Annotated in this window: 104 protein-coding genes and 1 tRNA gene (2 of these 105 running past the window's edge); 49 read left to right on the plus strand and 56 right to left on the minus strand. The window is 35.0% G+C overall.

From position 1 onward, the window contains the following. Together lat and amaB are read right to left on the minus strand one after the other, a co-directional pair. Nucleotides 1-101, minus strand: partial view of an L-lysine 6-transaminase gene (gene lat / locus CJF12_RS05095; protein ID WP_034687794.1) — the beginning only. The gene continues 1,225 nt to the left of window position 1, outside the view; 101 of the gene's 1,326 nt are visible here — the first part of the coding sequence; its start codon is at nucleotides 99-101; the stop codon falls past the left edge of the window. A gap of 103 nt (nucleotides 102-204) precedes the next feature. After that, nucleotides 205-1,755 (minus strand): L-piperidine-6-carboxylate dehydrogenase, encoded by a 1,551-nt coding sequence (gene amaB, locus CJF12_RS05100; protein ID WP_034687779.1) that lies wholly within the window; start codon nucleotides 1,753-1,755, stop codon nucleotides 205-207. Nucleotides 1,756-1,890: 135 nt separating this feature from the next. Here amaB and CJF12_RS05105 point away from each other — a divergent pair, with 135 nt between their 5' ends. Further along, on the plus strand, nucleotides 1,891-2,085 hold the full coding sequence (locus tag CJF12_RS05105; RefSeq protein ID WP_099668560.1) for a hypothetical protein: 195 nt from the start codon (nucleotides 1,891-1,893) through the stop codon (nucleotides 2,083-2,085). 159 nt (nucleotides 2,086-2,244) lie between these two features. Here CJF12_RS05105 and CJF12_RS05110 read toward each other — a convergent pair whose 3' ends face one another. Together CJF12_RS05110 and CJF12_RS05115 are read right to left on the minus strand one after the other, a co-directional pair. Further along, nucleotides 2,245-2,439, minus strand: coding sequence for a hypothetical protein (locus tag CJF12_RS05110; RefSeq protein ID WP_034687784.1), 195 nt, complete (start codon nucleotides 2,437-2,439; stop codon nucleotides 2,245-2,247). A gap of 151 nt (nucleotides 2,440-2,590) precedes the next feature. Continuing rightward, nucleotides 2,591-3,457 (minus strand): SPFH domain-containing protein, encoded by an 867-nt coding sequence (locus CJF12_RS05115; protein WP_034687786.1) that lies wholly within the window; start codon nucleotides 3,455-3,457, stop codon nucleotides 2,591-2,593. 660 nt (nucleotides 3,458-4,117) lie between these two features. Between CJF12_RS05115 and CJF12_RS05120 the strand changes: the two genes are divergently transcribed. Further along, nucleotides 4,118-5,092 (plus strand): IS110 family RNA-guided transposase, encoded by a 975-nt coding sequence (locus CJF12_RS05120; RefSeq protein WP_051887338.1) that lies wholly within the window; start codon nucleotides 4,118-4,120, stop codon nucleotides 5,090-5,092. Nucleotides 5,093-5,303: 211 nt separating this feature from the next. On the opposite strand, the gene ccsA is transcribed toward CJF12_RS05120, so the two are convergent. Next, nucleotides 5,304-8,576, minus strand: a complete 3,273-nt coding sequence (ccsA, locus tag CJF12_RS05125) for a cytochrome c biogenesis protein CcsA (protein WP_034686572.1) — start codon at nucleotides 8,574-8,576, stop codon at nucleotides 5,304-5,306. A gap of 576 nt (nucleotides 8,577-9,152) precedes the next feature. Then, nucleotides 9,153-9,758: an NAD(P)H-dependent oxidoreductase gene (locus CJF12_RS05130; RefSeq protein ID WP_034686573.1), complete on the minus strand. Its 606-nt coding sequence runs from the start codon at nucleotides 9,756-9,758 to the stop codon at nucleotides 9,153-9,155. Nucleotides 9,759-9,850: 92 nt separating this feature from the next. On the opposite strand from CJF12_RS05130, the gene CJF12_RS05135 reads away from it, so the two are divergent. Then, complete coding sequence (locus CJF12_RS05135; RefSeq protein WP_034686575.1) at nucleotides 9,851-10,411, plus strand: TetR/AcrR family transcriptional regulator; 561 nt, start codon at nucleotides 9,851-9,853, stop codon at nucleotides 10,409-10,411. A gap of 93 nt (nucleotides 10,412-10,504) precedes the next feature. On the opposite strand, the gene CJF12_RS20135 is transcribed toward CJF12_RS05135, so the two are convergent. The 4 genes from CJF12_RS20135 to CJF12_RS05155 are packed head-to-tail and all read right to left on the minus strand — an operon-like array spanning nucleotide 10,505 to nucleotide 14,001. Further along, a complete protein-coding gene (locus tag CJF12_RS20135; protein WP_051887363.1) occupies nucleotides 10,505-10,795 on the minus strand; it encodes a hypothetical protein in 291 nt (96 codons plus the stop codon). Then, complete coding sequence (locus tag CJF12_RS20140) at nucleotides 10,792-11,004, minus strand: hypothetical protein (protein WP_228379111.1); 213 nt, start codon at nucleotides 11,002-11,004, stop codon at nucleotides 10,792-10,794. Before CJF12_RS20140 ends, CJF12_RS20135 begins: the two co-directional genes overlap by 4 nt. A gap of 32 nt (nucleotides 11,005-11,036) precedes the next feature. After that, the gene (locus CJF12_RS05150) at nucleotides 11,037-12,710 is read right to left on the minus strand and encodes a hypothetical protein (RefSeq protein WP_095591067.1); all 1,674 of its coding nucleotides are present in this window, start codon (nucleotides 12,708-12,710) and stop codon (nucleotides 11,037-11,039) included. Beyond that, a complete protein-coding gene (locus CJF12_RS05155; protein WP_131329569.1) occupies nucleotides 12,691-14,001 on the minus strand; it encodes a hypothetical protein in 1,311 nt (436 codons plus the stop codon). The genes CJF12_RS05150 and CJF12_RS05155 overlap by 20 nt, the downstream gene beginning before the upstream one ends. Nucleotides 14,002-14,776: 775 nt before the next feature. Between CJF12_RS05155 and CJF12_RS05160 the strand changes: the two genes are divergently transcribed. From CJF12_RS05160 to CJF12_RS05170, 3 genes are all read left to right on the plus strand, one after another. Then, nucleotides 14,777-17,293, plus strand: a complete 2,517-nt coding sequence (locus CJF12_RS05160) for an FtsK/SpoIIIE family DNA translocase (RefSeq protein ID WP_034686579.1) — start codon at nucleotides 14,777-14,779, stop codon at nucleotides 17,291-17,293. Nucleotides 17,294-17,363: 70 nt separating this feature from the next. Further along, nucleotides 17,364-18,011, plus strand: a complete 648-nt coding sequence (locus CJF12_RS05165) for a LolA family protein (protein ID WP_034686581.1) — start codon at nucleotides 17,364-17,366, stop codon at nucleotides 18,009-18,011. A 66-nt stretch (nucleotides 18,012-18,077) separates the two neighbouring features. Next, a complete protein-coding gene (locus CJF12_RS05170; protein ID WP_034686582.1) occupies nucleotides 18,078-19,535 on the plus strand; it encodes an LptF/LptG family permease in 1,458 nt (485 codons plus the stop codon). A 170-nt stretch (nucleotides 19,536-19,705) separates the two neighbouring features. Here CJF12_RS05170 and frr read toward each other — a convergent pair whose 3' ends face one another. Together frr and pyrH are read right to left on the minus strand one after the other, a co-directional pair. Continuing rightward, complete coding sequence (frr, locus tag CJF12_RS05175; protein ID WP_034686583.1) at nucleotides 19,706-20,260, minus strand: ribosome recycling factor; 555 nt, start codon at nucleotides 20,258-20,260, stop codon at nucleotides 19,706-19,708. Between the two features lie 85 nt (nucleotides 20,261-20,345). Next, complete coding sequence (gene pyrH, locus CJF12_RS05180; RefSeq protein WP_034686584.1) at nucleotides 20,346-21,053, minus strand: UMP kinase; 708 nt, start codon at nucleotides 21,051-21,053, stop codon at nucleotides 20,346-20,348. Nucleotides 21,054-21,221: 168 nt separating this feature from the next. On the opposite strand from pyrH, the gene porQ reads away from it, so the two are divergent. The 5 genes from porQ (at nucleotide 21,222) to CJF12_RS05205 (ending at nucleotide 24,283) form a co-directional block, all read left to right on the plus strand. Continuing rightward, nucleotides 21,222-22,211, plus strand: a complete 990-nt coding sequence (gene porQ, locus CJF12_RS05185) for a type IX secretion system protein PorQ (RefSeq protein WP_034686586.1) — start codon at nucleotides 21,222-21,224, stop codon at nucleotides 22,209-22,211. A 63-nt stretch (nucleotides 22,212-22,274) separates the two neighbouring features. Next, nucleotides 22,275-22,949, plus strand: a complete 675-nt coding sequence (gene cmk, locus CJF12_RS05190; protein WP_034686588.1) for a (d)CMP kinase — start codon at nucleotides 22,275-22,277, stop codon at nucleotides 22,947-22,949. Nucleotides 22,950-23,045: 96 nt separating this feature from the next. Then, nucleotides 23,046-23,396 (plus strand): YtxH domain-containing protein, encoded by a 351-nt coding sequence (locus CJF12_RS05195; RefSeq protein WP_034686590.1) that lies wholly within the window; start codon nucleotides 23,046-23,048, stop codon nucleotides 23,394-23,396. Between the two features lie 78 nt (nucleotides 23,397-23,474). Next, on the plus strand, nucleotides 23,475-23,789 hold the full coding sequence (locus tag CJF12_RS05200; RefSeq protein ID WP_034686592.1) for a phage holin family protein: 315 nt from the start codon (nucleotides 23,475-23,477) through the stop codon (nucleotides 23,787-23,789). Further along, nucleotides 23,786-24,283, plus strand: a complete 498-nt coding sequence (locus tag CJF12_RS05205; protein ID WP_034686593.1) for a hypothetical protein — start codon at nucleotides 23,786-23,788, stop codon at nucleotides 24,281-24,283. Before CJF12_RS05200 ends, CJF12_RS05205 begins: the two co-directional genes overlap by 4 nt. A gap of 78 nt (nucleotides 24,284-24,361) precedes the next feature. Here CJF12_RS05205 and CJF12_RS05210 read toward each other — a convergent pair whose 3' ends face one another. Beyond that, the gene (locus CJF12_RS05210) at nucleotides 24,362-25,087 is read right to left on the minus strand and encodes an RNA methyltransferase (protein ID WP_034686595.1); all 726 of its coding nucleotides are present in this window, start codon (nucleotides 25,085-25,087) and stop codon (nucleotides 24,362-24,364) included. Between CJF12_RS05210 and tamL the strand changes: the two genes are divergently transcribed. After that, nucleotides 25,073-27,676 carry a translocation and assembly module lipoprotein TamL gene (gene tamL, locus CJF12_RS05215; protein ID WP_034686596.1) on the plus strand — a complete coding sequence of 868 codons (2,604 nt, stop codon included), beginning with the start codon at nucleotides 25,073-25,075 and terminating at the stop codon, nucleotides 27,674-27,676. The genes CJF12_RS05210 and tamL overlap by 15 nt on opposite strands. On the opposite strand, the gene CJF12_RS05220 is transcribed toward tamL, so the two are convergent. Both CJF12_RS05220 and CJF12_RS05225 read right to left on the minus strand, forming a co-directional pair. Then, nucleotides 27,673-28,290, minus strand: coding sequence for a SanA/YdcF family protein (locus CJF12_RS05220; protein WP_034686597.1), 618 nt, complete (start codon nucleotides 28,288-28,290; stop codon nucleotides 27,673-27,675). The two genes, tamL and CJF12_RS05220, sit on opposite strands and share 4 nt — an antisense overlap. Further along, on the minus strand, nucleotides 28,287-29,414 hold the full coding sequence (locus CJF12_RS05225) for a flavin reductase family protein (RefSeq protein ID WP_034686598.1): 1,128 nt from the start codon (nucleotides 29,412-29,414) through the stop codon (nucleotides 28,287-28,289). The genes CJF12_RS05220 and CJF12_RS05225 overlap by 4 nt, the downstream gene beginning before the upstream one ends. A 31-nt stretch (nucleotides 29,415-29,445) precedes the next feature. Here CJF12_RS05225 and CJF12_RS05230 point away from each other — a divergent pair, with 31 nt between their 5' ends. The 11 genes from CJF12_RS05230 (at nucleotide 29,446) to CJF12_RS05280 (ending at nucleotide 40,162) form a co-directional block, all read left to right on the plus strand. Beyond that, entirely contained in the window at nucleotides 29,446-30,009 is a 564-nt protein-coding gene (locus CJF12_RS05230; RefSeq protein ID WP_034686600.1) for a TlpA family protein disulfide reductase, read from the plus strand. A 25-nt stretch (nucleotides 30,010-30,034) separates the two neighbouring features. Beyond that, nucleotides 30,035-31,006: a FecCD family ABC transporter permease gene (locus tag CJF12_RS05235; protein ID WP_034686601.1), complete on the plus strand. Its 972-nt coding sequence runs from the start codon at nucleotides 30,035-30,037 to the stop codon at nucleotides 31,004-31,006. A 207-nt stretch (nucleotides 31,007-31,213) separates the two neighbouring features. Next, complete coding sequence (locus CJF12_RS05240) at nucleotides 31,214-31,585, plus strand: GxxExxY protein (RefSeq protein WP_034686615.1); 372 nt, start codon at nucleotides 31,214-31,216, stop codon at nucleotides 31,583-31,585. Nucleotides 31,586-31,676: 91 nt separating this feature from the next. Next, complete coding sequence (locus tag CJF12_RS05245) at nucleotides 31,677-32,600, plus strand: ABC transporter ATP-binding protein (protein ID WP_034686602.1); 924 nt, start codon at nucleotides 31,677-31,679, stop codon at nucleotides 32,598-32,600. A gap of 167 nt (nucleotides 32,601-32,767) precedes the next feature. Further along, the gene (locus tag CJF12_RS05250; protein ID WP_034686616.1) at nucleotides 32,768-33,217 is read left to right on the plus strand and encodes a MarR family winged helix-turn-helix transcriptional regulator; all 450 of its coding nucleotides are present in this window, start codon (nucleotides 32,768-32,770) and stop codon (nucleotides 33,215-33,217) included. 62 nt (nucleotides 33,218-33,279) lie between these two features. Further along, nucleotides 33,280-35,685: a 3-hydroxyacyl-CoA dehydrogenase/enoyl-CoA hydratase family protein gene (locus CJF12_RS05255; protein ID WP_034686604.1), complete on the plus strand. Its 2,406-nt coding sequence runs from the start codon at nucleotides 33,280-33,282 to the stop codon at nucleotides 35,683-35,685. 30 nt (nucleotides 35,686-35,715) lie between these two features. Then, on the plus strand, nucleotides 35,716-36,078 hold the full coding sequence (locus tag CJF12_RS05260; RefSeq protein WP_034686605.1) for a four helix bundle protein: 363 nt from the start codon (nucleotides 35,716-35,718) through the stop codon (nucleotides 36,076-36,078). Between the two features lie 40 nt (nucleotides 36,079-36,118). Then, a complete protein-coding gene (locus tag CJF12_RS05265; protein ID WP_034686606.1) occupies nucleotides 36,119-37,297 on the plus strand; it encodes a thiolase family protein in 1,179 nt (392 codons plus the stop codon). 119 nt (nucleotides 37,298-37,416) lie between these two features. Further along, nucleotides 37,417-39,192: an acyl-CoA dehydrogenase family protein gene (locus tag CJF12_RS05270; RefSeq protein ID WP_034686608.1), complete on the plus strand. Its 1,776-nt coding sequence runs from the start codon at nucleotides 37,417-37,419 to the stop codon at nucleotides 39,190-39,192. A gap of 105 nt (nucleotides 39,193-39,297) precedes the next feature. Next, nucleotides 39,298-39,633, plus strand: a complete 336-nt coding sequence (locus tag CJF12_RS05275) for a YegP family protein (protein WP_034686610.1) — start codon at nucleotides 39,298-39,300, stop codon at nucleotides 39,631-39,633. A gap of 82 nt (nucleotides 39,634-39,715) precedes the next feature. Beyond that, the gene (locus CJF12_RS05280) at nucleotides 39,716-40,162 is read left to right on the plus strand and encodes a phosphohydrolase (RefSeq protein ID WP_034686611.1); all 447 of its coding nucleotides are present in this window, start codon (nucleotides 39,716-39,718) and stop codon (nucleotides 40,160-40,162) included. On the opposite strand, the gene CJF12_RS05285 is transcribed toward CJF12_RS05280, so the two are convergent. Next, nucleotides 40,159-40,875 (minus strand): DUF2490 domain-containing protein, encoded by a 717-nt coding sequence (locus CJF12_RS05285; protein WP_034686612.1) that lies wholly within the window; start codon nucleotides 40,873-40,875, stop codon nucleotides 40,159-40,161. The genes CJF12_RS05280 and CJF12_RS05285 overlap by 4 nt on opposite strands. 50 nt (nucleotides 40,876-40,925) lie before the next feature. Further along, complete coding sequence (locus CJF12_RS05290; RefSeq protein WP_034686617.1) at nucleotides 40,926-42,737, minus strand: TonB-dependent receptor plug domain-containing protein; 1,812 nt, start codon at nucleotides 42,735-42,737, stop codon at nucleotides 40,926-40,928. A gap of 658 nt (nucleotides 42,738-43,395) precedes the next feature. On the opposite strand from CJF12_RS05290, the gene uvrA reads away from it, so the two are divergent. Then, complete coding sequence (uvrA, locus tag CJF12_RS05295) at nucleotides 43,396-46,188, plus strand: excinuclease ABC subunit UvrA (RefSeq protein WP_034686613.1); 2,793 nt, start codon at nucleotides 43,396-43,398, stop codon at nucleotides 46,186-46,188. A 743-nt stretch (nucleotides 46,189-46,931) separates the two neighbouring features. After that, complete coding sequence (locus CJF12_RS05300; protein ID WP_051887365.1) at nucleotides 46,932-48,155, plus strand: S41 family peptidase; 1,224 nt, start codon at nucleotides 46,932-46,934, stop codon at nucleotides 48,153-48,155. Between the two features lie 129 nt (nucleotides 48,156-48,284). On the opposite strand, the gene CJF12_RS05305 is transcribed toward CJF12_RS05300, so the two are convergent. Further along, nucleotides 48,285-49,043 (minus strand): hypothetical protein, encoded by a 759-nt coding sequence (locus CJF12_RS05305; RefSeq protein WP_034686614.1) that lies wholly within the window; start codon nucleotides 49,041-49,043, stop codon nucleotides 48,285-48,287. A gap of 40 nt (nucleotides 49,044-49,083) precedes the next feature. On the opposite strand from CJF12_RS05305, the gene CJF12_RS05310 reads away from it, so the two are divergent. Beyond that, a complete protein-coding gene (locus CJF12_RS05310) occupies nucleotides 49,084-49,842 on the plus strand; it encodes an IS5 family transposase (RefSeq protein ID WP_095591055.1) in 759 nt (252 codons plus the stop codon). 46 nt (nucleotides 49,843-49,888) lie between these two features. Here the strand turns inward: CJF12_RS05310 and CJF12_RS05315 are convergent, their stop codons facing one another. After that, nucleotides 49,889-50,572 carry a hypothetical protein gene (locus CJF12_RS05315; RefSeq protein ID WP_051887223.1) on the minus strand — a complete coding sequence of 228 codons (684 nt, stop codon included), beginning with the start codon at nucleotides 50,570-50,572 and terminating at the stop codon, nucleotides 49,889-49,891. A gap of 28 nt (nucleotides 50,573-50,600) precedes the next feature. Beyond that, entirely contained in the window at nucleotides 50,601-51,296 is a 696-nt protein-coding gene (locus CJF12_RS05320; RefSeq protein ID WP_051887224.1) for a hypothetical protein, read from the minus strand. A 538-nt stretch (nucleotides 51,297-51,834) separates the two neighbouring features. Between CJF12_RS05320 and CJF12_RS05325 the strand changes: the two genes are divergently transcribed. Then, a tRNA-Arg gene (locus CJF12_RS05325) sits at nucleotides 51,835-51,906 on the plus strand. Between the two features lie 43 nt (nucleotides 51,907-51,949). On the opposite strand, the gene CJF12_RS05330 is transcribed toward CJF12_RS05325, so the two are convergent. After that, nucleotides 51,950-52,267, minus strand: a complete 318-nt coding sequence (locus CJF12_RS05330; RefSeq protein WP_034682749.1) for a hypothetical protein — start codon at nucleotides 52,265-52,267, stop codon at nucleotides 51,950-51,952. A gap of 108 nt (nucleotides 52,268-52,375) precedes the next feature. Between CJF12_RS05330 and CJF12_RS05335 the strand changes: the two genes are divergently transcribed. Further along, complete coding sequence (locus CJF12_RS05335) at nucleotides 52,376-52,684, plus strand: helix-turn-helix transcriptional regulator (RefSeq protein ID WP_034682751.1); 309 nt, start codon at nucleotides 52,376-52,378, stop codon at nucleotides 52,682-52,684. 95 nt (nucleotides 52,685-52,779) lie between these two features. Here CJF12_RS05335 and CJF12_RS05340 read toward each other — a convergent pair whose 3' ends face one another. The 3 genes from CJF12_RS05340 to CJF12_RS05350 form a co-directional block, all read right to left on the minus strand. Then, nucleotides 52,780-53,541, minus strand: a complete 762-nt coding sequence (locus tag CJF12_RS05340) for a hypothetical protein (RefSeq protein WP_034682753.1) — start codon at nucleotides 53,539-53,541, stop codon at nucleotides 52,780-52,782. Between the two features lie 292 nt (nucleotides 53,542-53,833). Next, on the minus strand, nucleotides 53,834-54,343 hold the full coding sequence (locus tag CJF12_RS05345; protein ID WP_034682755.1) for a YdcF family protein: 510 nt from the start codon (nucleotides 54,341-54,343) through the stop codon (nucleotides 53,834-53,836). Next, the gene (locus CJF12_RS05350; protein WP_034682758.1) at nucleotides 54,306-55,280 is read right to left on the minus strand and encodes an NAD-dependent epimerase/dehydratase family protein; all 975 of its coding nucleotides are present in this window, start codon (nucleotides 55,278-55,280) and stop codon (nucleotides 54,306-54,308) included. Before CJF12_RS05350 ends, CJF12_RS05345 begins: the two co-directional genes overlap by 38 nt. A gap of 445 nt (nucleotides 55,281-55,725) precedes the next feature. Between CJF12_RS05350 and CJF12_RS05355 the strand changes: the two genes are divergently transcribed. Further along, a complete protein-coding gene (locus tag CJF12_RS05355) occupies nucleotides 55,726-56,673 on the plus strand; it encodes an MBL fold metallo-hydrolase (RefSeq protein WP_034682760.1) in 948 nt (315 codons plus the stop codon). A 333-nt stretch (nucleotides 56,674-57,006) separates the two neighbouring features. On the opposite strand, the gene CJF12_RS05360 is transcribed toward CJF12_RS05355, so the two are convergent. Then, on the minus strand, nucleotides 57,007-57,756 hold the full coding sequence (locus CJF12_RS05360; protein ID WP_034682762.1) for a DeoR/GlpR family DNA-binding transcription regulator: 750 nt from the start codon (nucleotides 57,754-57,756) through the stop codon (nucleotides 57,007-57,009). An 81-nt stretch (nucleotides 57,757-57,837) separates the two neighbouring features. Here CJF12_RS05360 and CJF12_RS05365 point away from each other — a divergent pair, with 81 nt between their 5' ends. Further along, nucleotides 57,838-58,401, plus strand: coding sequence for a 5' nucleotidase, NT5C type (locus CJF12_RS05365; protein ID WP_034682764.1), 564 nt, complete (start codon nucleotides 57,838-57,840; stop codon nucleotides 58,399-58,401). Nucleotides 58,402-58,840: 439 nt separating this feature from the next. On the opposite strand, the gene ilvA is transcribed toward CJF12_RS05365, so the two are convergent. The 7 genes from ilvA to CJF12_RS05405 form a co-directional block, all read right to left on the minus strand. Then, entirely contained in the window at nucleotides 58,841-60,106 is a 1,266-nt protein-coding gene (gene ilvA, locus CJF12_RS05370) for a threonine ammonia-lyase IlvA (protein ID WP_034682766.1), read from the minus strand. Beyond that, nucleotides 60,096-61,157: a ketol-acid reductoisomerase gene (gene ilvC, locus CJF12_RS05375; protein ID WP_034682768.1), complete on the minus strand. Its 1,062-nt coding sequence runs from the start codon at nucleotides 61,155-61,157 to the stop codon at nucleotides 60,096-60,098. Before ilvC ends, ilvA begins: the two co-directional genes overlap by 11 nt. A 71-nt stretch (nucleotides 61,158-61,228) precedes the next feature. Then, complete coding sequence (gene ilvN / locus CJF12_RS05380) at nucleotides 61,229-61,765, minus strand: acetolactate synthase small subunit (protein WP_034682770.1); 537 nt, start codon at nucleotides 61,763-61,765, stop codon at nucleotides 61,229-61,231. Between the two features lie 11 nt (nucleotides 61,766-61,776). After that, on the minus strand, nucleotides 61,777-63,516 hold the full coding sequence (ilvB, locus tag CJF12_RS05385; protein WP_034682773.1) for a biosynthetic-type acetolactate synthase large subunit: 1,740 nt from the start codon (nucleotides 63,514-63,516) through the stop codon (nucleotides 61,777-61,779). A 10-nt stretch (nucleotides 63,517-63,526) separates the two neighbouring features. After that, a complete protein-coding gene (ilvD, locus tag CJF12_RS05390) occupies nucleotides 63,527-65,209 on the minus strand; it encodes a dihydroxy-acid dehydratase (RefSeq protein WP_034682775.1) in 1,683 nt (560 codons plus the stop codon). Then, nucleotides 65,202-66,101 (minus strand): branched-chain-amino-acid transaminase, encoded by a 900-nt coding sequence (gene ilvE, locus CJF12_RS05395; protein ID WP_034682777.1) that lies wholly within the window; start codon nucleotides 66,099-66,101, stop codon nucleotides 65,202-65,204. The genes ilvD and ilvE overlap by 8 nt, the downstream gene beginning before the upstream one ends. Before the next feature lie 1,115 nt (nucleotides 66,102-67,216). Then, the gene (locus CJF12_RS05405; protein WP_034682782.1) at nucleotides 67,217-68,272 is read right to left on the minus strand and encodes a M28 family metallopeptidase; all 1,056 of its coding nucleotides are present in this window, start codon (nucleotides 68,270-68,272) and stop codon (nucleotides 67,217-67,219) included. A gap of 89 nt (nucleotides 68,273-68,361) precedes the next feature. On the opposite strand from CJF12_RS05405, the gene CJF12_RS05410 reads away from it, so the two are divergent. Continuing rightward, the gene (locus CJF12_RS05410) at nucleotides 68,362-69,501 is read left to right on the plus strand and encodes an aminotransferase class I/II-fold pyridoxal phosphate-dependent enzyme (protein WP_034682784.1); all 1,140 of its coding nucleotides are present in this window, start codon (nucleotides 68,362-68,364) and stop codon (nucleotides 69,499-69,501) included. A gap of 133 nt (nucleotides 69,502-69,634) precedes the next feature. On the opposite strand, the gene CJF12_RS05415 is transcribed toward CJF12_RS05410, so the two are convergent. Beyond that, the gene (locus CJF12_RS05415; RefSeq protein ID WP_034682786.1) at nucleotides 69,635-72,376 is read right to left on the minus strand and encodes a sodium-translocating pyrophosphatase; all 2,742 of its coding nucleotides are present in this window, start codon (nucleotides 72,374-72,376) and stop codon (nucleotides 69,635-69,637) included. 134 nt (nucleotides 72,377-72,510) lie between these two features. Between CJF12_RS05415 and CJF12_RS05420 the strand changes: the two genes are divergently transcribed. Beyond that, nucleotides 72,511-74,238, plus strand: coding sequence for an amidohydrolase (locus tag CJF12_RS05420; RefSeq protein ID WP_034682789.1), 1,728 nt, complete (start codon nucleotides 72,511-72,513; stop codon nucleotides 74,236-74,238). A gap of 207 nt (nucleotides 74,239-74,445) precedes the next feature. Here CJF12_RS05420 and CJF12_RS05425 read toward each other — a convergent pair whose 3' ends face one another. Together CJF12_RS05425 and CJF12_RS05430 are read right to left on the minus strand one after the other, a co-directional pair. After that, nucleotides 74,446-75,057 (minus strand): inorganic pyrophosphatase, encoded by a 612-nt coding sequence (locus tag CJF12_RS05425; protein ID WP_034682791.1) that lies wholly within the window; start codon nucleotides 75,055-75,057, stop codon nucleotides 74,446-74,448. A 23-nt stretch (nucleotides 75,058-75,080) separates the two neighbouring features. Further along, a complete protein-coding gene (locus CJF12_RS05430; RefSeq protein WP_034682794.1) occupies nucleotides 75,081-75,593 on the minus strand; it encodes a DUF7935 family protein in 513 nt (170 codons plus the stop codon). Nucleotides 75,594-75,776: 183 nt separating this feature from the next. Here CJF12_RS05430 and CJF12_RS05435 point away from each other — a divergent pair, with 183 nt between their 5' ends. After that, nucleotides 75,777-76,514, plus strand: a complete 738-nt coding sequence (locus tag CJF12_RS05435) for an FkbM family methyltransferase (protein ID WP_157759842.1) — start codon at nucleotides 75,777-75,779, stop codon at nucleotides 76,512-76,514. A gap of 37 nt (nucleotides 76,515-76,551) precedes the next feature. Here CJF12_RS05435 and CJF12_RS05440 read toward each other — a convergent pair whose 3' ends face one another. The 6 genes from CJF12_RS05440 to CJF12_RS05465 all read right to left on the minus strand — a co-directional run bounded on the left by CJF12_RS05440 (nucleotide 76,552) and on the right by CJF12_RS05465 (nucleotide 82,765). Further along, complete coding sequence (locus tag CJF12_RS05440) at nucleotides 76,552-77,472, minus strand: hypothetical protein (protein WP_034682797.1); 921 nt, start codon at nucleotides 77,470-77,472, stop codon at nucleotides 76,552-76,554. After that, nucleotides 77,469-78,146, minus strand: coding sequence for a RadC family protein (gene radC / locus CJF12_RS05445; protein WP_034682801.1), 678 nt, complete (start codon nucleotides 78,144-78,146; stop codon nucleotides 77,469-77,471). Before radC ends, CJF12_RS05440 begins: the two co-directional genes overlap by 4 nt. A gap of 312 nt (nucleotides 78,147-78,458) precedes the next feature. Beyond that, nucleotides 78,459-79,127: an ABC transporter ATP-binding protein gene (locus CJF12_RS05450; protein WP_034682803.1), complete on the minus strand. Its 669-nt coding sequence runs from the start codon at nucleotides 79,125-79,127 to the stop codon at nucleotides 78,459-78,461. 162 nt (nucleotides 79,128-79,289) lie between these two features. Then, nucleotides 79,290-80,909, minus strand: a complete 1,620-nt coding sequence (locus CJF12_RS05455; RefSeq protein ID WP_034682805.1) for a pyruvate dehydrogenase complex dihydrolipoamide acetyltransferase — start codon at nucleotides 80,907-80,909, stop codon at nucleotides 79,290-79,292. Nucleotides 80,910-81,013: 104 nt separating this feature from the next. Next, the gene (pdhA, locus tag CJF12_RS05460; RefSeq protein WP_034682806.1) at nucleotides 81,014-82,015 is read right to left on the minus strand and encodes a pyruvate dehydrogenase (acetyl-transferring) E1 component subunit alpha; all 1,002 of its coding nucleotides are present in this window, start codon (nucleotides 82,013-82,015) and stop codon (nucleotides 81,014-81,016) included. A gap of 318 nt (nucleotides 82,016-82,333) precedes the next feature. Beyond that, nucleotides 82,334-82,765 carry an NIPSNAP family protein gene (locus CJF12_RS05465; protein ID WP_228379075.1) on the minus strand — a complete coding sequence of 144 codons (432 nt, stop codon included), beginning with the start codon at nucleotides 82,763-82,765 and terminating at the stop codon, nucleotides 82,334-82,336. A 162-nt stretch (nucleotides 82,766-82,927) separates the two neighbouring features. Here CJF12_RS05465 and CJF12_RS05470 point away from each other — a divergent pair, with 162 nt between their 5' ends. Both CJF12_RS05470 and CJF12_RS05475 read left to right on the plus strand, forming a co-directional pair. Next, nucleotides 82,928-83,542 (plus strand): phosphatase PAP2 family protein, encoded by a 615-nt coding sequence (locus tag CJF12_RS05470; RefSeq protein WP_034682808.1) that lies wholly within the window; start codon nucleotides 82,928-82,930, stop codon nucleotides 83,540-83,542. Next, nucleotides 83,539-84,006 carry a BlaI/MecI/CopY family transcriptional regulator gene (locus CJF12_RS05475; protein ID WP_034682810.1) on the plus strand — a complete coding sequence of 156 codons (468 nt, stop codon included), beginning with the start codon at nucleotides 83,539-83,541 and terminating at the stop codon, nucleotides 84,004-84,006. Before CJF12_RS05470 ends, CJF12_RS05475 begins: the two co-directional genes overlap by 4 nt. 121 nt (nucleotides 84,007-84,127) lie before the next feature. Here the strand turns inward: CJF12_RS05475 and CJF12_RS05480 are convergent, their stop codons facing one another. Then, nucleotides 84,128-84,487: an RNA recognition motif domain-containing protein gene (locus CJF12_RS05480; protein WP_034682812.1), complete on the minus strand. Its 360-nt coding sequence runs from the start codon at nucleotides 84,485-84,487 to the stop codon at nucleotides 84,128-84,130. 579 nt (nucleotides 84,488-85,066) lie between these two features. Between CJF12_RS05480 and CJF12_RS05485 the strand changes: the two genes are divergently transcribed. From CJF12_RS05485 to CJF12_RS05520, 8 genes are all read left to right on the plus strand, one after another. Next, nucleotides 85,067-85,462: an acyl-CoA thioesterase gene (locus CJF12_RS05485; RefSeq protein ID WP_034682814.1), complete on the plus strand. Its 396-nt coding sequence runs from the start codon at nucleotides 85,067-85,069 to the stop codon at nucleotides 85,460-85,462. Next, nucleotides 85,459-86,019: a helix-turn-helix domain-containing protein gene (locus tag CJF12_RS05490; RefSeq protein ID WP_051887227.1), complete on the plus strand. Its 561-nt coding sequence runs from the start codon at nucleotides 85,459-85,461 to the stop codon at nucleotides 86,017-86,019. Before CJF12_RS05485 ends, CJF12_RS05490 begins: the two co-directional genes overlap by 4 nt. Before the next feature lie 208 nt (nucleotides 86,020-86,227). After that, a complete protein-coding gene (locus tag CJF12_RS05495) occupies nucleotides 86,228-89,086 on the plus strand; it encodes a heavy metal translocating P-type ATPase (RefSeq protein WP_034682818.1) in 2,859 nt (952 codons plus the stop codon). A 58-nt stretch (nucleotides 89,087-89,144) separates the two neighbouring features. Next, nucleotides 89,145-89,888 carry a DUF72 domain-containing protein gene (locus tag CJF12_RS05500; RefSeq protein ID WP_034682821.1) on the plus strand — a complete coding sequence of 248 codons (744 nt, stop codon included), beginning with the start codon at nucleotides 89,145-89,147 and terminating at the stop codon, nucleotides 89,886-89,888. 124 nt (nucleotides 89,889-90,012) lie between these two features. After that, nucleotides 90,013-90,867 (plus strand): polysaccharide deacetylase family protein, encoded by an 855-nt coding sequence (locus CJF12_RS05505; RefSeq protein WP_034682825.1) that lies wholly within the window; start codon nucleotides 90,013-90,015, stop codon nucleotides 90,865-90,867. Between the two features lie 103 nt (nucleotides 90,868-90,970). Then, nucleotides 90,971-91,630 carry a YggS family pyridoxal phosphate-dependent enzyme gene (locus tag CJF12_RS05510; protein WP_034682828.1) on the plus strand — a complete coding sequence of 220 codons (660 nt, stop codon included), beginning with the start codon at nucleotides 90,971-90,973 and terminating at the stop codon, nucleotides 91,628-91,630. 56 nt (nucleotides 91,631-91,686) lie between these two features. Beyond that, nucleotides 91,687-92,871, plus strand: a complete 1,185-nt coding sequence (locus tag CJF12_RS05515; RefSeq protein WP_034682830.1) for a sigma-54-dependent transcriptional regulator — start codon at nucleotides 91,687-91,689, stop codon at nucleotides 92,869-92,871. A 71-nt stretch (nucleotides 92,872-92,942) separates the two neighbouring features. After that, a complete protein-coding gene (locus tag CJF12_RS05520; RefSeq protein ID WP_034682832.1) occupies nucleotides 92,943-94,304 on the plus strand; it encodes an MATE family efflux transporter in 1,362 nt (453 codons plus the stop codon). 30 nt (nucleotides 94,305-94,334) lie between these two features. Here CJF12_RS05520 and CJF12_RS05525 read toward each other — a convergent pair whose 3' ends face one another. Then, nucleotides 94,335-94,898: a Crp/Fnr family transcriptional regulator gene (locus CJF12_RS05525; RefSeq protein ID WP_034682834.1), complete on the minus strand. Its 564-nt coding sequence runs from the start codon at nucleotides 94,896-94,898 to the stop codon at nucleotides 94,335-94,337. A 77-nt stretch (nucleotides 94,899-94,975) separates the two neighbouring features. Here CJF12_RS05525 and CJF12_RS05530 point away from each other — a divergent pair, with 77 nt between their 5' ends. Beyond that, nucleotides 94,976-95,668 (plus strand): HAD family hydrolase, encoded by a 693-nt coding sequence (locus tag CJF12_RS05530; RefSeq protein ID WP_034682837.1) that lies wholly within the window; start codon nucleotides 94,976-94,978, stop codon nucleotides 95,666-95,668. A 155-nt stretch (nucleotides 95,669-95,823) separates the two neighbouring features. Here CJF12_RS05530 and CJF12_RS05535 read toward each other — a convergent pair whose 3' ends face one another. Then, on the minus strand, nucleotides 95,824-98,226 hold the full coding sequence (locus tag CJF12_RS05535; RefSeq protein ID WP_034682840.1) for an alpha/beta hydrolase family protein: 2,403 nt from the start codon (nucleotides 98,224-98,226) through the stop codon (nucleotides 95,824-95,826). A gap of 121 nt (nucleotides 98,227-98,347) precedes the next feature. Here CJF12_RS05535 and CJF12_RS19865 point away from each other — a divergent pair, with 121 nt between their 5' ends. Further along, nucleotides 98,348-98,506, plus strand: a complete 159-nt coding sequence (locus CJF12_RS19865) for a bacteriocin-like protein (protein ID WP_157759843.1) — start codon at nucleotides 98,348-98,350, stop codon at nucleotides 98,504-98,506. A gap of 67 nt (nucleotides 98,507-98,573) precedes the next feature. Here CJF12_RS19865 and CJF12_RS05540 read toward each other — a convergent pair whose 3' ends face one another. From CJF12_RS05540 to CJF12_RS05555, 4 genes are all read right to left on the minus strand, one after another. Continuing rightward, the gene (locus tag CJF12_RS05540) at nucleotides 98,574-99,002 is read right to left on the minus strand and encodes a DoxX family protein (protein WP_034682843.1); all 429 of its coding nucleotides are present in this window, start codon (nucleotides 99,000-99,002) and stop codon (nucleotides 98,574-98,576) included. 67 nt (nucleotides 99,003-99,069) lie between these two features. After that, nucleotides 99,070-99,945, minus strand: coding sequence for a GTPase Era (era, locus tag CJF12_RS05545; RefSeq protein WP_034682846.1), 876 nt, complete (start codon nucleotides 99,943-99,945; stop codon nucleotides 99,070-99,072). A gap of 75 nt (nucleotides 99,946-100,020) precedes the next feature. Continuing rightward, complete coding sequence (locus tag CJF12_RS05550; RefSeq protein WP_034682848.1) at nucleotides 100,021-100,917, minus strand: carbohydrate kinase family protein; 897 nt, start codon at nucleotides 100,915-100,917, stop codon at nucleotides 100,021-100,023. A 33-nt stretch (nucleotides 100,918-100,950) separates the two neighbouring features. Further along, on the minus strand, nucleotides 100,951-101,952 hold the full coding sequence (locus tag CJF12_RS05555; RefSeq protein WP_034682850.1) for a LacI family DNA-binding transcriptional regulator: 1,002 nt from the start codon (nucleotides 101,950-101,952) through the stop codon (nucleotides 100,951-100,953). A gap of 325 nt (nucleotides 101,953-102,277) precedes the next feature. Between CJF12_RS05555 and CJF12_RS05560 the strand changes: the two genes are divergently transcribed. Both CJF12_RS05560 and CJF12_RS05565 read left to right on the plus strand, forming a co-directional pair. Beyond that, a complete protein-coding gene (locus CJF12_RS05560) occupies nucleotides 102,278-102,841 on the plus strand; it encodes a Crp/Fnr family transcriptional regulator (RefSeq protein ID WP_034682852.1) in 564 nt (187 codons plus the stop codon). Nucleotides 102,842-102,997: 156 nt separating this feature from the next. Next, nucleotides 102,998-103,324: a DMT family transporter gene (locus tag CJF12_RS05565; protein ID WP_034682855.1), complete on the plus strand. Its 327-nt coding sequence runs from the start codon at nucleotides 102,998-103,000 to the stop codon at nucleotides 103,322-103,324. 54 nt (nucleotides 103,325-103,378) lie between these two features. On the opposite strand, the gene CJF12_RS05570 is transcribed toward CJF12_RS05565, so the two are convergent. The 5 genes from CJF12_RS05570 to gpmI all read right to left on the minus strand — a co-directional run bounded on the left by CJF12_RS05570 (nucleotide 103,379) and on the right by gpmI (nucleotide 108,275). Then, nucleotides 103,379-104,146, minus strand: a complete 768-nt coding sequence (locus tag CJF12_RS05570; protein WP_034682858.1) for a class I SAM-dependent methyltransferase — start codon at nucleotides 104,144-104,146, stop codon at nucleotides 103,379-103,381. Next, nucleotides 104,146-104,955 (minus strand): type I methionyl aminopeptidase, encoded by an 810-nt coding sequence (gene map, locus CJF12_RS05575; RefSeq protein ID WP_034682861.1) that lies wholly within the window; start codon nucleotides 104,953-104,955, stop codon nucleotides 104,146-104,148. Before map ends, CJF12_RS05570 begins: the two co-directional genes overlap by 1 nt. A 114-nt stretch (nucleotides 104,956-105,069) precedes the next feature. Beyond that, the gene (locus CJF12_RS05580; protein ID WP_034682863.1) at nucleotides 105,070-105,501 is read right to left on the minus strand and encodes a BT0820 family HAD-type phosphatase; all 432 of its coding nucleotides are present in this window, start codon (nucleotides 105,499-105,501) and stop codon (nucleotides 105,070-105,072) included. Nucleotides 105,502-105,594: 93 nt separating this feature from the next. Then, the gene (locus CJF12_RS05585) at nucleotides 105,595-106,572 is read right to left on the minus strand and encodes an acyl-ACP desaturase (protein ID WP_034682866.1); all 978 of its coding nucleotides are present in this window, start codon (nucleotides 106,570-106,572) and stop codon (nucleotides 105,595-105,597) included. A gap of 161 nt (nucleotides 106,573-106,733) precedes the next feature. Then, nucleotides 106,734-108,275 carry a 2,3-bisphosphoglycerate-independent phosphoglycerate mutase gene (gene gpmI / locus CJF12_RS05590; protein WP_034682869.1) on the minus strand — a complete coding sequence of 514 codons (1,542 nt, stop codon included), beginning with the start codon at nucleotides 108,273-108,275 and terminating at the stop codon, nucleotides 106,734-106,736. A gap of 357 nt (nucleotides 108,276-108,632) precedes the next feature. Between gpmI and CJF12_RS05595 the strand changes: the two genes are divergently transcribed. Beyond that, nucleotides 108,633-108,956 carry a translation initiation factor gene (locus CJF12_RS05595; protein WP_034682872.1) on the plus strand — a complete coding sequence of 108 codons (324 nt, stop codon included), beginning with the start codon at nucleotides 108,633-108,635 and terminating at the stop codon, nucleotides 108,954-108,956. A gap of 1 nt (nucleotide 108,957) precedes the next feature. Here the strand turns inward: CJF12_RS05595 and CJF12_RS05600 are convergent, their stop codons facing one another. The 3 genes from CJF12_RS05600 to CJF12_RS05610 form a co-directional block, all read right to left on the minus strand. Continuing rightward, on the minus strand, nucleotides 108,958-109,857 hold the full coding sequence (locus tag CJF12_RS05600) for a leucine-rich repeat domain-containing protein (protein WP_034682875.1): 900 nt from the start codon (nucleotides 109,855-109,857) through the stop codon (nucleotides 108,958-108,960). Nucleotides 109,858-109,915: 58 nt separating this feature from the next. Next, complete coding sequence (locus tag CJF12_RS05605; RefSeq protein WP_034682878.1) at nucleotides 109,916-112,063, minus strand: alkaline phosphatase PhoX; 2,148 nt, start codon at nucleotides 112,061-112,063, stop codon at nucleotides 109,916-109,918. A gap of 295 nt (nucleotides 112,064-112,358) precedes the next feature. Further along, nucleotides 112,359-114,191 carry a cytochrome-c peroxidase gene (locus tag CJF12_RS05610; protein ID WP_034682880.1) on the minus strand — a complete coding sequence of 611 codons (1,833 nt, stop codon included), beginning with the start codon at nucleotides 114,189-114,191 and terminating at the stop codon, nucleotides 112,359-112,361. Nucleotides 114,192-114,471: 280 nt separating this feature from the next. Between CJF12_RS05610 and CJF12_RS05615 the strand changes: the two genes are divergently transcribed. Next, nucleotides 114,472-115,343, plus strand: the 5' portion of a protein-coding gene (locus tag CJF12_RS05615) for an aldo/keto reductase (protein ID WP_034682883.1). Its footprint extends 247 nt past the window's final position; only the first 872 of its 1,119 coding nucleotides appear in the window; its start codon is at nucleotides 114,472-114,474; its stop codon lies beyond the right edge, outside the window.

Raw genomic sequence — 115,343 nt, forward strand, 5'->3', positions numbered from 1 at the left:
GATTTCTCAATATCCATTACAAAATCAAAACCGTCTGCCAGTACATGTTTCCCTACTGTTTCTTTTACTTTGTTTGCTTTTATATCAATTGTTTGTTCCATAATATTTTTGATGTGATTTAAAAATTGAATGATTAAAAGTTTAAACATTCATGGGTATTAATTTTTAAATTTCTAAATCGTTAAATGATTTAAATGTTTTTTGTTAAATGTCAAACTTAATTCCTTGTGCTAAAGGTAAGCTTGTGGTATAGTTAATGGTGTTGGTTTGTCTTCTCATATAATATTTCCATGCATCTGAACCGGATTCTCTTCCACCTCCAGTTTCTTTTTCACCACCAAAAGCACCTCCGATTTCAGCACCTGAAGTTCCGATATTGACATTGGCAATTCCACAGTCTGATCCTGCATGAGAAAGGAATAATTCAGCTTCTCTTAAATTCTGGGTCATAATCGCAGAAGATAATCCCTGAGGAACATCATTCTGAATAGCAATTGCTTCATCCAGAGTTTTATATTTGATAAGATATAAAATAGGGGCAAAAGTTTCGTGTTGAACAATTTCATACGAGTTTTTAACTTCAGCAATACATGGTTTTACATAGCATCCTGATTCGTAATCTTTACCACTTAAAACACCACCTTCTACAATGAACTTACCTCCTTCTTTTTTACATTTTTTGATAGATTCTTCATATTGGTTTACAGCATGAACATCAATTAGCGGTCCTACATGATTGGTTTCATCTAATGGATTTCCAATTTTCAATTGTCCATATGCTTTTACCAATCTGTTCTTCACTTCATCATAAACACTTTCGTGAATGATCAACCTTCTTGTAGAAGTACATCTTTGACCTGCAGTTCCTACAGCTCCAAAAACAGCTCCGATAATCGACATATTGATATCCGCATCCTGAGAAATAATGATGGCATTGTTTCCTCCTAATTCAAGAATAGACTTCCCAAATCTTCCTGCAACAGTAGTAGAAACCATTCTTCCTACTCTGGTAGAACCAGTGAAAGAAATAAGTGAAACACGTTTATCTTCTACTAATTTTTGTCCGATTTCATGTTCAGCAACCATTACACTTGAAATTCCTTCAGAAAGATTATTTTCTTTAAGAACTTCAGCCATAATATTCTGACATGCAATAGCACAGAAAGGTGTTTTCTCAGAAGGTTTCCAAATGGTAACATTTCCGCAAATCCATGATAAAGCTGTATTCCATGCCCAAACTGCAACAGGGAAATTGAATGCTGTGATAATTCCTACAATTCCCAACGGGTGATACTGTTCGTACATTCTGTGACCCGGTCTTTCAGAATGCATCGTGAACCCGTGAAGCTGTCTTGATAAACCAACAGCAAAGTCACAGATATCAATCATCTCCTGAACTTCTCCTAAACCTTCCTGTAAAGATTTACCCATTTCATAAGAAACAAGCTTTCCAAGGTCATCTTTATATTCTCTTAATTTCAGACCCAATTGTCTTACAACTTCCCCTCTTTTTGGTGCCGGGATTAACCTGAATTCCTGAAACGCTTTTTGAGCCGATTGTATTACCTTCTCATAATCACTTTCACTAGAAGTTTTTACTTTACCAATTAATCTCCCATCTACCGGAGAATAACTTTCTATGGTTTTTCCTGATGCAAAGTATTTTCCACCTACTGAGGTTCCTTTGTTATCATCTTTAATTCCTAGATTTTTAAGTGATTTTTCGATTCCGAAATCTTTGACTTTTTTAGACATAAAATATTCCTTTTCGTTTCCTCTAAAGATAAAAATATTATGCGAAACGCAAAATTTTAATTTTCACCAGGTTTTTTATTTGGACTAATTATAAACATGTTTATCTTTGTAAGAACAATATTTTTAATTTCAGAAATGGAAAATAATAAACCAACAAACGAACCTGCAAAAGAACAGACTTCAAAATGGAAACAGTGGGTGAAGCGTTTTGGGATCGGAGGAATTATATTCTTTACGGTGAAAGGAATTATCACTTCCACTCTTATTTATTTCCTCGGAAAGAACTTCTGGACCATTATCAGCAATTATTTTGCAACCCTTTTTGACTAATCGATAAGATCACACATATAAAAAAAGCAGAGAAAATTTCTCTGCTTTTTTTGATACAATACTCTATTTCCGTTTCGCTGTAATTTAAAATCAAAAAACTACTGTTACTATTACAATCTCACAATTTCACAGTTTTACGATTTTACAATTACGCAGTTTTCATTCTTTCTTTTTTCTTCCTGACTCCACAAGGCTTTGATGAAGCAAATACTCAATTTGCCCATTTACACTCCTGAACTCATCATTAGCCCATTTTTCAAGAAGTTTGTAAGTGGATTCTTCGATCCTGATCACAAAAGATTTCTTACCTTTTTGTGTGTTTCCGGAAGAAGTTTGAGATTTTTCAGATTTCATGTTCTATGTTTAAAATTTTCAAATGCGACACTACTGGATTTCCAGCATGTCCATTGCTGAATTGACAGGAAAACTAATTACCCTGATTTCGGGCAAGATGTTCGATGTTACAAATAATGTTCAATCGGGTAACACCCTTATCTTAGGTAGATTAATTATATAAGGTTCCTGCATTTAAAACCGGGGTTACCGCTTTTTCGCCGCAAAGCACAACCATCAGGTTACTTACCATTGCTGCTTTCCTTTCATCATCCAGCTCCACAATATTTTCGGCAGAAAGCTTTTTTAATGCCAGATCTACCATACCCACAGCACCTTCTACAATTTTAGTTCTTGCTGCAACAATAGCTGTAGCCTGTTGTCTCTGAAGCATAGCTCCCGCAATTTCAGATGCGTAGGCCAGATGTGAAATTCTGGCCTCCTGGATGATAATACCAGCCTTTGAAAGACGGTCTGTAAGTTCCTGTTCCAATATGGAGTTGATCTTCTCTCCACCTTCCCTTAAAGTGATAGGAGCATGATCATCTTCCAGATTATCATAAGGAAAGCTCATTGCTAAATGACGTACTGCTGCCTCACTTTGCATCTTCACAAAATCAGAATACCGCTCAACGTCAAAAGCAGCTCTATAGGTGTCTCCTACTTTCCATACAATAACTACTGCAATTTCAATAGGATTTCCCATTTTATCATTTACCTTCAAAGTCTGCCCCTGTAAATTTTCAGAACGGAGCGAGATCTTCTGTGATGAATACAATGGATTAATAAAAAATAATCCGTTGTCTTTTACAGTTCCTACATATTTTCCAAAGAAGTTCAGGACTCTCGAATGGTTAGGCTGAATAATCATTAAGCCTTTCAAGAAAAAGCAGGAAACAAGGAAGCAAAGCATTGCTAAAACAACATAAGTAACACTCTGGTCCACTCCACTTACAAAGAAGTAAATGGCAGCTACAAACAAGATGAGACAAATCACTAATGCCAAATAGCCTGACATAGGTTTTAAGATTTTTTCCATATAGATATAATTTTAGAAATGATATTATTTTGATATCATAAAGATATAAATAAATTCCAATTTAAAATTATAGTTGAATCTTTTTTTAATGTGAATTCAGATTTAGAAATGACTGAGTGATAGTTTCAGAACATAGTGAAGTGAAGTAAAAGGATTAAATGTAAGCTTCATAAGCGAAGCAAGTCTTTGCTAGCTCTCAATATGAAGCATCTTTATTCTTCTTTGCGTTGAAAAATACTTTGAAAATGGTTAATCACAAAGACGCAAAGCATTTTAAAAGTAATATGTTTTTAAGGCGCAAAGGCGTTTCACTTAGCAAGGACTGAAGCTTTTATGGTCTATCATCAAGAGATTTCTCCTATCGTAAATGACAAACCTTCGTTAAACCTACAGTTTTACAAATCAACGATTTTTCGATTTTACATTATGAAGAGATTTCTCCTGCTGTCCTTTAGATTTGTAAATAGTTAAATTTATAGAATTAAAGAAGAGAAAAGTGTTTAAGTAAACTAACCCTGTCTTAGAGTAAAACTCATATTTCGATTAAGACTTAAACACTTTCTTATCACAATCTCAGATAGAAATTCGGGCTAATGACCCATTATCAAGGAGTTGAGTTAATGATAAGATCTCTTCTTATTAATATGCAAAAACAAATTTATGAAAAATGTAATTATTGGCATTGATGTGAGCAAGCTTACTCTCGATATTAGTGTACTTATTGATTCTACCTTTCAGTTTTTTACGATAGAAAACACGGTAAAAGCATTAAAAAAGTTTTTTAAAGAATTTAAAGAACACCAAGTGATGATAGCTATGGAGAATACTGGCCGTTATAATTATCACCTTTATGAAGTTTTACCCCTTTTTGAATTTAAGGTTTATGTTATTAATCCACTTCATATAAAGAGAAGTATAGGCCTGGTAAGAGGTAAGAATGACAAAATAGACAGTAAAAGAATCGCTTTATTCTTAGAAAAACACCATATTGATCTACGTATCTGGAGTCCTTGCAGTAAAACACTACAAAAAATCAAACTCTTAAATACTGAGAGAAGACTCCGTGTTAAAATAAGAGCAGCTTTACTCACCCAGTTAGCAGACCAGTCGCTTCTAAAAGGAATGCAGGATAAAGACCTTTTAAAACTCAATAAGGACTTCATTGCCTTATTAGACAAACAGATTTCATTCATTGAAGATAAAATCCTCTATCTTATTGAAAATGACGAAGTCTTGAAAGATCAATATCATCGAATTCAAACGATACCAGGTGTAGGCAAAGTTTTGGCTGCTAACATGCTTATTAAAACCAACGGCTTTACCGAGATACAATCTGCCAGAGAAATGTCCTGCTATGCTGGTGTAGCGCCATTTGAGTATCAATCTGGTACTTCATTGAAGTACAAATCAAAAGTATCCCCCCTGGCAGATAAGGAATTAAAAAAAATTCTTCATCTCGCTGCAATGAGCGCTATTCGGTTTAAAAATGATTTGGCTGTCTACTATCTAAGAAAAGTGTCAGAAGGTAAAAATAAAATGTCTGTTTTAAATGCGGTACGAAACAAAATTATACACCGAATTTATTCGTTAATTAAAAACAAAACTTTTTATCAAAATCAATTGGAAATGTCATAGAAATCGAAATGACAAAGCTAAAATGTAATATTTGTCATTCAGAATGAAGCGGAGCGGAATTAAGAATCTCAACTTAGCAAAAAAGAAGAGAAGTAGTTCTCTTACTCACAGGATTGTCATTGACTACACCTAAAATCTTACCTACCCCAATTATACTAAAAATCCCGGAAAATGATTTTCCGGGATTCTAGTTATTATATAATAAATTGTTTTATTTCTTATTCAGAGCTTTGAATTTAAAGTAAGAAGCAGCAGATAGTATAACCATTACAGATAATCCTATATACACCCATGCCGGAACCGGAACCGGATCTCCTGCCGCATAAGAGTGAAGTCCTGTCAGGTAATAATTAACTCCAAAATAAGTCATTACCATAGAACAGAATGCAAACATCGTTGCTACATGGAATGCCCATTTGCTTCTAAGTCCCGGAACTAATCTCATGTGTAGTACGAATGCATACACCATAATAGATATAAAAGCCCAGGTTTCTTTTGGATCCCAGCTCCAGTATCTACCCCATGATTCATTCGCCCAGATTCCTCCTAAGAAGTTTCCTACTGTTAATGCAAACAAACCGATAGTAAGAGACATTTCCGATACAATCACCAACTCTTTTAATGTTGTATCATGATGAATTTTATAAGTCTTTTTACTTGAAATAATAAAGAACACCAATGAGATTACCGCAATGATCATAGATAGGGCAAAGAATCCATAACTTGACGTAATGATGGCAACGTGAACAATCAGCCAGTAAGATTTCAATACCGGTACCAATGGCGTAATCTGCGGATCAAGTGCAGAACCTCCGTGTGCAAACCCCATCATAATTACAGCAACCATAAATCCGGCTGCAGGAATTAATGCATTGGCATTTCTATATAATAGTAATCCTGCAGAAATACCCACCCATGAAATAAAGATAATAGCTTCATATCCGTTACTCCACGGCGCATGACCTGAAATATACCATCTTGCTACCAATCCTAAGAAGTGGGCAAAATAACCTACTAACCCTACAGCAATGATAATCTTAATTACTTTGCTTAGTGTTTTATTAGGTTTAAATAATTCAACAAACCCAAGGATTAGTAAAAGTCCTCCAATCAGCGTATAGAAAATTAACAGTTTAAAGTTAATATTTACTTTGTTCATGAATATTTCCAGATCAACTTTAGATTTAGCAGGAACAACGCTTTTGCCCCATTTTTGTTGATAATCTGAAAGCTTTATCAGTTCAGCATCTGCTTTACTCCAGTCTCCGGATTTTTGAGCAGCCAAAGCTTCTGCAAAATAAGGTCCCATCACTTGTTGAGACTCCATATCCGGTTCGAATTTCTGGTCTAACCATGAATGCCACGTATGGTTAGGATCGTTTTTCACCGGTACAATTCTCATAAACTGACCGCTAAAAAACTCATTGAAGATCTGAACTCTTTCGTTTACAGAAATTACTTCTTTGTCGTAGTTGGTTTGCTCAGATGGTTTCTTACGGAATGCAGTATTATAATCATTTTCCAGAATATATGTAAGGTTTCCGTTGGCATCTGCCGGGAATAAGTTCATTAAAGAAGTATATCCTTCATCATCAGCTTTTGTCTTATTCTTCAACTCATCACCTCCTTTAGACCCTACTTTAATGATAGGAACCATTGTCCAGCTTGGTGTATCTGTATTAATTGATAAGAACCACTGATTTGCCGTTAGAGACTTTCCATCAGTTCCTCTAAACTCATCTTTTTTATATAATTTTCTTAAAACATCAAGAGCTTCTGTATTAATAGGAACAATTCTTCCTTCGAAGTTCTGAACCAAAAGATATCCGAATTTATCTGCGTGTTCTTTGCTTATTTTATTTCTTGCAATGATTTCATCAGCAGACATCGTTCTCATTTTAGATAATGGAGCAGCTAAAGAATTTTGCTGTGAGCCTGAACCTGTTTGTTGCTGAGACATATCAGGAGCTTGCGCATGATTATGCTCTTCTCCTTGTACATGTACATGTTCTCTACTTCCGTCAGTAGTTCCGTGGTTCTCAATTTTCTGTGCATTGAATCCGAAACTCAACAGTAATAAAAGTACGGTTACTGCTCTTTTTTTATTAACGTCAGTTAGCATTTTATTTAATTTCCAGAAGTGTGTTCCTTTCCAGAAGAAAATTAAAAACATTCCTACAAACAAGAAAGTATACCCGATGTAAGAAATTAAAGTTCCCCAATAATCATGGTTTACAGATAATACGGTTCCCATTCTGTCCGGATCAAAACTAGCCTGAAAAAAGCGGTACCCGCCATGATCAAGAACGTGATTCATATAAATTTTATATGGAGTCTGTTTTCCATCTTCAATAATCTTTACGTGACTTTCATAAGCACTTGGAGATGAACTTCCCGGGTAAGTTTCCATAACGAAATCATCCAGCTTCAGTGCAAAAGGAGTATTATAAACCTTAGGACCGAAACCAACCATAATATTCAGTCCGTCCATGGTCACCTGCTTGAATGCATTAGGGTTTCCTTTTTCCACGGATAACTCAACCAATTGTTTTGTTTTAGGTCCCTGAATTTCTATTTTAAGCATGTCCGGAACAGTCTGATCTTTCTTTCTGTCGCCTTCGTATGCTAATAATCTTCCTTTTTTCAAGCCTTCCGGTACTACCAGCTTCAGATCATTAATGGTATATAAACTTCTTAATGCCAATGGCTGAAATTCATCTTTTTTGGTTGTTCCTGTAGCCTGGGTAGCCATCGTCATGTAGCTTGCATCTACAGGAGTTTTTACAAATAATTTACCTCCTTCATATTTAAATTCAACAGCGCCCTCAATAGCTCTGTTGAAGGTAACCAAAGTTCCGTTGATAGATTTGGTTTCTCCCGGTTTGATATAGATATTTTGCCTTCCGGTTTTCCCTGTGGATACCAAATGAAGATATTCTGCGCCACTAGGATCAGCAATCAGACTGTCTTTCTTTCTCTGAATAAATTCTTTAGCAAAAATCTTCACTTCTTTTCCATGAAAATCATAGGTTGCTTTGAAATCTTTATGCAACGGTGACATAAGGTAAGGCACATCCTGATAATTAAGAACATCTCCTTTTTCTTCAATCTGGATTTTAAAGAAATTTTTATCTGTTACAATTTCGTTTGAAGTCTCCCCTTCTCTGATGTGCATCGTACCTTCAAAACTGATGTATCTTGTAATCGCTCCACCGATAAAAATAAAAATAAAAGCAAGGTGAAAAATAAGAACCGGCCATTTTTCTCTTTTCCAAAGTCTGTATCTTCCGATATTTCCAATGAAATTTAAAATAAGCAGAACCATAACCAGTTCAAACCATTTGGCCTCATAAATTAACGCTTTGGCAGTAGGCGTACCATAATCATTTTCTAAAAATGTAGCATACGCCATAGAAAACGCATATACCAGCAACAACACAGCCATTGTCCTGGTTGAAATAAGAATATCTTGGATCTTCTTCATGATTTTTTTTACTTGACATGCAAAAATAAGGATGATTAAGTAAAAGCCCCATAAAAAAAGATGTTTTTTATCATTTTAGAGCCAGGAATACTTATTTTGAATAGTTCTTAATAAGCTTAAAGTATTTGAGGAAAATTCAAAACGGAAAACATTGAAAATGTGAATGAAAAATAGCTATTTAAATCATTGAAGCTATCTATTTATTAAAATGTATTTCTTTTTAATTTTAATGATTATTTCCATTATAAAATCCCGTTTGTTGTCATATCAAAATACTTCCCAAAGTCCGGTTCTTTTTCTTATACCCAGTTTTAATACAACCCTATTATAATTTTAGAAAAAATATAAAATTACTCCATCAAAGAAAAGTGACCATCCCACTTATGAGATAGCCACTTCACTTAATTAACTTAAAAATAGGTATGTCTTACCAAATAATCGACCTCGATCAATTAAATCTGAACATAATAGAATATATATAAAATTTGTGTTTTTTGATTTCAAGAGTAGGCTATTTTATGACAGCCTGATTAATTTTCATCATTTGTGTTTTTTTGAAAGTTGTCATAATAGACCTTAAGCCATCACTTTGTTAGTAATCATTTCAAAATCTTCTTGAGCAGCAGCTTTTACAACATCAAGATAAGCCACAATCTCTTCAGGTGTTTTTTCTATAAGAGATTCGATATAATTAACTGAAACAGGTTCCATTCCTGTAAACTCCAAAATCCCTGTTTTTAATTGTACTATTCCTGAATTATGAAATACTTTTTCATATGTTTCTGCATCGCCATCTCCTGTACTGATGATTCTTGCTGATTTCTCTGTGAATAATGGTTTTAATTTTCCATCAATATATTTGAATCCAACCCCTGGCAGGAAAGTACGGTCAATAAATCCTTTCATCATTGCAGGAAGTCCAAACCACCATAATGGATGAATCCAAACGATGTGAGTGCTTCTTTTAATTAATCCTATAGCATGTTCTAAATCCGGCTCCAATTGACTTACTACTCTGTAACCGTATTTTAAGTTAGGATCGAAATTCAGATCTCTTAAAGGCAGATAAGTCGCTTTGATTCCAAGTTCCTCCATTTCCTTAAGATAAGTCTGAGCTATTTCTTCATTAAAACTGATTTTGTCCGGGTGTCCGTTAATGACTAATACATTTTGTGTTTCCATTTTTTTTACTACTTTTACATTTTAGGTCATTTGACCAATGCAAATATAGGTCATTAGACCTAAACTGCCAAATAATTTTATCTTTTTTTATAATGAGCAAAAAAAATACAAAAGACTATATACTTACAGAAGCTATGCAAATATTAAAAAACGAGGGCAGCTGCGGGGTTTCCATGCGGAAAGTTGCCTGTGCGTGTGATATTTCTCTAAGTAACCTTCAGTATCATTATACCAATAAAACAATTTTATTTCAAGAGCTTACCGCTCAATTTTTTAAGCAGTGTGAAGAAAATCTTTTGAAGGAATGGGAAATATTATCATCTGATAAAAGCCTTTCAACAGAGGAATTTATAAGTAAACTACTGATCATTCTTTTAGAAGATGATGAAAATGGAATAGATTACTACTTATATAGAGAAATATGGGCATTATCTCTGAGAGATCCGGAACTTGCTGATTCAGTGAATACATTTTACAGAAGATATGTAGAGCTAATTGCTAAGTTGGTCGGGCAAGTGAAACAATCATCCCCTGAAAAAGTTGCCAGCCTTCTGGTTTCTTTTCAGGAAGGCTATTCTATCGTAAGAAACGCAATGCCATTAGACTTCAAAAAAACAATAGAAATGCTGACAAAAATTATTATTAATTTATAATCACTTCTTTAAACTATAGAAAGTAAATGATGCATTTAAAACAAAAAAAACCGGAAGACTATCTCCCGGCTTTATAAACTTTTAATCTTACTTTTATTTCCAAAAGCTCCACTTCAAACCATCAAAAACAGCGATAGTCTTACTGCTAGTATCATAACACATCATTCCCGGATAAGGATTTTTAACATTAACATCCGGGCTAGCTACCTTAGGAAGAATAAGTGCTTTATTGGTTGATTCTAACACCAAAACCCCGGGAGCACTGGATGTAGTAGCCCCCATAATCACATTATTATTGCCTGGAGATTCTGAACTAGTATTGAAACTGACATTACTAACATTTCCGGCATCACTAAGAGGTACCCAAGCAGAGCCTGTATTCATTTTATTACTTTGTCATTTTTATCCATCAAAATGGTTCCCCCGACAGCGTTACTCGGAAGTGTCTCCACTATTGGCAACAATATACCATTGGTTGTATTATATTGAAAATCAAGAATTCCATCACCATCAATAGTTTGTTTACCTATTGCTATTTGTGCCTGTATGATTCCTGCACAAAACAACCCTACTGCTATTATTATTTTTTTCATTTTTTTCATTTTAAGTTTTAAGTACAGTACTATTAATCGTTACATGATCTTTTTATACAATTCCATGAAGTTCCGTTATACAACTTGAAGCATTTATCAACCGTATCAAAAATCATCATTCCTTCTACAGGATTAGCAATACTACCGGAAGTAGTTCTGGTAATAACGAATCCTTTAGTCTTAGACTCTAACGCCATAAACCCATTAGGAATATTTAACGGCCAATTAGGCTGTTTGCCGCTTTGTCCCGTAATTCCGAACTTGGTCATTGCATTTGGAGTTCCCGTTGCAGGATCTTTAGTACAGTATGATTGTAAATTAACCCCAAACGTAAAATATTTATTGCTTGGAAATGAATAATTAAACACTGCTTTTCCCGCTGAAAAACTTGTAGCAGGTACAATGACTACGTTTTGTGAAAAATTACTGTCATCAGCCACCACCATATATGCTTTATCTGTAGCTACAATTTCAGTATATCTGGAAAGATCAGCCTGTAACCATGTAGCTCTTGTATCATTAATTCTTTGTGCCAACCATTTTCTCTGGATAATTTTTCCGGGAGGTAAGCCATAACTTTGCATTGGTAATAATTGAACATTATTATCCCCCATTATCAGGAACGTTTTATCTTGAAGAAAGTCAAGTCTACCCTGACTTGTATTAGCTGAGATGAAATCATTTGTCGTTGAAATAGTCAACATAATGTTGTTTTCAGTATTAATACTATTGGAAACAAGCTGATCTAAAACCGTAGCATCATCCTTTGCCAGACCAAAAATATTATTGTTAAAGCTGGTATTGAGACTTGAATTCCATGTAACAGTTGTTGCATCAGAAGATAAATAGTTTAACGGTTGCTGTAAAGTAACCCCATACTTAATAGCAAGATAAGATCGGATTCTCTGTTTCTCTAAGGAAGTCAATTCTCTTTGATAACCAATTGCTTCTCCCATATCGGCATTCGGAAAATAAGAAGGTTGCCCTCCTAAAATAGCCCCGCTTGCGGTTCTACTGTTACCTGCAGCTACAGCACCGCCCACCGTTTGATTTTGTCCATCCAGTCCGTATGTAACCGGTCCTCCAATGGTATAAGAAAAATCAGGTAATTGGGTTTTATTCAGAGTTCTTGGCATCGAGGAAGCCGGATTAGGGTACACCTGCATATTCCCGGCAGTTCCGTTGTTAGTATAAGAAGGAAAATTAGCTTCTGTAAGATTAGCTGTTGTGGTTGTTCCTCCAAAACCAAAATATTCGTTATATGTACTTGGACCAAATGCCCTAGGGTTAATCATCATAAAGAATGATGAATCCATTCCATTCGCATTATAAGGTTTTCCGGTAGGTACCGCCATAAATTTTGCTCCCGCAGCAGTTGCATTACCAAAATCCACAGAAGGATTAAAATTATGTTTGGTATCCGCAGTTATCAAAGTTGGTTGTCTTGAAGCGTTGGTTTGTGTGAAGTCATTAGCTCCATCAGACTGATCAGTCCATACATTAGGCGTAAACCCAATATCAGCTCTTAACCATAATCTCAAGCTCTCATCTACCCCACCCGGGCCTACAACAAAAGTAGAGAAAGTAAAATATTCTCCATCGCCATTCGAAAAATCTACAGGAGTAGAAGTTTGAATGTAATTAACCCCATTGACTGTTGTAGAGGTTAATGGAATCCAGGTATCATTAGCACCAAAGGTCATCATTAGTAGACCGTACCAAATAAATAGTATTCGGTGGTGTAGCAGGTAAAGCCACAGTAACTGGTTGAGTGAATCCAGAAGTTCGCTGAACTTTCCATATCGCATCCATACGATAATTAGCCCTACTTCCCCCTGGAGGAACGATCGGCGTACTATAATTTCTCCTTAATCCATTATCCCCCCAGCTTAAAAACTGCATATCATTTAAATTACTGGAATTGGTAGCATTCGAACTCGCAAAACTTCCCGAAGCCAAGACTACCTGAACCCTATCCGTATTGATTGAATTAGACTGTTTTTGATGAAGAGCTGATCCATCATCCCTTCCAATACCCGCAATATTCTTGTTATAAGTAGACGCTGCTGTTGCTGTATGATCCCCCATTCTTGTAGTACCGTTTGACGCAATATAGCTTTGAGCTGTTCCCTGATCTAAAGTAACCCCGTACTTATAAGCCAGATAAGAGTTAACCCTTTGTCTTTCAGCCGGAGTCTGAGTCCCTGAATACAAAACAAATTCTCCGATTCTATCTCCTGCAAGAGAGCTACTGCTATTACCACCATCATTATCCATTAAAAGAACCATTCCCGGATAATTACCTACAGAGGATACATTATTTGATGGTCCTCCATACAATAATCCGTTATTACCAAAAAGGTAATTCATGTTAGATCCGGAGAGGTTATTATAATAAGACTGTATACTAGGAACATTCGTTCCTACAGTGTTGATAGTATTTGTTCCGAAAAGTACATCTCCTGATTCTTTTTCATTATAAAACTCAGGGCGATTGCCTTGAGTTCCAAAAAATGGAGATTGATATACCCCCGCAATATTAGTTGGATTAGTACTAACACCTGTCCCGTTCATCACAAATACTGACCGATAGGTAGCCGTAGTTGTTCTTGTAAGGTGAGTATAAGAAGTCAGCGCATTCGTATTATTATCCGGAAATCCTAATGGAAATTTATATCCTGATCTATATCCGTCTGTACTAACAATTTCAATAGCCGGGTTAAAATTAAAACTCGGAATAGATGTTGCGGCTCTATAAATCGGCCTTGCTCCTGTACCTGGATCTGCATAATAACCTGGCATGCCCTGGTTGGCAATACCATTCACCCCACCCGATTTTTGGTTCAGCCATGTAGCAACTTGTGCATTATCAGTTGTCGTCCCCGTACCGGCATCCGCTTTAACCCAAATCTGTAGGTTATTAGAAACACCACCTGGAGATTGTGCCCGTAAAGCATAACTGAACACTAAAAATATAAAAAATAACTGCTTTTTCATTGATATGAAATTTTTCTTGTTTGTGTTTATTCCAGACAGGCATTCTCCCATAGAGGTGCATCTGGAAATGATCGTAAAATGAAATTGGAAGATGGATGGAATAACAATGATTACCTTTCAAGTATTCGTTGTTTTCTTGTTGGATTTTAAAAATATGATCTTGAAGACAAGATCTTTAAAAAAAGCACCATGGCGCTTGGGATAATTGTTCTTTTTGTTTCATTTTTTGTGCTGTTAGTGTCATTTGATAAAGGTTATCATATTTCATACTACAGAGATTTATACGCAACAAAATTCATCAACATGTTACAACCTAAGTATTTTAGCAATAAATATACTAACTTCTATTTAAATATTTCGACAAAAATAATAATTATTTTGAAATTACACAATTTATAACTATATGATCATAAATTTTTTCTTAATATATGTTAAAATATAGAGTTAAAACCAATATATCACCAATCAATGATAACAATACATAAATTATTAAATTCATTTGAATTAAAGGTTTTTATATGGGTTACGTATTCGTTTAACATAGGCTCAATGAAATCTTAATAGATAAAACAAATTAGAATAATAGAGTCCTTTCAATAGGATTGTTATAAAAAAGAGTACTCAATTTCATTTCAGATTTGGCAGCACCTTTGCTTATAAATTGTTTTTATATATTTTCAATAATGAGAAAAAGGGGGAATTGGAAATTGTTTTTTTTGAATAAAAAAGATTCTTTTGGTATTGAAAAAACACTAAATTTGCCCTCATTGATATTATGGACAAAAAGACACAAACAAAACAACAGGAGTCGCTTGAAAAGAGCAAAATACTATCTAAACCCCGTATATTTTTCGGGCTTACTTTCATACTTTTTTCCGTAGTCCTTATATTCTCGTTCATCTCTTATCTGATGAACTGGAAAGCTGATCAGAGTCAGGCCGGAACTATGCTGGATAAAAGTATACAATCATCTAATGTTTTTGGCAAAGTCGGAGATTGGCTTGGCAATATCTTTATATTTGAAAGTATTGGAGTAGCTTCTTTTATCATTGCTTTTTTATTCCTGGTCGTTGGAACCTTAATTTTAAAAAAGAAAATATTCAAACCTTGGAAAACTATTGGCCATTCTTTGTTTTTCATTTGCTGGGTTCCTATTTTCATGGGAGCCATTACAAAGGGACAAGGCGTTTTAGGAGGAGTCTACGGATATCAGATTATGGATTCTCTGAACGCCATCATAGGAACTGTAGGCTTATGGCTTGTATTGGCATCGAGTATCGCATTATATTTCATTCTAGAATTTAATTTGCGTCCCAGCTCTATTAAAGCCAAGCTTAGCAATATCAATGAAAACACGATAGGAAGAGTAAAATCAATGATGCCAAGCTCAGATGAAAACTTTGAGGCGGATGAGGAATTAGAGGAAGAGGTTAAAGAGGACCATCCTAATATTTCAGTCACTGATGTTACAGAACCCATTAAAGCAAAAGAGCCGGTAAGTGTTCCGAAAGGATTTCCGGAAGTTCCTGTTTCTGTCAATTTAGACCCAATCGTTACTCCCAATCATACTTCTTTTGAAGAAGAGGAAGCTATTTCAAAATCTCTCAATTTAAATATCAATACAAAACCTTCAATTCCAGTTTCAACACCAGAGCAGGCTTTCGATATCAAGCCATCAACACCGTCGGAGGAAGAAATAAAATTCAATGTTGAAATCGCTCCTGTTATTGATGTTTTGGATGATACCGAAAAGAAATCTCAGGAACTTATTGAGAAACATGGTCTTTATGATCACAAACTGGATCTGGCGAATTTCCAGATGCCTACCGTTGATCTTCTGAAAGATTACGGAAATGAGGAAATATCTATCAATAAAGAAGAGCTGGAAGAAAATAAAAATAAGATTGTTGGCCTTTTGAAAAACTTTAATGTTGGTATTGCCGAAATTAAAGCGACTATTGGCCCTACAGTTACCTTATATGAAATTGTTCCGGAAGCAGGGATCAGAGTGGCAGCTATTAAAAAATTACAGGATGATATTGCTTTGAACCTTTCCGCTCTAGGAATCAGGATCATTGCTCCTATGCCTGGAAAAGGAACAATTGGAATTGAGGTTCCGAGAAAGAACCCAACAATGGTTTCCATGCGTTCTGTAATTGCTTCTCATAAATTCCAGAATACGGATATGGACTTGCCTGTTGTTTTTGGAAAGACCATTTCCAATGAAATCTTCATGGCCGACTTGTCCAAGATGCCACACTTACTAATGGCAGGTGCAACAGGTCAGGGTAAATCAGTAGGTATTAATGCTATCCTAACTTCTCTTTTATACAAAAAACACCCTAGCGAACTGAAATTTGTGATGGTGGATCCTAAGAAAGTAGAACTTTCTTTATATTCTAAAATTGAAAGACACTATCTGGCTAAACTTCCGGATACAGATGACGCTATCATAACCGATACCAATAAAGTAATCAATACTCTGAATTCTCTTTGTATTGAGATGGATAACCGATATGATTTGCTAAAAAATGCATTCTGTAAAAACCTAAAAGAATACAATAAAAAATTCACGGAAAGAAAACTGAATCCTGAAAACGGACACCGTTACCTTCCTTATATTGTTTTGGTTGTGGATGAGTTTGCCGACTTAATCATGACAGCAGGAAAAGAAGTAGAATTACCTATCGCAAGATTGGCGCAGCTGGCAAGAGCGGTAGGAATCCACCTTATCGTAGCTACACAAAGACCATCTGTAAATGTAATTACCGGGATGATCAAAGCTAACTTCCCGGCAAGAGCAGCATTCAGAGTAATATCAAGTGTAGACTCCAGAACCATCCTGGATTCTCCGGGAGCAGATCAGTTGATCGGTAAGGGAGATATGCTTTACTTTAACGGAAATGAAATTCTAAGACTTCAATGTGCTTTTGTAGATACTCCAGAAGTGGAAAGGGTTGCAGAATATATTGGGGAACAGAAGGGATACTCTTCAGCATTCTTGTTACCTGAATATGTTTCTGAAGATTCCACCAGCAGTGTCGGAGCTTTTGATCCTAATGAAAAAGATGCCTTATTTGAAGAAGCCGCAAGAATTATTGTTTCTACACAGCAGGGTTCAACGTCTATGCTTCAGAGACAATTGAAGTTAGGTTATAACAGAGCCGGCAGAATTATGGATCAACTTGAAGCAAGCGGTATCGTAGGAGGATTTAATGGAGCTAAAGCAAGAGAGGTGATCATCAGTGACCTTCATTCTTTGGAACAGTTTTTGGAAGATCTGCGTAAATAAAGGAAAAACATTAACCTATGTTTGATTCCTGAAGTCAGAAATATCTAAAGATTATTAAAATTAAAAAAAAATGAAAAGTATTATTTCAAAAATTATATTAGGAGGTTTTGTGGTAGGAGCTGTTGGTTTATCCAATGCACAGAAAATAGATGCGAAGGCAAAAAAAATATTGGATGATATTACGACTAACTATAACTCAAAAAAGAATACTTATTTCAAGTTTTCTTTTGGAAGTGGCGTTAATGGACAGGTAGCCAAAACTGAACCTGGAATCTATTATTCTGCAGGAGATAAATACAAATTGAAGATCATGGATACCGAACAGATTTTTGATGGAAGCAAGATTTATAATATCAATGCAGAAGATATGGAGGTTACCATTGCAAAACCGAATGGAAGCAGTACTATGTTCTCCCCTATCAACTATCTTTCAACCTATAGAAATGATTATAACGTAACTTATGGTGGAAAGAAAAATGTCAACGGGGTCAATGCAGATTTCATTAAGTTAACTCCGGTTAAAGCCAACGGATTGAGCTACGTGTATCTTTTTGTTGATTCTGCGAAGAAGCAAATGGTAAAGCTGGAACAACATGGAAGTAATAAAGATGTTGCTGTTATTGCCATTAAAGAATATAAAGAGAATCAGAATCTGGATGCCGACATGTTCGTTTTTGACAAGAATAAGTATAAAAATTACGTCATCACAGAATTGTAATTGAATAAAGTAATAAAATGTAAAGTCACAAAGTAAACTTTGTGGCTTTTTGATTAATTTTGGCGAATGTTAAAAATACTAGACCGATATATTATAAAAACCTTTTTTGGTCCCTTTTTCTTTATATTCAGTGTATTGTTTTTCATCTTTATTGTAAACATTATCTGGGTTCAGTTAGGACAATTTATGGGAAAAGGATTAAGCTACTGGCAAATCCTTAAACTTCTTTTTTATCTCGGAGTAAGCGTTATAAGTATGGTACTACCGCTTACTGTTCTTCTTGCGAGTATTATGTCGTTCGGAGAATTCGGAGAACGGTATGAGCTTGCTGCTATGAAGGCTGCCGGAATTTCTTTAACCAGAGTGATGGTTCCTCTTTTAGGGGTTACTACCATATTATCGATCATGCTCTTCTTTTTTTCCAATAATATCATCCCGGATTTTCAGAGAAAAGCCAAAAATATGCTTTTCAATATTGCACAGACTAAGCCGGCTCTAAACTTCACTCCAGGCCAGTTTATTGACCAGATCCCCGGATATATGGTGAAGTTCGATAAAATTCATGGTGACAACGGAGAAAATATTGAAGGGGTTTTCGTTCACAGAAAAGCCAGTACATACGAAGACCAACAATCTATTGTAGCAGAAAAAGGTAAATTCATTCCGGCAGCTAATAAAAACTATCTTAAACTGGTTTTATATAACGGTTATGTATTCGAAGATAATTTTGCCGGAAAAGGAGACGCCGCAAGATTGAAGCAACCGGATCAGGCTATTAAATTTGATACATTGGTCTCTCATTTTGACATCAGTGAAATCATTAATAAAGCAATTGAAGAGGAACAGATTACAGATGATTACCGTTTTCAGACTTTTAATCAGCTTAACAAAACCATTGACCTCACAAAGAAAGATAACGATAAATTCTTCACGACCATTACCAGCGACGTTTTGAACCAGACCAATTCTGTTGTAACATACATGGACAAGAATAATAAGACAAAGGCTCCTGCAAAGCCACAATTGAAATTGGATACTGTGAAGGGTGAAAAGAAAATGGAAATCGTTTATAATGCCTATAACAGATTAGAGAATTTAAAATCTAGCCTTAACGGAAAAACCAACGATTTTAAACCGAATGTCAAATACTTCAGTAAAGTAGTTATTTATCAGCAAAGAATCCTCTCCTACTCATTTACCTGTATCATATTCTTCCTCATTGGAGCCAGCTTAGGTTCTATTATCAGAAAAGGAGGAATGGGGGTTCCTGTAATTATAGCTATTGTAATCTTCATTGTCTTTTATGTGATCAATGTAGGTATGGAAAACCTTGCCTGGTCAGGAACTTTAAATCCGTATTTAGCAGCATGGCTACCTAACATCATCCTTTTCCCTTTTGGAGTAATAATGACGTATAAAGCCCTGACAGATTCACAACTGTTCGATGCCGAAAAATATAAAGCATTCCTTAAACCGATTACGAAAAGATTTTCTAAAAGTAAAGAACATAAAAGATATCAATAAAAAAGATCCGGAATAGTATTCCGGATCTTTTTTTATATCGTCAAGTATCAATGGTATTATTTCAATGAACACCACAGCTAATTCAGATTATTAAGGAATTGAAACAGACCAGAAGTATATAAAAAAACAGGCTCCATTTTGGAGCCTGTTTTTTTATACTATACTGAAAGTTACACTTTCATAATTTCAGCTTCTTTAGTCTTGAAATGTTCATCACATATCTTTACATATTTATCAGTAAGAGCCTGAATATCTTCTTCTACTCCTTTGATAGCATCTTCAGAAACACCCTCCAACTTCTTAAGTTCTTTCAAACCATCCTGTCTTGCATTTCTTACTACAATCTTCGTTTGTTCAGTTTCTCCTTTAGCTTGCTTCGATAAATCTCTCCTTCTTTCCTCTGTTAGAGGTGGAACATTCAAAATGATGTTTTCTCCGTTGTTAGAAGGTGCAAAACCTAAATTAGAGTTAATAATAGCCTTTTCAATAGCCCCGATAGCTGTTCTATCCCAAGGTTGAATAGAAATGGTCATTGCATCCGGAACGGAAACGTTAGCAACCTGGTTGATAGGAGTCGGAGCTCCGTAATATTCTACCATCACATCCTGAACCATAGATGTAGAAGCACGTCCTGCTCTGATTCTTTGAAATGCATGCTCCAAATGCTTAATAGCTGCGTCCATGTCCTGATTTACAGATTCTACTATAAGATCTAATTCTTCCATTATATATTTAAAATTTGAGAGGTTACACATTAAAATAATAAATGATACATAATAGTGATAAGTAATTGCTATTCCCTATCTCTGATTATAAATTAACTAAAGTACCGACATTTTCTCCATCTACAATCTTTCCTAAATTCCCTTCCTTATTCATATCGAATACAATAATTGGCAATTTATTTTCGTGGCTTAACGTAAAGGCAGTCATATCCATTACTTTAAGGTTCTTTTCGAAAACTTCATCAAATGATAAAGAGTTGTATTTTACAGCATCTGCATTTTTCTCAGGATCACTGTCGTAGATTCCGTCTACTCTGGTTCCTTTTAAAATAACGTCAGCTCCGATTTCGATGGCTCTTAATGTAGCAGCCGTGTCGGTAGTGAAGTAAGGGTTTCCTGTTCCTGCACCGAAAATAACTACTCTTCCTTTTTCAAGGTGTCTTACGGCACGTCTTTTAATAAAAGGTTCAGCCACTTTATCCATTTCGATCGCAGACTGAAGTCTTGTTTTAATTCCCGCATCTTCCAAAGCACCCTGAAGAGCCATTCCGTTGATCACTGTTGCCAGCATCCCCATATAGTCTCCCTGAACTCTGTCCATACCTTTTGCAGCACCTGCTACTCCACGGAATATATTTCCTCCTCCAATAACAATAGCAACCTCACAGCCTTTATCCACGACCTTTTTTATCTCAACAGCATACTCCTGCAGCCTGTCGTTGTCAATACCGTATTGCCTGTTACCCATTAAGGCCTCACCACTAAGTTTCAGAAGGATTCTTTTATATTTCATTTTTAATTTTTAATAACTTTTTTAATAGGGTCGATTTCCCTGAATTTTGATTTTGCAAATATAATCATTAAAAATATTGGAGAAAGAAAAATATTTACCGGTAAATAATGTTGGAAATATTTTGACAACTACAAAAAAGGATTATTTTTGCAATAATTATAAATTGAATTGAAGAAAATTATCATTTTTTCATTATTTCTATCAGGAATTGTTTCTTATGCGCAAATGGGAACAAATGTTTATCCTTTTTTAAACATACCCGTATCCGCCAGACAGGCTGCCCTGGGTGGAGATGCAATTACGATAAGAGATTATGATGTTTCCTTTGCTATTGCAAACCCGGCATTGCTCAATAAAGATTCAGACAAACAACTTTCCGTAAACGGAGCTGCTTATCTGGCAGATTCTAAATATGGAACAATAGCTTTTGCTAAAGATTTTGACAATGGTCATATGGCCACAATCAATGCCCGGTACATGAGCTATGGTGATATTCCGAGAACGGATGAAAGTGGTTTTGAGAATGGAACTTTCAACGCTTCCGATGTAGCCATTGGGGCCGGATATGCTTACCAGTTTGAAGAAGACTGGACTATTGGAGGGGGACTTAATTTTATTACTTCAAAAATTGATAGTTATACTTCATCAGCCATTTCCGGTACAGCCGGAATTACATACCATAATAAAAAGAACAAGGAAGTTCTTTCTTTGGTGGCCAGAAACTTTGGATATCAATTCAAATCTTTCAATGGTACCCGTGAGAACCTTCCATTCAGAATAGATTTAGGATATACAAGAATACTAAAAGCCATTCCTCTTGCTATTACCATCACCGCTCACGATTTACAGCAGTTTGATATTTCTTCTCAATATAATGTCAACGGCCAGGAAGTTAATATAGGAAGAAAAATTGCCGACCACTTTTCGCTGGGTGCCGAATTGTTTCCAGAAAAAAACTTCAATATAAGGTTAGGATATAATGTAAAAAGAGGTAATGAACTGGCTGTAGCGGATCAGAGAAACTTTTCCGGGCTATCGGGAGGGTTCGGAATCAAGATCTCAAAATTCCGTATTGATTACGCTCATGTACGATACAGTAACGCATCTAATGTGAACCAGATCGGTATTTCTATGGACCTTAGCGGACATCGATATTAATTTTTATCAATAATTAACGTCCCTTTTTCTTGATTTTTTAAAAAATTTCTTGAAATTTGCGGTATGAAAAAACCTGTAATAGCTATCGATGGGTACTCGTCTACCGGAAAAAGTTCAATCTCAAAAGTCATTGCCGACCAATTAGGGCTTATCCATTTAGATACAGGTGCACTTTATCGGGGAGTTACCTGGTTTGCCCTGCAAAACTGTAAAGGAGAAAACGGCTCTATAGACCTGAATCAACTTTTCTCATCATTAGATCAGATTCAACTTGAATTTAAAAATGATGATGGAGAACTTATACTCTATCTTAATCAACAAGACATTTCAAAAGAAATTCGTACCAACGAGGTTTCTGATAACGTTAGCTTAGTAGCCAAGCAAAAAGAGGTAAGAGATTTTCTTTTGCAATCCCAACGTTCTTTAGCGGAAAAAGGCGGCATTATTATGGATGGACGTGATATAGGAACTGTTGTCCTGCCGGATGCGGATTTCAAATTCTTCCTTACAGCAAGTATTGACGAAAGAACTAAAAGGAGATATCATGAGCTTTTAAGCTTAGGCATTGAAGCCAATGAACAGCAGGTAAAAGAAAACCTTATAGAAAGGGATAAAATAGACAGTGAAAGAGAAATCGCTCCATTAAAGAAAGCTGAAGATGCTATTGTCATTGATAATACGTATCTTTCAAAGCAAGAAACAATTGAAGCCATACTGGCATACATACAAAAGATTTAACATTTTTTAATAGGCATGCTCAGCTAATTGGTATATTAATTGTAATATTTAACGCAGTAAAAACTAATATTATTAACTATTAAAAAAAAACGAAAAATGTCTAGAAAAGGAAACAATACAGCAGGTATATTAGCAGGACTTCTTGCAGGCGCAGCAGCAGGTGTGGTATTAGGAATGCTTTACGCTCCTGAAGAAGGAAAAGAAACTAGAAAAAAAATAAAAGATAAGGCTAATGATCTTAAAGATCAGGCTAAAAACAAATACGGTGAAGTGTCTGAAAAAGTAAAAGATGAGTATGACAACATCTCTTCTACTTTCAAAGAAACTGCAAACAGCGTTGCACATACCGTAAAAGATGGATATGATAAATATAAAGATCAGATTGTTTCTAAAACTACAGATGTAGTAAAAGATGTGGAAGCAGAATTAAATGATCTTAAAAAATAATAATTTCAATTAATTTCAAATTATCAAAGGGACTTTTTGCATTAAAGTTCCTTTTTTTGTAACTTTAAACAAAAACAGATGATAGAAACTATTAAGGAATATGCATCTAAGCGAATAGATCTGCTGAAAATAGAAGCTACTGAAAAGTCATCACTTTCAGCAGGTATGATTACCTACCTGGTCGTGCTGCTTGTTGCTTTCGCCTTTTTCATTATTCTTTTCAACTTTGGAATTGCTTTTCTTATAGGTAAAGCTCTAGACAATTACTCTTACGGATTTTTAATCGTTGCTGCATTTTATTTGCTACTTATGGTTCTTGTCGTTGCTTTTAAAAAAAGAATTGTAAATACTGTAGCTGATAAAGTTATTAAATTTTTAAATCATAACCCATGAGCAGAAACTACGAAAGTTTAAAAGAGTTAAGGATTAAGAAAAAACTACTGAAAGAAGAACTGAATGACCTTGAAAACCTTCTCACATTTAAAAATACCAAGGAGAGTCTAAGTGCATTTACCAATGGTTTAACAGATCAGTATTTAGAGGAAAAGGTAGATAAGGACGGTGAAGAAAAAGTTGTTCTGAGAAAAGATGTTATTGCGAAACAGCTTACCTCTGAGGTTAAAGATATGTTCATCAGCAAAAATACAGCCATGGGAATTGCTAGTTCTGCTTTAAAAGGTAATACCCTTGATAATATTGTCAGATTAGGTACCACTGCTTTAGTAGGCAATTACGCCAAAAGAAATATGCGCAGTTCAAACTGGAAGAAAAAATTACTTGGAATTGCATTAATTTACATTGCCCCTATTGCCTTGAAGTTCGTTAGAAAAAAGCTGGAAAGCTATCAAAAGAATAAAAGTGTCTCCAGTTTGGAGCAATTAATATAGATTCAAAAATAGAGGTTGGAAGTTAGCTAAACTCCAATATAATAGTTTATCTAACTTCTGGTTTCTATTTCTATCTTCTTATTTAGAAAAAAACTGTCCCAATATAATCCCGGCCGCCATTGATACATTCAGGCTTTCTGTAGATTTAGATTTTCCAAATCTTGGAATGGTTATTTTCTTATGAAGGAGTTTTTCAGTTTCCGCTCTCATTCCATTTCCTTCATTTCCTAAAATCAGATTCATTTTCTTCGGCTTCTCAAAAGAATAAATATTTTCTCCGTCCATATCGGTTCCAATATTCGTATTATCCGTAGCTGAAAGATATTCTACAAGGTCACAATACACCATATTTACTCTCGTAAATGATCCCATGCTTGCCTGTATAACTTTGGGATTATAAAAATCAACCGTATCTTCACTACAAATAATCTGCTCTATCCCAAACCAATCTGCTAAACGGATGATTGTCCCTAAATTACCCGGATCCTGAATTCCATCCAAAACCAGTTGAATATCCTGGTCCTCCATCTCCTGTTCTTCCTCAATATAACATACAGCCACTGAATCTTTCGGAGTTTTCAGAAAACTAATTTTTTTCAACTCATTTTCAGATATATGCGTAATTGTAACTCCAGGAAAATCTAATTTTTCAGGATGCGTAGATAATATTTCTTTAATTTTAAAGTTAGAATTGGAAAGTTCACAGATGATTTTATTACCTTCAACCAAAAACAAATTGTATTTTTGCCTGAACTTCTTTTTATCTAAAGACTGTAAAATTTTTATTGTATGAGCTGTAAGCATTATAAGAATTCTCCTCAAAAATATTATAAAATTATATCACTTGCAACATTTGTTACTCTTCTTTACGCTTGTAGTACCACAAAAAAAGTTCCTGATGGTGAATATTTGGTTACAGAAAACAAGTTTGAGTTCGAGGATAAAAAGCAGCCTTTTGACAGTGAACTAAAGGGTTATGTTCAGCAAAAGCCCAATAAAAAGCAGTTTTTATTTATGCCGTTAAGTTTATTACTCTATAATGCGGCTAACCCAAAATATGATACGATTCTTAATGAATACATGACGTATCCGAGTGAAATGAGAACTCAGAAATTGAGAGATTCTCTTTTTATCAAATACAATATGAAAAGCAGTGTAGGAAAAAGCCTTCTTATGGATAGGTTATATCATAATTGGGGATCACCACCTGTTATTCTGGATCAAACAAAAGTAGACAAAAGCGCTGAGTCAATTAAGAAGAGATTAATTTACAGGGGGTATTGGGATGCAGATGTAAAATTCAAAACAAAGATAGATTCGGCAGCAAAAAAAGCAGCTGTCGCTTATTCCATCAACCATCAAGATCCAACCTACATTAAAGAATATTATTATAATATTTCGGATCCGTTTATCAAAAACCTTTATCAACAAAAAATAAATTCAACACTTATCAGATCAGGTCAGATACTTGATCAGACCGTCCTTGAAAAGGAAGTGACCAGAATTAATGAGATCATGAGAGATTATGGGTACTATAAATTTAATAATCTTAATGATGAAGTTTACTTTGTTGCCGATTCATTAAAGAGTAGAAAACAGATTCCTCTTACTCTTGAAATTCATAAAGATTCTATTAACACCCCTTATAAAGTGGCTACTATTGGGAATATAGATGTTGCTATTATTCATGAAGCCGGAGATTTACGTAAAAATACAATCAAAGACAGCTTACGAGGTATAAGATTCCATAAAGTTGATGATCAGTATCAGACAAGATCTATCTGGAGGAACATTATTGTTGGCCATAAACAGGTATATGATCAGAAAAAACTTGATCTTACAAAACGGAATATCTTATCCATGAATAACTTCAGTATCCTTAAAGCAAAGGACTCCCTGAGGCAAGGTGGCGGAACTTCGCCCAATGATAGTATAGTAGATGTCTTATACTTATTAAAACCCCTTCCGAAATATGAATTAAAACTGGGAACAGATATCAATTATTCCCAATTGCTTAACCTTGGAGTTTCTCCATCAATTGACCTTACCACAAGAAATGTATTTAAAGGGGCGGAAAACCTTTCAACAAGTCTTTCCGGAACATTTGGTTCTATAAGAAGTACAAGAGATATTAGTCAAAGGGTTCTCGCTTATGAAATATCTGCGCAGGCTTCTCTTAATTTTCCGAGACTTTTACTACCTTTTGACTATTATAAACTGATCCCAAAAAGATACAGCCCTACTTCGTCAATCGTTTTAGGAGCAGCCATTCAAAATAACATTGGACTGGGCAGGGTTAACTTTAATACCGGACTTAATTATCTCGCGACAGTAAATGATAAAGTATCTCACAGACTTACTTTATTCAATACCCAGCTGAGTTTGACCAAAAATAAATCTGCCTATTATGACTTTTTCACCAATGATAGGATATTAAAAGATGAAGTATTCGACAATTACTTTCAGTACAAATCTGTAGTAGACCCGAACTATCAGTCTAGTAACTATACAATCGATGAAATTTCACAACAAATTGTAACTGATACCAACTATCAAAACTCTCTAGACCAAAAAGGGACTGATCTTTTCACTGCATTTAGAGGGACATTGGTCAATAAAGACAGACAAACCCAGGATGTATTAATCTCTTCTGTCATTTATAATTTCATATATAATGAAATCGGAAAGAAAGATTATCCCAACGCTCTTTATTTCAACGGGAAGGTTGAATTGGCAGGTAATGCCTTAAGCGTATTTAACCGAAGACGAAATGATGGTGGAGGTGTTGTAACAAGTCCACAACGTACCATTTTTGGGGTGCCATATGCCCAATTTGTGAAGTTTGATATCGATGTAAGAAAATATTTTAAATTCAATGGTAATCAGACCTTAGTTCTTCGCCAGTTCATAGGATTAGGAATTCCTTATGGTAATTCTAGCTCTATGCCGGTCATCAGATCTTATTTCAATGGGGGATCCAATGATATAAGAGCCTGGGTAGCATTTGGAGGTCTTGGTCCTGCAGATTCCCAGGTCGATGAAAGAGTACGTACTTATATGACTGACAACCTAAAATTAACAACCAATATTGAATACAGGCTGCCTTTTAATGATATGTATGAAGGGGCTCTTTTTACAGATATTGGTAACACATGGAGCCTTCGTGATTATAACGACGGGTTTAATGATGAATTTAAATTCAATAAATTTCTGGGTCAGGTAGGTGTCGGTAGTGGATTCGGATTGAGAGTAAATATAGCCTACATCACTTTAAGACTTGACTTTGCCTACAAAATTTATGATCCAAACAGACCTAATGGTGACCGATGGAGATTTAAAGACTTCCAGCCTTTCAAACCTACATTGAATCTCGCTTTCGGGTATCCGTTCTAATCTGGAGAAATTCCTAATAAGAAATATACTACAGCAATCATTCTTGCGAATATTTCCCTGAATTGATTTCTGTAGTAACTTTCAGGCTTGCTCACATCCTGTGCGTCAAAACCCAGCGCATTCATATTATTGTTTCTGGCAAAAAATAACGCTCTCAGGTTATGAAATCCCTGTGAAACAATGATCACATTATTTTTCTTATAAACGTCTTTGCAACGTAAGATACTTTTATAGGTATTAAAACCTTTAGGGTCTTCAATGATAATTTCCTCGGGCACACCTTCCTGATAAACCAGATAGTTTTTCATCGCCGCAGGTTCGTTATAGCCTCTACTCTTTTCTCCGCTTACAATAATCTGCCTGATCTTTCCGTGATGATAAAGCAGAGCTGTTGCATCCATTCGTTTTGTAAAATAAGGATTAGACTGCCCTGATCTCATTTTAGGTGATGTTCCAAGGACCAGTGCGACTTCACGAGGTGGGATTTTTGAGATTTTAGTATAGGTTCTACCATTAGTAAGAGCAAAAACCCAGGCATTACCAAAACATATCAGCAAAATTCCGATTTCTGCTGATAATAAAATAAGCTTAAATATGTTTCTTACGACTCTCAAATGAAATCAAAGTTAAGCTTTATTTTCTTAGTTTTTGCTATAGACATACAGGCTAATATTTTGCCCTGTAATTCTTCTTTCTCCGTTAAATATTCATTTTCCAGAAGTTCGACTTCACCCTCTTCCAGATAACACTCACAGCTTCCGCAAATTCCGGACTTACACGAATAAGGAACAGGGAATTTTTGAATTAGCAACTGTTGCAGAATTCTGTCTTTATTATCAGGAAGTTCCGTACTGTATTCTTTCCCCAGCATCTTAAACTCCACCTTTACATTTTCAATAAGAGGAAATTCCTTTTCTATCGGGTAAATATCATCGTTAAATTCTTCAAAAAGTTCAAAATGAATATTTTTTTTAGGTATACCGTGGTGATAACAAGCATTGGCAAGCGTTTTAATCATCTCCCCTTTTCCACAGATCAGAACTTCATCTACCGCATCCCATATCGTAGACTCTTCATCCGTATCATCCAAATTCAGAATCTGATTGATAATAAGATTTAATTTTTTAGCATCTAATCTGCCATTAAAAAGCTGATCCGGAGTTTTCTCCTGAGAATAAAAATAAAAAATCTGTAGTCTGTCAGCATGTGCTCGGGCAAGATGATCCAGCTGTTCCCTATACATCACCTCTTCGGTTCTTTTGTTTCCGAAAAATAAAAACAGTCTGGTTCTCGGCTCTGTGTGAAGAATATTTTTAAAATGACTTAAGATAGGAGTTATCCCAATCCCTCCGGCAAAACCAATAATAGTCCTGAATTCACTAGGTTTAGAAACCAAAGTAAACCTTCCATTGGGTTCACTTACCCATAGATGATCTCCTACCTGATAGTTTTTAAATAATTCTGAGGTAGCTCCTTCAGAAGAATTGATTTTGATACCCAAACTGATCTTCTTTTCGTAAGGAGCAGAAGTCATTGAATAATCATTAATAATATCTTCATCATGAGATTTAAATTTAACACTTACAAACTGACCTGCCTGAAATTCAAAATTCTTTAATAAATTCTCCGGAATCTCTAATTCCAAAGAAAAAGTATTTTTGGTCAGTTGTTCCTTTTTCGCTATTTTTAACCAATGAAACTGCGTAAGTTTCCCCTTATAGATTTGTTGTTGTTCCATACTTCTATTCAAAAATAGCTAAAAAATAATTATGAAAAAGATAATTTTATCCACGCTTATTCTAGCAGCTCTTTCCAGTTGTAAAAAAGAAAGCTCAAAAACAGAAGGCTCGACAGTGTCTAATGACTCCATTTCTGTAACAGAAAAACCGGGTTCTGAAACCAGTACTTATATTTCCAAAGAAGTCGCACCGGAAAAAATCGGTGATTATCTTGCTAAAAATAATGACACCTTATACATTACTAATTTTTTTGCAACATGGTGTGGCCCATGCATGAAAGAAATCCCGCATTTTAAGAAAAAAATGGAGGAACTCAAAGGTCAGCCCGTAAAATTTACTTTCGTGAATTTGGATGAAAAGTCAGAATGGAATACTTCTGTCAAAAGATTCGCTCAAGAAAATGATCTGGCTAATAATATTGTTCTATTAGATGGCAAAAAGCTGGATCAGAATTTCTTTCCAAAGAATTTCAAGCAATGGGACGGAGGATCAATTCCTTTTACCTACATGAGAAAAGGAACTAAAACAGATGAATTTTTAGGAATGATGAGTGAGGATATGCTGAACTCTAAAATTAATTCTTTCTTGAAATAAGATTGCATCGAATTATTCCTGAATAATGTCAAATAAATTCAAAATCCTGTGTTTATTATTTATAATCGCTATTATTACTACTGCGATAATCAATATGAATACAGGATTTTTAAGTCTGCATCTGCAGGACTTTTTTCAAAACTCTGCCAATAGTCAAATTGCTGAAATTCGTGTAAACCGTGTTTTAGTGATGGTTCTTGCAGGAATTTCTATTCCAACTTCCGGATTTCTCATGCAGGAATATTTTCAGAATCCTTTAGCAGGACCTGATATTCTAGGGATTACTTCTATAGCAAGTTTATCGGTAGCATTTTATATTTTATTTTCACATAATATTCTGCTTCCGGAGTTTCTCCAAAACAGTTTTCTCAGTTTATCCGCCATTATCGGAAGTTTATTATTAATGTTGGTTATATTATCGATGTCTAATAAATTCCAGGATAAATCCTATCTTATTATATTCGGATTTTTAGTTTCAGCATTTGCAGGTGCCATCGTATCCCTACTTCAATTCTATGCTGAAAATCAAAGTTTAAAAAACTATATTTTATGGTCATTCGGAGCTAATAACATGGTAACAAGAAGCCAGATCATTGTATTGTCTATATTGGTTTTTATAGGATCACTGATCTGTTTTAAAACCATAAAACCTTTAATAGGAAATTCTTTAGGCAGTTCGTATGCACAAAGTCTGGGAGTAAATTTACAGCAGTTAAAGCTGTTTGTGATCATATCTTCTTCCCTCCTTTCAGCGTCTGTAACCGCTTTTTTAGGACCTATCCTATTTATAGGAATTATTGTTCCTCACTTTTGCAGATTAATTTATAACCCTGCAAAGTTATGGCAGCAATGGATACTCAATATGTTATTGGGAATGCTGATTATGTTATTGTTTTCAATTGTTGCGGAAAAAACACAGATTCCGTTAAATGTCATAAGCTCTATCTTTGGAATACCCGTGATTCTGATGATGTTGTTGAAACAAAATAAAGTTTAATCGCAAGGACGCAAAAGTATCTGTAAAGGATTATATGTATTTTAAGACGCAAGGATTTTATCTTCGATAAAATTAGTGATGATACTATTTAAAATAATATCATTAACTTAACACTACGCTTGCTGAAAATCTTTGATTTTCTTGCGTCTTAAAAAAGCAATATTAAAGATCAATCTCTTTGCGACTTTGCGATTAACAAATACACAAATAACAGAAAACGAATTATCAAAAATAGTTTTTGAAACCGGCTTAAAAATTCATAAAAAATTAGGAGCAGGATTATTTGAACATGTTTATGAAGCTTGCTTATTTTATGAACTAAAGAAAACCGGATTGTTTATCGAAAAACAGAAATCACTTCCGATTTTATATGAAGAATTAATCATTGAAAATGCTTTCAGATTAGATATGATTATTGAAAATAAATTAATACTGGAAATAAAAGCAGTCGAATATATTAACCCAGCTCATAAAGCCCAGCTTTTAACTTATCTCAAAATGACAGGTTTCAAACTAGGATTATTAATTAACTTTCAAACTCACATCTTTAAAAACGGAGTTACAAGAATAAGTAAATAGCTTATAAAAATTTAACAGGCTCAGCCATTCTTTTCATCTTAAAAAGTAACTTTGTGAAAACAAATTCTTGACCTTGTAATTATCAAATAATATGCACCTACAGATCAAACAAGCCCATATCGGATATAATACAACCTTGATTTCAAATGTCAATGCAAATTTGAATTTGGGTGATGTATGCTTACTGATCGGAAATAATGGAGTAGGTAAAACAACTTTAATTAAATCAATTCTTCACCAGCTTCCTTTAATAAAAGGTGAAATTTTTATCGGGGATAAAAACATTAAAAGTCTTTCAGTTAAAGAAATTGCTGAAAATATAGCCGTTGTTTTTTCCAAATCAGTGATTCCACAAAATTATACTGTTGAAGACCTTATTTCTTTAGGAAAATACATTTATTATCCCTTTTATTTTGAATTAAGAAAAGAAGATCGTGAAGAGGTTTCCCATATTATTGATGAACTGGATCTAAACCAATATAGATATACCCTTCTTAAAAATCTCTCAGATGGAAACCTTCAAAAGGCATTTATAGGCCGGGCATTAACTCAAAATTCCCCCATTATCATTCTGGATGAACCTACTACCCATCTGGATGAAAAAAATAAACTGATCATTCTTAAAACACTCAGAAGACTTGCCAAAGAGCAAAATAAGCTGATATTCTTTTCTTCCCATGACTGGCGTTTAGCCAAAGAGTTTGCAGATAAAATATGGTATGTAAAAAACACTCACTTATATTCCGGTATCGTTGAGGACATTCTCCTTGAACATGAAGAGCTTGTTAATGTTTCCTTATTTCAGGTTAATGAAAACTTTGTACCTCCAATCATATCTGCTCCTGCTCTTCAAAAAGAAATGTTGTTCTCATTACTGCAGAAAAACTTCCAAAAAGATCTTTCTTCTTTTAATTTTGATTACCAAGGTCACCTTTGGGTGATTTCTCATCGTAACTCGAGATACCAATGCGAATCTTTCGAAGAAATCATTAATTCTATTTCAAACATTTACTAATACAGCGTTTTATTTAATTATTCCATATACTATGCATGCATAGTATTATGCTAATCATACAATTTAATCCATTTAGGGTCAGGTTATTAACAAAATTTAACGTTAATAAATACTATGCATGCATAATAATTTACTAAATTTGGTAAAAACCCATTGCAACGAAAATGATGGATAATAACAAAGAAAAAATAGAAAACGTAGATCTGATCCTAAAACAGACATGGCTGGCTGTATCTAAAATGTATACAGAGCTAGCCCAAGAGCATGATTCTACGGCCGTTCAGGCTCTTACCCTCTTGAAAATAGACCCTAAAGAAGGAACAAGAAGTACCAACTTAGGGCCCAAAATGGCCATCGAACCTACTTCCTTAACAAGGATTATCAAACTTCTGGAAGATAATGGATATATCTATAAGGAGAAAACCACCACTGACAAACGAGAGGTTATCATTAAACTTACAGATAAAGGGTTAAACTCAAGGAATCTATCAAAAGAAGTCGTGGTAAGCTTTAATAAAAGAGTGATGGAAAAAATTGCTCCTGAAAAAATGGAGACTTTTAAGGAGGTTATGCATGAAATTATGAAAATTGCCAACGATTTAAATAATAGAAAATAAATTGAAATGAAACCGAAAGGTTACATCTGACAAAATAAAAATAAATAATAAATAGTTTACAGATGAAAAGAAGAATCAAACACGTAACGGTTCTTGGTTCAGGAATCATGGGAAGCGGTATCGCAGCTCACTTTGCCAATATTGGTGTGGAAGTTTTGCTGTTGGATATTGTTCCTTTTGAATTGACTGAAGCTGAACAAAAAAAAGGTTTGACCAAAGATGATAAAGCAGTAAGAAACAGAATTGCTGCTGAAAACTTTGAAAAACTGAAAAAAGCAAGTCCTGCTCTACTCTATACCCCAAAATTTGCGGATAGAATTAAAGTAGGAAATTTTGATGATGATTTAGAGAAAATAAAAAATACAGACTGGATTATTGAGGTTGTTGTTGAAAGACTTGACATCAAAAAATCTGTGTATGAAAAAATAGAACAGTTCAGAAAACCAGGTACATTAATTTCATCCAATACATCAGGAATTCCTATTCATTTCTTAACGGAAGGACGAAGTGATGATTTCAAAAAATATTTTGCTGGTACCCACTTCTTTAATCCTGTACGATACCTTCCTCTTTTAGAGATTATTCCTACCAACGATACTGATCCTGAGATCATAGATTTCTATATGAATTACGGAGCTAAATTCTTAGGCAAAACAACTGTTTTGGCAAAAGATACTCCTGCATTTATTGCCAACAGAATCGGGGTTTTCTCTATGATGGATCTTCTTCATAATGTTCAGAAGCTTGGATTGAATGTTTCTGATGTGGATAAGTTAACAGGTCCTGTAATCGGACGTCCGAAATCTGCAACATTCAGAACAGCTGATGTCGTAGGTCTTGATACATTGGTAATGGTAGCTAACGGAGTTCGCCAAAGCGGTTCTGAAGCTAATGACTTCAATGATGTCTTTGCGCTTCCTGAGTATATCCAGAAAATGATGGATAACAAGTGGCTAGGATCTAAAACACAACAAGGGTTCTATAAAAAAGTGAAAGGTGCAGATGGAAAATCTGAAATTCACGGGCTAAACCTTGATACTCTTGAATATGAACTTCAAGGAAAATCATCTTTCCCTACGCTAGAATTAACTAAAAGCATTGATAAGCCTATCGACCGTTTCAAAGTATTGATCGGAGGAAAGGATAAAGCAGGAGAATTGTATAGAAAATCTTTAGGTGCATTATTCGCTTATGTTTCTCATAAAGTTCCTGAAATCTCTGATGACATCTACAAAATTGACGATGCAATGAGAGCCGGTTTCGGATGGGAAAACGGACCTTTTGAAATCTGGGATGCTGTAGGAATTCAAAAAGGTATTGAATTGGCTAAAGATGCCGGTTACGAAGTTTCTGATTGGGTAAAAGCTTTAGCAGAAAAAGGAGAAACCTTCTATAAAGTCAATGATGAAGGACAAAGCATTTATTACGATAAAAACTCGGGAGACTATAATAATATCCCAGGTCAGGATGCTTTCATCATTTTAGATAATATCAGAAAGAATAAAACACTTTGGAGCAATTCCGGAGCTGCTATTGAAGATTTAGGTGACGGAATCATCAACTTTGAGATCCGCTCTAAAATGAATTCTCTTGGAGGAGAAGTTCTTGACGGATTAAACAGAGCTATTGATTTAGCCGAAAAAGAATATGACGGATTAGTAATAGGAAATCAAGGTACCAACTTCTCTGTAGGAGCTAATTTAGCCATGATCTTAATGATGGCAATTGAGCAAGATTGGGATGATTTGAATATGGCTATTGCTTACTTCCAGAAATCAATGATGAGAGTTCGTTATTCTGCTATTCCTGTTGTTGTTGCTCCACACGGAATGACTCTTGGAGGTGGTTGCGAAATGACTATGCATGCTGACAGAGTTGTTGCTGCAGCTGAAACTTATATTGGACTAGTTGAAACCGGAGTTGGAGTAATTCCTGGTGGTGGTGGTACTAAAGAGCTTACCCTGAGAACATCCAGAGAGTTCCATGCTGATGATGTTAAAAATAACAGACTTCGTGAGGCTTTCATGAATATTGCCATGGGTAAAGTAGCTACATCTGCTTATGAAGCTTATGACATGGGTATCCTTGAAAAAGGAAAAGACATTGTTTGTATAAACAAAAACAGACAAATTGCAGAAGCTAAAAAGATTGCCAAATTAATGGCAGAGCAAGGCTATACTCAACCTATTGAGCAAAAAGTAAAAGTTCTTGGAAAAGACGCATTAGGAATGTTCTATGTAGGAACCGATCAAATGCTGACTGGAAACTTTATTTCTGAACACGACAAGAAAATTGCAGATAAATTAGCCAATGTAATGGTTGGAGGAAATCTTTCCGAACCAACTGTAGTTACTGAACAGTATCTACTGAACCTTGAAAGAGAAACCTTCCTTCAACTATGTGGAGAAAGAAAAACTCTGGAAAGAATTCAGTACATGTTACAGAAAGGAAAGCCACTTAGGAATTAGACTTTAGATTTTAGATGTTAGAAGTTAGAGATGAGAGCACACAAATTACATGATTTGCTTATTTGGAAAAAATCAATGACTTTAGTAAAGGAAGTATATCTCTTGACAGAAGACTTACCTTCAGACGAAAAGTATGGATTAATCTCTCAAATAAGAAGATGTGCTGTATCGATTCCTTCTAATATCGCTGAGGGTGCAGGAAGAAATAATGTAAAGGAATTTAATCAGTTTTTAGGTATTGCATCAGGTTCTACATATGAGCTCGAAACTCAATTAATCTTACTAACTGATTTAAATTTTAAGAATGAAAATGAAATTGTACCTATACTCAATAATCTAAATGAAATTCAGAAGATGATTTACAAGTTTAAAACCAATTTAACAAACGGTTAGAGTCTAACTTCTAACCTCTAAATTCTAATTTCTACAAAAAATGAAACAAGCATATATAGTAAAGGGTTTCAGAACGGCCGTTGGAAAAGCTCCAAAAGGAAGTTTAAGATTTACAAGACCCGATGTGATGGCGGCTACAGTTATTGAAAAATTAATGGCTGCAGTTCCACAATTAGATAAAGACAGAATTGATGACCTGATTGTAGGTAATGCTATGCCGGAAGCTGAACAAGGCTTAAACGTAGCGCGTTTAATCTCTTTAATGGGATTGAATACAGATAAGGTTCCTGGAGTTACCGTTAACAGATATTGTGCGTCAGGAAGTGAGGCTATTGCCATCGCATCAGCAAAAATTCAGGCTGGAATGGCAGACTGTATCATCGCAGGGGGAACAGAATCTATGTCTTATATTCCTATGGGAGGTTATAAGCCGGTTCCTGAAACAGATATCGCTAAAACAAACCCTGACTATTATTGGGGAATGGGTTATACTGCAGAGGAAGTTGCCAAACAATATAATATCACCAGAGAAGAGCAGGATCAATTTGCTTTTGAATCTCACCAGAAAGCTTTAAAAGCTAATGCTGAAGGAAAATTCGCGAATCAAATCGTATCTCTTCCTGTAGAATACAATTTCCTGGACGAAAATCAAAAAATGCAGACTAAGAAATTTGATTTTTCTGTAGATGAAGGCCCAAGAAAAGATACTTCTTTAGAAGGTTTAGCTAAGCTAAGACCTGTATTCGCTAACGGAGGAAGTGTAACAGCTGGAAATTCATCTCAAATGAGTGACGGAGCTGCTTTCGTAATCGTTATGAGCGAAGATATGGTTAAAGAATTAGGATTGGAACCTGAAGCAAGACTGGTAGCTTATGCAGCTGCAGGTTTAGAGCCAAGAATTATGGGAATGGGGCCTATTTATGCTATTCCAAAGGCTTTAAAGCAAGCTGGCCTAGAATTAAAAGATATCGACTTAATTGAATTAAATGAAGCATTTGCTTCTCAATCTGTTGCTATCAAAAAAGAATTAGGATTAAATCCTGATATTTTGAATGTTAATGGAGGTGCAATTGCATTAGGTCACCCTCTTGGATGTACTGGAACAAAATTAACGGTTCAGCTACTCGATGAAATGAGAAAACGCGGAAGCAAATATGGTATGGTTTCCATGTGCGTAGGAACAGGACAAGGAGCGGCGAGTATCTTTGAACTACTTTAAAAATGTATTCATGTATTTATGTAAAATGTATTCATGATCCAAAGTTTAAGAATCATCAATACATTTTACGTGAATACTTCAGTACAAAAAATCAATCTTTAAAATAAAACAAAAATATAATGGCTACATTAAAAGGCGGAGAATTCCTGATCAAGGAAATTCCGGCAAATGAAATTTTCAGTATTGAAGAACTGAATGAGGAACAAAAAATGCTTCGTGATTCTGCTAAAGAATTTATTGATAGAGAAGTAGTTCCGCAAAAAGAACGTTTCGAAAAGAAAGACTATGCACTTACCGAGGAAACCATGCGTAAACTTGGAGACATGGGTATGTTGGGAATTGCTGTTCCTGAAGAATACGGAGGTCTTGGAATGGGATTCGTAACAACGATGTTGGCTTGCGATTATATTTCAGGAGTTACAGGTTCATTGGCAACAGCTTATGGAGCACATACAGGAATTGGAACATTACCAATCGTTCTTTATGGTACTGAAGAACAAAAGAAAAAATATCTTCCGGATTTAGCTACCGGAACAAAGTTCGGAGCTTATTGTTTAACAGAACCTGATGCAGGATCTGATGCCAACTCAGGAAAAACAAGAGCTAAGCTTTCGGAAGATGGAAAACATTATATCATCAACGGACAAAAAATGTGGATTTCTAATGCAGGATTTGCTGATACTTTTACATTATTTGCCAAAATTGATGATGATAAAAATATTACCGGTTTTGTGATCAACCGTTCTGAGCTTGAAAACCCTGAAAGTCTTACTTTCGGTGAAGAGGAACATAAATTGGGAATCCGTGCATCTTCTACTCGTCAGGTATTCTTCAACGATATGAAAATCCCTGTTGAGAACCTTTTAGGAGAAAGAAACAATGGTTTTAAAATCGCATTAAATGCATTAAATGTTGGTCGTATTAAATTGGCTGCTGCTTGTTTAGATGCCCAAAGAAGAATTTTAAACCACTCTATCCAGTATTCTAACGAAAGAAAACAGTTCGGTGTTTCTATCTCTACTTTTGGAGCGATCAGAAAGAAAATTGCTGAAATGGCAACCGGAGTTTTTGTAAGTGAAGCTGGTTCTTACAGAGCTGCAAAAGATGTTCAGGACAAAATTGATGAATTGGTTGCAGGAGGAATGGATCACCAGGCTGCTGAATTAAAAGGTGTTGAAGAGTTCGCTGTTGAATGTTCAATTCTTAAAGTTTTCGTTTCTGACCTTGCTCAGCACACTGCTGATGAAGGAATTCAGGTATACGGAGGTATGGGATTCTCTGAAGAAACTCCAATGGAAGCTGCATGGAGAGATTCAAGGATTTCAAGAATCTATGAAGGAACTAATGAAATCAACAGATTATTGGCAGTAGGAATGCTAATCAAGAGAGCTATGAAAGGAGAATTAGATTTATTATCTCCTGCTATGGCTATCAGCAAAGAATTGATGGGTATCCCTTCATTCGATGTGCCTGACTATTCTGCATTCATGAGTGAAGAGAAAGCAATCATTGCTAACCTTAAAAAAGTATTTTTAATGGTTTCAGGAGCTGCTCTTCAAAAATATATGATGGATATCGAAAAGCAACAACACCTGTTGTTAAATGCTTCTGAAATCCTTAACCAGATCTATATGGCAGAATCTGCCATTTTAAGAGCAGAAAAACATTTCTCTCCTGATTCTGTAGAAGCAGCTATGGCTCAATTAAATCTTTACAAAGCCGTTGAAAAAATCATCGTAGCAGCTAAAGAAGGAATTATTTCTTTCGCTGAAGGAGATGAACAAAGAATGATGCTTTCCGGATTAAGAAGGTTTACAAAATATACCAACCATCCGAATGTAGTAGCCTTAACTGAAAAAGTGGCGGCACACTATATTGAAAAAGGAGCTTATTAGTCTTTTATATATAAATTTGATTTTCAAAAGACGTCTCACTCTGTGAGGCGTTTTTTATTTATAATTTTTTTTATAATTTTAAAGAAATCAAAAAACATTACAACTATGGGAAAATTTATTATCTCAAAAAGAACAAACGGAGATTATCAGTTTAACCTGAAAGCAGGAAACGGCCAGGTAATTTTAACAAGCCAGGGTTACAGTTCTAAATCCGGATGTGAAAATGGCATCGATTCTGTTAAAACCAACGCTAAAGATGATTCTAAATTCGAAAGAAAAACCGCTGCCGATGGAAGGGCTTACTTTAACCTTAAGGCAGCAAACGGGCAGATTATCGGTACCAGCCAGATGTATGAATCTGAAAATGGTATGGAAAACGGAATAGAATCTGTAAAAAACAATGCTCCAGGAGCCTCTGTGGAAGACGAAACAGCAGCATAAAATTATATAAAATAATCTATAGAAAATGTCTTATTTATTTAAGGCATTTTCTATTTTTGTACTCTATCTTTCGAAGAAAAAAATGACTAAAGAAGAACTTTTGCATAGAGCCATAAAAATTGCCGATAAGGCACATAAAGGCCAAACAGATAAATACCATGCTCCTTATATTGCACATGTCATGCGTGTCATGGAATATGGTAAGACTATGGACGAAAAAATTGTTGGAGTATTGCATGATGTTGTGGAAGATCATCCTTCTGAATTTAGTCTGGACTATCTACGAAATGAAGGATTCCCTGAATATATCCTTTTTGCGATAAGCTGTCTCACAAAATTCGATCCAGAAGAAGAGTATGATGACTTCGTCAAAAGAACAGAAAGATCTCCTCTAGCTGTAGCCGTAAAGCTTAACGATCTCCGCGATAATATGGATTTAAGAAGAGTAAACAGAGAGCTTACTCCTAAAGACATTAAAAGGTTTAATAAATACCTTAAAGCATACCGATACCTGATTGATAAATATTAATCAGCTCCCGGGAAATGATAGGTTTTCGTATGATGATCAGTACCGTCGATATTGATGTTTAGCGCTAAATAAACAAAATGAACATTTTTGTTTCCTGAAGCATCAAACTCTCTTTGCCAAAGATAACCTCCGGCAATCCCGAAAAATTCATCAACTTGATATCCTAATCCCCCATAAACCCTGTTTCTGGCAAAAGTAGGCTTCATAGGACTTACCAGGAATATTTCATCGTATACGTTCGCAAAAACGGTTCCTGGTTTCAAGGATTTGTCATTCAAAGGAACTGTAATGTTCAGACGATAACGATAACGCATCCTTTCGGAGCTTTTTCCTGTATTGGGCTCGTAAAACCAACTCTTTTCTGCGCGGAGACGATTTTCAAATTTTACAATTCCTTTTTTTAAATCAATAATATCTTGTAACCAAACCCTGAATTCTTCTTTGTTCATATCACGGTTTTTATAGGTAACATATCTTCCGAGACCAATAAAGGGTTTGTGATTTTTTGTAAGATAGTAGCCAAGTCCTCCTTTTATTTCATAATAATCAGGATAAGTATAATCTTCAATACCCCTCGACTGGCCTTCTCCGTAAAGGAAAAATTTTGGATGAAATTTATAGGTGATAGTCAAAGCATTGAAGCTGGAGATATTCTCTTGCGCTTTAAAAAAAGTGATGCTAAAAAGTAGACTCAAACCTAAAAAAAGTTTCATAAAAAATTTTTGCAAAAATAAAATTTATTAACTATCCCGTTATATTAAGTTTACTTAATATTAATATTGTAAGAGAATCCAATATGAAACCATCTGTTAGGCATCTGAACTCCAAACGTCTCTGTGTAATGGGTATTGGTCACATTGTTAACTAACACATACACTGAGAAATCATTTTTAACAAAACTTAATTTTTCGTCCAGCAAATTATAGCTTCCTAAATTCACCCTGTCATTGTACCGGTAAACCAGTTCATTGGTAAAATATTTCAGAAAACGGGTTTCCAGTTTTGCAATAAACTGATGTTTCAGATTATCCAAAACATATCTTGAAACCAAATCATTGGGCTTTTTAAACTGAGTATCCAGATAGGTATATCCTGCAGAGTATTTTAACCAGCTTAAAACCCGGTGATTGAGCTCTAATTCTATTCCTTTGGTGTCAATTTCTCCAACATTCTGGGCATACCAGATGGGATCATCCAACGTTTTTTTAACCCAATCTATAGAGTTCCGTGAGTTTCTCATAAACCCGCTGATTTTAGCCAACAATCCTTTATTCTGATATTGATATCCGATTTCTGTAGAAATAGCATTCTCAGGAATCAGATCCGGGTTCCCTTGCTCTGTTTTACTTACGTAATAAAGATCGGTAAAAGTAGGTACCCTGTGTACTCTTGCGATGTTTCCGTAAACCTTGTTATTGGCATTAAAATTATACCCAACATCTAAACCAGGATAAAAGAAGTTCCCTTCTTTAGAATAATTAGCCCATGAGACTCCAGGAGTAATGTTCAGCTTTTTCTCCAGTAATGAAAAATGATGCTCTAAAAAGACCTGCGAAACAAAACGGTTTCGGCTACCAAGATTATTACTGGCCAGAAGCTCTTTTCTTAACTCCACACCTACTCCGGTGGTACCCAATCCCCATGAATAGCTTGAGTTTACTTCTCCACCCACATTATTCCCGATATGCATATTTCTGTATATTTCGGGTCTCTGTCTATCATACAAATACATATCCTGCCCTCTTCTCCAGTACACATTAGAATTCAGTCTCAATTTTCCGAATGTCTGCTGATGGGCTATGCTGACAATAGAAGCCTGAAGTTCTTCATATTGTTCTGTAGCATTTTTAGAAGCATAAAATCCGTTGGCTCCAAACTTTTTTTCCGAAAAACCGGCTTGTAGCCTGATGTCTCCATCCTTTATACTTAATTTATTCTGATAAAAAACATTTCTTATTTCATAATCCGTATTATGCATATACCCCTGAGAGGTTGCTGAGTTGGCTTGTAGTGAGTTGGAAAACTTCTCATTTCCCAACTGAGCATTGAATCCAAAGCCATAGGTCTCGAAATCACCGCCTTCAGCACTTATTTTAACTCTCTTTCCAGGATTCGTTTTGGTAATAATATTGATCACCCCTGCATAGGCATTCTGCCCAAATCTTCTGGCAGCCGGACCTTTGATTATTTCAATTCGTTCCACATCTTCCAGATCTACCGGAACATTTAATGAATTGTGTCCGGTTTGGGAATCATTCATTCTGATTCCGTTTAAAAGAAGCAAAACCTGCTCAAATGAGCTTCCCCGAAAAGTAATATCACTTTGTACCCCATTAGCTCCTCTCCTTCTGATATCCATTCCGGGAACCTGTTGAAGAATTTCATCAATACTTTTTGCAGGAGATTTAATAATATCTTCTTTAGAAATTACCGTGATATTCTGATTGGCATTTTTATAAGGAGTAGCAATAAACTTACCCTGAAATTCTATCGTTTCAATATCAGCTGTTTTTTCCTGAGCTTCTGCCAATGCGACAATTCCCAAAAAAAATACGACTCCCAGCTTTTTCATCATATCTCTAATTTTTAAGATTTTTTTAAGATTTTCAAAAATAGAAGACTTAGATAACACTCACAAATGATTCTTATCATAATACAAAAGTTTTAAAGACTGATCCAATAGTTTTTTTACATCTGCTGTTTTGTTGATGTATGGTCACAAAAAAAGATGCAACATCTGCTGCATCTTGTGTGGGAAGTAATCACTATCTTTTTCTCATTAAATGTGTAACAAGATCTCTGAATAACTTTATCATTTCTATATTACATATTTATGAATACAATTTTAGATAATTTAAAAATACGAAACAATAGAAAAGTTAAAAAAACTAACTAAAATCATAAAACAAACGAAAAACAAGAAAATAATACAACTAATCAAACTATTTAGCTTATAACGTTTAACTTTCAGGCGTAACATAGCCCCTGTCTTCACAGAGAAAATAACCGTTTACAGAATACTGTTTAATAAAAACCAGAGATAAAAGAAGAGTATAAGCCTTTCTCTTAAGTCTGATGACTTCCCAAAACGTCTGTATCCAAAGACATTGAGCCTATATATTTATTACAGAAATATTAACAGTCTGTTTAATAGATTTTTTGAATGGTAAAGGATGCATTTATAGCAAAAAAATCCGGTGAAAATTCGTATTTTTGTAGGTCTTAATTTTACTATGGCTCCAATTACAGAAATAGATATAAAAAAACAGGTATTCGTTAAAAACGCACACCTGAATAACCTGAAACACATTGATGTTTTAATTCCGAAAAACAAACTGATTGTCATTACCGGAGTGTCAGGAAGCGGAAAATCTTCTTTAGCTTTTGATACCATTTATGCTGAAGGGCAAAGAAGGTACGTGGAAAGTTTAAGCTCTTATGCACGTCAGTTTTTGGGTAAATTAGAAAAACCAAAAGTAGATGACATCAAAGGTTTAGCACCTTCTATTGCTATTCAACAGAAAGTCATCTCTTCGAATCCGCGTTCTACGGTAGGAACTTCTACGGAGATTTACGATTATATGAAACTTCTTTTTGCAAGAATAGGAAGAACCTATTCTCCTGTTTCAGGAGAAGAAGTCAAAAAGGATTCTGTTTCTGATGTGATAGACTTCATTAAATCTTCTGAAAAAGAAGCGTCTTTCCTTTTAACCGCACCATTGGAATATGACATTGATAATTTTACTGAAAATTTAAATATTTTAAAGCTGGCAGGTTTCACAAGACTTGAAATCAATGGAAATGTGGCTGGAATTGAAGATCTTGAAAGCTTTGGTTTTACTCCTGAAAAAGGAATGGTCATCAATCTGGTTATTGACCGCTTTTCTTATGAAGAAGATGAAAGCTTCTTACAGAGGCTTGCAGACTCAATTCAAATGGCTTTCTATGAAGGAAGAGGATATTGTGCTCTTAAAAATATAGAAACCGGAAAACTAAAAGAGTTTTCTAATAAATTTGAATTGGACGGCATGGAGTTTCTTGAGCCTAACGTCCATTTCTTCAGCTTTAATAATCCTTATGGCGCTTGTCCTACCTGCGAAGGATATGGAAAAGTGATCGGGATTGATGAAGATTTAGTGGTTCCTAATAAAACCCTGTCCATTTATGAAGATGCAGTGGTTTCATGGAGAGGTGAATCGATGAGTGAATGGAAAAAGTCCTTTATTAAGAAAGCAGGCGACTTCCCTATTCATAAGCCTTATCACCAGCTGACAAAAGAACAAAAGAACTTTTTATGGAAAGGAGACGGCAGTAGCAGCTTTCCTTCTATTAATAATTTCTTCAAAATGCTTGAAGAAAATTTATACAAAATACAATACCGGGTAATGTTATCCCGCTATCGTGGAAAAACACTTTGTCCGACCTGTGAAGGCTTGCGCTTACGCGAAGAAACAACTTGGGTGAAAGTAGATTCCCATAATATTCAATCCATGATTGAACTGCCTTTAGACGAGCTCTCCCCTCTTATCAACAGTTTAAAGCTTTCCGAGCATGACAAGGAAGTTGCCAAGCGACTACTATATGAAATTACCACCCGCCTTGAGTTTTTATTAAAGGTAGGATTAGGATATCTTACATTAAACAGGACTTCTAATACGCTTTCCGGTGGAGAAAGCCAGAGGATTAATCTTGCAACAAGTTTAGGAAGTTCATTGGTCGGTTCTATCTATATTCTGGATGAGCCTTCTATCGGATTACATTCCAGGGATACTGAGAATTTAATCAGTGTCTTAAAAAATCTGCGGGACCTGGGAAATACCGTCATTGTTGTTGAGCATGACGAAGACGTAATGAGGGCAGCAGATTATATCATCGATATTGGTCCTGAGGCCGGCTATCTTGGAGGCGAGCTGGTTTTCGCCGGAGATTATAAAGAACTCAAAAATGCCGATACACTTACTTCTAAATACCTGACAGGCCGACTTGAAATTGAGGTGCCTGCAAAACGTAGAAAAGCTAAGGAATGGATTCATATCAAAGGAGCAAGGCAGAATAATCTTAAAAACATTGATGTAGATGTCCCACTGGAAAGTCTGGTTGTGATTTCCGGTGTTTCCGGTAGTGGAAAGTCTACATTAATGAAGGAAATCCTTACCAATGATATCCAGATCCAATTAGGAATGGGTGGAAAAAAAGGTGATTATGACTCTGTAGAATTCCCTAAAAAACTGATTAAAAACATTGAACTTATCGATCAGAACCCTATTGGGAAATCATCACGTTCTAACCCGGTTACCTATCTGAAAGCATATGATGATATCAGAGACTTGTTTGCCAAACAGAAAATATCAAAAATGATGGGCTACAAACCTAAACACTTTTCTTTCAACGTAGACGGCGGAAGATGTGATGAGTGTAAGGGTGAAGGAGTAATTAATGTTTCCATGCAGTTTATGGCAGATATTGAACTGGAATGTGAAACATGTAAAGGAACCCGTTTTAAGAATGAAATTCTCGAGGTAAAATTCGATGAGAAAAACATCTCGGATATTCTTCATATGACCGTTGATGAATCCATTGAATTTTTCAAAGAAAATCATGAAGAGAAAATTGTTACCAAGCTAAAGCCTTTACAGGAGGTTGGTTTAGGATATCTTCAGCTGGGACAAAGCTCATCTACTCTTTCAGGAGGAGAAGCACAGCGTGTAAAATTAGCTTCATTCCTGGTAAAAGGAGTTACCACGGATAAAACATTATTTATCTTTGATGAACCATCAACAGGTCTGCATTTCCATGATATTCAGAAATTATTGAAATCATTGCAGGCACTGATTGACCTCGGACACTCAGTAATTGTTATCGAACATCAGCCGGATATTATCAAATCGGCAGACTATATCATTGATATTGGTCCCGAGGCCGGAAAACACGGTGGAGAAGTTGTTTTCACAGGAACTCCTGAAGAGCTGGCAAAAAATAAGAAATCTCATACAGCGAAGTATATTAAAGAAAAGCTGGAGAACTAGATATAAAGAGAGAGTCGATATTTTGGCTCTCTTTTTTTAATGATTACAGATTGAGCTATTAGGGAGATATCAAACTTTCAAGGATAGGAAGATTAACTTAACATTAAACCACAAATTAATACCCTTAGTTTTTTGTAGAAAATCTAATACCTTTCCTTACTTCCAACGATTAAAAATCTTTAAAAGCCTCATTTTCTGCACGAAACAAAGTTATCCACAGAAAAATGTGGATAACTTGTGAATTTTAACATTTAATTCATGTTTTGTATTAAAAATATTCCTACATTTACTATGTAATACAACTGAAATGAATTCTTTTTTTGCTTTTTTCAGCTTTGAAATTGCAATTAAATTTGAAATAAAAATTTAAGCACAGCATTGTCGGCTGTGCTTTTTATTGTTGTCTAATTAAAAAAATGAGATGTTTTATCTACTGAATCCGCTTCTAAAGAGCGGATTCTTTCATTATTGAAATTTAATTTCAATTTATTTCGAAGATCTTTTTTATTTTAGTCACTCAAATAAGACTTATTAAAAAAACAATACTAACCATTCTCATTTTAGCTTGCGAAATTTCCGTTCATGCACAATTACAAAACCCTGGATTTGAAGTACTCGAAAATAATATTCCTATCAACTGGAATTACAGACCCAGTGAAGTCTATGAAACAAAAATAGATAACCTCATCAGACATTCCGGAATCAACTCCTTACAAATTGCCAGTAAATCATCCGCAAATGGCATGCAGTCTTTTTCTCAGGTGGTTCCTATCCCCGGAAAGGGATTAAGGAAATTGGAAATCAGCGCTTACATTAAGTCTGAAAATGTAAAGGGAAATATTGCTCTTTGGTGTCAGGTAAAAGATGAGAATAAAAAAAGCATTGATTTTGGAAACTCAGATACCCAAAACCATAAAGTAACGCTCAACAGTGACTGGAAAAAATACTCCCTTGAATTTATTGTAGATAATGATGCTAAAAATTTTGTACTGGGAGGTTTTCTGTCCGGAAGCGGTAATGTATGGTTTGATGATTTTACCATTACCGAAATTCCTTTTTCATCCAATCCCGCCTCTAAAACAGCTTTGAAATATATTGATGAGTTTAAAGAAATTGTAAAGAAAAAATCTATCTTCAGAAATGCAATAGACTGGAAAATACTTCAGACCAATCTTACAAAAATTTCCGGTGATATGGAAACCATCGAAGATACTGGTCCGGCTCTTTCGTACATCATGAAAACTTTAGCTACTGCTGGTGATCATCACTCATTCATTCAATCTAAAGAAAATACTCAGGAAAAAAACAGCAGTAATCCGACAGCAAGAGAACCGGAATCTCAATTATTAGATCAGAAAATCGGATACATTATGGTACCGGGATTTTCTTCTTTAAATAAAGAGATAGGAGTCGCTTTCGCAGAAAAAATACAGAATATGATCAGAAAATTAGATGCTAAAAATGATATTAAAGGTTGGATCATAGATCTGAGACAAAATTCGGGTGGAAATATGCATCCAATGATTGGTGGTTTGGGACCTCTGACAGGTGAAGGAATTCTTGGTTACTTCGTAGTTGATGGGAAAACCAAAAGTCCCTGGAAATATCAACAGGGAAAGATCACTAATATAACCGTTCCACAACCCTATACACTTAAAAAACCAAACCAGAAAATAGCCATTTTAATTGGACCTGCTACTGCTAGCAGCGGAGAAGCAACTGCCATTTCTTTTATAGGAAAAAAGAATGCAAAAACTTTCGGACAACCCTCAGCAGGATACACCAGTGCTAATCAGGATTTTAAATTAAGCGATGGTAAGTCTCTTTATTTGGCCTCTTCTTATGAAATGGACAGAACCGGAAAAGAATATAAGGAAAAGATACAACCTGACGTCCTTATTACTCCTTCAACTGATAAAAATACAGATGCTGATATACAGAAAGCCTCTGATTGGATTTTAGAATAAAACTGCATATATAAAAACCAGCAATTAACCAGCCTTGCTCATTATACAAAGTTTTCTAAAATTCCAAAGAATTGACATAAAATAAAAAAAGTGGAATGATTTTCCACTTTTTTTATTTATGTTATTTTTTTAATTGGTTCGGGCATCAGCCGCTACAAATTTTTTATTGATAAAAAGAATATCAACAAATGTATTCTGCTGAGCATAACCAGGCACCCGCCCAATTACCTTCCATGTCCCTCCACTATTGATAAGGCGGTATCCCGTTTGGTTAGCTGCACCGGGATCCCAACCACGTCCGCTTCCAGATGAGATGGCATAGGCTACATTAGACATAATAGCTTCCCAGTTAGCAGAAGACATACCAGTGTCGAAATTGGCATTCCCCGTTGCTGTACTGGATACTCCTGTAAAACGAATAATCTGAAAAGTAGCAGAAGAAGTATTTCCGGTTGTTGTTCCTGTAACAGAAACATTTTCAATAGGAGAACCCTGAAAATAACCTAAGGTTCCGTCTGTCTGCGCTGTTAATGTTCTTGGAAAAGCCGTAGTACTATTCGTAGAAGTCATTGCCCTAACCTGAACATTCCCATTCACGTCCAGTTTCTGGGTAGGAGATACAGTTCCTACTCCGGTATTTCCGTTTGACAATACAATAAAATCATCTGTAGCCTGAGCTGCAGAAGGAGCTCCTGTCAAAGGATTATTACGATTTCCATCCACGTGAAAGGTACCTTGTGGGTTTTTCGTTTGAATTCCCACATTTTGTTGAGCAGCACTCCAACTCGTTATAAAAACAAAAGCCAGAAAAACCTTTTTTTTATTATTTATATTTAGAGCCTGTTTAAAAAAGTAATAATAAAAAATAGTAAGGGTTAAAAGTTGCATAAAAATTGTCATTTTAGAGTTGCAAAAGAAAAAAACATCAATGTATCCAACGGACTTAACCCAAACTCAGTGGCAATTTATAAAAAAAGCATTAGATTTTGATGACAGAAAACGAAAATATGATTTGGTTGTCATTTGGAATGCTATCAGTTATTTAGTAAAAACAGGCTGTCAATGGAGACTTTTACCTCATGATTTTCCCAAATGGCAATTGGTTTATTACTATTATTCAAAATGGTCAAATCTGGAGATTTTCGATTTATTATTATCAAAATTGAGAGAGGAAGTACGACGAAACAGGGGTCAGAAAGCGCAGGCAAGTTTAGGAATTATTGACAGTCAAAGTGTTCGTTGGGGAAATAACCGTTCACTCAATGGCTTTGACGGAGGTAAAAAAATAAAAGGAATCAAGAGACACGTTGTGGTAGACAAAAATGGTTTTTTGTTAGCCGTAATGGTAAGTGTAGCCAATGTTCATGACAGTAAGGCTGCATTGTTACTGATCAAAACACTGCGATATTTACTAATTCCGCTTCAGGTAATCCTGGCGGACGGAGGTTATAGAGGAGAGATTATTGAGGAAATAAGAATTAAGTTTAATTATATCATTCAGATCGTAATGCGGAGTGACAAAAAAGTAAAAGGGTTTGAGCCAATTCATAAACGATGGATTATAGAGCGTACATTTGCTTGGTTTGATAACGATAGAAGATTATGCAGAAATTATGAACTCTTAATGGAATCCTCTGAAAACATGGTCAAATTATCCGCCATAAAATTATTACTGAATAAAATTTAAACAGACTCTTAGTATCATATGTATATTTTAAAATAAGAAATTAGTGTTACCTTCCTAAAACAGGAACATAGTTTTTTTTGATAAACAGAATATCGACAAAGCTTGTACCTTCATTGGGCCCAGGAATGTCACCAAATATTCGCCACGTTGTTCCTGTAGCTTTAGATAATACATAACCTGTAGCCCTAGTGCTATTGGGTACAAATCCGGACCCTGAAGCAGTGTTAATCGTGTATGCAACATTAGACATCATGGCTTCCCAGTCATTAAAAGCCATCCCAGTATCAAAATTAGGATTATCCCCTACACTAAAACGTCTGATAACAAACATCGCTGTAGAGTTAGTATCCACAGTAGGTACAGGAGTTGCTGTTACATCCCTGGCCGGTGCTCCCTGATATACTCCCAGTACACCATTAGCATTGGCAACTACCGTCTGAGGAAAGGTTATAGAATTACTCCCGTCTGCTAAGTTTCTTACTCTTCCGTTTCCATTGACATCTAATTTTTCAGTAGCAGGAATAACACCTATCCCTATTTGTCCATTAGAGGCTACAATAAAATCATTATTAGCCTGAGCCGCAGAAGGTGCTCCACTTTTTGGGTTATCAGCATTTCCGTCTACATGAAAAGTTCCTTGAGGATTTTCTGTACGTATTCCAAATCTCTGTGCGAAAAAAAAGCTATTAAAAAATAAAAAGCTTAAAAAAAGTATTTTTGTATTAATCATAGTAAATTTTTAATAATGAAACAATGGGCTAATTAGTTCGTGAGTCTGCTGCTACCACACCTTTTTTAATAAAGAGAACATCAACAATCACTGACACTTCATTAATTCCCGGTATATCTCCGCTAATCCTCCACCGGCTTCCATCATTTTTTAAACGATAACCCGATGCGGCAGTTCCAAAAATTGTTGTAGCACTTCCTGCACCAAAAGTATATGCAATATTGGATACAAAAGCTTCCCACTTGGTAGATTCCATCGTAGTATCAAAACCAGCACCCCCATTTTGTCCTGAAGGCCAGTCACCCACACTAAATCGCTTTACGACGAACATGGCTCCGGAATTGGTATCTGCTGCTGCACCTGTACTCGATACATCCATTACCGGAAACCCCGGACTATAGCCCAAAACGCCTCCGTTAGCTCCGGCCTGTTGAGCCACTACGGTACCAGGAGGTGTTCCTACAGGAAGTCCTCTGATTCTGGCGTTTCCATTAATGTCTAATTTCTGTGCTGGAGTAATAATACCAATCCCGGTATTCCCATTCGAAGTCACTACAAAATCATCCGTAGCATTAGCCGCAGAAGGAGCTCCGGTTGCCGGATTATTTCCACTACCATCTACATGAAAAGTACTTTGGGGGTTTTGTGTTCGAATGCCAACTTGCGCATGCATTGTTAGGCCATAACAAGTAATGGCCAAAAAGGCGAAATTTTTTTTTCTCATTTGATGTGAATTTGTTTTTAATAAAAAATATTGTAGATCATAATTCTAATTATCTACAATTAGGTAACCGCTTAAAATTACTATTTTTTTTAATCAAATCCCACTATTGAGACAAAATTAATATATTATTCCCCCTTCATAATATATTACTATAAATCACTCGTTTACAAGAATATTTTACAAGAAAAAGACCAATGTATTTAAAGATAAAATTGAGACAACAATAGTAAATTTAATATGCATAAGATTTTTTATCTTTAATCTTAGTATGACTTGCTTAATCATTTATATAAATAGTTTATTTTGATGATCTATCAAAGCCATAACTTCTATATCATTACCGAAGGACCCGGTGTCGGAAAAACAACTGTTCTGGATCAACTGATGCATATTCTTTGATAGTGGGGTCCACATCACAATATTGCATAAATGATATAGTGAAAGTACCACATAAAATTCATTATTTGCTCATTGAGGTTATTTATGAAAAAATAAATCGTACTTTTTAAAAGGATATTAATACATTTGAAAGTACAATGGCCTCATAGTTCAATGGATAGAACAAAAGTTTCCTAAACTTTAGATCCAGGTTCGATCCCTGGTGAGGCTACAAAATAAGATTCAGGAAGTTAAGGTTATTTAAAATAAGAGGTTTAATCTTTTGTAGCGACAATAATCGTCTTTACTTTATCATAAGAATAATTCAGCTTCTGTATTTCTGTACTGTCTTTTATAATCACTAGATTCTTTATTCTTTTTTTATCAATCAAGGATTGTAGTTTATTAAAATCCGATTGTTTATTATCTATCAATATAAGAGTCTGTTGCTTTTGTTTATTAAGACTAGCTGCCATAGACAACATACGATCGTTTGTTGTGTAGTCCGTACTGTAATCAACTATAGGTTGTGATATTTTGTTATTACAGCTAAAAACTAAAATAGCAAAGAAGACAATGTAAACTTTTTTCATTTCATTACTTTCGGTTTAATAAGGTACACCTTTCTATTTATTTTAATTGAGGAAATCCGTAATGTTAACCCGATGACACTCTGTATTTTTAGGTAAAGCATATTTTGTATGAGAAAAGAAAAACTACGCTTATTAAGAACACAAAAAGGATATACTCAACAGCAGATCGTTGACGTCATTGCAACAGATGTTTCCAATTACAGTAGAAAAGAAAATGGAGATGTAAAAATAACCCATGAGGAATGGGAAAAAATAGCCAGATTATTAGAAGTTCCAGTAGCAGAGATCTATGAAGAAACTAACTTTCAAGATCATAGAAAAAGTGAAAAATTTTATCAATCTATAATAAAAGACCTACAGGAATATATTAGCTTTCTAAAAAAAGAAAATGAAAGAATTGAAAATTTGGTAAAATAAAAGAATACTTTGCTATAGAAACTTATCAAAAGTACTCTGATATCAGCACTTATAGAGTAAAACTGAATAATAGAAATAGGCATACTAAAGATCTATTAATCTTCCGACACATTCAATTTTAGTTTATAACGATAACTTCCATTGAAAAGGTCTTCTTCTTTAAGTACTTCATTTGTTTTTTTAGAGATCCAGAATTTTTGATATCCCGGAACAGATAGACCATGTTCTAATAACCAACAATCTACTTCTGCCCCTGCAGAGTTAATCAATTTATCACTTCCTTTCACCGTGTAAAACACATCTTTTGCTTGTCCAAAACCAGGATCGAAAAAAGTGATTTTAAATGTCCGGTTTTTAGCATACGGCAATAAAGGAAAAATAACTAAATCAGAGTGCCAGTTCAAATTATATTGTTTAAAGGAAGCATTAAAATCTTCTATCGCTTTTGTTTTTATCTGATCAGCAACTTTACCATCAAATACCACTTTCCTGGTTTCAAAATCATACTTCACGTAATATCCTAACCTCTTCCAGTAAAAATGATGTTGCAATGTAGAAAGATCATTTGTTTTTAAAAGTGTGTAAGCAGTATGGGTAATGGTGTCCAAATCCCATTGCTGTGTAATCGCAAATGCATCGCTGCCGGAATGTTTAAGAGGTTCAACATTTATTTTAACCAACATAATTTTTTCTGAAGGACTTTCTTTTGTTTTTTTATTATAAACAACATAAGTAGCCTTACCCAGTTTGATTTTTTTAATGTTTAATGCAGAAGGCGTTATGGTAATGGTATCCTTTGTGATGGCAGAAACGGAAAGACTCGCCATCATTAATATTATAGTAACGAATATCTTCATAGTGATTTTTATACAGATAATCAAAATAACAATAACATATAATAAATATAACACAATATTATTAACACTCTTAAATAAAATAAATATTTCTACGATTTATTTGCTTTTTCTTTTTCCGTTTTTTAAGATCGTAATTACTTATTTAAACTCTGGATTTCACAGCATTATAAAAATTGGATAATGTCAACCTGCCAAGACTAATTTATTTTTAAAACACGCCCATAATTACAACAATAGCCTCTTGCTTCTGCAAGAGGCCTAATAGCTGTTGTAAAAACAGGATAATAACTATTTAATATAAAGTGTAATTATTATCAATTAAAATTTTAATGGCTTTATTTTCATGCTCTTCTAATCTTTTAAGCTCATCTGAAGCATGTGTAGATTGGGCTGCAATAAAAGTTACTTTTTTATTAATATCCCTATCCTCAGTAATGATATTAAAAATCATTTTTGCTCTTGTCACATGAAAATCAGAAGTAACAACATAAACCGCTTCTGGATTTGCTTCTTCCAATACCGGAGTTGCTTTCCTGAAATCGTCAACAGTATTGGAGGTTATTAGATGTTGTAAAAAGTCATTTTCAAAGACCCCTCTTTTGATGAGGTTCTGTTTTACATAATGGGCATGGGGTAAATCCGATGTATTAAAATGTTCGCCAAACCCTCCTGAGCATAAAAAACTTAATTTCTTATCTTTCTGATATAGCTCATAAGCAGCATTCAACCTATCGATAGCTGTTATACTTAGATTTCCGTTGACATCATTGGGCGCTCCTAATATCAGAATAATACTTTTCATGCTGGTTACTGTTATAATAAGTAAAAAAGGATTCTTTGTGTTCATCAGATATATTTCGATAATACTCAATCGTATCTTTCATTCCCTTTTCTAAATCTTTAAACTCATAATTCGGAACAATGTGGTTATCAATACCTGTAGTATCTGCAACCAAAATAGTTTCTTCTACTTCACCGGACCTCATATTTTTATAAACGATATCAGATGAAGAATTGGTTAATTTAATAATAAGTTTCGCCAGGTCTTCCACGGTTACTGATACTCCACTTCCAATGTCAACAACATTTTCATTGGTACAAACATCTTTATTCATTGCTTCAACGGCAAGATATGCAATATCTTCGATATGAATTAGATCAACAGTTTGCTTTCCATTTCCCCAGATTTCAAGAGGCTTATTGTGCAGGGCATTTATAATAAAATAAGGAACCGCCTTTCTGATAGGGTGTGTATGCTGTCCCGGTCCATAAGCATTAAACCATTTATGAATACAGCCTTCAATTGCATATTCTTTCATATAGAGTTTAATGATCCGTTCTGCGTTTTCTTTTGTTATGGTATACATATTCTCCCAAACATTAAGCTTAGTTACATAAAATAACCTCGGCTTCTTTTCCATCGTGAGCAGAACTTCAATAAATGTGGAAATACCCACACTATTATTTTGTACTGCTTTTAATGGATGAAAATTAAGTTCAGTTGTTCCCAGAACACCGGCGATAAGATAAATGTGATCCGGATTAGTTTCGTTCAAACATTTTTTTACAAGATTAAAATCTGTTGTATCACATTCAATCCAGTACACATTATCCGGTAGAACGTAATCCGGTTTCGTCTTGTCAAATAAAAAAATTTGAGAGTCTTTTCTTTTAAGGCATTCTCTGTAAATAGCAGATCCTACAAATCCACTACCACCTGTGATGGCGATTTTTTTCATAGTTGAAATAATTTTTGATTAATATGAGGTGATTTTTAATTTTTTAATTATATTTCCCTTTATGATGAATTATCATCACGCAATAATACAAATTTTATGAATATGTCAAATTAAAAATTCATTAAATATTTATGTATTGGTTAATAAAATGTTAATAAATAACCAATTAAGCGAATATTAATCAATATTTAAAACTGGAATTTAATTTTTTAAACAATGAAATAAGATCACAAAAATATCCCTGGATTCTAAGAATTATATTTACTAAAAAGAAACAATGGTTTTGGATAAACCGCTTTATTTCCAAAGCTATCAACTACTATATTTCCCCTATTCTAAACTTTTTGAATTCTTTATCAGAAATTTTTACTTTATTTTTGTATTGTTATTAATACATCAATTCCGAATAAAACGGATATACTTAATATTATAGCAATTGATTCACATGATAAAATATTTTTTTAATCTGTCTGTTTTTTTGTCAATCACTCTTTGTCAGGCACAAAATAGTTTTAAAGTAATTCCCTTAGGGGTTTATGGAGGAGGCGAAGAAAGTAACCTATCAAGTTATATGGCTGCCCCGATGAACTCGGAGAACTATGTTGCCCTTGATGCCGGAACCTTGCGCTCAGGAATCGAAAAAGCGATCGAACAAGGAAACTTTAAAGGAAACTCAGCATCACAAGTTCTAAAACAAAACATTAAAGGTTATCTGATTTCTCATGCTCACCTGGATCACGTAAGTGGGATGATCATAAATAGTCCGGATGATTCAAAGAAGTCAGTTTACACACTTCCTTCAGTATCCAAGATTATTACAGGTAAGTATTTTTCATGGGAAAGTTGGGCTAATTTCACGAATGTCGGTGAGCTTCCCCATTTAAACAAATACAGTATGATTGATCTGGATTCCGGTGTTGAAATCCCTGTTTCAGATACGGAAATGTATGTTACTGCTTTCCCGCTAAGTCATGTTAATCCTTATGAAAGTACAGCTTTCCTATTACGTCACAACAAGGAATACTTGCTTTATCTTGGTGATACCGGAAGCGACCGTATTGAAAAAAGCAATAAACTTGAGGCTCTGTGGAAACAAATAGCCCCTTATGTCAATAACCAGAAATTAAAAGGCATCTTAATAGAAGTTTCGTTTCCAAATGAACAGCCCGATACCTCTTTATTTGGCCATCTTACACCTGCATTACTAGAAAATGAATTGAATGTTCTGAATAATCTTTGCCAACCGGGAAAGTTGAAAAATGTTCCTGTCATTATTACCCACCTTAAGCCTGTAGATGATCACATTGAAAAAATCAAGAAGCAGCTGAAAGAAAAAAATACTTTAGGAATGAAATATATTTTTCCTGTACAGGGAGAAAAAATCGTTCTTTAAAGCAGTAGAATTATCATTTTAGATAACGCTAATTTACTATTACATAATTCATTACATTTGTTATTAATAACCAAAAAACAAATAGTTATGAACAAAAATCTTAAAAATCTAAAATTAGACAGGAATCAGCTAAGAATGATCAATGGAGGCTTTCAAATATGTCCTCCAGACTATGAATGTGGTAATAATAGATGATGTATTAACGGTGCATGTCGCTCTATATCTGTTGCCGGGCCGAATGGCTATTGTATGGCCCCACCTGTTTAATACATTTCTCAAAAGGCAAAGGATGGTGAATTCTTTGCCTTTTGTCATATAATGATAGAAACATTATTATCTAACCTCTATACCTGCCTCTATGTAAGGCTTTAAATAGTCAGATTCCGGATCTGCCTCGGTAATGATCGTATTCAGAGAATTAGCTGCACAGATGTAAAAAGATTCGGATTTTCCAAGCTTATCTGAGGTTGAAAGTGCAATGGTAGATTTTGAAGTTTCAATCATCACTCTTTTAACAAGACTATCTTCATAGTCATCACCGGTAACTCCAAAATTCAGATCAATACTGCATACTCCCAGTAGACATATATCTGCCCTAATGTTCCTTATACTTTGGATCGTTTCATATCCTATAGTTGAGAATGAAATTTTATTGAGCATCCCACCCATAAACAATACTTCAATTTCTTTATGGTCTTCTAAAAGCGAGGCAACAGGAAAGCTATTCGTCACTACCGTTAAGGCAATGTCCTTTGGTAAATTGGCAACTACGGTTAATGTTGAGGTACCTGAGTCTACCAGCAGAACCATTCCCGGTTTAATGTATTCCAATACTTTTTCTGCAATGATCTTTTTATGGGCAACATCAATATTCTGACGGTCCTTAAAATGAAGCGGAATGGAAGATCTTTGAATAGCTCCACCACGAACTGCTTTTAGCAGCCCTTTATCGGATAATTCCTTAATATCTCTGCGTACAGTATCCTCTGAGACTTTAAGTATTTTACTGATCTGATCCAGCAGTACTTTTTTATCTTTTACCAAATACTCCAGAATGAGATCCTGTCTTTCAGCTTTTATCATAACACAAATATAGAAAATATTTATTGCAAAATAATGCAACTTTATGCAATATTACATATATTTGTTGCAAATAATTGCAAAATGAAAAATAAGAGAAAAACAATTGCCATAGATATGGACGGGGTTATAGCAGATGTAGAGGCACAATTAATTGACTGGTATCACAGAGATCACGGTATTTTAATAAGCAAAGAAGATATGCTTGGGAAACCTGAACCGGAAGCTTTCCCCAACAAAGAAGCTGTATTGAAATTTTTACATACTCCCGGATTTTTCCGCACGTTACCGGTTATGCCTAATGCTGTGGAAGTAGTGAAAGAGCTGATGAATGATTATGATATCTATATTGTAACTGCGGCAATGGAATTTCCACTTTCGTTATATGAAAAATACGAATGGCTCCAGGAACACTTTCCTTTCATTTCCTGGAAAAATATTATCATGTGTGGGGATAAAAGTATTATAGATACCGATTACCTCATCGATGACCATATTAAAAACCTCGACTTTTGTAAAGGAAGACCGATTATGTTTAATGCCGGGCACAACAGTAACGTAAGTCATCATCAAAGAGTTCATAATTGGGATGAGGTAAAAGCCCTATTCAACAATATTAAAAACTTATCAGAGACAACCGCTGTATAAAAAAACAGCTGTAGTTCTTAATATACAAAAAGGTAACCGGATTTCCGGTTATCTTTTTTTGAAAGAAATTGATGTGTCGGCATTTGGGCTATCTTAGCCTGAGTTTGTTATAAGAAACCAATAGTGAAATCAAGTGCATCTTATCTTAGAATACAACAAAACCGATGAGATATGGCCTCACCGGTTTAAAAAAACAAAAATTGATATGGATATGATTAGATATATTTTTTCTTCATCATTAATGATCTTTGGTTGAACAAATTTATGTTTATTTAGACTTAATAAAAATAATAACATCTATGACATTTGTCAGTTTATTGATATTATTCCATTTTCACATTCTAAAAACATGACAATATATTGATTATCAAAATATTAATAAGTAATCATTATATATTTAAAAAGTCCAGATTACTAACTAGCAATCTGGATTCACTTTTTAAATTAAAATATTCATAATATTAGGCGAATCATTAAGATAAGCCTCATAGTACCCCGCTTTCTTCATTCTTTCAAGTAGAATTTCAAAATCGGGAAAGGAAGGAACTTCAATTCCCACAATGGCAGAAGATGTTTCCCGGGAGTTCTTTTTGGTATACTCAAAAAAAGTAATATCATCCGATTGCCCTAAAACATTCAATACAAATTCTTTCAACGCTCCCGGACGTTGTGGAAATTTTACAATAAAATAGTGTTTCAAGCCTTTATAAAGCATTGCCCGCTCTTTTATTTCTTCCGTCCGGGTAATATCATTATTACTTCCGCTGACCACACAAACCACATTTTTACCAGATATATGATCTTTATAATGATCCAGAGCTGCTATGGTCAGAGCACCGGCAGGTTCCAATACCATTGCATCCTTATTGTACAATTCTAAAATTGTTTCACAAACTTTCCCTTCATCGACAGTAACACAATCATGGATATAATCCTTACATATGGCAAAAGTAAGATCACCTACTTTCTGGACAGCGGCGCCATCTACAAATTTATCAATATGCGGAAGCTCCGTATTGATTCCCGCTTCAATCGAAGCTTTCATTGAAGCTGCACCTTTAGGTTCCACAATAATGATTTTTGTTTCCGGAGATAATACTGAAAATACAGTAACAATGCCAGCCGCTAAACCTCCACCGCCTAACGGGACAAAAATATAATCAATTTTATGTTCAGCCTGTTCTAAAATTTCCATCGCTAAAGTAGCCTGTCCTTCAATAATCTGGACATCATCAAAAGGATGGATAAATGCTGCGCCTGAGTTTTCACTATAGGCTAACGCAGCATTTTTTGAATTGTCAAAAGTATCTCCAATTAATCGTATTTCAGCATATTCTTCCCCAAACATGGCCACCTGTTCCAACTTTTGCTTAGGAGTGGTGATCGGCATAAAAATCGTTCCTTTTATTTTCAGTTTTCTGCAGGCTAAAGCAACCCCTTGGGCATGATTTCCTGCACTCGCACAAACAATACCATTATGTACCTCATCATTTTTATGAAGATGATATATTTTATTGTATGCTCCCCTTATTTTATAAGAACGGACAGGCTGCATATCTTCTCTCTTAAGAAATATTTCAGCAGATACCTGTCGGGAAAGTCTCCCACTCTTTTGCAACGGGGTCGTATTAATGATCCCCTGCAATGTTTGTCTTGCTTTTTTTACAGAATCCAGTGATGGAAAGCTGACCGTTTTAGTTTTCATACTCATAGGTTCTGTCAGGACGAAGAGACCTTACGACCTTACCTGCTTGCCATAACTCACTGTTTCGTAGCTCTTCAAGTTCTTTATTCAATCCTTCTCTGTAGTCTTCTTTACTGTTGCTGGAAATAGACTTTTGGGACTCGTTTCCTTCTTTTACACTTTGGTATAATTCTTCAAATACAGGTTTTGTAGCATCATAAAATTTCTTCCACCAATCCAAAGCACCTCTTTGAGCTGTTGTAGAACAATTGGCATACATCCAGTCCATTCCGTTTTCTGCTACCAGTGGCATTAAAGATTGTGTTAATTCTTCAACCGTTTCATTAAATGCTTCTGATGGTGAATGCCCCTGAGATCTTAATACTTCAAATTGAGCTGCAAAAAGACCTTGTATAGCCCCCATTAAAGAACCTCTCTCTCCTACCAGATCACTATATACTTCTTTTTTGAAATTGGTTTCAAACAGATATCCGCTTCCTACAGCAATTCCCAAAGCTGTTACTTTATCTTTGGCATTTCCTGTAGCATCCTGATGAATAGCGTAGCTGCTGTTCAGTCCTTTACCTTCAACAAAAAGTCTTCTTAAAGAGGTCCCTGATCCTTTAGGTGCTACTAAAACAACATCTACATCTTTTGGAGGAACGATTTGAGTCTGGTGGTTATAAGTAATTCCAAAACCGTGGGAAAAATATAGGGTCTTTCCAGGAGTCAGATGCTTTTCTACGGTTGGCCATAGCTCAATCTGCGCGGCATCACTCAATAAATAGCAAAGAATAGTTCCTCTCTGAGCAGCTTCCTCTAATTCAAACAGCGTTTCACCCGGAACAAATCCGTCTTGCACTGCTTTATCCCAGCTTTTAGAATTTTTACGTTGTCCTACAATCACATGAATTCCATTATCTTTAAGGTTAAGAGCTTGTCCAGGTCCCTGAATACCATAACCCAAAACAGCTACAGTTTCATCCCTTAATACTTCCTGTGCTTTTTCAACCGGAAATTCTTCTCTTGTTACTACGTTTTCTTCTACACCTGCAAATTTAATTAGTGCCATAATTTTATATTTATATTGTTAATTTTTTTGACCTTTCTATAAGGTTATATTTTATATTGAATGTGTGTTTTTTATTGGTATGCTATTTTTTCCAGAGCATTGAGCTTTTTATGAAACCCTTCATTGGATTTGATCACGGCTACCCTTCCACTTCTGATAAATTCTATGAGACCATGAGGCTCTACAATCTTCAGGAAATTATCGATCTCTTCACGGTGTCCCACAATGGTAAATACCGTATAATCATTTCTTACACTGACAATGGTAGCTCCGTATTGTCTTAATACTCTCTCTACATAAAACTTTTCAGAAACAACATTGGTTTCTATTTTGAAAAGAGCCAGCTCCTGCCATACAATCTCTTCATGGGTATTATAGTATACTTTAAGCACCTCTACCAGCTTCTGAATCTGTCTTGATATTTTTCGTACGGTTTCTTCAGTGACATCAACCACAATCGTAAACCTCGAGATACTTTCTATTTCCGTAGGAGATACATTAAGACTTTCTATATTAATTCCTCTCCTGGAAAACACCATGGCAATCCTCGTAAGCAATCCTACCTGATTTTCTGTAAAAACACTTATTGTATATTCTCGTTTACTCATTTGTATTATTTTTATTTTAAACGGATTTCACTTACACAACACCCCTGCGGAACCATAGGAAATACATTATTCTCTTTTCCTACTTTTATCTCCAAAAGATAGGCTCCTTCAGTAGTAAGCATTTCTTCCAGGGAAGACTTTAAAAGATTTCTTTCTTTCACATGCTTTCCTTTAATACCATAAGCTCCGGCAACCGTCGCAAAATCAGGGCTGGTAATATCCACAAAAGAATACCTTTTATCATGGAAAAGCTCCTGCCATTGACGCACCATTCCCAGGAAAGAGTTATTAAGGACAATCATTTTTACACCAATTCCAAATTGAGCAATTGTTCCCAGCTCCTGGATATTCATCTGAAAGCCTCCATCACCGGCAATACAGATCACATGCTTATCCGGATTTACCATTTTTGCCCCTATTGCAGACGGCAAACCAAACCCCATGGTTCCTAAACCACCTGAAGTAACGTTTCTTTTTGATTCCTTAAATTCCGCATAACGACATGAAATCATCTGATGTTGTCCTACATCCGTACATATAATATATTCCCCATCCGTAAGTTCGTTCAGATATTTAAGTACTTCACCCATGGTTAGCTCTTCCGTCGTAGGGTTAAGCTCTCTTGCTACCACTACTTCATTTTCTTCATTCCGAAGCGTTTTAAATTGATTCAACCATTCATCATGCGTGTTTTCATCAAGCAGATCGGCTAATAGTGGAAGCGTTTCTTTACAGTTTCCTAAAACAGGAACATCTGCCTTTACATTTTTATCAATTTCCGCAAGATCAATATCGAGATGAACTATTTTCGCCTGTCTGGCATATTGATCTAATTTTCCCGTAACACGATCGTCAAACCGCATACCGACTGCTATTAATACATCACAATCATTAGTCAGTTTATTGGGAGCATAATGGCCGTGCATTCCCAGCATTCCTACATAAAGAGGATGTTCGGTGGAAAGTGCTCCTAGCCCCAGAGCTGTAGATGCTGCAGGAATTCCTGTTTTTTCTACCAGATCTTTAAGTTCTTGTTCTGCTTTCCCGATAATAACTCCTTGTCCAAATAATAAAAATGGTCTTTGAGCTGCATTTATCAGTGAAGCTGCCTGTTCTATATATTCTTTTCTGATATTAGGTTTGGGATAATAAGACCGTATAAAGCTGCAGGTCTCATATTCATCAAACTCTATTTCCTGAAGCTGAGCATTCTTAGTAATATCGACCAATACAGGTCCCGGACGTCCTGATTTAGCAATATAAAATGCTTTGGCTAATGCATTCGGAAGGTCCTTAGCATCCGTTACCTGGCAATTCCATTTGGTAACAGGAGCCGTAACATTAATCACATCTACTTCCTGAAAAGCATCAGATCCTAAAAGAGAAGCATACACTTGTCCTGTAATACAAACAAGAGGAGTACTATCAATCATCGCATCTGCAAGTCCTGTTACAAGATTAGTTGCTCCCGGCCCACTCGTCGCAATAGCAACACCAATATGCCCGGAAGATCTCGAAACTCCTTGTGCCGCATGAATTGCACCCTGCTCATGCCTTACCAGTATATGTTGTATATCTTCTTTATAATCATACAAAGCATCATAAATGGGAATGACCGCTCCCCCGGGATAACCAAAGACCGTTGTAACATTTTCGGCTTTAAGAATTTCTAAAATAACTTCTGCTCCTTTTAATATTCTTCCATTTCCCGGAGACTTGTTTTCCTTTAATGTCTTTAATGCTGCGTCCATTCTATTTATTTTAAAAATCAGTTATACATCCTTGAGAAGCATCCGATACCAGTTTTGCATACTTGTACAGAACACCTGTTTTTACTTTATAATCCGGCTTTTCAAAACCGGCTTTTCTTTTCTGAAGTTCTTCTTCCGTGATCAGAAGATTAATTGTGTTTTTTACGGCATCTATTTCGATAACATCATTGTTTTTTACCAGGCCAATGAGACCTCCCTCAAAAGCTTCCGGGGTAATATGTCCCACCACAAAGCCATGAGTTCCTCCTGAAAATCTTCCATCAGTAATTAAAGCGACATTCTTTCCTAGTCCTGAACCCATTAATGCAGAAGTAGGTTTTAACATTTCGGGCATTCCGGGAGCTCCTTTCGGTCCTTCATTTTTAATAACAACCACATCTCCATCATTGATCAGGCGATCTTCAATTCCTTTAATAAATTCCTTTTCACCATCAAATACCCTTGCTTTACCTTTAAAGAAATTTCCTTCTTTACCTGTGATTTTGGCAACACATCCTTTTTCAGCAAGATTGCCATACATAATCCGGATATGCCCTGTCTCTTTGATTGGGTTATTAATATCCCTGATAATGTTTTGCTCCCTGTCGATAATAGAGGTCACGTTCCTTAAGTTTTCAGCAATTGTTTTTCCTGTAACCGTCAAACAGTCACCATGGAGAAGTCCTATATCCAGAAGGTATTTCATCACTGCCGGAACTCCGCCTACTTCATGTAAATCTTTCATCAGATACTTTCCGCTTGGTTTTAAATCCGCCAGTAAAGGTGTAGTATCACTTATCTTTTGAAAATCATCAAGACTTAGGTTATGTCCGATACTTTTTGCGATAGCAATAAAGTGAAGAACAGCGTTGGTACTTCCTCCCAGAACCATAATAATTCTGAGTGCATTCTCAAAAGCTTGAGGGGTCATAATATCGGAAGGCTTGATATCTTTTTCCAGAAGAATTCTTATATAATGCCCTGCAAACTCACATTCTTCTTTTTTTTCTTTACTCAATGCGGGGTATGAAGAGGAATAGGGTAAGCTCATTCCCAAAGCTTCAATTGCAGAAGCCATTGTATTTGCAGTATACATTCCTCCACAAGCACCGGCACTTGGACATGAGTTTTTAATAATTCCATCATAATCTTCATCCGAAAGCTTTCCTGCAATTTTGTTCCCTAATGCTTCAAAAGCGGATACAATATTAAGATCATTCCCTTTGTAGTGTCCGGCTTCTATACTTCCGCCATATACCATAATCGACGGGCGGTTAAGTCTGGCCATTGCCATTATAGAACCTGGCATATTTTTATCACATCCGGGTACAGTAATGAGCCCATCATAATACTGACCTGCACATACCGCTTCAATACTATCAGCAATAATATCTCTGCTTACCAGAGAATAGCGCATTCCATCAGTTCCATTAGTCATTCCGTCACTGATTCCTATCGTATGAAACATTAGTCCTACAAGGTTTTGTTGCTTAACCCCTTTTTTCACAATTTCAGCAAGACCGTTAAGGTGCATATTACAGGTATTTCCATCATATCCCATACTTGCAACGCCTATCTGGGCTTTTTCAAAATCTTCTTTCTGAAATCCTATTCCGTAGAACATAGCCTGTGTTGCTGGTTGTGTTGGGTCCTGGGTAAGAACTCTGGAATATTTATTAAGTGTTTTACACATATTGCGGCAGTTTTAAATAAGAATAATCTTCCTGAAGTACAAGGTGGCTGTATGCTTTCTGGATTAAAGCGGATTTACTTTGTTCCCATTTCAATTGAAACGGAATAGTATTAAGAGATTCCAATGCTATAATCTCAGCAGCGGTACCACAAAAAAATGCGGCATCAGCACCTTCCATTTCTTCAGGTTTGAAGAATTTTTCTTCATACTTAATCCCTAGTTGATCGCATATCTCGAATACCGTAGCTCTGGTGATCCCTGGAAGAATACTGCCCTTTGCAGGTGTATATAATTTTGAATCTTTTTCATAGAATACATTCGCCCCTGAACTTTCTGCAACGTTACCATTCCCGTCAAGAAGCAACGCTTCATTAAATCCTTTATCTTTAGCTTCCTGTGATGCCAGGATAGAGTTTACATAATGACCACTTGCTTTAGCCTCAATTCTAAAAGCTTTTGGGTTGGGCCGCTCAAAAGAAGAAGTCATTACTTTCACATGATCAGACAAATACCCATTATCCCAGCTCCACGCTTGAATTACCAAAAAACTTTTACTTCCCTTTAAAAGTCCCATATTCGGTGAACAAATCACCAGCGGTCTGATATAAGCATTGCCTAAATTATTCATTTCCAGAAGTTGATACGTAATATCAATCATTTCCTGAGTAGAATATTCAAAAGGAATCATCATTAATTCCGCCGATTTTTTTAAACGGTCATAATGCTCTTCAGCCTTAAAAATCTTTGTCCCGTTTTTTGTTTGATAAGATTTGATTCCTTCAAAAACCGCATATCCATAATGAAGCGACTGTCCGTAAAGATCAGTAGAAGCTTTGGAAGCCTCCAGAAACTTTCCGTCATAATAAAGCATCGTTTTTTCGTTGTAATACATAGTATGTTTAAGTTATTATTTAAGTTTGGAAATCAACAACATGGCATTCCAGACCTGATCGAAAGTATTTTTATCGTTTATTTTATAGATTGAAAACATCGTTTTGTCCTGCTCAATCTGTATTCAAATTTCAAAAACCCAATAAAAACCTACCGGATCTGCCCCATGATGTCGTTTGATATTAAGAATTTGAGTCTTTCCGAACTTCATTATTGAGGTTTTTGGTTTAATTTTGGTTCAAAGCTATGACTTGAAATATTTTTCTAATTTCTATTTTTCTGAAAAATACAATATTCAAACACTAAAAAAACAAATTAAATAAACTGATAATCAATAATTTAAATTATAAAATTCTACAATAGCAGAATTACAGAAAGACTTCGGATTTGGATTTACTCAATTATATCCGTTTGGGTTTGTCATTAACAAATCACGGTCATGACATCAACAGTATTTTTAGTATTATTAGAAACCCAGTTTGTTTTAACAAGTCTTTCATGGCAGTAAAGCATCATTTTTTCTTTGTAGTCCATATTCTGTTTTTTAAAGTTATTCTTAGATTTTAGACATAAAAAAAGCCATCCCTGATGAGGATGGCTTTCTAATATTTCTATAGAGTTTTCAACAATACCATCGCTCATCACCGGATCCGATAATGACAATAACGATAGTAATAATATTGTTGAATATTCTATTCATTTTTATTTTTTGATGTGACAAATGTATAAACTTTTTTCAATTAAAAAAATATTTTGTGATTTTTTTTAATTAACCTCAATAAAAAGCAGAATGATTAATCGTATTTGCAATCTGTAAATAAAACACTTTTTAAAGCATAGGCTTAACTCCTAGTGGTCTCATTAGTCAATCGTAGATATTTAAAGAAAATAATAGGGTGGAAATATATATTTCCACCCTATTATTTTGTAATTTATCAATAGAAAAAAATTGAAAATCCTCTTCGAAAGCCTTTATCACTGATCTTATTTTCTCCAACAATAAGAGCAAATATTTTTATAGATCTCAGATATTAATAAGCCAAAAGCTTTACTTTAATAAAACTTAATAAATAACAATATAACAATTAATTAAACAATTTATATTCAATTGATATTTTATTTTTTATCAACTACAATTCTTTCTGTCCTGTTAGCGATTTCCCAAGCCGTTGCAAATACCAGCTGGGCTCTTTTTTGTAATAATAAATAATCTATTTTTTCTACATCATCCGTAGGTTGATGATAGTCCTCATGGATACCGTCAAAGAAAAAGGCAACCGGAACATTATTTTTAGCAAAATTATAATGGTCTGAACGATAATACAACCTTTCCGGGTCATTGGGATCGTCATATCTATAATTCAATTCTAAATTGTTCGTCTTTTTGTTCGCTACTTCATTAATCACCTTTAATTCAGAGCTTAACATTTCAGAACCAATAACATATACATAATTTTTCCCTCTGTTTTCAGGATCATCTCTCCCAATCATATCAATATTGAGGTCAACAACTGTATTAGCAAGTGGAAAAACAGGATTATCAGTATAGTATTCAGAACCAAACAGCCCATGCTCTTCTCCTGTTACATGCAGGAATAATATAGATCTTTTAGGACCGTTTCCTGCTTTTTTAGCACTTTGAAAAGCTTTAGCAATTTCCATTACGGCAACAGTTCCGCTTCCGTCATCATCGGCTCCATTATAAACTACTCCATTTTTAGTACCTACATGATCATAATGTGCAGAAACAACCACAATTTCTTCAGGTTTTTCTGTTCCTTCAATAAATGCTAAAATATTCTCAGAATCCGGAAGATTTCTTCCTCCTCTCTGTTTCATATATGCTGTCGGAACTTTCTGATAATAAGATCCTAAAGCCTTTGGATAAGAAATTCCAAGATCTTTATAAAACTTTACCATATACTCCCCTGCTTTTTTTTGTCCGGGACTTCCCGTATCTCTTCCCTCCATTTCATCAGAAGCAATAACATATAGATTCTTCTTTAGATCTTCATGCTTAATGTTTTGATAAGCAGCTTGAAATTCTTTTTCAGATTTAGTTAAAGCCTTGGGTAATGCCTGGCTACTGTCTGGTCCATCATTAGCAACATGAGCTGTTCCGCAGCTCACAAGTACAGCAACAGAAAATAAAGGAATGAGTATTTTTTTCATTAGTACAATAATTTTCTTAAAAGTAGCAAAATTTATTTAATCCGTAACAGATTCCATTTTTTCCTATATTTGATATCAATGCACAAAAGATGAAAAATATTGCTGAATTTACCCACTATACGTTCTTTACCGAGATGTCTGAATTAGCATCCAGACATCAGAGTTTTGATTTATCATTAGGACTTCCTGATTTTGATATCGACCCTCGTTTAAGTGATTTTCTTAAAGAGGCTGCAGATCTGCAGTATCATCAATATGAACCTCTTTCCGGCAATCCACTGTTAATTGAAAATATTATCCGATTTAATGCAAAGCGTACAAATAAAATATACCTTCAAGAGGATGAAGTAAGTATTGTACCTTGTGCAACCTTTGCTTTATATACTTCCCTTAAATGCATTTTAAATCAAGGAGATGAAGTTATTATCATTCAACCTTCTTACTATACATACGGGCCATCTGTTGTGCTTAACGGCGGGGTTCCTGTTTATTATGATCTTGATCATGATTTTACGATAAACTGGGGAAAGCTTCAAAAGAGTATTTCGGCAAAAACAAAAGCAATCATTGTGAACTCCCCGCAAAATCCAACAGGAAAAATGTGGTCACAATCAGAATGGAATCAGTTGTATGAATTAATCAAAGATCAAGAGATCTATCTTATCTCAGAAGAAATATATGATACTTATTGTTTTGATGGAATTGAACACTATAGTTCTTTTATACACCCCCAATTAAAAGAAAGAACATTCTGCATTTTTTCTTTTGGTAAAATGTTCCATTCAACGGGTTGGAAAGTGAGTTATATGTTATCTTCCAAGGAACTAACTGCAAAGTTCAGATGTCACCAACAGTATATCTCGTATAGTGCCAATGCACCTGCACAGTATGCTTTAGCAAAATATCTTGAAATCTTCGATCCTTCTGAAAATCAAAAGCTAATGCAGAAAAAAAGGGATTTGCTTAATACGCTGATTAAAGATACGCCCTTATCGGTAGAAAATATATCAGAAGGAAGTGTTTTCCAGATAGTTAATTTCAGAAATGTTTCCAAAACAATGTCAGATATAGAATTTTCAAAATGGTTGACCATTGAGAAAAAAGTTGCATGCCTTCCACTGTCTGCATTTTATACTTCCAGACAGAATTCTGATTATATCAGATTCAGTTTTGCGAAAAAGGACGAGCTCATCATACAAGCCATGGAACATTTGAGACAAAACCTTTAATACATCATACAGTTTTATACGAACAAAGAATCCGATAATAAACTCAATACGTGATAATTAAACGAAGTATTCTATGATTTAACATAAAAAAGCACTGCTTTGGCAGTGCTTAATTTATTGTATTGAATGAAATCTAAAGAGCCAAAACTCTTACGTCAATCCTTCTGTTTTTAGCTTTACATTCATCAGTATCATTCGCTTCACAAACAGGGTGTTGAGAACCATAGCCTTCTGCTTCTATTCTGTCAGAAGAAATTCCCATTTCCAATAATTTCAGTTTTGCCGTTTGTGCTCTCAGATTAGATAATTTTTGATTGCTTTCTTCGTTTCCTGTATTATCGGTATACCCTCCTAATTTTATCTTTAAATCAGGAAAAGCATTTAGCAGCTCTGCTAAATTAGTCAGCTGAGCTTCAGAACCCGGTCTCAAATCACTTGAACCTGTCTCAAAGTAAAGATTTTCAATAGTATACCAATTATTGGGATCCAGGACTGCTTTATTTTTATTTTTAATATGGGTATACATTTCGTGTAAACGGCTGTTCTCACCTATAGAAATGGTTTTCCCTCCTTTTAACTTGATTTCCTGAATGGTTCCCGTTTCATAAACAAAATCTCCGTTTTCATTTAAATGTCCTTTAATTTCTTTCGGAACAGCAATAACAAGACCTGTAGTAGCATTTATATTTTCTGAAGTGGCATTCACTCCTTCTTTACTTAGTAGTTTTTCAATCGTCGCTTTTCTTTCAGCTTCAATTTTATCTTTATGTAAAGTTGCCAGCGTTGGAGCGATCACCAACGAAACAATAGACATCAGTTTAATCAAAATATTCATTGAAGGCCCCGAGGTATCTTTAAATGGATCTCCTACCGTATCACCTGTTACGGATGCTTTATGAGGTTCAGAACCTTTATAGTATGTTTTCCCGTTTATATCAACTCCTTTTTCAAAAGATTTTTTAGCATTATCCCAGGCACCACCGGCATTGTTCTGAAACATTCCCATTAAAACCCCACATACCGTTGCACCAGCTAAAAACCCTCCTAAGACTTCAGGCCCAAAAATAAACCCAATTAAAAGCGGTGATATGATAGCAATAGCCCCGGGAAGCATCATCTTTCTGATAGAAGCGTCTGTAGAAATAGCAACACATTTTTCATATTCAGGTTCTGCCGTACCTTCTAAAATCCCCGGAATTTCCCGAAACTGCCTTCTTACTTCTTCTACCATTGCCATTGCAGCCTGTCCAACCGCAGTAATCGCTAATGATGAAAATATAAATGGAATCATACCTCCTACAAATAATCCGGCCAGAACATCTGCCCGGTAAATATCAATGCCATCAATCCCTGCAATTCCTACGAATGCGGCAAATAAAGCCAAGGCAGTAAGTGCGGCAGATGCAATTGCAAATCCTTTTCCTGTAGCTGCCGTAGTATTTCCTACAGCATCCAGAATATCTGTCTTTTCACGTACCTCTTTGGGAAGCTCACTCATTTCAGCAATTCCACCGGCATTATCTGCTATAGGCCCAAAAGCATCTATGGCTAATTGCATCGCTGTAGTAGCCATCATTCCGGCAGCAGCAATAGCCACTCCATATAAACCAGCACATAAATAAGATCCGTAAATTCCTCCTGCCAATACAAGGATAGGAAGTAAAGTAGATTCCATACCTACTGCCAGCCCTCCGATAATATTAGTCGCATGTCCGGTAGAAGATTGTCGCACAATACTTGAAACCGGCCTTTTTCCTATCGCAGTATAGTATTCTGTAATAATGCTCATCAGTGTACCGACTACCAAACCTACCATAATAGCCCCGAAAACACCCATTTTTGTGAATTCGTGCCCTCTCAGTACCATTGTTTCAGGTAAAATATAAGTCACCAGGAAATAAGAAGCTATAGCAGTAATGACAATACTTCCCCAGTTTCCTAGATTTAATGCATTTTGAACGCTTGAAGTTGAAGATCCTTCATTATCATTAATCCTTACAAATAAGGTTCCTATCATAGAAAAAATAATCCCTGTTCCTGCAATAAGCATGGGAAGAAGAATCGGAGCGAAACCTCCGAATGAATCGTCAGAAATCGTTTCTCTACCTAATACCATTGTAGCCAGAACCGTTGCCACATACGATCCGAATAAATCGGCTCCCATTCCCGCAACATCCCCAACGTTATCCCCAACATTATCAGCAATAGTCGCAGGGTTTCTCGGATCATCTTCCGGAATTCCGGCTTCAACCTTTCCTACTAAATCCGCTCCTACATCAGCAGCTTTTGTGTATATACCTCCTCCTACTCTGGCAAATAATGCGATAGATTCTGCACCTAAAGAAAATCCGGTAAGAATTTCAATTGTTCTTTCCATCTCATGAGAATCTACAGGAGCATCGGGAGCAAAAATCTGCTTAATAATCAAGAAAAGAGCTCCTAATCCCAGAACCGCCAGACCTGCAACTCCCATACCCATAACAGATCCACCGGCAAAAGATACTTTGAGTGCTTTAGATAATGACGTTCTTGCTGCTTCTGCAGTTCTCACATTAGCTTTTGTGGCTATTTTCATTCCTATAAAACCTGCTAAGGCAGAAAAGAAAGCTCCAACGGCAAAAGCAATTCCTATGCTCCAATGGGAGGTAGAATTACTCATTCCCATAATAGCCAGTAAAACAGCTACGATAATAACAAAATACATAAGAATCTTGTACTCAGCTTTTAAAAAAGCCATAGCACCGTCAGCGATATGTCCGCTGATAATTTTCATTTTTTCATTTCCGGCATTCTGCTTACTGACCCAATTACTTTGAATATAGGTATACAGTAGCGCGATAACACCAAAAACCGGAACTAAATAGAACAAATTCATAGTTTATTATTTTTATATTAAAAAATTGTAATTAGTTTTATAAATATAACAAATTTCTAAATGCTTTATAATATTCAATAATATTATAAATTTTTTGTAATTTTATTTTTTCACAACATATTGAATTAATTACTATGAAAATTTTCATTTACCTTTCTTTTTTGGCACTAATCATCAGCAGCTGTAAAAACAGAACTCCTAAAGAAAAGGCAGATACTCTTTATTTTGGAGGGACTATTATCACGATGGAAGATACCCCTTCTCAAGTTGAAGCTGTTGCCATAAAAAATGGTAAAATACTTTTTGCAGGCCCAAAAGAAGAGGCAGATCATTATACAGAATTTAGCACAGACCTTATTGATCTCAAGGGGAAAACTTTATTACCAGGCTTTATTGATGTTCATGGTCACCTTACGTCGAGAGCAGGAATGATGCAGACAGTTGACCTTTCTCCGGAGCCGTATGGTAGTGTAAATTCTATTAAGGATTTGCAAACTTCAATCAGACAATTTATAAAAGAACATCAATTAAATAACAAACAACCTGTTATCGGTAATGGTTATGATGACGCTATTATGGCAGAACACCGACACCCAACAAAAACTAAACTCGATGCCATCAGCAAAACCAATCCCATTATTGTTATCCATACTTCCGGCCATGCCAGTGTAGCGAATACTGCTATGCTCAAATTATTAGGAATCTCTGAATCTTCAAAAGATCCTGAGGGTGGACACTTGGGAAGAGATAAAAAAACTGGAAAATTAAATGGAAAATTGGAAGAAAATGCAAGCTTTACAGCATTGCTTACTTTAACTGAAAAAATGAATCAAGGAAAGGATACGCAGGCACAAGCAATAGAAAATCTCATGAAGGCCCAGGAAGAATGGTTAAGCTACGGCCAAACTACAATCTGCGACGGAAGAACTATGGGAGAAAGTGTAGCTCTTTTACAAAACGCTGCGTCCCGTCATCTTTTCAAAGTTGACGTTGTTTATTTTCCTGATTATGAATATTTTAAAAAGGACTTTAATCTATTTAAACCCAAGTATATGCAATATGAAGATCATCTGAAATTAGGTGGTTTTAAATTTTCAGACGATGGTTCTCCACAAGGTAAAACGGCATGGCTTACTCAGCCTTATTTGGTTCCGCCGGAAGGCCAATCTAAAGACTATAAAGGATTTCCAATATTTACGGATGATACCCTCTATAACGATCTCAAAACATTATTTCAAAATCATATTACAGCGCAGCTTCATGTGAATGGAGATGCAGCTATAGATCAGGCCATACGTGTAATCCAAAGATTAAAAGATGAGAATATCTACAAACCGGAATTACGGGCTACCCTGATTCATGTGCAGAACAGTCGTCCCGATCATATTAAAAAAATAAAGGATCTGGGTGTTATTCCATCTTATTTTTCCACGCATACCTACTTATGGGGAGACTGGCATTACTCAAGCGTTTTTGGTCCTGAAAGGGCTTCCTTTATCAGTCCTGCCAATTCAGCATTAAGGGCCGGAATTAAATTTACCATTCATCATGATGCTCCAGTTACCCCACCCGACCTTATTACCGCTGTCTATGCTGCAGTGAACAGAAAAACACGCTCGGGACGAATTTTAGGACCAGATGAAAGAATCACACCTCTTGAGGCCTTGAAAGCGATTACCATTAATGCAGCATATCAACTACAGGAAGAAAAAACAAAAGGCTCGATTAAGACAGGAAAGCTGGCTGACTTTGTTATCCTCGACCAAAATCCATTAACTATTGATCCTGAAAACATCAGAAGTATTAGTGTTCTGGAAACCATTAAAGAAGGGAATACGGTGTACAAAAAGAATGAATATTAATTCAGGAACATAAGGATACAATACAACTATTGTTGATCATTGACTTCGTCAAATCTTCAATTCAGTAAACGAAGCGAAAATGAAGAAGAATCTAGCCATTACTAAAAGAATAAATACTAAACAAGCATAGATAGCCTTACTGTTTAAAAAAATAAAAAGACAGACGAAAATCCGCCTGTCTTTTATTATTGCATCAGAAGAAATGTCTTATCCTCCGAATTTTTCTGCATAATCTTTTTGAGAAGCTTTGATTACTTTTCTTGCATGCTCTACTCCGTATACTTCCTGAATTCTACATTTTGCAGGCTCATCCGGTAAGTTTTTGTATGTTAAGAAGTAATGCATTAATCTTTTTACTTCAGCCTCAGGCAATTCAGCAATATCTCTGAAATGTCCAAAAGCATGATCGCCTACCATTACAGCAACGATTTTATCATCAGCTTCACCTCCATCAATCATTTTGAAACCTCCGATTGGAATAGCTTCCATCAACATACCTCCTGAGTGAATATTATGTGAGCTTAGTACACAGATATCCAGGGGATCGTGATCTCCCATCGTAACATCTTCTGCTCCGCTTTCAATAGCTAACTTCATTACTTCATTATGACAGTATGTCCTTGGAACAAAACCATATAACGCAGGAATGATATTTGAAAATTTCTGAGGACGGTCTACTTTTAAGTATCCGGTTTCTTTATCCACTTCATATTTAATCGTATCTGAAGGAACAATTTCTACAAATACGTTTACAACATTTGGCGCATCTTCCCCTGCAGAAATTCCATGCCACGGATGTGCTTTAAAATTTGGAATCATTATTTATATTTTAATTTTTTAAGTTATGATAGTATTATAATCTCTCTTCGCAAGTCTTCTATAGTAGCTGCAATATAGTCTTCATCATTCATATAATTCATGATAAAAACAGTTTTAAACTCATTCAGATCCGGGTTATTATTTAAATCCTCGTAGGTTTTATGAAGCAAATCAATAATAGCCGTTTTACAATCAACAATATTTTTCCAAGAATTTTTTGTTATATAAAGCTGTTGTGAAGAATTATATTCAAATTCTTCATTGATCGCTTTCTCAGTAAGAAAAATAAATTCGTGAACCGCTAAGTTTTTATCAAACTTCTGAATGATATTGGAAGGCTTTATCCTTTCAAGAAAAAGGGTCATTCTTTCATAAGAATGGGTCTTATTTTCAGAATTTGACTTGATCGAAAGAATCTTTATTTCCTGGTTTTTAAGTTTAATATAGGAATGTACAAACTGCCTCAGCAAAACCAAAAACGGAATTGCAATAATCAGAGCGAAAGCATATGGTAGGTATCCTGAAAAACTTGTCATAATTTGATGTGCAAAATTACTAATAAATTACTATTCATTATGCAAGTTTAAAGCTTTAATTTTTCATTTTTCCTTAAAAAATAGAGTGCGATAAATATAAATACTATTAATTTGCAGTATCAACCATTCTACAGTATAATGTCTTTAAAAAATTATATCTCCAAAATATCATTTAATAAAAGAATGAGCGGCAATCTTAAAAGTTTCCTCTCGTTTATAGTTAATTCAAAAAGATACAGTTACAGATTTAAGAAAAACACACTTGATTATAGTAACAATGAGACTTTTAAGTATCATTTCAAAGCTGGGGATAAAAAATTCAATCTTTATCTGAGAACATTTAAAGGAGATATTGACATTTTTTATGAAGTATTCTGGAGTGAAACCTATAAAGAACATCTTATTCTTTTAAATAAAGAGCCTGAAATTATCATTGATCTTGGAGCCCACATCGGCATGACATCTATATACCTGTCTTTACAATATCCAAAGGCTAAAATCTACTCTATCGAAGCATCCCGTGAAAATTTTGAAATATTGAAAGCCAACACAGAATCCTTTAGTAATATTACTTGCCTCAATGCTGCAATTCATTTTGAAGATGGTACAATCAATTTCGGTGGAGATCAATTATCCTATAATCAAAAAATATCAGAAACAGGAGTCCCAATACAGGCACTTACCATCGAGACTATTATGAATAAGTATGGTCTGAAAAACATTGATCTTCTTAAAATTGATATTGAAGGTGCAGAAAAGGAACTTCTCAGTAAAAATAATTCCTGGCTTAATTTGGTGGAAAATATTGTCATTGAAATACATCCCCCTTATGATGCTCAAAGCTTGGTTCATGATATTGATCCATATCATTTCTCTATTAAAAATGAAAAGAAAGATGTATTGTTTGCTATCAAATCATAGATAAAGGTTAACCTTCTTATTGGTATATCTTTAACTACTATTTTAATACAGATAGCCTGCCCATAAGCATAAATTTGATTAAGTCTGTTACTAGAACTTTGACAGGCTTTTCTACAAATCCGTAAGGTTTTAAATCAGGGCGAAATCCCCTGAAAAATTCTTCAATATTTGGAATATCGCCTCCTTCAAAATCAAAAATATGCGTATCAATATTCTGTTTAATCATATCATCAATTAGAATAGAGGCTCCTGAAATTTTAACATATTCTTTATCATTAAATGTTCCCAATAGAGCTACGGTCCGAACATCTTTATACGTCGCAATCATATTGATGATCTTATCCTGGTAATAAAAAGCTGTAAACTGGAAGCTTCCTAATTCATAAAATCTTTCAAATATTCTTAGAAAACCACTAAGATCTTCTTCTTTATCCAGTCCCAACATATTAAGCTCAATAAAAGATTTAGCATCATTAAAGCTTATTGATTTAATATTGCAAACAGGCAAAACATCCCGGTCTAACCTTAATTTTCTTTTTCTCTTAGGAGAATATTTAGCAAATACCTTTTCATAAGAATCAGGGTGAATGAGAAAATTCTTCTTTTGCTTTATCTTTGATACAAACTGATTGCTGTCATTGAACTTATAAATTCTGACCAGATAATTTCTATTCAAAAAATCTAAAAACTTCTCATTAACAGAAGAGTCATCCTTTTTTGAAAAAATTCCTAATTGCTGACAAAGCATTGGATTACATACAATTTTAATCCCATATTTTTTCACATATGGAATGGGCATTACCGCTTCATAATCTCCATAGACTAAAAGTTCCCAGCATTGTTTTCCGGTAACATCCAGAAATATTTTAGATGCGGAATATTTTATTTGCTCAGAGCTCTCTAAACATTCAGCATACCTTTTAAAATCAATTTCGTTATATCGTAATCTTCGAATCATACCAATCCTTCGTCTGAAAAGCTAAAATAGGAGTTTTGTGTTATAATTAAATGATCTAAAAGCTGAATATTTAAGAGTTTTCCTGCTTCTTTAACTTTTTGAGTAATCAGAATATCTTCCCGACTGGGTTTCAGGCTTCCCGAAGGATGGTTATGAGCTATAATAATTCCAGTTGAAAAATTGTCAAGCGCTGTTTTAAAAAGAATTCTTACATCTACAATAGATTGACTGATTCCTCCTTGGGTCAATTGAGACATCTGAATCACTTTATTGCTTTGATTCAGAAATAACGCCCAAAATTCTTCTGTCCTCAAATCTGATAAATGGGTTTTAAATATAGAATAAGCTGTATCGCTATTTGAGATTAAAGTCTTTTCTGTGATTTCCTGTCCGGCTCTTCTTCTTCCGATTTCCAAAGCTGTGGCAATAGACAGTGCTTTCACTTCTCCTATACCTTTAAATTTCATCAGGTCCTTTATGGACAACAAGCTCAGTTCATTCCAGCTGTTACCCACTGAGGATAAAATCCTTCTTGCCAGCTCTATAGCAGTTTCGTCTTTATTTCCACTGCCCATAACAATTGCTAAAAGTTCAGAATCAGAAAGTGCCCCCTTACCTTTCTGTAAGAATTTCTCTCTCGGCCGGTCATCTTCTGCAAGAAATTTTATAGGCATACATCTATTAATTGGAAATACAAAATACGAATTTTTAACAAAACATATAGGGTAACCAGCTATTCTTACTGGTCGATGTACATCCTAAACCTGATAAAAAATACTTATTAATTTAGATTAAATTTAAAGAAATTTGGCCTAGAGATAACTTATCTAAAATTTAATTAAGGATATCCTGTACTTAAAGTAAAAGGTTTTTATTTAATACTTTTTTATAAAGTATCTCTCTTGTTAAAGTACCATTATTCTCCAAATCGTAGAGCAACTCACGAATTAAAAAAGAACTTTAATCATAAAGTTCTAAAAATAATTTTATTCGATAATCATTCCGTCTTTCATAACCAGCTTTCTATCAGTAATTTCAGCAAGATTAGGGTTATGGGTTACAATAACAAAGGTCTGATTATATTTATCCCGTAAATCAAAGAATAAGCGGTGTAAATCATCGGCATTCTTAGAATCCAGGTTACCTGTTGGCTCATCAGCAAAAATGGTCTTAGGTGAATTAATAAGTGCTCTCGCAACCGCTACCCTTTGAGCTTCTCCACCTGATAACTGATTAGGCTTATGATGCAACCTCTGTTCAATCTTTAGATCTTCAAAGAGAGCGTACGCTTTTTCTAATGCTTCTTTTTCATTAGCACCGGCAATTTTTGTCGGAAGCAATACATTTTCCAATGCGGTAAATTCAGGAAGTAACTGATGGAACTGAAAAACAAAACCAATATTCTGATTTCTGAATTTAGAAAGCTGCTTATCATTCATATTGATGAATGATTCTCCGGCTATGGTAATTTCAGTATCATAATTTTTTGAATTCGTCGGTAAATCTAAGGTTCCCAAAATTTGTAAAAGAGTAGATTTTCCGGCTCCGGATTCTCCTACAATAGAAATCACCTCTCCAGTTTTGATATGGATGTCAACACCCTTTAATACCTCTAAATTCCCATAAGATTTATGGATATTCCTTGCTCTAATCATGTTTCAAAAATAGTGAATATAAATAAAACTAAAGTAATATTGTAATTATAAAAAATAATAAATTTTATTGTTTTTCATGTACAAATTAATATTAATCCTAAATTGAATTCAAAATAAAAAAGCCTCTCAAATGAGAGGCTTTTTTATTTATAAACTAGATCGTTACAGTAACAAAGTTAAAGGACTTTCCAGATATGTTTTTAATGTTTGTAAAAATTGAGCACCCGTAGCACCGTCTACCACTCTATGGTCACATGCTAATGATAGCTTCATAATATTTCCTACTACAATCTGACCATCTTTTACGATTGGTTTTTCAATAATTGCACCTACTGAAAGGATTGCTGAATTCGGCTGGTTGATGATACTTGTAAAAGTTTCAATACCGAACATACCCAGGTTAGAAACTGAGAATGTAGATCCTTCAATTTCGTTAGCCTTAAGGCCTTTGGATTTAGCTCTTGAAGCCATATCTTTTACAGCTGCCGAAATTTGAGTATAGTTCATCTGGTCTGTATTCTTAAGAACAGGAACTATTAATCCATCAGGAATAGCTACTGCTACACCAATATTAATATTTCCTTTGTGGATGATCTTATCTCCAGCCCAGCTTGAATTAACTTGTGGATGCTTTCTTAAAGCAACAGCAGTCGCTTTAATAATCATATCATTGAAAGAAATTTTAGTATCTGGTAAAGAATTGATTTCTTTTCTTGCCTCAATTGCTTTATCCATGTTAATTTCTACCATCAGATAATAATGAGGAGCAGAGAATTTACTTTCAGCAAGACGTTTTGCAATAATATTTCTTACCTGAGAGTTTTGCGTTTCTGTATCTTCTCCCTGAACAAAATTTACCGCTACTTGTGCAGCAGCATTTGCAGAAGATGTAGACGCAGATGAAGTCGCAGCTTGTGAAGGTTGATAGTTCTCAACATCTTTCTTCACAATTCTTCCGTTCTCTCCTGATCCCTGAATACCATGAATATCTACTCCTTTTTCCTGTGCTATTTTTTTAGCTAAAGGAGAAATAGCAACTCTATCGGTAGATGAAGAACTTACCGGCTGAGCGGCTGGTTGTGCTTCATTTTTTGTTTCCGTTTTTTGTTCAGCAGGCTTTTCTGTTGACTGAGCGGCTGGTTTTGCAGCTCCTACAGCAGAAACATCTGTTCCTTCAGGACCTATAATGGCTAATACAGAATCAACCGGAGCAGCGCCTCCTTCTTCAACACCTTGCTTCAATAATACTCCATTGAATTCAGATTCAAAATCCTGAACTGCTTTATCTGTTTCGATTTCAGCAAGAAGATCTCCTTCTTTAACTGTATCTCCTACATTTTTGTGCCATTTCGCCACTTTACCTTCTGTCATTGTATCAGAAAGTCTTGGCATTGTAATCACTTCTACACCAGCAGGAACTTCGGTAGCAGCTTGCTCTACACTTGTGCCATTATCTTCAGTTTTAGCTTCTTCTTCAGATTTTTTTTCGTCAGAACCTCCGGCTTCCGGAGCACTTCCTCCTTTCAATGCTGATATATCTTCACCTTCATTACCAATGATTGCCAAAACAGAATCTACAGCTGCCGCTCCTCCTTCTTCTACACCAATGTATAAAAGAGTTCCTTCTATCTCAGATTCGAAATCCTGAACAGCTTTATCTGTTTCAATTTCGGCTAAAATATCTCCTTCTTTTATTTTATCTCCAACTTTTTTATGCCATTTTGCCACCTTCCCTTCCGTCATCGTGTCGGAAAGACGAGGCATTGTAATTACTTCTGCCATAATTTTATTAATATGATAATGAGTTAATTGATAATTTGATAATGAATAAGGAACATGATAATTAACTAATTAGCACATTACCACATTATCTCATATTATTTTTTTTAGTTTTCTAATTTATCTACGAACGGATAATCTTCTTGTGCGTAAACATATTCATAGATTTTTTCAGCCGTTGGATACGGAGAGTTTTCCATGAATTCTACACATTCGTCAACAAAATCCCTAGACTTATTTTCAATAGCTTCCAATTCAGCTTCAGTAGCCCAGCTGTTTGCCAAAATCCTTTCTTTTACCAATTCAATAGGATCATCCTTCTTGTGAATAGATACTTCTTCCTTAGATCTGTAAGGTTCTGCGTCAGACATTGAATGCCCTCTGTAACGGTAAGTTCTGGCTTCAATAAATGTAGGCCCGTCTCCTCTTCTTGCTCTTTCAATAGCTTCATAAGCTACTTCAGCAACTTTTTCAGGATCCATTGCATCTACAGGAAGACAAGGCATTTCATAACCTAATCCTAACTTATAGATATCTTCGTGGTTAGCTGTTCTTTTTACAGAAGTTCCCATTGCATATTGATTATTTTCAACAACAAATACTACAGGAAGCTTCCAGTTCATAGCCATGTTAAACGTTTCATGTAATGAACCTTGTCTAGCTGCACCATCTCCGAAGAAACAGATATTTACCGCTTTTCTATCAAAATACTTATCCGCGAAAGCAATCCCTGCTCCCAAAGGAATTTGTCCACCTACAATACCGTGTCCGCCATAAAAACGGTGTTCCTTGCTGAAAATATGCATAGAACCACCCATACCACCAGACGTCCCTGTTGCTTTTCCGCAAAGTTCTGCCATGATTCTTTTCGGGTCTACTCCCATTGCCATAGGATGAATATGACATCTGTAAGCAGTAATCATACTATCTTTGGTTAAATCCATTGCATGTGTAAAGCCTGCAGGAATTGCTTCCTGGCCATTATACAAATGTAAAAACCCTCTGATCTTTTGTTTTAGATAAAGAGAACGGCATTTGTCTTCAAACCTTCTCCACATTGTCATATCTTCATACCACTTCAGGTATACCTCTTTAGAAAATTCTTTCATGTGTTAGCTCTTGCTTTTTTATGATGAAATAAGTTGAGCAAAATTATGAAAAAAACTTTGTTTTTATTGTATGCATAAGTAACTTTTCGTTTTTTCTGCTAAATCTACTTGCAGGCCGAATCGATTATTCTTAATTTTCGACCCCATGAAATGCTCATAAAACAACATTCTATCTATTATTTCCATGTTGTAATATATATGGAATCTGCTTATATATAAAGCTTTCGGTAAATAATAAATGCAACAGGAATATTAAAAAGAGATTACATTTTATCCCTTTCTTCTTTCATCTTTAATTATTGTTAACCTACTTTTTGGTTATTTTAACAGCCCCTTTTCCGGAGAAAATTCTGTAAGCCGTAGGGTTCTGTCTTCAATACTATTAACAAAATTGCCATGCAGTTTTGCTGTTTTAGCTTTAATTTCTTTCCATTCATTATCTGACATGAATCCTTCCCATGCCAACTTCATAGAAGTCTCATCTTTCCATTCCAGCAAATAAACAAATTCTGCTTTCTCTTTAAACTCCGATTCCCAAATAGCCACAATTGTAAAACCATATTTTTTCATGATTCTGAGAGCATGATCTCTGAATCTCTCCAGAAAAACCTGCTTGTTCTCCTTCGGAATTTCATAAATCCTTAATTGATGTATGGGAGGTATCATTGGAGAAGTATCTTGTTGATACAACGTTTGCCCGAAGATAGAACCACACCAAATAATCAGGAAGATAGTCAATAGTCTTTTCATAATGATGATATTAGAATTTGCGCCCAAGGCAAGCCTAATTAAAATTAAAAATTTTCTCAATACGAATCTTATTTATTGATAGAATTTTGTAAGCTCTTTAGTATATTTATCTTCATTTGTTTTTTGGGGTTATAATCTTATATTTGAGTTTTTAAATTAAACATGGAAGGAAAACAAACGTCTCTTATACAGAAAATTTCCAGGATTATCTCTGAGTTTTTCAGCCCTTTGGTATCATTATTTCTCTTTTTCATTTACAAAAGTATCCTCGAATATTCACTTCAAGACTCAATAATCTATTTTCTTCCAATTCTACTCATCATTATACTTCCTGTCATTATCTGGCTGGTCTGGAACGTAAAAACAGGAAGATATACGAATATGGATGTTTCAAACAGGGTTCAGAGAAAAACATTTTATATTTTCACAGCTACCTGCGTCATCTCTTATTTGATCTTTCATTATATTAAAAATGGGAGTATTGATTTTTTAATGATGTTTATCCTGGTTCTTCTTTTTGCTTTACAAATCAGTAACTTTTTCATTAAAAGCTCAATGCATACAGCATTCAATGTATTCGTTGCCGCATTGTTTTATTCATTAGACTGGAGGATAGGGATTATTTGGCTGGGAATTGCTATCTTAGTAGGAATTACGAGAGTAATACTAAAAAGACATACCGTAAAAGAAGTATTTATGGGCGCAGGAATAGCATTTGTTATTTCTTTTATTTATCTTTATTGTACGATACACTTTCAACATTCAAATATTTTATGAAAATAAATCATCTTACAACTGCAGAAGAAAACTTAATGAAGCTGTTCTGGAAGCTTAATTCATTTTATTTAAAAGATGTCATGGAGCAACATCCTGAGCCGAAGCCTCATCAAAATACCGTTTCTACCTATCTGAAAATATTGGTTGAAAAAGGCTACTTATCTACTCAGAAAGAAGGCAGGATTTTTAAGTATACCGTTACAATTCCACTCCAAGATTATAAGAAGTTTTTATTAAAGGAGCTTTCTCATCATTTCTTTCATGATTCCGGAAGAGAGATTCTTCAGTTCTTATTTGATGAAAACTTAATATCCCAGGAAGATTTGAAAGATTATTTTAATCTTAAGATCGAAATGAAACCTGTAAAAACAAAAGCCCCGAAATTGAAAATTGCGAATGAAATCTTAAATCCTAAGAAAGATAAAAAGACCGGGGATAAGAAAAAGAAGAAAAAGAAAAATTAACCTGTGTATGTAACTTCCAGGTATTTTGATTCTTATTGATATTGCTTATTCATTTTTATAGAAAAATCTTCCGGCAATATAAAGACATAAAAAAAGCGGCTTAAAAAAGCCGCTTATATTTTTACCAACGATTTCCACCGCCATTACCACGGTTGTTACCACCGCCGTAACCTCCGCCTCTGTTGTTTCCGCCTCCGTAACCACCACTACGGTTGTTATCGAAGCTTCTTCTTGGCTTCTCCTCTCTTGGCTTAGCTTCTGACACGTTAAGTGTTTTTCCGTTGAATTCTTTTTGATTAAGAGCTTCAATAGCTTGCTTTCCTTCTTCTTCACCCATTTCAATGAAACCAAAACCTCTTGAACGGCCAGTTTCTTTGTCTGTAATAATTTTGGCAGAAGATACTTCTCCAAATTCTGAAAATAAATCTTGTAACTCGTACTCTTTAGTTGAGTAATTGATGTTAGAAACAAAAATGTTCATTGTTAAATAAAATTATAAAAATTAATAAAAACTTGGTATATAAAAGAAAAGCAACATAAATTAATGAACAAATATTGATTCCAAATATAAACGTTCGCAAGATACAATTAAAAATTTCAAATCAAAGCTTTTTTATGAATATTTTATCATCACTTCTTAAACCAAAATATTTACTAACCTGATAATCAATAAACTAACAATACACACAATGGTGATTTTTATATGAAATTTAAGGATTATTTAACATTAAACCCTCATTAAAACCGTTTTATACAGTGCAAATCGGCAGTATAAATTTAATTAACGAATTAAAATCACACAAATCACACCCTTTTATTAAATAATTTCCAAAATTAAAATACAAAATACCTTTAAACTCAGTAAAACTATAGAAATCATAGATCAACTTTTCTAACATATCATGATGCTAAATCCTTCTACAAGTTTTCTTAAAATCAGAACAGATGTATGTACAAATCTATAATTGAGAAAATAAATAATTCTCTTTCAACAAGTAAATAGTATTGTTTTGATAAAGCGAGTTTTTAACACTAAATTTGTACCGCAAATTATTAAAAGATGAACTACCACACAAGAAAATGGGTAAAACCTGAAGATTTAAATCCTAATCACTCTCTTTTCGGAGGAAGATTACTACAATGGATTGATGAGGAAGCTGCACTTTATGCCATTATTCAGTTAGAAAATACCAAAGTTGTTACTAAATTTATTTCAGAAATCAATTTTATAAGTTCTGCAAAACAGGGGGATATTGTAGAAATAGGTATCGAAGTATCTGCATTTGGTTCTACGTCCATAACCTTAAGGTGTGAAGTAAGAAATAAAATGACCCATCAAACCATCATTACCGTTGATAAAATCGTAATGGTTAATCTTGGAGAAGACGGTAATCCTGTTGCTCATGGCAAAACTCAGGTTGAGTTTGTAAAAGACAGATTAAACAATCAATTATGAAAATCTTTATAAAAAATATGGTTTGCGGCAGATGCATTTCTGCCGTTGAGGGTATTTTTAATGATTTTAATATTAGTATACAATCAATACAGCTCGGGGAGGTAGAAACGGAAGCTGATATTTCAGAAGCTGACATTCAGTCCATTGAAGAAAAACTGGAAGAAACCGGCTTTGAAAGGATAAAAGACTCTGCTCACCAGCTTATTGAGAAGATAAAAAATCTCATTATTGTTAAAATAAGTGAACTCGACATCGACGAAGATTTCTTATTATCAGAATTTTTAGTTTCAGAGCTGCATAAAGATTATAGCTCACTATCAAAAACATTTTCACAAAACGAGAACATTACTCTGGAGCAGTTTTTTATTCTTCAAAAGATTGAAAAAGTAAAAGAGCTTCTTTTATACAACGAATTTACTTTAACCGAAATTGCTGGAAAACTAGGATATAAAAGTGTACAGCATCTGTCTTCACAATTCAGAAACAGTACAGGTTTTACTCCTACCGAATTTAAAAAACTGAAAATTCACAATCGAAAGCCTCTGGATTCAGTTTGAGAGTTTGAGAATATTAGCGTATTTTAAGTTCGTAAGATCTAATTAATTTTATGATAAAAGGACCTGTTACTTAAGAGAGCTACAACCTTTCACTCTCAAACCCTAATGCTCTCCAACTCAATAACTCCCAAATTTTATAACTATTATCCTTAAATTTATAACAGCACCCCGTTTCATTTTTGGAACTTTGTCATATAAATTTAGGATCATGGAACAACAATATAAAATACTGGGAATGACCTGCTCCGGTTGTCAGAAAAAAATTTCAGAAAAACTCAATAGCATTAACGGTATAACCGCTGATATTAACCTTGAAAATAATACCGCTACTATAAAGTCTGATAAAGCCATAGAACTTCATGCTCTTAATACAGCTTTAAAGGAAATTGGTAATTACCAACTGGAAGATCCTGATCAACCCGAAAAAACTTTTATCAAACCTCAGGATCGCATCTCCCCTTCTTCCGTATACTATTGTCCAATGGAATGTGAAGGAGATAAAGTTTACTTTAAGCAAGGAGAAAGATGTCCGGTATGTAATATGTACCTGGTTCCTATCGAGGAAAAACAAGCAAAAGACCCTAATTATAAACCCGCCTACTCTGCTTCTCATTTACCTGAAAACTTCAAAGACAGCATTGGAAAGGTTTACTGCCCGATGTTCTGTGAAGGCGACAAAGTTTATGATAAAAAAGGAGACTGTCCGGTTTGCCATATGCATCTGGAAGAAATTACCGAAGACCTGGTTAAGAACTCGGAATCATCTCACTCCCAGCATCATTCATCTCATAATCACAACCACAGCCATCATCATGAGGCTCCAAAAGTAACCGATGAAATGGCCGGACGATATTACTGTCCAATGTATTGTGAGGGAGATAAAACCTACGAAACGAATGTTGGATGTCCTGTATGCGGAATGGATTTGGTTAAATATCCTGAAAAGAAAACCGCAAAATACAGCTGTCCTATGCATCCTGAAATCATACGGGATGAGCCGGGAAGCTGCCCTATATGTGGAATGGATCTGGTAAGAATGCCGGATAGCGAAGGTGAAGAAGAAGATGAAACCTATAACATTCTCAAAAGAAAATTCATCATTTCACTGGTATTTACTATTCCTGTATTCATTCTTTCTATGGGAGGTATGTTTATCAGCTTTCCTTTCTCTCATCAAATTCAGGGATTTATCGAACTCTTTTTAACCCTTCCTGTATTATTTTATTCCGGATGGTTCTTGATGAAAAGAGGATGGATTTCATTTAAAACATGGAACCTGAATATGTTTAGTTTAATTGCTCTGGGTGTATCCGCAGCTTTCATATTCAGTATTGTATCCTTAGTATTTCCCGATATTATTCCTCACGAAATCCGAGGGCACAATCAGGAAATTCCTCTTTATTTTGAGGCAGTCTGTGTAATTTTAACCCTTGTTATTCTGGGACAACTCATGGAAGCGGCGGCGCATAAAAAAACTGGGAATGCTATCAGAGAATTGATGAACCTTTCTCCTGATGAGGCTAATCTTATCGTAAATGGAGAAGAAAAAAGAGTACTTCTTTCTCAAGTAAAAATTGGTGATTTATTAAAGGTTAAACCGGGAGAAAAAATTCCTGTTGACGGAAAGATAACTGAAGGAAGCTCTATTGTTGATGAAAGTATGATTACAGGAGAACCTATTCCTGTTGAAAAAAATATTGACGATAAAGTCTCCTCAGGAACTATTAACGGAAATCAGGTATTTATTATGAAGGCTGAAAAAGTAGGTGATGAAACCTTACTTTCACAGATCATCAAAATGGTCAATGAAGCCAGTCGAAGTAAAGCTCCTATTCAAAAGCTTACAGATAAAGTTTCCAAAATATTTGTTCCGACAGTTATTCTTATTGCTGCGCTTACTTTTGTTGGCTGGCAATTCTTTGGACCTGAAGGAAAGAGAAGCTTATTTGCTTTCGTAAATGCCGTAGCAGTTTTGATTGTTGCCTGTCCATGTGCATTAGGTCTCGCTACTCCAATGTCTTTAATGGTAGGAATCGGAAAAGGAGCTAAAAATGGTATTCTGATTAAAAATGCAGAAGCTCTTGAACAAATGAATAAAGTGAATGTTTTAATCACTGATAAAACAGGAACTTTAACGGAAGGGAAACCTTCGGTAGAACATATTGAAACCAGTAATAATGAAGATCAGAAGCTCATATTGAAACTAGCCTTCTCATTAAATCAAAACTCGGAACATCCGCTATCCAACGCTGTTATCAAAAAAGCAAAGGACGAGAACCTGAGTTCTGAAAAGGTAGAACACTTTGAAAATATCTCTGGAAAAGGAGTCAAAGGAAATATCAACGGAAAAACAGTTTATGTCGGAAATGAAAATCTGTTAACCTCTTATGAAATTAATATTCCTGAAAGTTTAAAGCAAAAAGCTGTAGAAGTACAATCAAAAGCGCATACGATTTCATATGTAGCACAAGACTCCACAGTTTTAGGGTTTATAAGTTTTACCGACAAAATTAAAGAAAGTTCTAAAAAGGCAGTTGAACAACTGATGAAAGAAGGTGTAGATATCATTATGATGACAGGAGATAATGAACATACTGCTAAAGCAGTTGCTGAAGAATTAGGCATTAAACACTTCAAAGCAAATTGCCTTCCGGAAGATAAACTGAATGAAGTTAAGAAATTACAAAAAGAAGGAAAGGTCGTTGCCATGACAGGAGACGGCATCAACGACTCCCCTGCTTTAGCCCAATCCAATATCGGAATTGCAATGGGAACCGGAACCGATGTTGCCATTGAGAGCGCTGAAATCACCTTATTAAAAGGAGATCTTATAGGAGTAGCAAAGGCTAAGCTACTTAGTGAAAAGTTATTGAAAAACATTAAAGAAAATTTATTCTTTGCCTTTATCTACAATGTTCTGGGAGTTCCTATTGCGGCAGGGTTATTGTATCCATTCTTTGGAATCCTGCTGTCTCCAATGATTGCAGCAGCAGCAATGAGTTTCAGTTCGTTATCAGTAATTCTGAATTCATTGAGACTCAACTCAGTGAATTTGGATATCAAATAGCTATTTAAAATTCTCCCGCAGATAACAACTCAACCTGCGGGAGATAAAAAATAAGATCATGAAAAAGGAGAATCTTTATATTGGGTGTTCAGGTTTCTATAACAATGACTGGAAGGGAACACTTTATCCTGAAAATACTCCAGGTAAAGATTTTCTTACATTATATAGTAAGGAATTTAATTCCGTAGAAATCAATTCTACATTTTACAGAAAACCTACAGCAAAAACACTGTCAAAATGGTTTGATGACACACCGGATTATTTTAGATTCTTTATTAAAATACCTAAAACAATTTCTCACGAGAAAAGACTTATAGAAAGTAAGGAAGAAATTTCTGAGTTTTGTAGACATATTCACACCCATTTGAAAGAAAAGCTGGCTGGTTTCTTATATCAGTTCCCTCCTTCTTTCAAAAAAACTAAAGACAACACTGATCTCTTGATTAGCAATCTTGACAGTCATTTTTTAAATGTCATTGAATTTCGTCATGAATCATGGTGGCACCAGGAAATTTTCGATATTCTAAAAAAGCATCACATCATTTTCTCAGGAGTCAGTTTTCCAGGTAATCTTCCCGAGGACATCATCATCAATGATGAAAAAATTATCTATTATAGACTTCACGGAAAACCCATCCTTTATAAGTCTGAATACTCAAATGAATTTCTTAACAATATTGCAGACAAAATACAAAAATCACAAAGAATAGCTTATATATTTTTCAACAATACCTGGGGAACTTCAGCAATTAAGAATTCGTTGTATTTAAAGGACATTTTACAAAGAGGAAGTCTTTCATAATTAATACATTAAAATATTATTAAAAACAGATTTCATACTTGATTTGGCATGCAATTCGCATATGAATTGTTAACATTAATTTGTAAAAATTAACAATTTTTAACAATAAATTTCCAACTCTTTTATGAAAAACTTTTTTGCGGAAAAGTCTCGAAATATGACTTTTCTTGGGATGTTTGCATTGGTGAGTGCAACTTCAATTTTACTTGACAGCTGTAATCAGAAAGAATCTGAGCAGATTATAAACAATGGCAATCCCGTCGCAAAAACAGTCCCCATATCGGATGAAGAAGAGGATTCATCAGGCAAAAGAGTGATCTATCTCACATTTGATGATGGTCCCAATCGTGGAACAGAAAATCTCCTGAAAATTTTACATAAAAGAAATGTATACGCCACAGCTTTTGTGGTCGGAAAACATTGCTATGACAGTAAAAAACAAAAAAGCGATATGGAGCTTTTAAAAAAAGATCCGATGGTGGAACTTGCCAATCACAGTTTTACCCATGCTCACAACAAATATTCCAACTTTTATAAAAACCCCGATGCAGTCGTTCACGATTTTGATCTTGCAAAAGATAGCTTAAAACTTTATGACAAAATAGCAAGAACACCGGGAAGAAACATATGGAGGCTGAATACCGTTAATTCTACTGATATTAAAAGCTCCACCAATGCAGCCAACAGGTTAAGAAAAGCCGGCTATAAAGTTATCGGTTGGGATTTGGAATGGAGACCCACCAATAGAATGGTATTGAAAGGGGATCATCAGGCTATGCTTAAAAAAGTAGACAGCGTATTTTTTAACAATTTGGAAAAAACATCAAGACATTTGGTTTTTCTGACCCATGATCAATATCTGGCAGATGCTGACTCTATTAACGAACTGGATCTTTTTATTGAAAAGCTACAGAAAACCAACCGCTTTGTCTTTAAAAAAATATCTGATTATCCGAAGGTCAATGAGATACTGAATTAGTTTATTCTACAATAAAAGGTTTATTTAAAGCTTATAAAAATTTTCATATTAAAATTTATAAAATCATTAGTTTTTTGCTTTTAGAATTCAGAAATTTGCAATTATGAGTATTCAAGAAAATTACAATAGCATTAAAAAACAGCTTCCCGAAGGTGTTCAGCTGGTGGCGGTCTCTAAAACCCATCCTGTTTCGGACATTCAGGTAGTTTATGATTTGGGGCAAAAGACTTTTGGTGAAAATAAGGTTCAGGAACTGCTGGAAAAACAACCCTTGCTTCCTAAAGATATTCAATGGCATCTTATTGGGCATTTACAGACTAATAAAGTAAAGTATATTGCAGAATTCATTGATACCATTCAAAGTGTAGATTCTGAAAAGCTTTTACTGGAAATTAATAAAGAAGCCGCGAAACACAACCGAACAATCAAGGTTTTACTACAGGTTAAAATAGCCAGTGAAGAAAGCAAGTTCGGCCTTGAAATATCCGAAGCCCAGGATCTGTTTCAAAAATACATAAATGGCGCTTTCCCAAATATCGAAATAACCGGGTTAATGGGGATGGCAAGTTTCACAGACGATGAACAACAGGTAAAAAGAGAATTTTTAACCTTAAAAAAAGTATTTAACGAATTAAATCAATTAAAAAAACTGGATACATTATCAATGGGAATGAGCAATGATTTCCCCTTAGCCATTGAATGTGGTGCTAATTCTGTAAGGGTGGGCTCTGCAATTTTCGGGTTAAGAGATTATTCTAAATAAAGTATTTAGGTATAATTTTTGCTAATAATTCAATCAAAAAATCTAAATTTGCAACTATGCAAAAAATCCTTATAGTAGAAGACGAAAAAGCAATCTCAGGAGTACTGCACAGTATTCTATCTGATGAACTAACCAATTATGAATTTGTTATTGCCGAAGATGGTTTAGAAGGCTATAAACATTTAGAAAAAGAAGATTTCGCATTGGTGATTTCAGACATAAAAATGCCTAAACTTTCAGGAACCGAACTTTTAAAACAAAGCTTGGCACTTAAACCTGAAACTACTTTTATCATGATTTCAGGACACGCGGATATTGACTCTGCCGTATCTTGTCTAAAGGAAGGAGCATATGACTTTATCTCTAAGCCGATTGATATCAACAGATTGATTACAAGCGTAAAAAATGCTTTGGTTAAAGAGACTTTAAAGAAAGAAAATAAAAATCTTCAAACTGAAAATAAAACGTTAAAAAAGAAGGTCAACAAAAAATACCAGATGATCGGTGACTCTCCTGCTTTACAGAAAATTCAGGATATGATCGAAAAGGTAGCTGTTTCTGATGCCAGAGTACTTATTACAGGACCTAACGGTGCCGGAAAAGAGCTTGTTGCCCACGCTATTCATAATCAAAGCGAACGTTCAAGAGGACCGATGATTGAGGTAAACTGTGCCGCAATCCCTTCTGAATTAATTGAATCAGAACTTTTCGGACACGTTAAAGGTTCTTTTACAGGAGCTATTAAAGACAAGCAAGGTAAATTTGAGCAAGCGACCAACGGTACTATTTTCCTTGATGAGATTGGAGATATGAGCCTTATCGCTCAGGCTAAAGTTTTAAGAGTGCTTCAGGAAAGTAAAGTTTCTCCTGTAGGAAGTGATAAGGAAATAAAAGTTGACGTAAGGGTACTTGCAGCAACTAACAAAAACATGCAGAAAGAAATTGAGGAAGGGAAATTCAGAGAAGACCTTTACCACAGGCTGTCTGTTATTGAAATTTACGTTCCCCCATTGGATGAGAGAAAAGAAGACATCAAGTTATTGGTAGACCATTTTTCAGGGATTATTGCTGATGAACATGGTACAGCCGTGAAAAAATTTGATGATGATGCTATCGATGCGCTTAAAGCTCTTTCCTGGACTGGAAATATCAGAGAGTTAAGAAATGTTGTTGAAAGATTAATTATCCTTGGTGGAAACACAGTCTCTAAAGAAGACGTTGCAAATTTTGTGAGAAAATAATTTAATTATAACCTAAATAAATTATAAAAAATTTGCAGTACTAACACTGCAATTTTTTTTTTATAAAAACTATGAGCTTTTTAAATAAAAATTATACGAAAGAATGCCTTACACTGGCTCTTCCGGTAATGCTTACCCAGGTAGGCCAGGTTTCAGTGAATTTATTTGATAATATTATCGTTGGGAAATTGTTAGGTGCAGATGCTTTAGCGTCCGTATCTCTGGGTAATGCCGTATTTTTCTCAATGTTCGTATTGGCACTCGGATTCTCTTTCGCGATTCCACCATTGGTTTCCGAAGCACATTCCAGAAATGATCATAAGACCATTAATTCTGTTTTCAGTCATGGGTTTGTGATTAATATGACCGTAGGATTTATCTTAATGGGAATTTTATTTTTAGGAATGCCTCTCCTCTATCATTCCGGGCAACCTGAAAAGATTGTTCCTAATACCGTAGACTTCTTAACAGTCATGGCAATAAGCATTATTCCTTTTATGGCATTTCAGACCTTAAGAGAGGTATCTGAAGGGCTATCTTACACCATCGGAGTAACCAAGGCAACTATCATTGCCAATATTATCAATATTGTCTTAAACTATGTATTTATCAAGGGGCTTTGGATATTTCCGGAAATGGGTGTGAAAGGATCTGCTTTAGCAAGTTTAATTGCCAGAATTTTCATGGTCGTATTCTTGTATTTTGTTCTGATAAAAGAGGAAAAAACGAGACGTTATATCAAAGACTTTTCTTTAAAAATGCAGGTTTTCTCCAGAAAAATGTTTGATAAAATGGTTAAACTGGGCTTACCAACTGCTTTACAAATGTTCTTTGAAGTAACAGCCTTTGCAGCAGCTGCATTTATTTGCGGATTAATTTCCGCTCATGATATTGCATCTCACCAGATTGCCTTAAGTACGGCTTCCTTTACCTTCAACTTATGCGTTGGATTTAGTGTGGCCTCTACTGTTATGATCGGTAGAAAAATGGGTGAACAAAACTATGTTGAGCTTAGAAAAGTGGGAATCAATAACCTGAAGATTGCATTTATTTTTATGTGTATCTGTGGTATTGCATTTATTTTGGCTAGAAATATACTTCCTACATTCTTTACCAAAAAAGAAGAAGTTGAAGTAATTGCCTTAGCTTCAAAGCTATTGATCATCGCTGCCCTATTCCAGTTATCTGATGGAATTCAGGTAACCGCATTGGGGATGTTAAGAGGTTTGCAGGATGTTAAAATACCTTCTCTCTATACATTTATTGCATATTGGGTGGTCACTATTCCTTTAGGATATTTTTTCTGTGTCACTTTAAAAATGGGAGCATTCGGAATGTGGATCGCTTTAGGATTAGGGTTAACAGTTTCTGCTGTCTTCCTGGTAAAACGATTTTTAAATATGTCTGCCAAGAAAATTAAGCAGAATGCATAAAATATAAGCGGTCTTTTCAGACCGCTTTTTTTATTCAAGTTTTTTCATAGATCTGTTTAAACTCCGGATCGTAATTCCCAGATAAGCAGCCATATCTTCTTTTGAAATATCAATTTCCTGTTTCGATTGGAGCTGCAATAGTTTTCCTAAATTATGTTCCGTAGTATACAGTTGCTGATACGATGCTCTGCTTGAAGTATTAATGATGCGCTCGGCAAACGAATCAATCAGTAAATTATTAAATGTCAGATCATTTTTAAACAAAAAACTAAAATGAGAAATGGAAATTGCATAAACTTCAACATCGGTCATTGCTTCAACATTACATAAACAGGGAATTTTTTTGATAAACTCTATTTCGCCCAGAATCTCCCCTTTTCCCAGAAATTCCATAATAAATTCTTTATCATTTTCTTCTGTAAAATAACATTTGGTTATTCCTTCTTTGATAAGCATTATTTTGGAAGGTTTTTCATCCTGTGTTAATAGTCTTTCCCCTTTGAGGAATGATCTGATCACAATATCTTCCTTGCGCTTTTGCGTATCGTAAAGCTGCTCTAAATAGCTTAAAAATGATTCATTAGTTCGTAACATAACTTATTCGGGACAAATGTCCTTTTATTATCTATTTTTTATTTTGATTTTTGCAGACAGAAATGTACAAAACTAAAATGAAAAATAATATAACAACCATTGCTTTTGACGCAGATGATACTTTATGGGTCAATGAGCCTTATTTCCAGGAAGCAGAAAAAGAATTTTGTCAGCTTCTGGAAAACTTTCTCCCACAACATTCAGTATCTCAGGAGCTGTTTAAAACCGAAATGCAAAACCTTCATCTCTATGGTTATGGTGTTAAAGGATTCATGCTATGCATGATAGAAACGGTTAGCAGAGTTTCAAATGGTACGGCACCCATTCAGCTGGTAGATAAGGTCATTGAGATTGGCCAGGAGCTTCTTCAAAAACCGATCGAACTTTTAGAAGGAGTACAGGAAACATTAGAAAGCCTAAAAGGAAAATACAGACTGGTAGTAGCTACTAAAGGAGATTTATTGGATCAGGAACGAAAACTCAAAAACTCCGGATTACAAGATTATTTTCATCATATAGAGATCATGAGTGATAAGAAAAACAGCGATTACGAAAAGCTGTTAAAACATCTTGATTGCAAACCTGAGAACTTCCTGATGTTAGGAAATTCAATAAAATCAGATATATTACCGGTATTGGAAATTGGCGGATTTGCAGCACATATCCCTTATCATGTTACCTGGTCTCATGAACAGCATGATTATCAACTGGAACATAAAAACTTTATGGAACTTAAAAGTATTAATGAAGTTCTGCAACACTTAAATTAGTATTGTTTATCATATTTGACTGACTGTCCAAAGAAAAAAACTTTGGGCAGTTTTATTTTAGTATAGAACTTTATTTTTAACCACAAATTCATTTATTCCTGTATTTGTGCTTCAAAAAAAGAAGCCATCTCATTTTGAGACAGCTTCTTTTATTTTTATTTCTTCAGACATTTTTCTAAAAACTGATCTTGTTCCCATAGAAGATGAAGAATATTTTCTTTTGCTGCGTAGCCATGTGCTTCCTTAGGGAGAAGAACCATTTTTACAGGGGCTCCAAGATTTTTCAATGCCTGGAAGTATCTTTCCGTCTGTAAAGTAAACGTCCCGGGATTATTATCTGCATCCCCGTGAATTAGTAATAATGGGGTTTTCATTTTATCAGCATTCATAAAAGGAGACATCGTGTTGTAAATTTCAGGAACATCCCAATAATTTCTTTGTTCAGTCTGGAAACCGAATGGAGTCAACGTTCTGTTATACGCCCCACTTCTTGCAATTCCACAAGCGTAATCCTTGGAATGAGTCAAAAGATTAGCCGTCATAAAAGCACCATATGAATGTCCTCCTACAGCTACTTTATTTCTGTCAATATACCCTAACTTATCCACTGCATCAATGGCAGCTTTTCCGTTGGCTACCAGTTGAGGAATAAAAGTATCATTAGGTTCGATTTTTCCTTCTCCGATAATTGGGAAAGCCGCATCATCCAAAACAGCATACCCCTTGGTTGTCCAGTATATGAAAGAACCATAGGACGGGAAAGTAAAATCATTCGGATTCTGCGTATTCTGCCCTGCCGTATTCTTATCTTTATATTCTGTAGGATAAGCCCAGATCAACAACGGTAATTTCTCTTTTTTTGCTTTTCTGTCATAGTTCGCAGGCAAATAAAGAGTTCCGGTTAACGTCACTCCATCATTTCTTTTGTAGGTAATCACCTCTTTATATACATCCTTAATGCTTTCAAAAGGATTCGGGAAGTTGGTTACTGCTTCCGTTTTATTATTTTTTATATTTTTCCTGAAATAGTTAGGATACTGACTCGAGGACTGCTGGATAGTTAAGACCTCTCCTTTAGAAGGATTCATAATATCAATAATCTCCTCCTTAGCATTTTTCAGATTGGAAGTATACAGTCTTTTCTTTTTCAAAGTTTTCACATCCATTTCGTCGATGAAAGGATGCTGTCCATCTTTTGTAAAACCGTCTCCGATCAGATAAGCCTTCCCTTCTTTCATATCTACAACCGTTCTTCCAAATTGATTTTTTGTTGTATTGAAATTTCCCGGATCATTATAAACATCCTGAAAATTTCTATCATCAAATACTTTAGATTCACCACTATTCAAATCGATTAAAAATGACTTTGTATTTCTCGTATCATACCAGTCTTCAGAAACAATCGCATAATGATCATTGGTCCAATTGGTTCCTTCATATCTTTGTCTGGTTTTAAAGAACGATTTTGGTGCTCCATTAAACGGTGCCTCCCAGGTAAAGATCTCATCCCTGTATTCTGCTGTTTTAGACTGATCACCACCATCCAATGCTTCAGCATAGACTAAAGCTGCAGGAACATCACTTCTCCATTCCATATCTCGTTTGCCTGTCCTCACTGAAGCAAACCCTTTAGGCATAATTTCATTTAAAGGAACTTCATTCACCGCTTTTACTACATTTCCTTGGACATCATAAACTGTCGTCGTCATAGGAAATCTATAATAAGGAACGATATATGAAAAAGGTTTCTTCAAAGTCGTTACCATTAAATAGTTTCCATCAGGTGAAAAGCTAAGACCTGAATACATATCCTTATCTTTTACTTTCTTCAGGTTGCCGTTGAGATCAACATTATAAATATCAGAAGCAGTAAGAATTTCAAAATTCCTCTCATCCTGAGGATTCTTAAGAAGATCTTGATATGTCCTGTTTTGAGATACTTTACCATCAGCAGTTGACACAATCGGACCTGTTGGTAAATCTTTGCTGGAATCAATCAGTGCAGGTCTGTTTTGAGGAAGCAATTTAATCAGTAAGTTTTGAGAGTCTTTATACCAGAGATAAGGACTTCCTAAGTTTGCGTTAAGCTGATCACCAGTTATTTTTTTAGCAGAGGCAGTTTCCAGATCTACTACCCAAAGCTCCACACCTTTACTTGTTGTATTGGTAAAAGCTAATTTCTTTTCATCCGGAGAAAAAGAAATATTGGTAATTTTTGGATGAGAAGGCAAACCTTTTACCTGTACCTCATTTTTATCGTTTATTTTTCTAACCTTCAGATTATTCAAATATGTAATAGAGCTCGAAATATTGGTCGCAGGATTGATTCTGAGTCCTCCCAGTTTCATTTCCTGCTGGCTGAGATCTTCCAAAGTTTTATAAGTTGGACGATACGTAAATACCACCCAATCTTTTTTACTGTTCATCAAAACACTTGGAGGTCTTTCGTAATCTGCAAGTTTAAGAATTTCAGCAGATGGTTTTTGATAAATAATACTTTCCTGAGCTTCGTAGAAATTAAGAAACGCAAGGAGGCAGATAGTCAGCTTTATCTTCATTATATTTCATTTTTCACGAATTTAGTGAATTTTACACTCACAAAATATAAATAGTAAAGCTTATTATTGTGGCTTATTGAAAATAAGACTACTTTAGTTTTTCTAAATAACCAAAAATAATATGAAAAATTTACGCAAAATTTCAAAGAAAAATTTAAAAACCATTCAAGGCGGAAGTGCTCCAGAATGTCCGGATGGATATAATCCATGTATGATATTTGACGAGAGTGGTCATTGGGAATGGACTTGCGTCTGGGCATCTTTACCATGCAGACCTTAATAAAAATAAATAACAAAAAGAGCATACCTTAAGTATGCTCTTTTATATTATTTTATCATAGTATTATCTACCAGTCAGATGCTCTTTTACGCTTTTCAATCATATGATCAATAGAGAATTTTCCGGCTCCGAATGTCATTATCAGAAGATATACGGAAAGATAAATTAATGCCAGTTCTCTTTTATCAAAAGGATCTCCTGCATGAACTACAAAAACGGCAATCACCATTGTAAAAATCAAAAATCCCAATGATACCCTTGTAAACAATCCCAGAATAAGAAGAATGGAACAAACAAATTCTGCCAATATGGTAAGAATTAAAGAAATCTGAGGGCCCAGCCCCAGGAAATCAAAAAATTCAATTTTCCCGCCTTCCAATAGCATCTGAAGTTTGGGAAATCCGTGAGAAAGCATGGCAAATCCAATAAAAACTCTCACGATTAACAGAACGATATCTCTAAATATAGGATTAGAATTTGAGTTACTATAATTCATGTAATGAAAATTTAGATTAAAGATAGTAAAAATCTTTCTATACAACGATGTTTATTGACCTTTTAGTCTATCGGTATCCGAAATTTTTTAAATCTCTATCGTTTTTTCGCCAATCTTTTTTCACTTTAACGAACAAATTCAGATGAATTTTTTTATCAAAAAACTTCTCCAAATCTATTCTGGATTCTGTTCCTACCTTTTTGATTGCCTCACCTTTATGTCCAATAATGATTCCTTTTTGAGTATCTCTTTCTACATAAATAATTGAGTCAATAAAAATAATACCTTCTTTTTCCTTGAACTGTTCTGTTACCACTTCCACAGAATAAGGAATCTCCTTTTCATAATTCAAAAGAATTTTTTCTCTGATCGTCTCGTTGACAAAGAATCTTTCAGGCTTATCTGTAAATTGATCCTTGTCATAATATGGTGGACTTTCAGGTAGCATAGATTTAAGCTTTGGCAGAATAACATCTGTATTGAATGCATTCAATGCAGAAATAGGCAGAATCTCAGCTTTCGGAATTCTGTTATGCCATTCTTCCACCAGTTTTTCTAATCCTTCCTGATTGGTTTTATCCACTTTATTAAGCAGAAGCAATACAGGAACAGGGATTTTATTTAATTTTTCAATTAAAAACTCTGAAGGCTCAGCCTTATCAGTAACATCTACAATGAATAAAAAGACATCAGCATCCTGTAATGAATCTTTTACAAAATCCATCATTTTCTCCTGCAATCCGTATTTTGGGTCTAATACTCCCGGAGTATCAGAAAATACGATCTGTAGGTCTTCTTCATTATAAATTCCAAAAATTCGGTGTCTTGTTGTCTGTGCCTTTTGCGTCACAATCGCCAGCTTCTCCCCCATTAGCTGGTTGAGAAGCGTTGATTTTCCTGCATTAGGTTTTCCAACTATATTTACAAATCCTGATTTGTGCATAAAAAATTATATTACGGATGGCAAAGTTACTAAAAGAAAACCGGTCTTTAGGATTATTTTTAAAGATTTAGTTTTTTAGTTTTGATCCCTGAATGCCTGAAATTCTTCATAAGTATAATCAGGACAAGCTCCGGGTTTGGAGGTTATAAATGCTCCAAGGGCAGTCGCTTCCTTCATAATTCTTTCAGGCCTCTCTCCTTTAATTCTTTGAGAAATAAAACCGGCAAGAAAAGAATCCCCACTTCCTACAGTATCTGCAATGGTAATAGGAACTGCCGGAAAGCTATAGCTTTGGTCTCCCACAAAATACCGGGCTCCTTTACTTCCTTTGGTAAGAATAATTTCTTTAATTCCAAAATGATTTTGAATGAAAGCCGCACTTGCGTCCTCATCGATATATTCTTCATTAAGGAATTCCATAATCTTCCTCATTTCGGCCTTATTCATTTTAACAATATCTGATTGATGCAAAAGCTGTTTAATCAAGTCCACATCAATAAATGGGGGTCTGAAATTAACATCAAATACCTTAATTTTGGCCAGTTCTAAAAGCTGGAAAAGAGTGGTCCGTGTCTTTTCATTTCTCGCTGAAAGACTTCCAAAAACAAAAGCCTCCGCATTAGAAACCAATTCTTTATGTGCAGGTAAAAACTCAATATAATCCCAGGCTACATGATTGGTGATTTCATAGCTCACCTCATTATGTTCATCGACAGTAGCAATAACGGTACTGGTTGGTTTTTCATCATCAACCTGTATATAATCTGTAGTGATTCCCCAGTTTCTAATCTGATCGATCAGCTTATTTCCCAGTTCATCATTGCCAATCCGGCTCAGCATCTTAGCATCTATCCCTGATTTATGGACATTATAAGTAACATTAAATGGTGCTCCACCTGCTCTTGATCCCTGAGGAAAAATATCCCAAAGTACCTCTCCGAAACATACGACATATGATTTTTTTTGCATCATTAGATTAAACGTTTAATTAAATTATAAAAAATTTTACTTCACTGATTTCCTGATCACTAATTCAGCTGGACAAACAGCCTTCTCCGCTTCGTCAGAAAAATTTTTGATCTGCCCATCCAAGAGCTTGATCGCCTGTACAGCCATCTCCTCCAAGGGTTGTCTAATATAAGTAATTTCTGTAGGAAATAAGCTATAAGCATCAATTCCATCAAAAGCAATTACAGAAACATCTTCCGGAACTCTAATTTTATTTTTAACAAGATAATGTAATCCAGCGATAGCTATTTTATTATTTAAAAAATAAAGTGCTGTTTTCCTGGAAGTAATTTTAAAGTGTTTTTTAAGTTCTGCATGAACTTCATCTGAAACCTCTCCCATTTCCACCAAAATTTTCGTTGAAGTCAGACCCATTTCTGAAATTTTTCTTTCAAACCCATATTGTCGATCCAGCAAATGAGGTAAATCTGTTTTATATCCTATATAAATAAGCTCTTCAACATCATGTTTAATAAAATAGTCAAACACCTGCTCAGAAATCTCAAAATTATTAAGGGTAACCGCAGGAAGATCAATGTCTTTAAGATAATAATCTATAGAAACTACCGGATATTCATCTCTCAACAATCTTTTAACAGCATCATCCGATCCAGTAACCGGAGTTACAATCATCCCGTCTACCTGCTGGCCTGAAAAGAGTTCTGTGAGTTTACCAAATTTATCCGCATTCTCATCTGAGCTCCCAATCAGAATTGTATATCCCAGTTTCATTGCTTCATTTTCTATACATCGGGCAATGTTAGAATAGAAATCATTAGAAATATCCGGAACAATCAATCCGATGAGTTTACTATTACTCATTTTAAGGCTTCTGGCAATTTTATTGGGGGTATAGTGAATTTCCTCAGCAATTTTTAAAATTTTATCTTTTGTCGATTCACTGATACGGCTTCCTTCTTTTTTATTTAAAACATAGGAAACAGTTGCTACAGAAACCCCTGCAATTCTTGCGATATCTTTTATAGAAGCTCTTTTCATTATATTAATTAGGGTACAAAAGTATTTTATAAAATATTTAAAACAGTCAAAGTATTTTATAAAATTTCAAAAATTATTCTACTTTTTACGTCTTTTTAAAATGATATAAAATAATTAGCAAAATACTAAAACCCAATTAATTAAAAAAGCAAATTAGATACTTATTCTATTTTTTATTCTTTAATTTTAATTTTTAAGTGATCATTTTATAGTCTAATCACCTGAATACCATCTTATTTTATTATTAAAAAATAGAAAATTTTAGTAATGAAATTAAGGATTACTCGTTAAAAACAGATAATTTTGAACAACCTCAATTTTCCCTATGGATATCGACAAGATTATTGACCAAATATTGATACTGCCCCCGTCCTCAAAAGAAAAGCTGAAGCTTCACATCACAGAAATTTCATACCCTAAATACTTTTGCCTGATGGAAGCGGATAAAGTAATTCCTTATACCTATTTTATTAAAAAAGGAATCGTTCGTGCTTATGCTTCTACAGAAGAAAATGATATTACGTTTTGGTTCGGAAGTGAAGGAGAAACTGCTATCTCCATGAAAAGTTTTGTAGAAAATAAACCCGGCTATGAAAGTATTGAATTACTGGAAGACTGTGAATTTTACAGAATGGAAACCGATAATTTAAGAGCTCTTTTTAATGAGGATATTCATATTGCCAACTGGGGACGAAGGTTTGCCGAAAGAGAACTTATAAAAACTGAAGAACTCATTATTTCAAGGCAGTTTAAAACAGCTTCAGAACGATATAAAGACTTGATGCGGGATAAACCGAATTTATTAAAAAGAGTTCAGTTAGGACATATAGCTTCTTATTTGGGAATTACTCAGGTTAGTTTAAGCCGGATCAGAGCTGAGATTAAATAGTTGCGTTGAGATTCTTTTAAACGCAAATAGGATTTTATTCCTTTTAAACTTAAAATATTCTTTTTTAGTATTTAATGACAAAATCATCATTTTTTAACATTTGTAAAATTTTAATTGCCCGTAAATACGGAACTTTGTAACAGAAAAAAATAAAAAATGAACTGGATTATTTTAATTATTGCGGGATTATTTGAAGTTGCATTTGCTTCATGTCTTGGAAAAGCAAAGGAAACATCAGGATCAGAAATGTATTATTGGTATGCTGGTTTTCTTGTAACCATGACCATCAGTATGGTTTTACTGATCAAAGCTACCCAAACACTGCCGATAGGGACTGCCTATGCTGTCTGGACAGGAATTGGTGCGGTAGGAACTGCTTTAATGGGAATGATCTTTTTTAAAGATCCAATATCATTCTGGAGAGTATTCTTCATCTCTACTCTAATTGGCTCTGTAGTTGGTCTGAAATCGGTCTCCCACTAAAAATAGTATGGTAATACAATAAAAAAAGTCTTCAATTGAAGACTTTTTTTATTATTATTTTTTGAAAACTACAGGTAAGATCTCATTGTGTCTTAATCCAAATTTTCTAATTTCTTCTTCTGTAAATTTTTGAGAATAGAAATTCACATCTACTTCAAAACCTGCTTTTTTCAGTCGGTCAAAATAATCCATTCCATACCAACGTACGTGATCATATTGTCCAAAATGTTTTTGACGTTCTTTAGGATCTGTTATTGAAAAGTCCTCGTAGGTTTTCTCTAATGAATTTTTCATAGGAACCTGAAAGATGCCCCATCCTCCTGGTTTCATTACCCTGTACATCTCACTTATAGCCTTTGCATCATCCTCTATATGTTCCAGTACATGGTTGCAAAAAATAATATCAAAGCTTTCATCAGTAAATGGTAAGTCCAGAATATCCGCTTTTACATCTACAATCGGAGAAAACAAATCTGCAGAGATATAGTTCAGATTTTTCATTCTCTTGAACTTTCTCAAAAACTCCTGCTCCGGGGCAATATGCAAGACTTTATAGTTTTTAATGAAAAAATCTGTTTCATTTTGAAGATACAGCCACATCTGGCGATGTCTCTCCAGACTCAGAGTTCCGGGAGATAAAGCATTTTCTCTTTGCTTTCCATACCCATAGGGAAGAAATTTACGATAAGATCTTCCATCAATAGGGTCATAAAATTCGGTTCCCTTAAAAAACTTATAGATAAGGGGTCTTGCCCATATGCTCATTGTAATAAGCGCAGGGCGTGGGATTTTATTGAGTAAAAGCTTGGCTATTTTTTTCATTAAAAATCCATTTGGAAAGGCTTCTCTTCATCACTTTCAATACCTAATGCTTCATAGATATATTTGAAAGTAGAAAGCAATACTGGTTTTCCGTTGATTACAGCAACATCATGCTCAAAATGTGCTGAAGGTTGGTTATCCAATGTAGTTACCGTCCAGCCGTCATTATGGAATTTCACTTTTTCAGTTCCAAGGTTTACCATCGGTTCTATAGCAATAGCCAAACCATCTTTGATCACCTTTCCACTTCCCTGTTTGCCATAATTAGGAACCTGAGGATCTTCATGCATTTTTCTTCCTAATCCATGTCCTACCAACTCCCTCACCACTCCATAACCTTCTTTTTCACAATGAGCCTGAATAGCATGAGAAATATCTCCAATTCTCTTTCCTCTGATACATTGCTCAATTCCTTTATAAAGAGACTCTTTTGTTACCTGCAATAGTTTCTTAGTCTCAGGGTTTACTTCTCCAATTTCAAAGGTATAGGCATGATCTCCTACAAAGCCGTTTAAAATAGCTCCACAGTCTACAGAAAGTACATCCCCTTCCTTAATAATATCATTATTTGGAAAACCATGTACCACCTGTTCATTAGGTGAGATGCATAATGAGTTTGGAAAACCTCCATATCCTAAAAATGCAGGTTCTGCACCATGGTCCTTAATAAAATCATGGGCTAATTTATCTAAATACAAAGTAGTAATCCCTGGTTTTATTTCTTTCGCCAACATTCCTAATGTTTTGGAAACCAACTGGGCACTTTGCTTCATTAAACGAAGCTCTTCTATTGTTTTTAATTGAATCATTTTTTGTAAGATGTTAGCTATTAGATTTTAGAAGCCAGATTAAACATTTATCCTAATAAAAGACATCCAGAAAATCTAATTTCTTATGTCTAACTTCTAATGTCTATTAATTTTCTACCAGAAAAGACCTTTTTTCTTTTCTTTTTTAAGTTTTGAATAGGCTAAAACTTCTTTGCCTTCCACACGGAATTCTATTCTGTCATTAATGATATTGTAGATTTCACCCCATCCTGGAAAACCACCTAAGTTTCGGTCATCGATAAACCAGTCTGCATCAATTTTTCGCGACTGTGTTTCGGAATCGAAAACCTCACCTTCAAAACTGGAATTCACTGCATAAAATTCTATTCCGTTTTTTTTACAAAACTCTACTGCTTCGTCCAATGTTTTTCCGTGTCTGTACGTCCAAAGGATTAATCTGTATCCTTGAGCCTGAAGCTTTTGTAATGTTTCAAAAGCAAAAAGCTTGGCCTTTCCTATTCCGGGATAAGCATCGTCAACAATCGTTCCGTCAAAGTCTACAGCAATTTTTTTATTATTTAACATTTCATGCGTTTTTAAGATGTGCAAAGATAAGAAATAAAAAGAGTGCCAAAAAACACTTGGCACTCTTAGTTTGTAATTTATGATGGTAAGTCACTAACTTTTCACCCAGCTGAACTGAAATTGTAAGTCCGGAGTAGAAACCCGATCTGTAATTTTCTGCAATCTTGATGGAAGTTTCATTAAATATTCCTGAGCTTTTTCAGCTTTTTCAGTAAGTCCTTTAACGTGTTCTATTTTCCACTCGTCAAGGAGGTCTTTCATAATATTGATATAATCCTGTCCGGTATATACCATACAACGTTGTGCCGCATCGGAAAAATGTCCCCAAAGCTCACCTGCTTTTTGTCCTGACTGCCTCATTAAATGTGCAGGCATTACAATTTTCTTGCGCATCATATCTTCAAATGCAAGAATCATTTCGGAAGGATCTATTTCAAGAATTTTAGCTACGAAATGCTTATAAGCTTTAGCATGTCTTGCTTCATCAGCAGCAATAACGCCACACATCTTGGCTAGTTTCCCGTTTCCTGATTGTTTTGCTAATGTTCCTACTCTTCTGTGAGAAATGTTGGTTGCCGTTTCCTGAAAACTCGTATAAATAAAGTTCCTGTACGGATCCATGCTTGTTCCCAAATCAAATCCGTCGCTGATCAAATATTGTGTAGTAATTTCAACTTCTCTCATATTCACTCTTCCGCACAGATAAAGATATTTATTCAAAAGATCTCCATGTCTGTTTTCTTCAGCTGTCCAGGATCTCACCCAATTAGCCCAACCTACTTTTTCTTCCTGATTAATCCCTTCAACTCCCATTAGCCAAGATTCATAAGAAGGCAAAGCCTCTTCTGTAATACAGTCACCAATTAAGGTCACAAAAAGATCGTAAGGCATTTCACGGGCAAAAGTCTGAATTTCTTCCAGGTCGTATTTGAAATCAGCGCTTGAAGGATCCGGAAGATAATCTGAAGGCTGCCATATCTTTTCGATAGGCGTCAAAAATTTTTCAAGAAAAGAACTTACTTCCTTTTCCAGAATACCCATTACTTCTTTCCTTACAAGCTTTTGATACATTTTAGTTATTTAGATTTATTATAATTAATATACAAAGATAGTATTTATTTATTATTTAGCGCATAATAACATATGCCTCTCATAATATGTATGACATATATCATAAAAAATGCCATTATGAGTATAACGGCATTTTTATTTAATTATTCTTATTATTTTCTTTAGCTTACTAAGATTTCTCCGGTCATTACGGGAGGTATTTCAATTCCCATCACTTTTAAAATCGTAGGAGCAACATCTCCTAATTTGCCTGCTTTCAGATTCCAGGTACGGTCTTTATCCATTACAATAAAAGGAACCAGGTTTGTAGAGTGCTGTGTGTTAGGCGTTCCATCAGGATTAATCATCACATCTGAATTCCCGTGATCTGCAAGGATAAATACTGCATAACCATGCTCATAAGCAGTAGTTGCTACTTTCTCGATGCATTGATCTACCGTCTCAGCAGCCTTTACAGCAGCTTCAAATACGCCGGTATGACCTACCATATCTGTATTGGCAAAATTCAGGCATATAAAATCTGCAGTCTCATTTTCCAGTTCAGGAAGGATTGCATTGGTAATATCATAGGCCGACATTTCAGGTTTTAGATCATAAGTCGGAACATCTTTCGGGCTCGGACACAAGAGTCTTCTTTCTCCTTTAAATTCCTCTTCTCTACCTCCTGAAAAGAAGAATGTAACGTGTGGGTATTTTTCAGTTTCTGCAATTCTGATTTGAGTTTTGCCATTATTTTCAATAATCTCCCCCATCGTATTCTTCAAAACCTCTTCATCAAAAACAACGTTGACATTTCTGAAGGTTTTGTCGTAATTGGTCAACGTCACGTAATAAAGATTAAGCTTATGCATAGAGAACTCAGGGAAATCCTGTTGTGAAAGCACTTCTGTAATTTCTCTTCCTCTATCTGTACGGAAATTGAAACAGATTACGACATCATTGTCAACAATTTTAGCCACCGGAACTACATTTCCTGTTTCAGTTGTGTTGACTACAATGATTGGTTTCAAAAACTCATCGGTTACGTTATTATCATAAGATTCCTGTATTGCTGCCAAAGGATCAGTTGTCTGAAGTCCTACTCCTTCCGTCAATGCATCATATGCTAACTTTACACGCTCCCATCTCTTATCTCTGTCCATTGCGTAATATCTTCCTACAATCGTGGCCAGCTTACCTGTTGTTACAAGCATATGCTCTTCAAGTTCTTTTATAAAGCCCAGTCCTGAATGTGGATCACAATCTCTACCATCCGTAAAAGCATGAACAAAAACATTGTCATTTAATCCAAAATTCTTGGCTGCTGTTAATAGTCCTTTTAAATGGTTAATATGTGAATGTACTCCTCCATTGGAAACCAGTCCAATGAAATGAACTTTTTTATTTTCTCTTTTAGCATATTCAAAAGCATCCTGGATCACCTTCTCTTGTCCTAAAGTACCGTTTTCCACAGCCATATTCAGTTTCACAAGATTCTGATATACTACTCTTCCTGCTCCAAGATTCATATGTCCAACTTCAGAATTCCCCATCTGTTCTGCAGGAAGTCCCACTGCTAAACCACTCGCTTCAAGCGTAGTATGTGGAAATTTTTGATAACAACTATCTATAAATGGTGTATTGGCTTTGTCTATTGCTGAAACGTCCGGATTCATTCCCAGTCCCCATCCGTCAAGTATTGCTAGTATTGCTTTTTTTGACATTTTTTGTAACTTTTATATTACAAATTTACCTATTTTCCAATGAAAATAATAATCTGAAAGCCTTAAATTTCATTTAAAATGTTATGGTTTATTTTCATATCCAGAGATCCCAATTCTTTACTCTCGCAGATCTTGCAGATTTTAATTCTTATCAAAGCAATATCAACTATTGGCTATCCTTTATGAAAAATAAATTAATACTTAAAATTTACTCTCAGTTCTGGTGATTGAGTGAATCTTTAATTATTATTAAAAATCTGCGTTATCTGCTCAATCTGCGAGAGAATAAAAATAATAGCTCAATAATAATTGATAACATCCATATGAGGTATTAATTATTATTTTTAATTTTGTATTATGGATTTACGAGATCAATTAAAGAACCTTTTCCCTGAACATGAAGAACAGGATTTTCAAATGCCTGAAGAACAATTCAAGCAGAAAGAACCATTAGTATGTAAGTTTGAGAAAAAAGGAAGAAACGGAAAGCCTGTCACTGTGATTGAAGGCTGGGAAGGTAATGAAGAAGATTTAAAGAAAATTTCCAAAAAGATCAAGACCACTTTAGGAATCGGAGGTTCAGAAAAAGACGGAACGATTATCATTCAGGGAGATAACCGAGATAAGATTATGGAGATTCTAAAAGATATGGGATACAAAACCAAAAGAGTCGGGGGATAATCTAGAAATAAATCTGGGTCCCGGGCAACAGCTTTTTCAATCTTTCTATCGTTGATTTCTCCATAGGATTTCCTGTTAATATGAGCGTTTTAAGATTTTTCAGTTTTGAAATTTCTACAGGAAGTTCTTTTAATTCATTATGGGCAAGATTCATACTTACCACACCTTTTAAACCTTTTATTTCAGGTGAAACTTCTTTAATCTGGTTTTGACTTATATTAAGAAATTCAATATTCTCAAGCTTTAATATACTTTTCGGTAGTTTGGAGATGGCATTTTGCTGGAGCTCCAAATATTTCAAATCACTCGGAAATTCCAGATTTCCAAGATCATTAATCTGATTAGCAGCAAGATTCAGATATTTTAAATTTTTAATTCTGTTGATATCTTCAGAAATGAAGCTAATCTGATTATCCTGAAGATTAATCTCTTCTAACGTTGAAATCTTTGTCAGTGCTTCAGGAAAAATATTAAGGTTGTTAGCATCAAGATGAATTACTTTTAAACTTTGAAGCTTAGCTATATTGGGATTCACAGAGGTTAAGCCATTTAAGTTCATTGAAAGAGTTTTCAATTTTGTCAGCGATCCTATTTCATCAGGAATAAATTTAATGCTGTTTTCATTAGCATTTAAAATTTCAAGTTCTTTTAATAAAAATATTTCCGAATCCATCTTTTCGAGATTATTCCCCATAATATTGAGAAAAAATAAAGAATTCATCTTTTCGATCCCTGAGGGTACATTAAACAGACCTTTTCCTCTAAAGCTCATGCTATATACTGTTGTTCCACTTTTTACAGCATCTTCAATATTGGTATAAGTAGGATATTTAACCGGATCAATCTGTGCATTTGTATATTCCAGGATACATAAGGCAAGAAGAAGAGAGATTTTTTTCATAAACAAAGAAAAGCTGTCGGCAATGGGATTACCGACAGCTGAAAAATTAATTAATCAATTATTTCTTAAGAAGTTTTACGGTTTTCTGGAAGCCTTCGGCCTCAATATTTAAAACCAATACATGGGATACTTCCAACTGGGAAGTGAAATCCAGTTCTAATGAAGTATTAGAACCTGTAAATTTCTTGGTATATACAATTTTACCGTCCATGCTGTAAGCCGTTACAGAGATATCTTTTAGACCTTTAGGAGAATTGATTTTTACAATTCCTGAAGTTGGATTAGGTGCTACAGTCACTGTATTTTCTACTTTAGTATCAATAGTTCCTAATGATCCGTTAGATCCCAGATTATTCTTTAAAGCAACTACAATGGTAGCTGATTTTCCACGGTAATCAATCGTATTTCCTGTTGCATCTACATCGGTAGAGATTGTAGAATCCGGGTGCTGAATAGAAAAGAATCCAAATTTATGATCAGGAGTAAATGTTAAACCTGTTGGCTCAGAACCTGCCGGCATCGAAGCAAAAAGTCTTACTTTAGGGTTCGCCTGTGTATGATCCGGAGCAACTACCCAAATGTAGTTTTTACCTCCATCCTGCAATACCCAAAGGTTTCCTAATTCATCAAAAGTAAGGTTATCATTACCATCTCCCCAAACTTCAGACTTCATTCCTTGTGCAGTATTGAAAGAATATACTGTAGAAAGTCCTCCTACAAAAGTTTCTACCTGAGAAGCTGTAGTTCCGTTATCCTGCAGACGATATACTTTATTCAAACCTTTAGCCGTAAAATAGATTTTACCGTCCAACGGGCTGATATCCACATCTTCTATTCCATTGAATTTCGTTCCTCCTAATGAAAAAGCTAAGTTATTGGTATTGTTTTGATCTGCTTTGGTTTTATTCGGAACCTGGATCCATGTTGCCGTAGTTCCTACAGGATCTCCACCTGTGCTTAGCCCTTGATCTAATTTCAATACATAAAGGTTTCCTGAAGAAAGGTCATTAGGCGTATCCATTACATATTTATATACTAAATGAGTTCCCCCATCTTCTCCATAATAAGCTATCGTTCCAGCATTATTAATGACCACATTTTCGTGGTTCATAATACCCATCTGCCATAATTTTCCTTTAGAACCATCTGTATTTTTAGAGATTACCTGAGCCGTTGCAGGATCAATTTCTACCAGCCATCCGTAATCTTTATACCCATCACCATTGGTATCACTGGAGGTTACAGATTCTTCTGCTGTAACTACTGTTCCCCAAGGAGTGATCCCTCCTGAACAGTTTCTGATAGTCTGTACTAAACTTGGTGTCGAAAAATCTACTGCTCTTGATTTTGTAAGCTGCCAAAGCTTTGTTGAAGCATTATAATTAATTTCAGCCATTGTTACTCCACCAGGATTGGTTTCATGGTTTACGGAAAGATAACCATTCGTAGAGCTGGCACTTTTAGGTACGTAAGCTGTAAAATCATTCTGACCACCTACTAATCCGCCTCCTTGTGTATAAGCATCTCCTTCTTTTAAAATAAGCTGATATTTATGCTCAGTCGGGATGATAAGTTTATTCGTTTGTGAAGTTGGAACGATAGATGTGAAGCAACTGATATGGGCAGCATTACAACTTACCGGGTTCGTAGTACTGTTAACTGTTTTAAGGTAGGCGTCAATTCTTAAGTCAGAACTTTGTCCGCTTCTGTTATGCAATTCAATAGACAGCCTGTTGTTTCCGTTAACAAATTTTGATTTCGGGATTGAGAAGACATTATAAACATTTTCTGCTGCTCCATCAATAGTTGTGCTGGAAGGAGTATTGAAAGTAATAGTACCTGCAGGCATATTATCTCTTACTACTTCCTGTCCGTTAAGATACACAACGATACCATCATCTCTCATTACCCCTAATTCCATGGTATCTGAAAGATCAGCTAAATTCACAATGAAATCTTTAGCAAAATAAGCCGTTATAAGCCCTGAATTGATCGTAGTTGTTACCGGATCACCATACCCCAGAGGCCCATTTCCTGTAGACCATGAAGCAATGTCAAAATTAGTGTCTTTCCACTGTGATACCAATGCCTGGTTGTTGTCTTTGTACCTCCATGAGGCGTTCTTGTTGAAAATAATAGTCTGTGCCTGAAGTACAGAACCTGATACGAATGCAAGTGCTGCAACGGTTAGTAGTTTTTTCGTCATCTTAATTTCGATTTATTAGATGTAGCAAAACTATTTTTTAATTGCGAGCCCCCTATTAATAGAGTTTTAAATAAATATCCCTCAATATTACAAAATTTAAAACCCAATGTTAAGTGAATTAAATTATTGTTAAATGTGGGTATGGGTTACGAGATTCGGGGTTCGAGTTGCGAGGTGTGAGATGCAAGATTCGGGACAATGGTAATGAGTTAATAAATCATGAATATTCTATTTTAAACCCTAAAACCCGTATCCCGCAACCCGAATCACGTATCCCGAACCCCGAACCTCCTAATCAATTTTTAGCCCTGCTGACATCAGTCAATGAATTAAGGAAGGCAATGATCTGTTTTATTTCAATTGGAGTAAGGTTAAGTTTGTCGGATGGCAGTGTCTGATTATTCATTTTTAAACCTAAACCTTCTCCACCCCCTTCATTATAAAAATCCAATACTTCTTCCAGGGTATGAAAAGCGCCATTATGAAAATAAGGTTTTGTAAGAGCAATATTCCTTACGGTCATGGTTTTGAATGAATTTTCATAGATCCATGAATTTTCTTTTTTCACAGGGCTTTTTACTCTCCCTGGATCTGCATCCAATTCCAGAGGAAGCTGATTCACCGGTTTTTTGGTAACTCCTAGCACTTCAGACTCATTTTCATTATAAAACGGGGGAACCAATCCGGAAAAATGAGGGGCAAAATGACATGTAGCACAATTGGCTTTCCCCATAAATAGATTGAATCCTTTTTGAGCATCTTCTGAAATTCCTTTTTCATTTCTCATAAAACGGTCAAAATCACTTTCAAAAGAATACAGAGAAGCTACATAAGAACTTAAGGCTTTAGAAAAATTCTCTTTATTAATTTTACCGTCTTTAAATGCAGCACGGAATGCTTTCTTATATTGAGGATTATTTTTCAGCTTTTTAATAATACTTTCATAACTTGTATTGAACTCCTCTTCATTATAAATGACATGTTCCGCCTGCTGCTCTATATAAAAAGCACGCATATCATAAAAAAACCTCTTAGCAAATACAGCGTTATATAAAGAAGGTGAATTTCTCAACACCGTTTTTCCTTCTATATTACTCTGTGATTTTATTTTTAAATCTGTAAAAGCGTTTTCAGGTAAATGACATGTTGCACAGCTCATTTTACCATTATCACTAACGGTCTGGTCATAAAAAATATCTTTCCCAAGCGTTCTAAGATCAGGGTTATCTTCGGAAGACTGTAATAATGTATAGAAATAAGGATCCAAAAAATCACTGCTGAAGAAATTTTTATTACCGACATTCCAGCCTGAAAATTCTTTCAGATCATCTGTTCTTCCATCCCATTTCCCCAATTCTTCATACAGAGGCTGAATATATTTTTTGTAGAATTCTATCCGGTCGAATTTTTCAAAATCCTTATGTCGAGAAAGGTAATCTATGCTTTGAGACAGGAGGATATTTACATTTTGGATGTTGTAATTTTTAAAATAGGGATCATCATTAATGTATTTTTTCATTCCCAAAAGTGCATAACCCGCTTCTTCAGAAATATTCAATGAACCTGGGGTATCAAATCCGGTAATACCTAAACTATAAATTCTTATTAACTCGATGCGGAGAGGCAACGTTTTATTATTTCCTTTACTTAAGCCATTTTTAACCGAACTGAGGTAAAAATTGGAATAGCTGTTGTACAAAAAATCAGTGATGGTTTTTATCTTATCCTTTTGCTCTATGGCTTCTTCTGAAAAAATGAGCTCATCCAGTACCTGTAATCCTTCAGGGGGTAAAGTATACGCTGAGGTACCCGCTGCTTCAATATGAAATAAAGGCGCTGCATTCAAATGTGTTTTTGAAAATTCCGGATAATAATAAGCAATATAGAATTCAATTTCCTTATAAGAGTTTCTGGTATTACGCAGTGATGCCTGCAGATCTTCAAGAGACAAATGGTTATCATCAAACTGGTAGACATCCGTTTTCAACTGTTCAAGTTTGCTTTTAAAATCAGCGAGTCCTTTATTGATCATGGTATTTTCATTTTCTATCCCTTTATCTGTTGGATTAAATGACATGATTGTAGAACTAATGAAAAGAATGATAATAACTAATAGAGTGTATCTCATGAATTTTTACCGGCAAAACTACCATTCTGACATTATCCCAGTTTTAAATTAGGATTAAATAATGTTTATATTTCATTTGGTATAGCCACCCGTTTTATACCAATAGAATGCTACCATAAGTTCATAAAGATTGGTAACTTTTTATCCATCAGCAGTAATCTCAATTTTATCTAAAGATTCATTAATTTTATTTTTAAATTTCACTAAAATGAGATTTGTACTTTTATAGAGTCATTGAATGATTTTTCTCTCTGTGCTAACATAAGTAAAAAAAGAAATAATGAAAAGTAGACGTCATTTTATTCAAACTATGGCTAAGGGCTCAATTGCGGCAGCTATAGGAAGCCATATCCCCAATTTTATTTCTGCAAATGTTCCCAATCCCAACCCTTTAAATGAACCAGTGCCCAAAGATTTAAATCCAAATAAAACATTAGCATTAGGAGGAGTTCCTCTTGCAGGAGCATGGATCGACACACCAGTTGAGGACTCTCTAGCTACATTGAAAACTGCATGGGATAAAGGAATACGTCATTATGATACCTCTCCAAGATATGGAATTGGAACCAGTGAACGGAGAATGGGAGCATTTTTAAGTACAAAAAAGGAAGATGAGTTTATCATTTCCTCTAAAGTCGGAAGAGTATTAAAACCAGGAATACCTGAAAATAAAGGAATCTGGAAATGCAACCTCTATAATAATTTTATCAATGATTATTCTGAAGACGCTACAAAGAGATCTATTGAAGATAGTCTATTAAGATTAGGCTTATCAAAATTAGATATTGTTTATATACACGACTTATCTCCTGATAATAAAGAGTTCAAGGGTCAATTTGAATATTTTTTTCAACAAGCGGTAGCCGGAGCTATTCCAACATTACAAAAACTTAAAGAAGAAGGAATTATTAAAGCCTGGGGTTTTGGAGTTAACAGACCCGATGCTGTGATACGCTCATTAGATATCATTTCACCTGACATTTGCCTTCTTGCCACACAATATTCAATATTAGACCATGAAGAAGCCCTACACTCTACTTTCCCGGCTCTGGAAAAAAAGAAGGTAAAAGTAGCTATTGGTTCGCCATTAAATTGTGGTTTCCTGGCAGGCAACAATCGTTGGAATTATTCCGGACAGCCTGCTCCTCAAAA

It is taken from the genome of Chryseobacterium piperi (assembly GCF_002285635.2).
Lineage (GTDB): Bacteria > Bacteroidota > Bacteroidia > Flavobacteriales > Weeksellaceae > Chryseobacterium > Chryseobacterium piperi.

Bases quoted from the DNA above. Each gene is read 5' to 3' on its own strand.
- amaB (WP_034687779.1), bottom strand. From the start codon at position 1,755: ATGTCTAAAAAAGTCAAAGATTTCGGAATCGAAAAATCACTTAAAAAT.
- CJF12_RS05105 (WP_099668560.1), top strand. From the start codon at position 1,891: ATGGAAAATAATAAACCAACAAACGAACCTGCAAAAGAACAGACTTCA.
- CJF12_RS05110 (WP_034687784.1), bottom strand. From the start codon at position 2,439: ATGAAATCTGAAAAATCTCAAACTTCTTCCGGAAACACACAAAAAGGT.
- CJF12_RS05115 (WP_034687786.1), bottom strand. From the start codon at position 3,457: ATGGAAAAAATCTTAAAACCTATGTCAGGCTATTTGGCATTAGTGATT.
- CJF12_RS05120 (WP_051887338.1), top strand. From the start codon at position 4,118: ATGAAAAATGTAATTATTGGCATTGATGTGAGCAAGCTTACTCTCGAT.
- ccsA (WP_034686572.1), bottom strand. From the start codon at position 8,576: ATGAAGAAGATCCAAGATATTCTTATTTCAACCAGGACAATGGCTGTG.
- CJF12_RS05130 (WP_034686573.1), bottom strand. From the start codon at position 9,758: ATGGAAACACAAAATGTATTAGTCATTAACGGACACCCGGACAAAATC.
- CJF12_RS05135 (WP_034686575.1), top strand. From the start codon at position 9,851: ATGAGCAAAAAAAATACAAAAGACTATATACTTACAGAAGCTATGCAA.
- CJF12_RS20135 (WP_051887363.1), bottom strand. From the start codon at position 10,795: ATGAATACAGGCTCTGCTTGGGTACCTCTTAGTGATGCCGGAAATGTT.
- CJF12_RS20140 (WP_228379111.1), bottom strand. From the start codon at position 11,004: ATGAAAAAAATAATAATAGCAGTAGGGTTGTTTTGTGCAGGAATCATA.
- CJF12_RS05150 (WP_095591067.1), bottom strand. From the start codon at position 12,710: ATGATGACCTTTGGTGCTAATGATACCTGGATTCCATTAACCTCTACA.
- CJF12_RS05155 (WP_131329569.1), bottom strand. From the start codon at position 14,001: ATGAAAAAGCAGTTATTTTTTATATTTTTAGTGTTCAGTTATGCTTTA.
- CJF12_RS05160 (WP_034686579.1), top strand. From the start codon at position 14,777: ATGGACAAAAAGACACAAACAAAACAACAGGAGTCGCTTGAAAAGAGC.
- CJF12_RS05165 (WP_034686581.1), top strand. From the start codon at position 17,364: ATGAAAAGTATTATTTCAAAAATTATATTAGGAGGTTTTGTGGTAGGA.
- CJF12_RS05170 (WP_034686582.1), top strand. From the start codon at position 18,078: ATGTTAAAAATACTAGACCGATATATTATAAAAACCTTTTTTGGTCCC.
- frr (WP_034686583.1), bottom strand. From the start codon at position 20,260: ATGGAAGAATTAGATCTTATAGTAGAATCTGTAAATCAGGACATGGAC.
- pyrH (WP_034686584.1), bottom strand. From the start codon at position 21,053: ATGAAATATAAAAGAATCCTTCTGAAACTTAGTGGTGAGGCCTTAATG.
- cmk (WP_034686588.1), top strand. From the start codon at position 22,275: ATGAAAAAACCTGTAATAGCTATCGATGGGTACTCGTCTACCGGAAAA.
- CJF12_RS05195 (WP_034686590.1), top strand. From the start codon at position 23,046: ATGTCTAGAAAAGGAAACAATACAGCAGGTATATTAGCAGGACTTCTT.
- CJF12_RS05200 (WP_034686592.1), top strand. From the start codon at position 23,475: ATGATAGAAACTATTAAGGAATATGCATCTAAGCGAATAGATCTGCTG.
- CJF12_RS05205 (WP_034686593.1), top strand. From the start codon at position 23,786: ATGAGCAGAAACTACGAAAGTTTAAAAGAGTTAAGGATTAAGAAAAAA.
- tamL (WP_034686596.1), top strand. From the start codon at position 25,073: ATGAGCTGTAAGCATTATAAGAATTCTCCTCAAAAATATTATAAAATT.
- CJF12_RS05210 (WP_034686595.1), bottom strand. From the start codon at position 25,087: ATGCTTACAGCTCATACAATAAAAATTTTACAGTCTTTAGATAAAAAG.
- CJF12_RS05225 (WP_034686598.1), bottom strand. From the start codon at position 29,414: ATGGAACAACAACAAATCTATAAGGGGAAACTTACGCAGTTTCATTGG.
- CJF12_RS05230 (WP_034686600.1), top strand. From the start codon at position 29,446: ATGAAAAAGATAATTTTATCCACGCTTATTCTAGCAGCTCTTTCCAGT.
- CJF12_RS05235 (WP_034686601.1), top strand. From the start codon at position 30,035: ATGTCAAATAAATTCAAAATCCTGTGTTTATTATTTATAATCGCTATT.
- CJF12_RS05245 (WP_034686602.1), top strand. From the start codon at position 31,677: ATGCACCTACAGATCAAACAAGCCCATATCGGATATAATACAACCTTG.
- CJF12_RS05250 (WP_034686616.1), top strand. From the start codon at position 32,768: ATGGATAATAACAAAGAAAAAATAGAAAACGTAGATCTGATCCTAAAA.
- CJF12_RS05255 (WP_034686604.1), top strand. From the start codon at position 33,280: ATGAAAAGAAGAATCAAACACGTAACGGTTCTTGGTTCAGGAATCATG.
- CJF12_RS05260 (WP_034686605.1), top strand. From the start codon at position 35,716: ATGAGAGCACACAAATTACATGATTTGCTTATTTGGAAAAAATCAATG.
- CJF12_RS05265 (WP_034686606.1), top strand. From the start codon at position 36,119: ATGAAACAAGCATATATAGTAAAGGGTTTCAGAACGGCCGTTGGAAAA.
- CJF12_RS05270 (WP_034686608.1), top strand. From the start codon at position 37,417: ATGGCTACATTAAAAGGCGGAGAATTCCTGATCAAGGAAATTCCGGCA.
- CJF12_RS05275 (WP_034686610.1), top strand. From the start codon at position 39,298: ATGGGAAAATTTATTATCTCAAAAAGAACAAACGGAGATTATCAGTTT.
- CJF12_RS05280 (WP_034686611.1), top strand. From the start codon at position 39,716: ATGACTAAAGAAGAACTTTTGCATAGAGCCATAAAAATTGCCGATAAG.
- CJF12_RS05285 (WP_034686612.1), bottom strand. From the start codon at position 40,875: ATGAAACTTTTTTTAGGTTTGAGTCTACTTTTTAGCATCACTTTTTTT.
- CJF12_RS05290 (WP_034686617.1), bottom strand. From the start codon at position 42,737: ATGATGAAAAAGCTGGGAGTCGTATTTTTTTTGGGAATTGTCGCATTG.
- uvrA (WP_034686613.1), top strand. From the start codon at position 43,396: ATGGCTCCAATTACAGAAATAGATATAAAAAAACAGGTATTCGTTAAA.
- CJF12_RS05300 (WP_051887365.1), top strand. From the start codon at position 46,932: ATGCAGTCTTTTTCTCAGGTGGTTCCTATCCCCGGAAAGGGATTAAGG.
- CJF12_RS05305 (WP_034686614.1), bottom strand. From the start codon at position 49,043: ATGCAACTTTTAACCCTTACTATTTTTTATTATTACTTTTTTAAACAG.
- CJF12_RS05310 (WP_095591055.1), top strand. From the start codon at position 49,084: ATGTATCCAACGGACTTAACCCAAACTCAGTGGCAATTTATAAAAAAA.
- CJF12_RS05315 (WP_051887223.1), bottom strand. From the start codon at position 50,572: ATGATTAATACAAAAATACTTTTTTTAAGCTTTTTATTTTTTAATAGC.
- CJF12_RS05320 (WP_051887224.1), bottom strand. From the start codon at position 51,296: ATGAGAAAAAAAAATTTCGCCTTTTTGGCCATTACTTGTTATGGCCTA.
- CJF12_RS05330 (WP_034682749.1), bottom strand. From the start codon at position 52,267: ATGAAAAAAGTTTACATTGTCTTCTTTGCTATTTTAGTTTTTAGCTGT.
- CJF12_RS05335 (WP_034682751.1), top strand. From the start codon at position 52,376: ATGAGAAAAGAAAAACTACGCTTATTAAGAACACAAAAAGGATATACT.
- CJF12_RS05340 (WP_034682753.1), bottom strand. From the start codon at position 53,541: ATGAAGATATTCGTTACTATAATATTAATGATGGCGAGTCTTTCCGTT.
- CJF12_RS05345 (WP_034682755.1), bottom strand. From the start codon at position 54,343: ATGAAAAGTATTATTCTGATATTAGGAGCGCCCAATGATGTCAACGGA.
- CJF12_RS05350 (WP_034682758.1), bottom strand. From the start codon at position 55,280: ATGAAAAAAATCGCCATCACAGGTGGTAGTGGATTTGTAGGATCTGCT.
- CJF12_RS05355 (WP_034682760.1), top strand. From the start codon at position 55,726: ATGATAAAATATTTTTTTAATCTGTCTGTTTTTTTGTCAATCACTCTT.
- CJF12_RS05360 (WP_034682762.1), bottom strand. From the start codon at position 57,756: ATGATAAAAGCTGAAAGACAGGATCTCATTCTGGAGTATTTGGTAAAA.
- CJF12_RS05365 (WP_034682764.1), top strand. From the start codon at position 57,838: ATGAAAAATAAGAGAAAAACAATTGCCATAGATATGGACGGGGTTATA.
- ilvA (WP_034682766.1), bottom strand. From the start codon at position 60,106: ATGAAAACTAAAACGGTCAGCTTTCCATCACTGGATTCTGTAAAAAAA.
- ilvC (WP_034682768.1), bottom strand. From the start codon at position 61,157: ATGGCACTAATTAAATTTGCAGGTGTAGAAGAAAACGTAGTAACAAGA.
- ilvN (WP_034682770.1), bottom strand. From the start codon at position 61,765: ATGAGTAAACGAGAATATACAATAAGTGTTTTTACAGAAAATCAGGTA.
- ilvB (WP_034682773.1), bottom strand. From the start codon at position 63,516: ATGGACGCAGCATTAAAGACATTAAAGGAAAACAAGTCTCCGGGAAAT.
- ilvD (WP_034682775.1), bottom strand. From the start codon at position 65,209: ATGTGTAAAACACTTAATAAATATTCCAGAGTTCTTACCCAGGACCCA.
- ilvE (WP_034682777.1), bottom strand. From the start codon at position 66,101: ATGTATTACAACGAAAAAACGATGCTTTATTATGACGGAAAGTTTCTG.
- CJF12_RS05405 (WP_034682782.1), bottom strand. From the start codon at position 68,272: ATGAAAAAAATACTCATTCCTTTATTTTCTGTTGCTGTACTTGTGAGC.
- CJF12_RS05410 (WP_034682784.1), top strand. From the start codon at position 68,362: ATGAAAAATATTGCTGAATTTACCCACTATACGTTCTTTACCGAGATG.
- CJF12_RS05415 (WP_034682786.1), bottom strand. From the start codon at position 72,376: ATGAATTTGTTCTATTTAGTTCCGGTTTTTGGTGTTATCGCGCTACTG.
- CJF12_RS05420 (WP_034682789.1), top strand. From the start codon at position 72,511: ATGAAAATTTTCATTTACCTTTCTTTTTTGGCACTAATCATCAGCAGC.
- CJF12_RS05425 (WP_034682791.1), bottom strand. From the start codon at position 75,057: ATGATTCCAAATTTTAAAGCACATCCGTGGCATGGAATTTCTGCAGGG.
- CJF12_RS05430 (WP_034682794.1), bottom strand. From the start codon at position 75,593: ATGACAAGTTTTTCAGGATACCTACCATATGCTTTCGCTCTGATTATT.
- CJF12_RS05435 (WP_157759842.1), top strand. From the start codon at position 75,777: ATGAGCGGCAATCTTAAAAGTTTCCTCTCGTTTATAGTTAATTCAAAA.
- CJF12_RS05440 (WP_034682797.1), bottom strand. From the start codon at position 77,472: ATGATTCGAAGATTACGATATAACGAAATTGATTTTAAAAGGTATGCT.
- radC (WP_034682801.1), bottom strand. From the start codon at position 78,146: ATGCCTATAAAATTTCTTGCAGAAGATGACCGGCCGAGAGAGAAATTC.
- CJF12_RS05450 (WP_034682803.1), bottom strand. From the start codon at position 79,127: ATGATTAGAGCAAGGAATATCCATAAATCTTATGGGAATTTAGAGGTA.
- CJF12_RS05455 (WP_034682805.1), bottom strand. From the start codon at position 80,909: ATGGCAGAAGTAATTACAATGCCTCGTCTTTCCGACACGATGACGGAA.
- pdhA (WP_034682806.1), bottom strand. From the start codon at position 82,015: ATGAAAGAATTTTCTAAAGAGGTATACCTGAAGTGGTATGAAGATATG.
- CJF12_RS05465 (WP_228379075.1), bottom strand. From the start codon at position 82,765: ATGAAAAGACTATTGACTATCTTCCTGATTATTTGGTGTGGTTCTATC.
- CJF12_RS05470 (WP_034682808.1), top strand. From the start codon at position 82,928: ATGGAAGGAAAACAAACGTCTCTTATACAGAAAATTTCCAGGATTATC.
- CJF12_RS05475 (WP_034682810.1), top strand. From the start codon at position 83,539: ATGAAAATAAATCATCTTACAACTGCAGAAGAAAACTTAATGAAGCTG.
- CJF12_RS05480 (WP_034682812.1), bottom strand. From the start codon at position 84,487: ATGAACATTTTTGTTTCTAACATCAATTACTCAACTAAAGAGTACGAG.
- CJF12_RS05485 (WP_034682814.1), top strand. From the start codon at position 85,067: ATGAACTACCACACAAGAAAATGGGTAAAACCTGAAGATTTAAATCCT.
- CJF12_RS05490 (WP_051887227.1), top strand. From the start codon at position 85,459: ATGAAAATCTTTATAAAAAATATGGTTTGCGGCAGATGCATTTCTGCC.
- CJF12_RS05495 (WP_034682818.1), top strand. From the start codon at position 86,228: ATGGAACAACAATATAAAATACTGGGAATGACCTGCTCCGGTTGTCAG.
- CJF12_RS05500 (WP_034682821.1), top strand. From the start codon at position 89,145: ATGAAAAAGGAGAATCTTTATATTGGGTGTTCAGGTTTCTATAACAAT.
- CJF12_RS05505 (WP_034682825.1), top strand. From the start codon at position 90,013: ATGAAAAACTTTTTTGCGGAAAAGTCTCGAAATATGACTTTTCTTGGG.
- CJF12_RS05510 (WP_034682828.1), top strand. From the start codon at position 90,971: ATGAGTATTCAAGAAAATTACAATAGCATTAAAAAACAGCTTCCCGAA.
- CJF12_RS05515 (WP_034682830.1), top strand. From the start codon at position 91,687: ATGCAAAAAATCCTTATAGTAGAAGACGAAAAAGCAATCTCAGGAGTA.
- CJF12_RS05520 (WP_034682832.1), top strand. From the start codon at position 92,943: ATGAGCTTTTTAAATAAAAATTATACGAAAGAATGCCTTACACTGGCT.
- CJF12_RS05525 (WP_034682834.1), bottom strand. From the start codon at position 94,898: ATGTTACGAACTAATGAATCATTTTTAAGCTATTTAGAGCAGCTTTAC.
- CJF12_RS05530 (WP_034682837.1), top strand. From the start codon at position 94,976: ATGAAAAATAATATAACAACCATTGCTTTTGACGCAGATGATACTTTA.
- CJF12_RS05535 (WP_034682840.1), bottom strand. From the start codon at position 98,226: ATGAAGATAAAGCTGACTATCTGCCTCCTTGCGTTTCTTAATTTCTAC.
- CJF12_RS19865 (WP_157759843.1), top strand. From the start codon at position 98,348: ATGAAAAATTTACGCAAAATTTCAAAGAAAAATTTAAAAACCATTCAA.
- CJF12_RS05540 (WP_034682843.1), bottom strand. From the start codon at position 99,002: ATGAATTATAGTAACTCAAATTCTAATCCTATATTTAGAGATATCGTT.
- era (WP_034682846.1), bottom strand. From the start codon at position 99,945: ATGCACAAATCAGGATTTGTAAATATAGTTGGAAAACCTAATGCAGGA.
- CJF12_RS05550 (WP_034682848.1), bottom strand. From the start codon at position 100,917: ATGATGCAAAAAAAATCATATGTCGTATGTTTCGGAGAGGTACTTTGG.
- CJF12_RS05555 (WP_034682850.1), bottom strand. From the start codon at position 101,952: ATGAAAAGAGCTTCTATAAAAGATATCGCAAGAATTGCAGGGGTTTCT.
- CJF12_RS05560 (WP_034682852.1), top strand. From the start codon at position 102,278: ATGGATATCGACAAGATTATTGACCAAATATTGATACTGCCCCCGTCC.
- CJF12_RS05565 (WP_034682855.1), top strand. From the start codon at position 102,998: ATGAACTGGATTATTTTAATTATTGCGGGATTATTTGAAGTTGCATTT.
- CJF12_RS05570 (WP_034682858.1), bottom strand. From the start codon at position 104,146: ATGAAAAAAATAGCCAAGCTTTTACTCAATAAAATCCCACGCCCTGCG.
- map (WP_034682861.1), bottom strand. From the start codon at position 104,955: ATGATTCAATTAAAAACAATAGAAGAGCTTCGTTTAATGAAGCAAAGT.
- CJF12_RS05580 (WP_034682863.1), bottom strand. From the start codon at position 105,501: ATGTTAAATAATAAAAAAATTGCTGTAGACTTTGACGGAACGATTGTT.
- CJF12_RS05585 (WP_034682866.1), bottom strand. From the start codon at position 106,572: ATGTATCAAAAGCTTGTAAGGAAAGAAGTAATGGGTATTCTGGAAAAG.
- gpmI (WP_034682869.1), bottom strand. From the start codon at position 108,275: ATGTCAAAAAAAGCAATACTAGCAATACTTGACGGATGGGGACTGGGA.
- CJF12_RS05595 (WP_034682872.1), top strand. From the start codon at position 108,633: ATGGATTTACGAGATCAATTAAAGAACCTTTTCCCTGAACATGAAGAA.
- CJF12_RS05600 (WP_034682875.1), bottom strand. From the start codon at position 109,857: ATGAAAAAAATCTCTCTTCTTCTTGCCTTATGTATCCTGGAATATACA.
- CJF12_RS05605 (WP_034682878.1), bottom strand. From the start codon at position 112,063: ATGACGAAAAAACTACTAACCGTTGCAGCACTTGCATTCGTATCAGGT.
- CJF12_RS05610 (WP_034682880.1), bottom strand. From the start codon at position 114,191: ATGAGATACACTCTATTAGTTATTATCATTCTTTTCATTAGTTCTACA.